Annotated in this window: 105 protein-coding genes, 4 tRNA genes and 1 pseudogene (2 of these 110 cut by a window edge); 78 read left to right on the forward strand and 32 right to left on the reverse strand. The window is 59.8% G+C overall.

From position 1 onward, the window contains the following. From FKG95_RS15330 to FKG95_RS15350, 5 genes are all read right to left on the reverse strand, one after another. Positions 1-1,128: the 5' portion of an aminotransferase class V-fold PLP-dependent enzyme gene (locus FKG95_RS15330; protein WP_142897274.1), read on the reverse strand. Its footprint begins 159 nt before the window's first position; only the first 1,128 of its 1,287 coding nucleotides appear in the window; the start codon lies at positions 1,126-1,128; its stop codon lies beyond the left edge, outside the window. Positions 1,129-1,142: 14 nt separating this feature from the next. Beyond that, the gene (gene sufD, locus FKG95_RS15335; protein ID WP_142897275.1) at positions 1,143-2,459 is read right to left on the reverse strand and encodes a Fe-S cluster assembly protein SufD; all 1,317 of its coding nucleotides are present in this window, start codon (positions 2,457-2,459) and stop codon (positions 1,143-1,145) included. A 56-nt stretch (positions 2,460-2,515) separates the two neighbouring features. Beyond that, the gene (gene sufC, locus FKG95_RS15340; RefSeq protein ID WP_142897276.1) at positions 2,516-3,265 is read right to left on the reverse strand and encodes a Fe-S cluster assembly ATPase SufC; all 750 of its coding nucleotides are present in this window, start codon (positions 3,263-3,265) and stop codon (positions 2,516-2,518) included. 56 nt (positions 3,266-3,321) lie between these two features. Continuing rightward, on the reverse strand, positions 3,322-4,776 hold the full coding sequence (gene sufB / locus FKG95_RS15345; RefSeq protein ID WP_142897277.1) for a Fe-S cluster assembly protein SufB: 1,455 nt from the start codon (positions 4,774-4,776) through the stop codon (positions 3,322-3,324). A gap of 74 nt (positions 4,777-4,850) precedes the next feature. Then, a complete protein-coding gene (locus tag FKG95_RS15350) occupies positions 4,851-5,318 on the reverse strand; it encodes an SUF system Fe-S cluster assembly regulator (protein ID WP_142897278.1) in 468 nt (155 codons plus the stop codon). A 488-nt stretch (positions 5,319-5,806) separates the two neighbouring features. Between FKG95_RS15350 and upp the strand changes: the two genes are divergently transcribed. Next, positions 5,807-6,439 carry a uracil phosphoribosyltransferase gene (upp, locus tag FKG95_RS15355; RefSeq protein ID WP_142897279.1) on the forward strand — a complete coding sequence of 211 codons (633 nt, stop codon included), beginning with the start codon at positions 5,807-5,809 and terminating at the stop codon, positions 6,437-6,439. Positions 6,440-6,445: 6 nt separating this feature from the next. Here the strand turns inward: upp and FKG95_RS15360 are convergent, their stop codons facing one another. Beyond that, positions 6,446-7,633, reverse strand: a complete 1,188-nt coding sequence (locus FKG95_RS15360) for an MFS transporter (protein WP_218940211.1) — start codon at positions 7,631-7,633, stop codon at positions 6,446-6,448. 48 nt (positions 7,634-7,681) lie between these two features. On the opposite strand from FKG95_RS15360, the gene FKG95_RS15365 reads away from it, so the two are divergent. Beyond that, positions 7,682-8,167, forward strand: coding sequence for an Lrp/AsnC family transcriptional regulator (locus FKG95_RS15365; RefSeq protein ID WP_142897280.1), 486 nt, complete (start codon positions 7,682-7,684; stop codon positions 8,165-8,167). Positions 8,168-8,178: 11 nt separating this feature from the next. On the opposite strand, the gene FKG95_RS15370 is transcribed toward FKG95_RS15365, so the two are convergent. Next, positions 8,179-9,357 (reverse strand): 3-phenylpropionate MFS transporter, encoded by a 1,179-nt coding sequence (locus tag FKG95_RS15370; protein ID WP_142897281.1) that lies wholly within the window; start codon positions 9,355-9,357, stop codon positions 8,179-8,181. A gap of 166 nt (positions 9,358-9,523) precedes the next feature. On the opposite strand from FKG95_RS15370, the gene FKG95_RS15375 reads away from it, so the two are divergent. Together FKG95_RS15375 and FKG95_RS15380 are read left to right on the forward strand one after the other, a co-directional pair. Further along, complete coding sequence (locus FKG95_RS15375) at positions 9,524-10,177, forward strand: peroxiredoxin family protein (protein ID WP_142897282.1); 654 nt, start codon at positions 9,524-9,526, stop codon at positions 10,175-10,177. Positions 10,178-10,228: 51 nt separating this feature from the next. Beyond that, entirely contained in the window at positions 10,229-10,615 is a 387-nt protein-coding gene (locus FKG95_RS15380) for a 2OG-Fe(II) oxygenase (RefSeq protein WP_179954114.1), read from the forward strand. An 18-nt stretch (positions 10,616-10,633) separates the two neighbouring features. On the opposite strand, the gene FKG95_RS15385 is transcribed toward FKG95_RS15380, so the two are convergent. Then, positions 10,634-10,876, reverse strand: coding sequence for an Lrp/AsnC ligand binding domain-containing protein (locus FKG95_RS15385; RefSeq protein WP_142897284.1), 243 nt, complete (start codon positions 10,874-10,876; stop codon positions 10,634-10,636). Positions 10,877-11,050: 174 nt separating this feature from the next. Next, on the reverse strand, positions 11,051-12,526 hold the full coding sequence (locus tag FKG95_RS15390; RefSeq protein WP_142897285.1) for a DEAD/DEAH box helicase: 1,476 nt from the start codon (positions 12,524-12,526) through the stop codon (positions 11,051-11,053). A gap of 229 nt (positions 12,527-12,755) precedes the next feature. Between FKG95_RS15390 and FKG95_RS15395 the strand changes: the two genes are divergently transcribed. Together FKG95_RS15395 and FKG95_RS15400 are read left to right on the forward strand one after the other, a co-directional pair. Next, positions 12,756-13,298, forward strand: coding sequence for a hydrolase (locus FKG95_RS15395; protein ID WP_142897286.1), 543 nt, complete (start codon positions 12,756-12,758; stop codon positions 13,296-13,298). 65 nt (positions 13,299-13,363) lie between these two features. Further along, entirely contained in the window at positions 13,364-14,065 is a 702-nt protein-coding gene (locus FKG95_RS15400; protein ID WP_246116798.1) for an alpha/beta fold hydrolase, read from the forward strand. A 13-nt stretch (positions 14,066-14,078) separates the two neighbouring features. Here the strand turns inward: FKG95_RS15400 and FKG95_RS15405 are convergent, their stop codons facing one another. From FKG95_RS15405 to FKG95_RS15425, 5 genes are all read right to left on the reverse strand, one after another. Beyond that, positions 14,079-14,681, reverse strand: a complete 603-nt coding sequence (locus FKG95_RS15405; RefSeq protein WP_142897287.1) for a hypothetical protein — start codon at positions 14,679-14,681, stop codon at positions 14,079-14,081. Between the two features lie 126 nt (positions 14,682-14,807). Beyond that, entirely contained in the window at positions 14,808-16,346 is a 1,539-nt protein-coding gene (locus tag FKG95_RS15410; protein WP_142897288.1) for a tripartite tricarboxylate transporter permease, read from the reverse strand. 4 nt (positions 16,347-16,350) lie between these two features. Continuing rightward, the gene (locus FKG95_RS15415) at positions 16,351-16,806 is read right to left on the reverse strand and encodes a tripartite tricarboxylate transporter TctB family protein (RefSeq protein ID WP_142897289.1); all 456 of its coding nucleotides are present in this window, start codon (positions 16,804-16,806) and stop codon (positions 16,351-16,353) included. A gap of 159 nt (positions 16,807-16,965) precedes the next feature. Further along, positions 16,966-17,943 carry a tripartite tricarboxylate transporter substrate binding protein gene (locus tag FKG95_RS15420; protein ID WP_142897290.1) on the reverse strand — a complete coding sequence of 326 codons (978 nt, stop codon included), beginning with the start codon at positions 17,941-17,943 and terminating at the stop codon, positions 16,966-16,968. 143 nt (positions 17,944-18,086) lie between these two features. Further along, positions 18,087-19,205, reverse strand: a complete 1,119-nt coding sequence (locus FKG95_RS15425; protein WP_218940212.1) for an ABC transporter substrate-binding protein — start codon at positions 19,203-19,205, stop codon at positions 18,087-18,089. 133 nt (positions 19,206-19,338) lie between these two features. On the opposite strand from FKG95_RS15425, the gene FKG95_RS15430 reads away from it, so the two are divergent. From FKG95_RS15430 to FKG95_RS15440, 3 genes are all read left to right on the forward strand, one after another. Further along, the gene (locus tag FKG95_RS15430) at positions 19,339-20,004 is read left to right on the forward strand and encodes a response regulator (protein WP_142897291.1); all 666 of its coding nucleotides are present in this window, start codon (positions 19,339-19,341) and stop codon (positions 20,002-20,004) included. A gap of 87 nt (positions 20,005-20,091) precedes the next feature. Beyond that, entirely contained in the window at positions 20,092-21,522 is a 1,431-nt protein-coding gene (locus FKG95_RS15435) for a sensor histidine kinase (protein ID WP_218940213.1), read from the forward strand. Between the two features lie 24 nt (positions 21,523-21,546). Continuing rightward, entirely contained in the window at positions 21,547-22,086 is a 540-nt protein-coding gene (locus FKG95_RS15440; RefSeq protein WP_142897293.1) for an NADPH-dependent FMN reductase, read from the forward strand. A 10-nt stretch (positions 22,087-22,096) separates the two neighbouring features. Here the strand turns inward: FKG95_RS15440 and FKG95_RS15445 are convergent, their stop codons facing one another. Then, on the reverse strand, positions 22,097-23,164 hold the full coding sequence (locus FKG95_RS15445) for a serine hydrolase domain-containing protein (RefSeq protein WP_142897294.1): 1,068 nt from the start codon (positions 23,162-23,164) through the stop codon (positions 22,097-22,099). A gap of 186 nt (positions 23,165-23,350) precedes the next feature. Between FKG95_RS15445 and FKG95_RS15450 the strand changes: the two genes are divergently transcribed. Together FKG95_RS15450 and gltS are read left to right on the forward strand one after the other, a co-directional pair. Then, positions 23,351-24,520 (forward strand): pyridoxal phosphate-dependent aminotransferase, encoded by a 1,170-nt coding sequence (locus tag FKG95_RS15450; RefSeq protein WP_142897295.1) that lies wholly within the window; start codon positions 23,351-23,353, stop codon positions 24,518-24,520. A gap of 83 nt (positions 24,521-24,603) precedes the next feature. Further along, entirely contained in the window at positions 24,604-25,812 is a 1,209-nt protein-coding gene (gene gltS / locus FKG95_RS15455; protein ID WP_142897296.1) for a sodium/glutamate symporter, read from the forward strand. Here gltS and FKG95_RS15460 read toward each other — a convergent pair. After that, positions 25,801-26,709: a LysR family transcriptional regulator gene (locus FKG95_RS15460; protein ID WP_142897297.1), complete on the reverse strand. Its 909-nt coding sequence runs from the start codon at positions 26,707-26,709 to the stop codon at positions 25,801-25,803. The genes gltS and FKG95_RS15460 overlap by 12 nt on opposite strands. A gap of 103 nt (positions 26,710-26,812) precedes the next feature. Here FKG95_RS15460 and FKG95_RS15465 point away from each other — a divergent pair, with 103 nt between their 5' ends. The 4 genes from FKG95_RS15465 to FKG95_RS15480 all read left to right on the forward strand — a co-directional run bounded on the left by FKG95_RS15465 (position 26,813) and on the right by FKG95_RS15480 (position 31,491). Beyond that, on the forward strand, positions 26,813-27,823 hold the full coding sequence (locus FKG95_RS15465; RefSeq protein ID WP_142897298.1) for a TRAP transporter substrate-binding protein: 1,011 nt from the start codon (positions 26,813-26,815) through the stop codon (positions 27,821-27,823). Positions 27,824-28,025: 202 nt separating this feature from the next. Next, positions 28,026-28,556 (forward strand): TRAP transporter small permease, encoded by a 531-nt coding sequence (locus FKG95_RS15470; protein ID WP_218940214.1) that lies wholly within the window; start codon positions 28,026-28,028, stop codon positions 28,554-28,556. 3 nt (positions 28,557-28,559) lie between these two features. Next, on the forward strand, positions 28,560-29,852 hold the full coding sequence (locus FKG95_RS15475; protein ID WP_142897299.1) for a TRAP transporter large permease: 1,293 nt from the start codon (positions 28,560-28,562) through the stop codon (positions 29,850-29,852). 46 nt (positions 29,853-29,898) lie between these two features. Next, positions 29,899-31,491, forward strand: coding sequence for an N-acyl-D-amino-acid deacylase family protein (locus FKG95_RS15480; RefSeq protein WP_142897300.1), 1,593 nt, complete (start codon positions 29,899-29,901; stop codon positions 31,489-31,491). 69 nt (positions 31,492-31,560) lie between these two features. Here the strand turns inward: FKG95_RS15480 and FKG95_RS15485 are convergent, their stop codons facing one another. Continuing rightward, positions 31,561-31,947 carry a hypothetical protein gene (locus FKG95_RS15485; protein WP_142897301.1) on the reverse strand — a complete coding sequence of 129 codons (387 nt, stop codon included), beginning with the start codon at positions 31,945-31,947 and terminating at the stop codon, positions 31,561-31,563. Between the two features lie 187 nt (positions 31,948-32,134). Here FKG95_RS15485 and FKG95_RS15490 point away from each other — a divergent pair, with 187 nt between their 5' ends. After that, complete coding sequence (locus FKG95_RS15490) at positions 32,135-33,610, forward strand: pyridoxal phosphate-dependent decarboxylase family protein (RefSeq protein ID WP_142897302.1); 1,476 nt, start codon at positions 32,135-32,137, stop codon at positions 33,608-33,610. A gap of 22 nt (positions 33,611-33,632) precedes the next feature. Here the strand turns inward: FKG95_RS15490 and FKG95_RS15495 are convergent, their stop codons facing one another. From FKG95_RS15495 to parE, 4 genes are all read right to left on the reverse strand, one after another. After that, entirely contained in the window at positions 33,633-34,199 is a 567-nt protein-coding gene (locus FKG95_RS15495; protein ID WP_142897303.1) for a hypothetical protein, read from the reverse strand. A 104-nt stretch (positions 34,200-34,303) separates the two neighbouring features. After that, complete coding sequence (locus FKG95_RS15500; protein WP_142897304.1) at positions 34,304-35,065, reverse strand: ABC transporter permease; 762 nt, start codon at positions 35,063-35,065, stop codon at positions 34,304-34,306. Continuing rightward, positions 35,062-35,988 carry an ABC transporter ATP-binding protein gene (locus FKG95_RS15505; RefSeq protein ID WP_142897305.1) on the reverse strand — a complete coding sequence of 309 codons (927 nt, stop codon included), beginning with the start codon at positions 35,986-35,988 and terminating at the stop codon, positions 35,062-35,064. The genes FKG95_RS15500 and FKG95_RS15505 overlap by 4 nt, the downstream gene beginning before the upstream one ends. An 81-nt stretch (positions 35,989-36,069) precedes the next feature. After that, positions 36,070-38,061, reverse strand: coding sequence for a DNA topoisomerase IV subunit B (gene parE / locus FKG95_RS15510; protein WP_179954115.1), 1,992 nt, complete (start codon positions 38,059-38,061; stop codon positions 36,070-36,072). A 94-nt stretch (positions 38,062-38,155) separates the two neighbouring features. Between parE and FKG95_RS15515 the strand changes: the two genes are divergently transcribed. The 5 genes from FKG95_RS15515 to FKG95_RS15530 all read left to right on the forward strand — a co-directional run bounded on the left by FKG95_RS15515 (position 38,156) and on the right by FKG95_RS15530 (position 42,410). Next, a complete protein-coding gene (locus tag FKG95_RS15515; RefSeq protein ID WP_142897307.1) occupies positions 38,156-38,560 on the forward strand; it encodes an acyl-CoA thioesterase in 405 nt (134 codons plus the stop codon). Between the two features lie 168 nt (positions 38,561-38,728). Continuing rightward, positions 38,729-39,157, forward strand: a complete 429-nt coding sequence (locus FKG95_RS15520; protein WP_218940215.1) for a hypothetical protein — start codon at positions 38,729-38,731, stop codon at positions 39,155-39,157. A gap of 809 nt (positions 39,158-39,966) precedes the next feature. Continuing rightward, complete coding sequence (locus tag FKG95_RS29690; protein WP_179954116.1) at positions 39,967-40,131, forward strand: hypothetical protein; 165 nt, start codon at positions 39,967-39,969, stop codon at positions 40,129-40,131. Positions 40,132-40,666: 535 nt separating this feature from the next. Then, positions 40,667-41,719: an SGNH/GDSL hydrolase family protein gene (locus FKG95_RS15525; RefSeq protein ID WP_179954117.1), complete on the forward strand. Its 1,053-nt coding sequence runs from the start codon at positions 40,667-40,669 to the stop codon at positions 41,717-41,719. Between the two features lie 325 nt (positions 41,720-42,044). Continuing rightward, positions 42,045-42,410 carry an Hpt domain-containing protein gene (locus tag FKG95_RS15530; protein ID WP_142897309.1) on the forward strand — a complete coding sequence of 122 codons (366 nt, stop codon included), beginning with the start codon at positions 42,045-42,047 and terminating at the stop codon, positions 42,408-42,410. A gap of 120 nt (positions 42,411-42,530) precedes the next feature. On the opposite strand, the gene glnA is transcribed toward FKG95_RS15530, so the two are convergent. The 3 genes from glnA to FKG95_RS15545 form a co-directional block, all read right to left on the reverse strand. After that, on the reverse strand, positions 42,531-43,940 hold the full coding sequence (gene glnA, locus FKG95_RS15535) for a type I glutamate--ammonia ligase (protein WP_142897310.1): 1,410 nt from the start codon (positions 43,938-43,940) through the stop codon (positions 42,531-42,533). A 121-nt stretch (positions 43,941-44,061) separates the two neighbouring features. Continuing rightward, the gene (locus FKG95_RS15540; protein WP_142897311.1) at positions 44,062-44,400 is read right to left on the reverse strand and encodes a P-II family nitrogen regulator; all 339 of its coding nucleotides are present in this window, start codon (positions 44,398-44,400) and stop codon (positions 44,062-44,064) included. Between the two features lie 253 nt (positions 44,401-44,653). Further along, positions 44,654-45,847, reverse strand: a complete 1,194-nt coding sequence (locus tag FKG95_RS15545) for a pyridoxal phosphate-dependent aminotransferase (protein ID WP_218940216.1) — start codon at positions 45,845-45,847, stop codon at positions 44,654-44,656. Between the two features lie 210 nt (positions 45,848-46,057). Here FKG95_RS15545 and FKG95_RS15550 point away from each other — a divergent pair. The 53 genes from FKG95_RS15550 to gloA all read left to right on the forward strand — a co-directional run bounded on the left by FKG95_RS15550 (position 46,058) and on the right by gloA (position 102,989). Next, positions 46,058-46,134: transfer RNA gene (locus FKG95_RS15550), tRNA-His, on the forward strand. Between the two features lie 343 nt (positions 46,135-46,477). Beyond that, positions 46,478-47,806, forward strand: coding sequence for a tetratricopeptide repeat protein (locus tag FKG95_RS15555; protein WP_179954118.1), 1,329 nt, complete (start codon positions 46,478-46,480; stop codon positions 47,804-47,806). A 104-nt stretch (positions 47,807-47,910) separates the two neighbouring features. Continuing rightward, on the forward strand, positions 47,911-48,681 hold the full coding sequence (locus FKG95_RS15560; RefSeq protein ID WP_142897313.1) for an HpcH/HpaI aldolase family protein: 771 nt from the start codon (positions 47,911-47,913) through the stop codon (positions 48,679-48,681). A 53-nt stretch (positions 48,682-48,734) separates the two neighbouring features. Beyond that, positions 48,735-50,222 (forward strand): NAD(P)H-hydrate dehydratase, encoded by a 1,488-nt coding sequence (locus FKG95_RS15565; protein ID WP_281281468.1) that lies wholly within the window; start codon positions 48,735-48,737, stop codon positions 50,220-50,222. 288 nt (positions 50,223-50,510) lie between these two features. After that, positions 50,511-50,762 (forward strand): hypothetical protein, encoded by a 252-nt coding sequence (locus tag FKG95_RS15570; RefSeq protein WP_142897314.1) that lies wholly within the window; start codon positions 50,511-50,513, stop codon positions 50,760-50,762. Positions 50,763-51,001: 239 nt separating this feature from the next. Then, a tRNA-Leu gene (locus FKG95_RS15575) sits at positions 51,002-51,086 on the forward strand. A gap of 252 nt (positions 51,087-51,338) precedes the next feature. Continuing rightward, a complete protein-coding gene (gene tig, locus FKG95_RS15580; protein ID WP_142897315.1) occupies positions 51,339-52,829 on the forward strand; it encodes a trigger factor in 1,491 nt (496 codons plus the stop codon). A gap of 182 nt (positions 52,830-53,011) precedes the next feature. Then, positions 53,012-53,662, forward strand: a complete 651-nt coding sequence (locus FKG95_RS15585) for an ATP-dependent Clp protease proteolytic subunit (protein ID WP_142897316.1) — start codon at positions 53,012-53,014, stop codon at positions 53,660-53,662. 226 nt (positions 53,663-53,888) lie between these two features. Next, positions 53,889-55,154, forward strand: a complete 1,266-nt coding sequence (gene clpX, locus FKG95_RS15590) for an ATP-dependent Clp protease ATP-binding subunit ClpX (RefSeq protein WP_142897317.1) — start codon at positions 53,889-53,891, stop codon at positions 55,152-55,154. Positions 55,155-55,335: 181 nt separating this feature from the next. Then, entirely contained in the window at positions 55,336-57,744 is a 2,409-nt protein-coding gene (gene lon, locus FKG95_RS15595) for an endopeptidase La (RefSeq protein WP_142897318.1), read from the forward strand. A gap of 183 nt (positions 57,745-57,927) precedes the next feature. After that, positions 57,928-58,200, forward strand: coding sequence for an HU family DNA-binding protein (locus tag FKG95_RS15600; protein WP_142897319.1), 273 nt, complete (start codon positions 57,928-57,930; stop codon positions 58,198-58,200). A gap of 206 nt (positions 58,201-58,406) precedes the next feature. Next, positions 58,407-58,482, forward strand: a tRNA-Val gene (locus FKG95_RS15605). A 689-nt stretch (positions 58,483-59,171) separates the two neighbouring features. Then, a tRNA-Asp gene (locus FKG95_RS15610) sits at positions 59,172-59,248 on the forward strand. A gap of 578 nt (positions 59,249-59,826) precedes the next feature. After that, positions 59,827-60,192 carry an NADH-quinone oxidoreductase subunit A gene (locus tag FKG95_RS15615; protein WP_142897320.1) on the forward strand — a complete coding sequence of 122 codons (366 nt, stop codon included), beginning with the start codon at positions 59,827-59,829 and terminating at the stop codon, positions 60,190-60,192. A gap of 4 nt (positions 60,193-60,196) precedes the next feature. After that, the gene (locus FKG95_RS15620; RefSeq protein WP_142897321.1) at positions 60,197-60,736 is read left to right on the forward strand and encodes a NuoB/complex I 20 kDa subunit family protein; all 540 of its coding nucleotides are present in this window, start codon (positions 60,197-60,199) and stop codon (positions 60,734-60,736) included. Between the two features lie 36 nt (positions 60,737-60,772). Continuing rightward, positions 60,773-61,396, forward strand: a complete 624-nt coding sequence (locus FKG95_RS15625) for an NADH-quinone oxidoreductase subunit C (protein ID WP_142897322.1) — start codon at positions 60,773-60,775, stop codon at positions 61,394-61,396. Continuing rightward, positions 61,396-62,574, forward strand: a complete 1,179-nt coding sequence (locus tag FKG95_RS15630; protein WP_142897323.1) for an NADH-quinone oxidoreductase subunit D — start codon at positions 61,396-61,398, stop codon at positions 62,572-62,574. The genes FKG95_RS15625 and FKG95_RS15630 overlap by 1 nt, the downstream gene beginning before the upstream one ends. Continuing rightward, positions 62,571-63,248 (forward strand): NADH-quinone oxidoreductase subunit NuoE, encoded by a 678-nt coding sequence (gene nuoE, locus FKG95_RS15635; RefSeq protein WP_142897324.1) that lies wholly within the window; start codon positions 62,571-62,573, stop codon positions 63,246-63,248. Before FKG95_RS15630 ends, nuoE begins: the two co-directional genes overlap by 4 nt. After that, the gene (gene nuoF / locus FKG95_RS15640; RefSeq protein ID WP_142897325.1) at positions 63,248-64,537 is read left to right on the forward strand and encodes an NADH-quinone oxidoreductase subunit NuoF; all 1,290 of its coding nucleotides are present in this window, start codon (positions 63,248-63,250) and stop codon (positions 64,535-64,537) included. Before nuoE ends, nuoF begins: the two co-directional genes overlap by 1 nt. Positions 64,538-64,546: 9 nt before the next feature. Next, positions 64,547-66,610 carry an NADH-quinone oxidoreductase subunit NuoG gene (nuoG, locus tag FKG95_RS15645; RefSeq protein ID WP_142897326.1) on the forward strand — a complete coding sequence of 688 codons (2,064 nt, stop codon included), beginning with the start codon at positions 64,547-64,549 and terminating at the stop codon, positions 66,608-66,610. After that, positions 66,603-67,607, forward strand: coding sequence for an NADH-quinone oxidoreductase subunit NuoH (nuoH, locus tag FKG95_RS15650; RefSeq protein WP_142897327.1), 1,005 nt, complete (start codon positions 66,603-66,605; stop codon positions 67,605-67,607). The genes nuoG and nuoH overlap by 8 nt, the downstream gene beginning before the upstream one ends. A 58-nt stretch (positions 67,608-67,665) precedes the next feature. After that, complete coding sequence (gene nuoI / locus FKG95_RS15655) at positions 67,666-68,154, forward strand: NADH-quinone oxidoreductase subunit NuoI (protein WP_142897328.1); 489 nt, start codon at positions 67,666-67,668, stop codon at positions 68,152-68,154. Between the two features lie 114 nt (positions 68,155-68,268). Beyond that, positions 68,269-68,889, forward strand: a complete 621-nt coding sequence (locus FKG95_RS15660; RefSeq protein ID WP_142897329.1) for an NADH-quinone oxidoreductase subunit J — start codon at positions 68,269-68,271, stop codon at positions 68,887-68,889. 6 nt (positions 68,890-68,895) lie between these two features. Continuing rightward, positions 68,896-69,204, forward strand: a complete 309-nt coding sequence (gene nuoK, locus FKG95_RS15665) for an NADH-quinone oxidoreductase subunit NuoK (RefSeq protein WP_179954138.1) — start codon at positions 68,896-68,898, stop codon at positions 69,202-69,204. Positions 69,205-69,213: 9 nt separating this feature from the next. Further along, positions 69,214-71,148 (forward strand): NADH-quinone oxidoreductase subunit L, encoded by a 1,935-nt coding sequence (gene nuoL, locus FKG95_RS15670; RefSeq protein WP_142897331.1) that lies wholly within the window; start codon positions 69,214-69,216, stop codon positions 71,146-71,148. 4 nt (positions 71,149-71,152) lie between these two features. Next, positions 71,153-72,682 (forward strand): NADH-quinone oxidoreductase subunit M, encoded by a 1,530-nt coding sequence (locus FKG95_RS15675; protein WP_142897332.1) that lies wholly within the window; start codon positions 71,153-71,155, stop codon positions 72,680-72,682. A gap of 16 nt (positions 72,683-72,698) precedes the next feature. Beyond that, the gene (nuoN, locus tag FKG95_RS15680; RefSeq protein ID WP_142897333.1) at positions 72,699-74,144 is read left to right on the forward strand and encodes an NADH-quinone oxidoreductase subunit NuoN; all 1,446 of its coding nucleotides are present in this window, start codon (positions 72,699-72,701) and stop codon (positions 74,142-74,144) included. Further along, positions 74,141-74,929: a biotin--[acetyl-CoA-carboxylase] ligase gene (locus tag FKG95_RS15685; protein WP_142897334.1), complete on the forward strand. Its 789-nt coding sequence runs from the start codon at positions 74,141-74,143 to the stop codon at positions 74,927-74,929. Before nuoN ends, FKG95_RS15685 begins: the two co-directional genes overlap by 4 nt. A gap of 63 nt (positions 74,930-74,992) precedes the next feature. Beyond that, a complete protein-coding gene (locus tag FKG95_RS15690) occupies positions 74,993-75,766 on the forward strand; it encodes a type III pantothenate kinase (protein ID WP_142897335.1) in 774 nt (257 codons plus the stop codon). A 60-nt stretch (positions 75,767-75,826) separates the two neighbouring features. Further along, positions 75,827-77,521, forward strand: coding sequence for a ribonuclease J (locus FKG95_RS15695; protein WP_342779243.1), 1,695 nt, complete (start codon positions 75,827-75,829; stop codon positions 77,519-77,521). Continuing rightward, positions 77,522-77,926: a methylmalonyl-CoA epimerase gene (mce, locus tag FKG95_RS15700; protein WP_142897336.1), complete on the forward strand. Its 405-nt coding sequence runs from the start codon at positions 77,522-77,524 to the stop codon at positions 77,924-77,926. Between the two features lie 40 nt (positions 77,927-77,966). Next, positions 77,967-78,203, forward strand: a complete 237-nt coding sequence (locus FKG95_RS15705) for a DUF1467 family protein (RefSeq protein ID WP_142897337.1) — start codon at positions 77,967-77,969, stop codon at positions 78,201-78,203. Positions 78,204-79,013: 810 nt separating this feature from the next. After that, a complete protein-coding gene (locus FKG95_RS15710; RefSeq protein ID WP_142897338.1) occupies positions 79,014-79,535 on the forward strand; it encodes a hypothetical protein in 522 nt (173 codons plus the stop codon). Positions 79,536-79,734: 199 nt separating this feature from the next. Then, positions 79,735-81,054 carry a proline--tRNA ligase gene (gene proS, locus FKG95_RS15715; protein WP_142897339.1) on the forward strand — a complete coding sequence of 440 codons (1,320 nt, stop codon included), beginning with the start codon at positions 79,735-79,737 and terminating at the stop codon, positions 81,052-81,054. A gap of 4 nt (positions 81,055-81,058) precedes the next feature. Further along, positions 81,059-82,306 (forward strand): lipoprotein-releasing ABC transporter permease subunit, encoded by a 1,248-nt coding sequence (locus FKG95_RS15720; protein ID WP_142897340.1) that lies wholly within the window; start codon positions 81,059-81,061, stop codon positions 82,304-82,306. Beyond that, a complete protein-coding gene (locus FKG95_RS15725; RefSeq protein WP_142897341.1) occupies positions 82,299-83,039 on the forward strand; it encodes an ABC transporter ATP-binding protein in 741 nt (246 codons plus the stop codon). Before FKG95_RS15720 ends, FKG95_RS15725 begins: the two co-directional genes overlap by 8 nt. Positions 83,040-83,158: 119 nt before the next feature. Next, on the forward strand, positions 83,159-86,632 hold the full coding sequence (gene dnaE / locus FKG95_RS15730) for a DNA polymerase III subunit alpha (RefSeq protein WP_142897342.1): 3,474 nt from the start codon (positions 83,159-83,161) through the stop codon (positions 86,630-86,632). Positions 86,633-87,134: 502 nt separating this feature from the next. Next, entirely contained in the window at positions 87,135-88,019 is an 885-nt protein-coding gene (gene rpsB / locus FKG95_RS15735) for a 30S ribosomal protein S2 (protein ID WP_142897343.1), read from the forward strand. Between the two features lie 95 nt (positions 88,020-88,114). Continuing rightward, positions 88,115-89,041 carry a translation elongation factor Ts gene (gene tsf / locus FKG95_RS15740; protein ID WP_142897344.1) on the forward strand — a complete coding sequence of 309 codons (927 nt, stop codon included), beginning with the start codon at positions 88,115-88,117 and terminating at the stop codon, positions 89,039-89,041. A gap of 368 nt (positions 89,042-89,409) precedes the next feature. After that, positions 89,410-90,138, forward strand: coding sequence for a UMP kinase (pyrH, locus tag FKG95_RS15745; protein ID WP_142897345.1), 729 nt, complete (start codon positions 89,410-89,412; stop codon positions 90,136-90,138). A gap of 52 nt (positions 90,139-90,190) precedes the next feature. Then, the gene (gene frr / locus FKG95_RS15750; RefSeq protein WP_218940230.1) at positions 90,191-90,712 is read left to right on the forward strand and encodes a ribosome recycling factor; all 522 of its coding nucleotides are present in this window, start codon (positions 90,191-90,193) and stop codon (positions 90,710-90,712) included. 57 nt (positions 90,713-90,769) lie between these two features. Next, entirely contained in the window at positions 90,770-91,504 is a 735-nt protein-coding gene (locus FKG95_RS15755; protein WP_142897347.1) for an isoprenyl transferase, read from the forward strand. Beyond that, positions 91,443-92,324: a phosphatidate cytidylyltransferase gene (locus tag FKG95_RS15760; RefSeq protein ID WP_246116799.1), complete on the forward strand. Its 882-nt coding sequence runs from the start codon at positions 91,443-91,445 to the stop codon at positions 92,322-92,324. The genes FKG95_RS15755 and FKG95_RS15760 overlap by 62 nt, the downstream gene beginning before the upstream one ends. A gap of 39 nt (positions 92,325-92,363) precedes the next feature. Beyond that, the gene (locus FKG95_RS15765) at positions 92,364-93,569 is read left to right on the forward strand and encodes a 1-deoxy-D-xylulose-5-phosphate reductoisomerase (protein WP_142897348.1); all 1,206 of its coding nucleotides are present in this window, start codon (positions 92,364-92,366) and stop codon (positions 93,567-93,569) included. 242 nt (positions 93,570-93,811) lie between these two features. Then, on the forward strand, positions 93,812-94,912 hold the full coding sequence (gene rseP / locus FKG95_RS15770) for an RIP metalloprotease RseP (RefSeq protein ID WP_142897349.1): 1,101 nt from the start codon (positions 93,812-93,814) through the stop codon (positions 94,910-94,912). Between the two features lie 152 nt (positions 94,913-95,064). Then, the gene (gene bamA, locus FKG95_RS15775) at positions 95,065-97,260 is read left to right on the forward strand and encodes an outer membrane protein assembly factor BamA (protein ID WP_142897350.1); all 2,196 of its coding nucleotides are present in this window, start codon (positions 95,065-95,067) and stop codon (positions 97,258-97,260) included. Between the two features lie 4 nt (positions 97,261-97,264). After that, the gene (locus FKG95_RS15780; RefSeq protein WP_246116800.1) at positions 97,265-97,843 is read left to right on the forward strand and encodes an OmpH/Skp family outer membrane protein; all 579 of its coding nucleotides are present in this window, start codon (positions 97,265-97,267) and stop codon (positions 97,841-97,843) included. Positions 97,844-98,118: 275 nt separating this feature from the next. Further along, entirely contained in the window at positions 98,119-99,156 is a 1,038-nt protein-coding gene (gene lpxD / locus FKG95_RS15785) for a UDP-3-O-(3-hydroxymyristoyl)glucosamine N-acyltransferase (RefSeq protein ID WP_142897351.1), read from the forward strand. Further along, positions 99,153-99,623 carry a 3-hydroxyacyl-ACP dehydratase FabZ gene (fabZ, locus tag FKG95_RS15790; RefSeq protein WP_142897352.1) on the forward strand — a complete coding sequence of 157 codons (471 nt, stop codon included), beginning with the start codon at positions 99,153-99,155 and terminating at the stop codon, positions 99,621-99,623. The genes lpxD and fabZ overlap by 4 nt, the downstream gene beginning before the upstream one ends. Next, on the forward strand, positions 99,623-100,414 hold the full coding sequence (gene lpxA, locus FKG95_RS15795) for an acyl-ACP--UDP-N-acetylglucosamine O-acyltransferase (RefSeq protein WP_142897353.1): 792 nt from the start codon (positions 99,623-99,625) through the stop codon (positions 100,412-100,414). Before fabZ ends, lpxA begins: the two co-directional genes overlap by 1 nt. A gap of 4 nt (positions 100,415-100,418) precedes the next feature. Then, on the forward strand, positions 100,419-101,240 hold the full coding sequence (locus FKG95_RS15800) for an LpxI family protein (protein ID WP_142897354.1): 822 nt from the start codon (positions 100,419-100,421) through the stop codon (positions 101,238-101,240). After that, positions 101,237-102,559, forward strand: a complete 1,323-nt coding sequence (locus FKG95_RS15805; RefSeq protein WP_142897355.1) for a lipid-A-disaccharide synthase — start codon at positions 101,237-101,239, stop codon at positions 102,557-102,559. Before FKG95_RS15800 ends, FKG95_RS15805 begins: the two co-directional genes overlap by 4 nt. Before the next feature lie 31 nt (positions 102,560-102,590). Further along, entirely contained in the window at positions 102,591-102,989 is a 399-nt protein-coding gene (gene gloA / locus FKG95_RS15810) for a lactoylglutathione lyase (protein ID WP_142897356.1), read from the forward strand. Between the two features lie 98 nt (positions 102,990-103,087). Here gloA and FKG95_RS15815 read toward each other — a convergent pair whose 3' ends face one another. Beyond that, complete coding sequence (locus tag FKG95_RS15815; RefSeq protein WP_142897357.1) at positions 103,088-104,395, reverse strand: citrate synthase; 1,308 nt, start codon at positions 104,393-104,395, stop codon at positions 103,088-103,090. Between the two features lie 112 nt (positions 104,396-104,507). Then, positions 104,508-105,920, reverse strand: coding sequence for a glutamate--tRNA ligase (gltX, locus tag FKG95_RS15820; protein ID WP_142897358.1), 1,413 nt, complete (start codon positions 105,918-105,920; stop codon positions 104,508-104,510). A gap of 249 nt (positions 105,921-106,169) precedes the next feature. On the opposite strand from gltX, the gene FKG95_RS15825 reads away from it, so the two are divergent. The 3 genes and pseudogenes from FKG95_RS15825 to FKG95_RS15835 all read left to right on the forward strand — a co-directional run. After that, complete coding sequence (locus FKG95_RS15825) at positions 106,170-107,105, forward strand: carbohydrate kinase family protein (protein WP_142897359.1); 936 nt, start codon at positions 106,170-106,172, stop codon at positions 107,103-107,105. Positions 107,106-107,263: 158 nt separating this feature from the next. Then, positions 107,264-109,465 carry a ComEC/Rec2 family competence protein gene (locus FKG95_RS15830; protein ID WP_179954119.1) on the forward strand — a complete coding sequence of 734 codons (2,202 nt, stop codon included), beginning with the start codon at positions 107,264-107,266 and terminating at the stop codon, positions 109,463-109,465. 57 nt (positions 109,466-109,522) lie between these two features. Further along, a pseudogene (locus FKG95_RS15835) lies at positions 109,523-109,696 on the forward strand (helix-turn-helix domain-containing protein); the annotation flags it as partial. A gap of 78 nt (positions 109,697-109,774) precedes the next feature. Here FKG95_RS15835 and lexA read toward each other — a convergent pair. The 6 genes from lexA to FKG95_RS15865 all read right to left on the reverse strand — a co-directional run bounded on the left by lexA (position 109,775) and on the right by FKG95_RS15865 (position 114,971). Then, positions 109,775-110,482, reverse strand: a complete 708-nt coding sequence (lexA, locus tag FKG95_RS15840) for a transcriptional repressor LexA (RefSeq protein WP_142897361.1) — start codon at positions 110,480-110,482, stop codon at positions 109,775-109,777. Between the two features lie 296 nt (positions 110,483-110,778). Beyond that, a complete protein-coding gene (locus FKG95_RS15845; protein ID WP_142897362.1) occupies positions 110,779-111,993 on the reverse strand; it encodes a molybdopterin molybdotransferase MoeA in 1,215 nt (404 codons plus the stop codon). Beyond that, a complete protein-coding gene (moaC, locus tag FKG95_RS15850) occupies positions 111,993-112,469 on the reverse strand; it encodes a cyclic pyranopterin monophosphate synthase MoaC (protein WP_142897363.1) in 477 nt (158 codons plus the stop codon). Before moaC ends, FKG95_RS15845 begins: the two co-directional genes overlap by 1 nt. 15 nt (positions 112,470-112,484) lie before the next feature. After that, positions 112,485-113,327, reverse strand: a complete 843-nt coding sequence (gene trpC / locus FKG95_RS15855; RefSeq protein ID WP_142897364.1) for an indole-3-glycerol phosphate synthase TrpC — start codon at positions 113,325-113,327, stop codon at positions 112,485-112,487. Beyond that, complete coding sequence (gene trpD, locus FKG95_RS15860) at positions 113,324-114,361, reverse strand: anthranilate phosphoribosyltransferase (protein WP_142897365.1); 1,038 nt, start codon at positions 114,359-114,361, stop codon at positions 113,324-113,326. Before trpD ends, trpC begins: the two co-directional genes overlap by 4 nt. 31 nt (positions 114,362-114,392) lie before the next feature. Beyond that, positions 114,393-114,971: an anthranilate synthase component II gene (locus FKG95_RS15865; RefSeq protein WP_142897366.1), complete on the reverse strand. Its 579-nt coding sequence runs from the start codon at positions 114,969-114,971 to the stop codon at positions 114,393-114,395. A 301-nt stretch (positions 114,972-115,272) separates the two neighbouring features. Between FKG95_RS15865 and FKG95_RS15870 the strand changes: the two genes are divergently transcribed. Then, a protein-coding gene (locus FKG95_RS15870) for a divergent polysaccharide deacetylase family protein (protein ID WP_142897367.1) crosses the window boundary here: on the forward strand, positions 115,273-115,343 show its 5' end (the start). Its footprint extends 1,288 nt past the window's final position; only the first 71 of its 1,359 coding nucleotides appear in the window; the start codon lies at positions 115,273-115,275; the stop codon falls past the right edge of the window.

The following is a 115,343-nucleotide window of genomic DNA, read 5'->3' on the forward strand; positions in this document are numbered from 1 at the left end:
GGCCCGATCTATGATGGTGCCGATATCGTGGGCATGGGCGTTGTCCATCACAAAGGACACGATGCTGGCTTTCTCCTGCGCCTGTCCGATGATGCGCAGGCCTTCGATCTCCAGCATGCGTTCGGTCGCGTATGCCGTGAGGCCTTGCTCGTGAGCAGAGATCCGGTCCTGGCCCAGTGCCTTGACGTAATCTATCGCCGCACCGAAGCCGATGGCTTCGATGATCGCCGGCGTGCCCGGTTCGAAGCGATGGGGGGCGTCTTTATAGGTGCTCATTTCGAAGGTCACCCGGTCGATCATCTCCCCGCCGCCGTGGTGAGGCGGCATGGCGTTGAGCAGGTCCAGCTTGCCGTAAAGCACGCCGATCCCTGTCGGGCCGTAGACCTTGTGGCTTGAGAAGCAGTAGAAGTCGACGTCCAGGTCCCGCACGTCGATTTTCATATGCGGTCCGGCCTGGCAGCCGTCCACCAGCACCTTCGCGCCCGCAGCGTGGGAAAGGCGGATGATATCCTTGAGTGGAACAATCGTGCCCAGTGCATTCGAGATATGGGTGATGGCGACTAACCTGGTCTTCGCGCTCAGGCAGTCGCTGAAGGTCTCCAGCGACAGGTTTCCGTCGTCATCGATGGGCACGACCTTAAGCTCGATGCCGGTCTCGTCGCGGAGCATCTGCCAGGGCACGATGTTCGCGTGGTGCTCCATTTCGGAGATCAGAACCTCATCGCCGGCCTTCAGGAAGGTCCGACCATAGCTCCAGGCCACCAGATTGATGGCTTCGGTCGCGCCGCGCAGGAACACGATCTCATCACTGGTCTCGGCATTGATGAAGTCAGCGGCCTTTTCGCGGGCGGCTTCGAAGGCATCCGTGGAGAGCTGGCTGAGCCGGTGCAGGCCGCGGTGAACGTTGGAGTAGTAGGTTTCCATGTTCTGGCACATGGCGTCGATGACGACTTTGGGTTTTTGCGCAGAAGCTGCATTATCGAGGTAAACCAATGGTTTGCCGTAGACTTCCTGACTTAGGATCGGAAAGTCCTTCCGCACCTTTTCGACATCGTAAGAAGCGATGGAATTGTCGCCAATGCTTGTCGCGACGTCTGCTTCGCGGGACGCCAGTGTCGCGCTGCTCATGCTCTGCTCCATTTTCATACCGCCAGCCAATCCGAGATTTTGTCCAGAAACACGTCATGCAGTGCTTCATCACCGATTTCACTCACGGACTCTGCAAGAAAAGCCTTTATCAGCAAGGCTTTAGCAGAGTCTTCCGAGAGACCGCGCGAGCGCAGATAAAAGAGCGCATCATGGTCGACTTCACCCGCCGAACAGCCGTGACTGCACTTCACATCGTCCGCGTAGATCTCGAGCTCCGGTTTGGCATTTATTTCCGCCGTATCGGTCAGCAGCAGCACCTTGTTGAGCTGATGGCCGTCGGTCTGTTGCGCTTGAGGATGCACCACGATGCGGCCCTGGAATACACCGCGTGAGCGGTCGTCGAGTACGCCCTTAAAGACTTCCCGGCACGAAGTCTGCGGTGAGAGGTGGTCAACGACCGTCGTGGTGTCGCAATGCTGCTTGTCCCGCATCAGATAGCCGCCGTTGAGGTGACAGCGTGCGCCGGCGGCCGTGAGCTTCATAGAGGTTTCGTTACGTGACAGAGCCGCACCGATGCTCAGGGTGAAGCCGTCGTAAAAGCTGTCGCCCGCCAACTGGCCGTTCATGGTGCTGGTGTGCACGGCATTTTCGCCCTCGGCCTGGATCCGATAGTGGCGCAGGGTTGCGCCTTCCGCGAGGGTGACGTCATTTGCCGCATTGATGTAGTAAGCAGCGCCGTTCAGGCCGATGTGATGTTCGAGAATCGTCGCCTCGCTGCCCGCAGCCAGGGAAATCAGGTTTCGGGCATTGTGCGCAAATACACCATTTTCCGCCGAATTGACGTGGATGATTTCCAAAGTCTTGTCGAGTTTGCTTCCTGCCTCGAGCTCCAACAGGAGACCATCGCGCATGAAGGCGGTGTTGAGGGCGACCAGCGGCTGATCATCCGTATCCTTGTGCGCAGAAAGCAGGGCCTCCACGCGCTGCGGCTGGCTCTCCGCCAGTTCAGCGACGCTGCCGAGCGTCACACCTTCGGGCAGTCCGGCAAGATCCGAGAGATCGGAGCGAAATCCGCCGTTTACGAAGACGACACGATAGGCACTGCCATCGGGCAACAGGCTGGGGGCACGATCGATAGAGATCGGCTGCGGGCTCAGAGCCTGTTCGGTCAGTTCCAGCTGTTTCAGGCCGCGCAGGTTGGTGTACTTCCAGGATTCGCGCCGCTGGGTCGGCAAGCCCGTCTCGGCGAAGCTGTCCAGCGCCCGGTCGCGCAGCGCGGCGAGCCAGGGCAGGGCATGCCCGGGAAGCGCCGGCTTGAGGCCGTCGTACTGATCAACGAAAGGTGTGGTCATGGCATTATCTTGCTTCATATCGGATCTTGCTCGGTTCTGGCGTCCTAAGATGCGTTTGCGGCTTATGAAGGCCCTCAGGCAGCTTGATCGGTGAACTCGGCATAACCTTTCTTTTCAAGTTCTTGCGCCAGGCTTTTATCACCCGACTTGACGATCTTTCCCTTGGCCAGGACGTGAACGTAATCCGGCACGATGTAGTCCAGCAGGCGCTGATAGTGGGTGATCACCAGGGTCGCGTTTTCGGGCGAGCGTAACAGGTTCACGCCGTCTGCGACGGTTTTGAGCGCATCGATGTCCAGGCCGCTGTCCGTTTCGTCCAAAATCGCAAGACTTGGCTCCAGGATCGCCATCTGTAGGATGTCGTTGCGTTTCTTTTCACCGCCGGAGAAGCCGACATTGACGGCCCGCTTCAGCATGTCGTTGGACACACCCAACTGCTTGGTCTTTTCGCGGATAACCTTCATGAACTGCATCGCATCCAGCTCATCCTCGCCGCGGTACTTACGCACCGAATTCAGGGCTTCCTTCATGAAGGTGGTGTTGGTGACGCCCGGGATCTCCACTGGATACTGGAACGCCAGGAACACGCCTTCACCGGCGCGCTCTTCCGGTTCCATCTCCAGGATGTTTTTACCCCGGTAGAGAACTTCGCCTTCGGTCACATCGTAGCCGTCACGGCCCGAAATGACGTGGGCCAGGGTGCTTTTGCCCGAGCCGTTAGGGCCCATGATGGCATGCACTTCGCCCGGGTTGATGGTCAGGTCGAGCCCGCGCAGAATGGCTTTGCCTTCGACGTCGGCGTGGAGGTTTTTGATTTCGAGCATTACGCTTGGAACCTTCGTTATCCTATTGTTGTCAAATCACCAAAGACGACCGGATTCTAACCGACGCTGCCTTCGAGGCTGATGCCCACCAGCTTCTGCGCTTCCACGGCGAACTCCATGGGCAACTGCTGAAGCACTTCGCGGCAGAAACCGTTCACCACCAGGGCAACCGCGTCTTCTTCGCCAATGCCGCGCTGGCGGCAGTAGAAAAGCTGGTCCTCGCTGATCTTCGAAGTCGTCGCCTCGTGCTCGACCTGGGCCGAGGAATTGCGGCTTTCGATGTAAGGCACGGTGTGCGCACCGCATTTGTCGCCAATGAGCAGGGAATCGCACTGCGTATAGTTCCGTGCGCCCTTGGCCTTGGCGCCCATGCGGACCAGACCGCGGTAGGTACTCTGTGACTTTCCGGCCGAGATCCCTTTGGCGATGATCCGCGAGGAGGTGTTCTTGCCCAGATGGATCATCTTGGTGCCGGTATCGGCCTGCTGCATGTTGTTGGTGATGGCGATGGAGTAGAACTCGCCGACCGAGTTGTCACCCTGCAGGATGCAGCTCGGGTACTTCCAGGTCACCGCCGAACCGGTTTCCACCTGGGTCCAGGAGATCTTCGAGTTCTTGCCGCGGCAGGCACCGCGTTTGGTGACGAAGTTGTAGATGCCACCGATGCCGTTTTCATCGCCCGGGTACCAGTTCTGCACCGTCGAGTACTTGATCTCGGCGTCATCCAGCACGATCAGTTCGACCACGGCGGCATGAAGCTGGTTCTCGTCGCGCATCGGCGCGGTACAGCCTTCCAGATAACTGACGTAGGAGCCTTCGTCCGCGATGATCAGGGTGCGCTCGAACTGGCCGGTGTTGGCCGCATTGATCCGGAAATAGGTCGAGAGCTCCATGGGGCAGCGCACGCCCTTGGGGATATAGACGAAGGAGCCGTCGGTGAAGACCGCCGAATTCAGGCAGGCATGCTTGTTGTCGCCGTAGGGAACGACCGAGCCCAGGTACTTCTTGACCAGATCCGGATAGTCTTTGATCGCTTCGGAGATCGAGCAGAAAATGACGCCTTTTTCGGCGAGTTTATGCCGGAAGGTGGTCGCGACCGAGACACTGTCGAAGACCGCATCGACGGCGACACCGGCCAGCATCTCCTGCTCGCGGAGGGGAATCCCGAGCTTCTCGTAGGTGCGCAGCAGTTCCGGATCGACCTCGTCGAGGCTTTTCGGCGCTTCCGTCGTCTTCGGCGCCGAGAAGTAGTAGGCGTCCTGATAGTCGATCGGCGGAAAGTCGACCTTGGCCCATTCCGGTTCCGGCATGGTCAGCCACTGCCTGTAGGCCTTCAGGCGCCACTCAAGCAGCCATTCAGGCTCTTCCTTCTTGGCCGAGATAAAGCGCACCGTGCTCTCATCGAGCCCCTTGGGTGCCGTATCTGCCTCGATATCGGTGACAAAACCGTATTTGTACTTGTCGTCCGCAAGGGCACGAACCTGATCTACCGTTTCAACTGTGGCGGCCATCGCCATTTTCTCCTAAATCGTCAATGCTTTAACGACGGTTTCTAACCATTTTCCAAGCGCTTTCACGCTGTTCCCTACGCAGTGTTGCGCCGGGCTTCCTGTTCATTCTCGCCGGGAGCGGGAACGCCGAACATCGGCATGGACATGCTCATATCCGCCAGCGTTACGCTTGAGAGCGCGCTGTGGATTGCAGAGTTGACCCGGTTCCAGTTACCGCGCATCGGGCAGAGGGATTCGACTTCGCAGTTGCTTTCCGCGCCCTCTACACAGGCGGTCAGGGCAATCGGGCCCTCAAGCGCCTGAATGATCTCAGCCATGGTGATGCTTTCCGCACTCCGGCTGAGGACATAGCCGCCGGTTGCGCCGCGCTGCGACGTCATCAGCCCGGCCCGGGTCAGCGTGCCGAGCAGCTTGGAGACCGTCGGCAGGGGCACGCCGCTCTCGGCAGCGATTTCCTGGGCACTGTTCGTCTTCTCCGGGCGCATCGCCATCTGCGACATCACGACGACCGCATAGTCTGTAAGCCGGTTCAGTCTAAACATCCAAATCTCCTGGGCGTGCCGTTAAGGAGCCACTCGAATTCGAGGGCGATACCGCTATCGACTCCACCGATCCGGGCACCTCGTGAGCGTCTCTTGTTTCCTGTCCTCGAAGGGGTGAGAAGGAGCAGGAACGCCGGTACGCCGTTTAATCCATACTAATTTAGTCAGGTTTAACATTTTAATCCAGACTAAATCGGTACGGATTTAAATATATCAGCGAAAACAGAATGCAAGAGCAATTCTTGAAGAAGTTGATGCGAGTAATTCTCAATAGTAAATGATCGCACTTGATGCCCAATTCCCCTTATGGGTCATAGTCTCCTGGACAGGAGGTATCCGCTCTTTTATCTATCGCCGCATCGAATCAGGCGCCGACATAGCGCTGTTGTTCGCCGGCTGTGGCAGATCAGCGCAGGGGCGGCGGGCAGGGGTAAGCGCGCCTGGTTACAGCGCATAGCTCCAAGGCGCACAGGGAAGGTAAAACAAGCATGAGCAAGAACCTTAAAATCGTCGAGCATCCACTGGTGCAGTACAAGCTGTCTCAGATGCGCTCGAAAGACACTCACTCTGCCGACTTCCGACGGCTGCTGCGTGAGATCAGTTTGCTGCTTGCTTATGAAGTCACCCGGGATCTGCCCCTGACCGAGGCTGAAATCGAAACCCCGATGGCGCGGGCGCTGCTGCCGGTTTTGAAGGACCTTGAGCCCTGCTTCATTTCGATCCTGCGGGCCGGGAACGGGATTCTCGACGGTATGCTGGACCTCTTGCCGTCCGCGCGGGCCGGACATGTGGGGCTCTACAGGGATCACGAGACCCTTGAGGCCATTGAGTACTACTTCAAGGTCCCGGAGGATATGGCCGGGCGCCTGACCATTGTCGTCGATCCGATGCTGGCCACCGGTCACACCGCCGTCGCCGCCATTCAACGGCTCAAGGATGCCGGCGCGCAGAAAATCAAGTTCGTCTGTCTGCTGGCCGCGCCCGAGGGCGTAAAGACCCTGGTCGAAGCCCATCCCGATACACCTATTTTCACGGCGGCCCTGGATGAAAGGCTCAATGAAAAGGGCTACATCATGCCGGGTCTAGGGGACGCGGGCGACCGGATCTACGGCACCAAGTAAGCCCTTCTAAGCCTCTCCGCCTGAGTGCCGGGTTCCAGCGAGGTAGAGGCTCACCCAGCTTGCCAGTGCGGCGGCAAACACGACGCCTGCGGCGATCAGGGCAGGGCTCGTCAAGCCGGCGTTTTCGTAAGCCGGCCCCAGCAGCGCGGCTCCGGCCAACGCGCCCATGTAGGTGATCGCGGAATTCAGTCCTAAAACCGCGCCGCGCGCCTCGCCCGCCGCTGACGAGAGCAGCAGCACCAGGATGTTCAGGCCGAAGTGATTGAGAAAGCCCCATATCAGGCAGATCGCCATGAGGGCAAAGCGGTCATGGCTCGCAGGTGCGACGCCCGCGTAGGCCAGGCCAATGACAAACAGCACCAGTGGGAAAAGCCGTCTCGGGTCGCCGCGGTCCAACCAGCCATCGGCAAGGCTCGCCGCTCCGAATCCGACGCCATACGCCAGGGCGAAGAGGCCGGCGAAAGACGTTGACGTTCCAAGCAGGCTGCGGACATGGTCGCCGACAAATGGGTAGACCCCGTAAAAGGCGGTCATGAAGGAAAAGCAGATCGCCAGGAGCAGCAGGATTTCAAGTGTCATGGCGTCGCGCAGCGAGCGAGCATAGGAAATGCGCGTTTCCGATGTCTGCGGCCTGTCCTTGGGGATCGCACGCAGACCCGCAGAAGCAGCGAGCGCCAATAGAGCCAGCGCGATGAAACAGGCGCGCCAACCCAAGGCATCGGCAATCAGAGCCGAAATCGGTACCCCTAAAACCAGCGACACGGACCATCCTGTCAACACTCGGCCCAGGACTCGCGCTTCCTCGCCCTTTGGCGCGGTTTTGGTTGCCAGGGCGTAGGTGGCGGGAAGAACGACTCCGGCACCGAGACCCGCCAGAGCTTGTGATATCGACAGCATCTCCCAGCTTTGCGCAGCGGCGCTGAGTCCGATCCCAAGGAAAAGAGCGAAGAGCCCGCGCAGCAGCATGGTCCGGTTGCCACAGCGGTCAATCAGCGGTGCCAGCGCCAGCGCCGAAAAGGCGGTTGCGCCGCCATAGGCGGCAATGGCGCGCGCGGCTGTGGCCGGCGTTGTTGCCAGGCCGCGCGAGACGTCCGTCAGGATCGGACTCAAGAGCAGAGAGTTGGATCCGACCGTGGCGACCACAGCCAGCAAAAGGAGCGTAATACGGCTATTCGATTTATTTTGACTGGTCATAGGCTATAAATACCGAATGAAATTCGGTGAAAACGGAAAATGTCAGCCATGCCAAAAGAAACGAATAGGCTTCGGGAGAATGGGCGTACCAAGGCGGGGTTCGATGAAAAAGACCGAATGCTGTTAAGGCTGTTGGCCCAGGACGCGACTCGTTCCTACGCGGACATGGGCGCGCAGATCCATCTGTCGCCGCCCGCCGTGCACGAGCGGGTGAAACGTCTCAAGCGGGACGGCTACATCAGGGCGACGGTTTCGCTTCTCGACGGAGAGAAGATCGGGCGGCCTTTGCTTTCCTTCATTCATGTCGACACCACCGGCTGGGGCGCCAAGTCGCCCATGCGTGCGCTTTCTGAACTGGAGGAGGTGGAGGAGATCCACACGGTGACCGGCGACACCTGTGTGATCCTGAAGGTCCGTATGCCCGGGACCCAGGCGTTGGAGGACTTGCTGGCCCGGATTTACCGGATCGAGGGTGTCAAAGGTACGCGCAGCTACGTTGCTTTGAGCACCTATCTGGAACGCGGACCGACCTAAAACCCGCCATGTCACGTGGTTTCATGGGGAAGGCGTTCTTCCTGTGAGCGTGGAAAACTGAGAAGCCGGAGGGCGAGCAGCACGGCAATACCCGCCAGTCCGGCCATGGCAAAAAAAGCGAATGCAGGACTCTCGCGGTAAAGGACACCTGCCAGTAAAAGCGCAAGCCCCATGCCGAGGCCGCCGGAAAACGCGGAGTAGAGGCTTTGGGCCGTTGCCGCCGCGCCTATGGGCGCGCGCCGTGCGATAAAGTGCATGGCGCCGAGATGGGTCGCCCCGAAAGTTCCCGCATGAAGCAACTGCACGCCGATCAGGGCCGGGAGCCAGGTGGTTTCACCAATCACAAGCCAGCGCACGATGCCGCAAATGCCGCCGATGAGCAGGAGTGTGCTGGGCCGCATTCGTCTGACCATCGCACCGCTGATCGCAAAGAGCAGAACTTCGGCTGCGACACCTTCTGCCCACAGCAAGCCGATCACGGTTTCACTGTGGCCCGCCAGCTGCCAATGGATCGTTGAAAAGGCGTAGTAGGTTGCGTGGCTTGCCTGCAGAAGACTGGCGCAGATCAGAAAAATCAGGAATTGCGGTTTCAGGAGCGGACGCCAGTCTCCCTTGCTTTGTGATGCCGTGTTCTGAGGCGTCTTGTCTTGGGGCGGCAGTACGATGATCGTGCCAAGGGTGATAACCAGGAGAAGCAGCAAAAACGGCAGAAACGCGCCGATACCGTACGTCTCCACAAGGGGCCCGGCCACCGCCGCCGCGAGGATGAAACCGATCGATCCCCAAAGACGAATCCGCCCGTAGTCGAGACCCCGTCCGTAAACCGCCCCCAGAGTCAGGCTGTCGCCCAGCGGAGGCAGGGCCTGCATGGCCGCCACGGCGATCAGACTGATCAAAAGGATGGGCCAGAATCCGCTGCTGTCCCATAGCAGCGCATAAAAGCCGACCGACAGCAGGGCAACCACGGCCATGGTTACCTTGGGGCGTCCACTGCGGTCGGAGACCTGCGCGAAACCGGGGGTCGTCGCAATTTTCAGCCAGGATGCAGCCGCCAGAAGGGTTGCGATCTCAGGCGCGCTCAGGCCCTTTTCTCCCAGCCAGAGCGGCCAGAAAGGAATGTAGATGCCGATCGCAGCGAATATGGCGGTATAAAAGGCCGCGTAGCGGACTGAGAGTTGTGTGGCGGACATGGCGAGGGGAATGTGATTGCTTCGGCGCAGGATCGCATGGGCTTCTCGACCGGTAAAGGCAATAAATTCAATGCGCTAACTTCTCTTCTTGTGATGCGTTCAAGGCATACCATGGCATTCTTCACCGGTTGGTCTATGCTATCCCGCCTGGGGGAAGTTTCGGGGTATGGCAAATCTGGTAGCGGATCTGATTCCCTTTGAAACGGCACGACAGCTGGAAGCCGGCGACCGTATCCCTCCCTTTGCGCTCACGGCTCAGGACGGCACTCTTTTCAACAGCCACTCCGATGAGGTCGCCGGCCTGCCGACTCTCCTGATTTTTGACTGCGGACCGGACGGCGAGGGGACTGGTTTTGAGAGCGGCCTGGCAGCGCTGAACGATCAGATCACGAAAACCGGCAGCCATGACTCTGTGGTGTGTGCGATCACGCGCGGGATCGAGACGGGAAACCGTGACCTTCAAGAGCGGCTCGGACTGACATTTGATCTGCTCTCAGACCCGCAGGGCCGGGTCTATCGCGCCTGCGGTTTGGAGCCGGCGCCACCTGGATGCGATGCGGTTGTCTTTGTGCTTGATCCTCAGTTTCGTGTGGTTCGCATCACTGCCGGCCGTGGAGCGGCGCAGATCGCGGAAGTCCATAATAGTCTGACCCGCTTGATGGAGGACAGTGAGCCCCAGACTCATCAGACACATGCACCGATGCTCGTCATTAAAAACGCTCTGACCAGGGAAGACTGTGCCCGGTTGATCGATGTCTGGCATCAACCGGTTCCGGTTTGGAAAACCGATGGCTTGCTCTGCGACGGCCACGAGGCTTAAGAGGGTGACTTCAAAATACAGGGCGCGGCACCTTACGGCGTTCTTCAGTACGTGATCCGAAACCGGCAGATCCAGAAATACCTTGACGAAAAACTTGCCCGCCGGATCAGGCCGGAGGTCGAAAAGGCGTTTCAGACCGGATTTTCAAAGCGCGAGGACTACAGAATTGCGGCCTACGCTGCAGCGAGCGGCGACTCCTTGGCTGCGCATCGGGACAATCCGACGGCCAAGACCCGTCACCGGCGCTTTTCAGTCTTCGTCACTCTCAACGCGGAAGATTTTGAGGGCGGTGCATTGCGGTTCCGCGAATATGGCTGTCAGGACTATCGGGTCGGGACCGGCAGCGCGATCATCTGGTCCTGTTCGCTCCTGCATGAGGTGAGGCCGGTTACGCAAGGTCAGCGCTTCATCCTCGGAACGCATTTCTTCGGCAATTGAACGCGCCAAGGTGAGGCGTTAGTTAAAGGCCTTATAGGCGACGATCGTGAAGGTGTCTTTCACGCCGGGCAGGGTTTGAATCGAGTCGGTTACGAAATGACCGATGTCGTCCTGGTCGCCCAGAAAACACTTCAGCATCAAGTCGTACTGGCCCGAAGTGGAATGGACTTCCGATACCTGCTCGACCGTCTGGACCGCCTGGTCGGCGACTTCGTAGGCCTTGCCGAGTTCGCATTTGATGTTCACAAAGATCGTCTGCATATCGCGTCGATGACTCCAGTGGATCGCTTGCCGACAGCAGACTTATCCGGCTGTCATTTGAAATTCAATGGATGATAGCATTTGCCGCCTGAATTGAAAAAGGGTCCGCAGTGGGACCCTCTTTTTCCTGGCAAGGCGAAGCCGCCGGTTAACCCGCTGCCGTTCCTCGGATCTTTAGGCGACTTGAGCCGGCCGCAGCATAAAGGCAGGTGTGTGATCACCGAAGGCGCTGCTGCTTTCCTCGGCGTCGTCGTCTTTGTCGCGTGCGGGCTTGGCTTTTGCCTTCGCCGCGCGCGTTGCTTTTGCTGCTGGCTGACGCTTGGGCTTCGGCGTCTCTTCCACAATATCCGGCTGTTCGGCAATCGCGGGATCGTCATCCCGGTCGCTGACGACCTTCAGATGGGCGTTGTTTGACGACTTGCGGCTCGACGAAGCGCTCTTGCGGCCACGCGGCTCGCTCTTGCGGCCACCACCACGGCGCTTGCGGCTCCTACCGTCGGCTTCTTCTTCGGGGCTCCAGCTTTCGACGCCCTCAACCTCCACAAGCGGAATATCGCGCTTGATGGTCGAGACCACATTGCTCAGCGCACGGCCTTCTTCCGGAAGGGCAAGTGTAAAGGCCTTCCCCGAACGCCCAGCGCGGCCCGTGCGGCCGATGCGGTGCACGTAGTCTTCGGCGTTGATCGGCACGTCGAAGTTAAAGACATGGGAGACGGCGGGAATGTCGAGACCGCGGGCCGCAACATCGGAGCAGACCATGATTTCGGCTTTGCCGTTCTTGAAGTCGTCCAGCGTCTCCATGCGCACGGGCTGCGCCATGTCACCGTGCAGGGCGCAAACCGAGAAGTCATGCTTCTTGAGCGATTTAAAGACGATGTCGACGTCGCGCTTGCGGTTACAGAAGACGATGCCGCTTTTGACTTCTTCGCTGGTGATCAGGTTGCGCAGGGCTTCGCGTTTCATCTTCGCGTCGCCTGAGACTTTCACCAGGGCCTGGGTCACGGTTTCCGCAGCCGAAGCGGGCGGATCCACCGAGATTTCCTTCGGGTTCATCAGGAAGGCATCCGCGAGCCGCCGGATCTCCGGCGCCATGGTTGCCGAGAAAAAGAGAGTCTGGCGGATCTTCGGCAGCAGCGAAACGATGCGCTCGACGTCGGGGATGAAGCCCATGTCGAGCATGCGGTCTGCTTCATCAATCACCAGGATCTTGACGTCAGCCAGCAGAATCTTGCCGCGCTCAAAGAGATCAAGCAGGCGGCCCGGCGTCGCGATCAGCACGTCGACGCCCCGATCCAGCTTCTTTTCCTGTTCGACAAAAGAAGATCCGCCGATCAGCAGGGCCATCGAGAGCTTGCCGTGCTTGCCGTACTTTTCGAAGTTTTCGGATACCTGTGCCGCCAGCTCACGCGTCGGTGCGATGATCAATGACCGTGGCATCCGCGCCCGTGCGCGTCCGCTGGACAGGATATCGATCATGGGGAGTGTGAAGCCCGCCGTTTTACCAGTGCCGGTCTGGGCACATCCAAGTACGTCACGCCCCATGAGAACGTGAGGGATAGCTTGTTCCTGAATCGGCGTCGGTGTGGTGTAACCGGAATCGTTGACTGCCGTCAGGATCTCAGGACTTAGTCCAAGATCAGAAAAATTCATGTAGCTCAATCAGTTGGAGAGGTGTCTGCCTAGCGAAATCCAGCCTTACCTGAATTAAAGGATTTGCCGCGCGATCACATTGCCCGCATCATAAGAAATTCAATCTCGCTGTCAAAGAAAAAACACTGCAAAGGCCTGAAGTTGCTGTGTCTAAAATTAGTCGTATGTATGATTTATTCATTATACCTCTGCATTGTTAACTATAAGTTACACTACCAACACGGGACATATGCTGATTCAATCCGAAAAGTCGCTATTGCTTGTCATTGATGTCCAAGAGCGCCTCACGCCGGCCATCGCCGATGCCCCGCGCCTGACGACAAATATCGTCCGGCTTCTCAAGGCCGCGAACCTTCTCGAAGTGCCGATACTCGCAACAGAGCAGTACCCGCGCGGCCTGGGGAAGACCATGGAGGACGTTGCCGATCTGATTCCCGAAGAAGCTGTGGTCGAAAAAATCCACTTCTCCGCCATGAGCGAGCCTGGGTTTGCCGAGCGTCTGAAGGCGACGGGGCGCAAGCAGATCGTCGTCGTCGGGATGGAAGCGCATATCTGCGTGCTGCAGACCGCTCTGGAGCTTCGTCAGGCGGGGTACGAGGTTTTTGCGGTTGACGATGGCATGGGTTCGCGGGTCCGCACGAATACCGACCTGGCGATCGCGCGTATGCGCTCGAGCGGGATCGAGGTGGTCGCAACGGAAATGGTGGTCTTCGAGTGGGCCCACCGCGCTGATCGGGCGTGTTTTAAGCAGCTTTCCGCCTTGATAAAATGAGACTCTGATCTTGCTCCGGGTCTCCAGGCCGGGGCGTTCAAGCACAGGACTTACCGGATTTCAAAGTGACCGACGAAAGCAAGAACCTGATTTTTTTGCCTGGACTCATCTGTGATCATGCTTTGTGGCGTGAACAGATGATCGCCTTCTCGGGCGACTACGACTGCAGCGTCGCGGACCTGACGAAAGACGAGACCGTAGCGGACATGGCGCGCGCGGTTTTGCGTGATGCGCCAGCGCAATTTAACCTGGCCGCGCTCTCTATGGGCGGCTACGTGGCCTTTGAAATCCTGCGCCAGGCGCCGGAGCGGGTCGCCCGGCTGGCTTTGCTCAATACCAAGGCGCGGCCCGACACGCCTGAGGAGCGTACCCGGCGCGAAGACCTGGTGCGGGCCGTCGGTGTCGGAAATTTCAAAGGGGCGACCGGCCGCCTGCTGCCGCTCTTTATCCATGAAGACCGGCTTGGCGAGGAAGACTTGACCGGCGAGATCGAGAAAATGGCTGAGCGAGTCGGTAAGGATGCCTTCGTTCGACAGCAGAAAGCTATTCTTTCACGCCCTGACAGCCGGCCTGACCTGGGCGCCATTGCATGTCCGACCCTTGTGGTCGGTGGCCGTCAGGACCGTCTCACACCGGTCGATTGTCACGAGGAAATGGCGGAGGGGATACCGGGGGCGGAACTGGTCATCATCGAAGACTGCGGTCACCTGTCGCCGATCGAACATCCCGACAGAGTGACCGAAGAGCTTCAACGCTGGCTCGACTGAGTGTGATGCCGGATTAGCGAGCCCGCCAGAGGCGATTACTGTCGCGCCGGTCCGGGTTATCCAGCGGGAAGAGGTTCAGAGTCGCCTGCTGAATCAATTTTTGAAACCGCGGATCGCTGGAGGACGCCGGGCGCGCCGTGGTCCCTGCAATTGAGGAGAGGCGGCGGTCATTCACGCAGTAGACCGCGACGACCCGCAGCTTATCCTCGCCTGTTTTGCTGGAGGCGGAGCGATTGGCATCTTCAGGGTTGGCACAGAGCTTCTCTGGCCGCGCATTGCCCGGCGCATCCAGCAGCATGACCACGTGATAGGGCGAATTCTGCTCTGGTGGAACTTCGATTTGAAAGGTCAATTTCGGACGGAAGGTCGCGCCTGTCATCACCGACGTGGTAGCGCTGTCAACCTCTGGCTTGGCCTCATCGAAGGGATTACCGACCACCTGGGTTTTGACCGGTCCTTTTCCAGCCAGGTAGAAAAGATCGTTGGGATCGTAGTTATCCAGCTGGACCGGTCTCAGGACCGTGTCGTTCGCGCAGGCCGCCAGGCCGCCGAGCAAGACGGCCGAGGCTGCGAGCTTGAAGCCTGCCGATCTGGTGGTTCGAAGTTGGTTTTTCATAACGGCTCTGTATCAGCTGTGACTGCACCCGTAGACACCATATGGTGTCTGCGGGCGAAGTCTCCACTGCAACTCTGACACAACTCCGTGAGTTTGTGGTTATGCGTACAAATTTTCCTTCAAACCTCAACCGCCTTCGCCGGCTGCCTCCTGGCGGCGCTTCAGAAGCCTTGAGATATACGGCATCAGCATGGGCACGAAGAGAATGGCGGCGGCAATGATCAGGATCGAGAAGGTCAGCGGGCGTTCCCAAAGGAAGGACCAGGAGTCGTTGTTGATGATCAATGCGCGGCGCAGGTTCTCTTCCATCATTCCGCCCAGGATAAAACCGAGCAGCATGGGCGCCATCGGAAATTCCAGGAGGCGCAGGCCCACGGCCGCGACCGCGAAGATCACCATCAGTTGGATATCGAAGGTGTTGAACGAGACGAAGTAAACGCCGATCAGCGAGAAGAAGAGGATCATCGGGATCAGCACGGTCCCGGGGATCGCGAGAATCCGGGCGATGTAGGGAATCAGCGGCAGGTTCAGGATCAACAGGACCACGTTGCCGATGTACATCGAGATGATTACCGACCAGAACACGCCGGGATTGTCCACGAACAGCCGTGGCCCGGGCTGGATACCGTAGGAGATCAGGGCACCCAGCATGATGGCCGTGGTGCCCGAGCCGGGAATGCCCAACGTCAGCAGCGGCACGAACGATCCGGAGCAAGCGGCGTTGTTCGCCGTCTCGGGGGCTGAGAGACCGCGGACCGAGCCCTTTCCGAAGAGTTTGCCTTTGATCGGTCCGGCGAGCCGCTGCTCCATGCCGTAGGCGAGGAAGCTGGCGATGGTCGCGCCGGCACCCGGCAGCACGCCGATAATAAAACCAAGGACCGAAGATCGCCCGATGACCGGCACCATCTCGCGCTTGTCCTCGGAGGTCAGCTTCATGGACCCAAGATTCTTTTGCGCCTCCATCTCGCGTTTCCGGTCGGCGTCTGACTTGGGTTTGAGGACCTGCATGAGGGCTTCTGATAGAGCGAATGTCGCCATCGCCAGCAGCAGGAAGGAGACGCCGTCCGTGAGGTCGATCATGCCCATCGTAAAGCGTTGCACGCCTTGGGTCTGATCCGTGCCGACCGTGGATATCATGAGGCCCAGCACTGTCATCACCAGGGCTTTGACGATATTGCCCTTACCCGCAAAGGCGGCCACCGCGGTCAGGCCGAGCACCATCAGCGCGAAGTAATCGGTCGACTGGAAGGCGAGGGACACGGTCGCGAGCGAGGGGGCCGCAACCAACAGGAAGATTGCTGCGATGGTGCCGCCGGAAAAAGAGGAGTAAGCGGCGATCGCCAGGGCCTTTCCGGCCTGACCGCTGCGGGCCAGGGGGTATCCGTCGAATGCGGTGGCGACGGTTCCGGCAACGCCCGGCGCGTTGATCAGGATCGACGAAGTCGAGCCGCCGAAGATCGCGCCATAGTAAACACCGGCCATCAGGATCAGGCCGGTGGCAGGATCGAAGCCGTAAGTGATCGGGATCATCAGGGCGATGGCTGAAATCGGACCCAGACCGGGGAGCATTCCGATAAAGGTGCCTACGAAGCAGCCAACGGTCACCATCATCAGGTTGATCGGGGAGAGGGCCGTGCTGACGCCGGAAAAAATACCTTCAAGCATGCGACTAACCCCTCAGGAATACTGGCCAGGGCTCAATGAAGACGCCGAGCAGCTGCGTCATCAGAACCCAGAAAAAGACGACGACCGGAACGGAGGCGATGAGGACCAGCCACCAGCGCCGCTCACCCAGGATCAGGATCCCGGCCATGAGAAACAGACTGGTGGAGATCAGGAAGCCGCCCGGACGGACGGTGAGGCCATAGATCACCATCACCAGGCAGATAATCGCGCCACGGCCCCAGAGAAACCCGGCGACGTCCGGCCGCGCGTTACTGCTCGGCTTGATGATCATCGTCAGAGACAGAACGATTCCGAGAACACTGAGCGCTTCCGGCATGGTGCGGGCCGTGAAGGCGGCTTGCGCCTGGAAGGGAAGCAGCGGGATGTCGAAGGTCAAAAGCCCATAGGCCACGGAAAAGGCCAAAAGCAATAACCCGCCAATGCGATCATTGGTCAGCATGGTGGTCGTCCAGGAAGTTGGTAGGTCGTGGGACAGCGTCGGGATCTTGAGTTCCTCGATCGAGAAACCCTGCCGTTTATCGAAACCTGACTTGAGAGACCTGGGAGAGCGGGCGCGCCCCGAAGGCCAAGCCCGCTCCCGCAGATGTTTAGGTCAGGCTCAAAGGAACCCGAGCTCTTTCATCAGAGCGCCGATCTCGGCTTCCTGAGTCTCCAGGAAGGAAACGAAGTCTGCACCCGGATTGTAGATTTCGACCCAGCCGTTACGCGAGCGCACTTCTTCCCACTCGGGCGTCCCGTACATCTTTTCGAATGCTGCGGCGTAAGCGGCCTGCTGTTCGGCGGAGAGGCCCGGAGGTCCGAAGAACCCGCGCCAGTTCACGAACTCAGCCGGATTGCCGGCTTCCTTGCAGGTCGCGACATCCTTGGCATCGGCAAGGCGGTCGGCCGCGGTCACGCAAAGAATCCGGACCTGGCCTTGCCTGGACATTTCGAGTGCTTCGCTCAGGCCCGTGGAAAGGGCCTGAATTTCCCCGGAGAGAAGCCCGGCCATTGCCTTGCCGCCCGCATCATAGGGAACGTATTTGACCTTTGTGGCTTCTGCGCCGCCGGCCTTCATGATCATCGCGGCCACAAGGTGGTCCATGCCGCCGGCAACGGACCCGCCACCAACCGCAACCTTGCTGCTGTCGGCCTTGTAAGCGGCCATCAGGTCTGCCATCGACTGGATTGAGGAATCGGTGTTGACGACCATGGCGGCGTAGTCGCCGATGGTGCCCGCGACCGGAGTCAGATCGCGAAATGACTGTGGGAAGACCTTCTGCAGGGAGCGGATGACGATGGGGGTCGAATTCACCATCAGGGTGGCGCCCGCTTTATCCTTCGTCTCGATGATGTGCGCGATGGCTTTACCGCCACCGCCGCCGGACATGTTCTCGTAGGAGGCTGCGCCGACGATACCCGCTTTGGTCAGGGCTTCGCCTGTACCGCGCGCTGTGCCGTCCCAGCCGCCGCCGGCGCCGCCGGGAATGAGAAAGTGAATGGATTCGATATCTGCGGCAGACGCGGGAACTGCGGCTGCGGCGAGTAGAGTGGTCGCTGAAAAGGCAGCAAATACGCCTTTGCGTAAGAGCTTCATTGGTATCCTCCCGTATTACAACGTCAGTCAGACTTCTCCGAGTCTCGACTGTTATACGTCAGAAAAACAGACGAAGCTGTCATGAAGCTGACATTGCGGCGCAAAATGTGACGATTCTGGCGAAGGCGCGGTCGAAATTGGCTTTATTGAGCGCCAAGGGCTGCGTTCCAGCGATTGATCAGGCGTTCGCGCTTGACCTGATCCAGGTAGACGACCAGACCGGGCGTGACCGGAACCGGACGCAAGCGGCCTTTGGCCTGAGCGCGAAGGCCGGCAGCGGTGTTCTCACCGCTTAGGGCCGGGTGCAATGCGGGCAGGCGCAGGTCGCGCGAGATCACTTCCTGGCCTTTTCGCGAGATCAGAAAATCCAGGAAACTTGCGCCCAGGCCTGGGGACTTGGCCGCACGCGGCACGAGGCCGATGCGCGACATCACGACGGTATAGTCTTCCGGCAGGATGATACCGATCTCCGGGTTGCTTACGGCCCAGGAGGCGGCGTAGGAGCCCAGTATGTTGTAGCCGAGCGCGAAGCGTCCGTCGGCCACCCGTTCCAGAATCGCCGAGGAATTGGAATAGAGCTTTACGCCCGCGGAGCCCATTGCGCGGACCAATTGCCAAATGTCGCGGTAGTGTTCCTGATCCCTGGCCAGAAAGAAGAGACCGATCCCGGCGCGTTCGATGTCATAGGTTCCGATTCTGCCATAGATATCGTCTTCGGTTTCATAGAGATAACTGGTCAGCGCCGCCCGGGTGCGCGGTGGACTGCGGTCCTTGAAGGACGATTTGTGGTAGATGATCACCGCGGGCTCGAAAGTGACGCCAAAAGCGGAGTTCCGCCAGGTTGCCCAGTCCGGCAGGGACTGCGCGGCGGGGAGGTCGAGGCTGGAGGCATAACCGTCGTTGGCGAGTTTGACCTGGAGATCCATGGCCGAGGAAAAGACGAGATCCGCGGTTGGCCCGCCCTGATCGCTCTCATCGATCACGCGCGCATAGATTTCCTGGGTCTGAAGCTCGGAATAGTCCACCGAAATGCTCGGATTGTCGTCCTGGTAGCGCTCGATCAGAGGGCGGGCGATGTCTTCATCAAGCGCACCGTAAATCGTCAGCAGGCGGCTGTCCGGCGCGCCTGATTTCGCGGGAAAGAAAATGCTCTCGGCATTCACCGGGCCTGTCGCAGAGCCAAGCATCACCACTGCCGCTGCGAGCCAGGCGGCTGGAAATCCGAATTTACCGATGGGTTTCATCATCTCGTCAGCTTGCATGAGCAGGGCGGGCTTCACAAGTTGGGTGCAAGGCCATAGCCTTGCGGTAAAATAAGGCCGTTCGGAAAAACGACCGGCGTTTACCAGATTTAGGGCCTGCTTCCCGGCGTTCCAGGCTCTCGGGGGAAATCAATTGCGCCTTTTGGTGGTCGAAGACAATGAGACACTGGCTCAGGGGCTGACGGCAGTCCTGAAGGGTTCGGGCTATGCAGTCGACCTGGTGACGGACGGGCAATCGGCGGAAGCGGCGCTGGCCACGGCGTCGTATGATCTTGTCATTCTGGACCTTACCCTGCCGGATATGGACGGCCTCGATGTGCTCAAGGAGCTGCGTCAGCAACGCAATGACTGTGCGGTGCTCGTGCTGACCGCCCGCGGCGCACTGGACGACCGGGTGAGGGGCCTCGATCTGGGAGCCGACGACTACATGACCAAGCCGTTCGAGGTGCCGGAACTGGAGGCCCGCGTCCGTGTGCTGCTCCGGCGCCGGGCCGGACTGCGGTCCTCGAAACTGGACTATGGCGCCCTCAGCCTGGATCTCTCGACGAGACAGGTCAGCCTCGATGGCGAGCGTATCGAGTTGCCGGCCCGTGAGCTGAATGTTCTCGAGGCTCTCTTTCTCAAGTCAGAACAGGTTGTCTCCAAGCAGCAGATTATCGAGAGTCTCGCGGACTTCGACGATGACATCAGCGAGAACGCCGTGGAGCAGTATGTCAGCCGCCTTCGAAAGCGGCTTGAACCCTACGGCCTGAAGATCCGCGCGGCGCGCGGGCTCGGCTACATTCTGGAGGCGGGCTGAGTGATGGTGGACGGCGTCCAGACGAGGGAACCGGAGGCTCCACCGGCCAGCAGGAGAGCCCGAAAACACCACTCGCTGCGGCGACGCTTGCTGCTGCTTCTTTTGCTGCCGCTCTCCCTGACCGGTGTGCTGGCCATGGTGGACGCTTACCGTGACGCCCGCACGACCGCCAACGAAATCTCCGATCGGGTCCTGTCAGGCTCCGCACTGGCGATCGCGGAGCGTGTCATTGTCGGTGCGGACGGTGTGCTGGAAGTCGACGTGCCCTATGTGGCGCTGGAGATGTTGACCTCCTCCGCTCAAGATCGGGTGTTTTACCGGGTTGAAGGGCCCGATGGTGCCTTCATCACCGGCTATGAGAAACTGCCCGTTCCGGCGGAGGACTTCAACGAGACCATCGGCAACCGCGCACGCTTCTCCGATGCCAGTTTTCGCGGCGATGCCATTCGCGTGGCTACCATGGACGGCGCGGTCTCGACCGGAAAGCGCTCGATCCCCTACCGCGTGGTGGTGGCCGAGACGACCAATGCCCGGCAAAAGCTCGCCCGGGACATTCTGATCCGGACCGCGATCCGCCAGGCGCTGCTGGTCGGCATTGCCGCCATCATCGTCTGGATCGGTGTCACCCGGGCCCTGCGGCCTTTACAGCGCCTGGAGGAAGCGATCGGCCGGCGCAGCATGGATGATCTGCGCCCGATCGAGCATGCGGTGCCCAGCGAGGTCGAACAGCTTGTCGTCTCCATCAACGGTTTCATGCAGCGGCTGGGGGGCGCGCTCGGTGCCCTGCGCAACTTCACGGGCAATGCCAGTCATCAACTGCGCACGCCGCTGACGGTGATCCGCACCCAACTGGAACTGACGCGCCGGGCCCAGAGCAACGAGGATGCGAGCGCGGCCTTGCAGGTGGCGGACGGGGCGGTGACACATGCCGAACGGGCCCTGACCCAATTGCTGCTGCTGGCCCGGGTCGATGAGGCCTCGGCGGATCGTCTGAGTGAAGCGACCTTCGATTTGGGTGAATTGGCGCAGACGACGACCGCGAGCTATCTCGCGAAGGCGCGGGAAAGGAATGTTGATCTCGGTTACGACCCTCCCTCCGGACAGGTTGTGATTACCGGTGATGCGATGCTGCTCGGCGAGCTTTTGCGCAATCTGATCGAGAACGTCATTGCTTATGCGGGCGAGGATGTTCAGGCGACCGTACGCGTTGGTAAGCGGGGAGAGTCGGCGTTTCTGGAGGTGGAAGATGACGGCGTCGGACTTGACCCCGACAAGCGCACCAGAGCGCTGGAACGCTTCGTCAGATTCTCCTCCGATCATCAGGCCGGTGCCGGGCTCGGTCTTTCCATCGTTGCCGAGATCGCTGCGTTGTTCGGGGCGCGCCTGAGTCTGGACGCAGGCGGTCGAGGAGAGGGGCTATTGGCCCGTGTTGTCTTTCCGAAAAAGGGCACCGACTTGTCGAGTGAGGTAACAGGCACCACCTCACCGGAAGCAATAATCAGACAAACTCACAACTAGTGAACCGGGACGGAGAGACTATACGTGAAGAAGATCCTGGCCTTTTCCGGCAGCAGCAGTTCCAAGTCGATCAATCAGAAACTCGTCCACGCGGCGGTCGCGCATCTGGATCCAGAGGCGGTGACGGTCATTGATATCCGGGACTATCCACTGCCGATCCATTCGGTTGACATCGAAGCGCAAGGCATGCCCGAGAATGCGGTGCGGTTGCGGGCGCTTTTCAGCGAACATGACGGCTTTCTGATTTCCTGCCCGGAGAACAACTCTTCGATCACGGCGATCCTGAAGAACCTGCTCGACTGGATGTCGCGCTTCGAGGGCAAGATCTTCCAGCAGAAACCGGTGCTCTGGATGTCGGCCGCGCCGGGCAAAAACGGCGGCAAGACCAACCTGAAGCATTTGGCGGAACTGACGCCCTGGTGGGGCGGCGAATTGGCCGCGACCTTCAGTCTGCCGCACTTCCACGACAGCTTCGATGTCGATGCGGGCGTGCTGCGCGAGGTCGAGCACAGGGCAGAACTGGCGGCTGCGGTGAAGGCGCTCGAGGCGGCCGTTTCCAAGTAGTATCAGTCTCTTAGCGCTCAGTCAGAGCAGGCAGGATGTATTCTGCCATGATCTGCACTGGCAGTTTCCAGGCGTCTGGCTGATTATAGTTCCCGGCGGTGATGACGACTGCGAGGTCCAGGCTCGGAATGAGGATAAGGCGTTGCCCGCCGTTCCCGAAGGCCGCCATCCAGGGTTTGCCGCTTTCGCGCAGCTTACCGAGCCACCATTGGTAACCGTATTCGAGCCCGTCGTCGACCGCTGCGCGGGGGGTGAAAGCCGCCTTGAGCCAGTCTTCGGAGATCAGCACTTTGCCCTCCCACTGCCCCCGATCCAAAACGACTTGACCGACTTTTGCCACATCCCGCGGACGCATGCGCAGGCCTGAGGCCGCGGCAAAGGCGCCGTCATTCCCCTTGATCCATTCGACGTCGTCGATCCCCAGAGGCGTGAAGAGTTTTTCCCGGGCGAAGTCGAAGACCGACTGGCCGCTGCCGCGCTCGATCAATGCGGCGAGCAATGCCGTGGCGCCGCCGTTGTAGTCCCATTGCCTGCCCGGTTCGATAACGAAAGGCCGCTCCAGGATAAAGCGGTAGCGGTCCGGTGCGAGCTCCATGGCGATCTCGCTGTTCTGGGGATTGTCATAGGGCAGCTCTTCGTTCCATTCGGTGCCCAGACGCATGGTCAGTGCATCGGCGACGGTCATGCGCAGGCGTGCCGGATTCGCCGCCAGATCCTTGTACTCGGGAAAAGAGTCGAGAATGGGCGCGTCCAGGGCAGGGGCCTGGCCCGCATCGAGGGCAATGCCGTAAAGCAGACCGACGATGCTCTTGGAAACCGAGCGTAAGTCGTGTTTGGTTTCGGCGTCGAACAGCAGGTACCCCAGGGACTGCCCCCAGCGTTCGTCGATACCGTCGTAGTAGCGCTCGACCACCAGCTTGCCGTTTCGAGTGATCACGACGGCGTGGAGATTTTTCAGGCTTCCGGCCTTCATGGCCGCGTCGAGGCGCTCGGCCACGTCGGTTTGAAAGCCGGCTTCGGCCGGTGTCGCCTTTTCCCATGCGGATTGTGACAGGGCAGGCGTAGAGAGCTGGGACATGGCGGCGATTCCAGCGGCAAACAGAACCGGGCGAGTTGTATTCAAAACGGCCATTTCTGATTGTACACCGACGCGAGAAGACCGGCAACGCGACAACCCCCGGCTTCCTCACGATCTCTCTCTTGCGTCGCGGCTTGATGCTGATATGTCTTGGTTTCGTGACAGCCCCTAAGCAGGAATACCCGCGTGCATTACTCTCCCCGTGTCGACCGAATTGCCGGCGAAGGCGCCGCTGCCTGGCGGATCCATGTTGAAGCCATGGAAGCGCGGGCGCGCGGCGAGGATATCCTGGTCATGTCGATTGGCGATCCGGATTTCGCGACGCCGCCGGCCATTATCGATACTGCGGTCCAGGCCCTGCGGTCGGGCGATACTCACTACACCGGTATCGCCGGACGTCCGGAACTTCGTAATGCAATCGCGCAAGAGGTTATGCGTTGCGGCGGACCGGAGGTCGCGGCGGAGAACGTCATTGTGCTGGCCGGCGCGCAAAACGGGCTCTTCTCGGCCTCGCTCTGTCTTTTTTCTCAAGGCGACGAGGTCGTTGCGCTCGACCCCATGTATGTGACCTACGAAGCGACCGTGCAGGTCTCGGGCGCCAAGCTGGTCCCGGTGCCCGCGCGGCCGGACAGCGGGTTTCGTCCGGATCTCGGGGCCATCGAGGGGGCCATCACCGAGCGCACCCGCGCCATCATGTTCGCCAATCCCTGCAACCCTTCCGGTGTGGTCATGACTCCGGAAGAACTGAACGGCATTGCCGGGATCGCTAAACGCCATGATCTCTGGGTGATCTCAGACGAGGTCTATGGCGCGCTGACCTTCGAGCAGGATCACTGCATGATCGCGGGCCTGCCTGACATGGCCGAGCGCTGCGTGACCGTCTCCAGTCTCTCCAAATCCCAGGCCATGACCGGTTGGCGCATTGGCTGGATGGTCGGCCCCAAGGAACTGATTGTCCACGCGCATCATCTCTCGCTCTCTATGCTCTACGGACTGCCGGGCTTTATCCAGGAAGCCGCGGTGACGGCCCTGGGCGATGCACGCGGAGAAATGGACCGCATGCGCGACATCTATCGCGCCCGCAGAGACCGGGTCATCGCGGGCTTGAGAGGGGCGAACAAGATCACCGTGGTCCCGTCGCAGTCCGGCATGTTCCTTTTGCTCGATGTGCGCGAGACCGGAATGAGTTCGTTGGATTTCGCCTGGGCACTCTACCGCGCAGAGGGGGTTTCGCTTCTCGACGCGGGCGCTTTCGGAATGAGCACGGCGGGTCATGTTCGTTTGTCCTACACTCTGGGTGACGCGGCGTTGGATGAGGGCTGCCGGCGCATTTGCCGTTTCCTGTCTGCTCTTTGACCCGGACAGCTGAGCACTCCCGCTGCTATATTTAATCGGGCACGAGCGTTACGCAGGATTGAGCGCGGAGTTATCTCGGGAGCATGATGGAAGACAGAATTCTCGTCGACGATTTCATCACCTACACGATCGGCATCATTGTCTATTTTATCGGGATGCGCTTGACGGACCACGTCGCGTTTCTGCGCAGCTACAACATCCCCGAACCCGTCACCGGCGGAGTGCTTGCCTCGCTCGTGTTGCTTGCGGCGTACCTCTGGACGGGCGTCGAGATCGAGTATGAACTCGAGACACGCGATACGCTTCTGGTCTATTTCTTTACGACGATCGGTCTCAACGCGCGTTTTTCAGATCTTCTGGCAGGAGGAAAGCCGCTCGCCATTTTGCTGGGCCTGACCCTTGGCTATATCGTGCTGCAGGACGTGATCGGCGTTGTGGCGGCACAGGCGATGGGCTTGCCGAATGCGGTCGGGGTTCTGGCGGGTTCGGCCTCCTTGATCGGCGGGCATGGAACGGCGATCGCCTGGGCGCCCGAGATCGCCGAGACCTACGGCGTGCCGAATGCGCTTGAGATCGGTGTCGCGTCGGCGACCCTGGGGCTGGTGCTGGCCAGCCTGCTCGGAGGGCCTATCGCAAAGTTTCTTCTGAAGCGTCACCGGATTTCAGACGTCGAGACCAACGGCATGATCGTCGGAATTTCCCATGAGAAAGAAGACATCGAGCGCATCAACCATGTCAGTATCATGTCCGCGCTCCTGGTGATGCACATCGCGATTATCATCGGTTACATTATCAATGAAGTGTTGGAGGAGATTGGCTTCAAGCTTCCTCTTTTCGTCTCCTGTCTCTTGGTCGCGATCCTGCTTTCCAACAGCGTGCCCTACCTCTTTCCCGGGATGCACTGGCCGGCCCGGACCAAGGCGCTCGCGGTTATCTCTGATTTCTCGCTGGGACTCTTTATCGCGATGTCTCTGATGTCGATGCAGCTCTGGTCCATCGGGGATCTGGCCGGACCACTGCTGATCCTGCTGGGCCTGCAGGCGTTGGCCACGGTGGTCTTTATTATCTTCGTTCTCTTCCCCCTCATGGGGCGCGACTACCTGGCCACGGTGCTGAGCGCCGGTTTTGCGGGCTTCGCCCTGGGCGCGACCCCGACCGCCGTTGCCAACATGACGGCTGTCACCAAGACGCATGGCCCGGCGCCGACGGCTTTCATCATCCTGCCGCTGGTCGGCGCTTTCTTCGTCGATATTACCAACGCCTTCGTGATCCAGTTCTTCCTATCTCTGTAGGGCCCCTATCTGATGGGGATAAGACTTCAGGTGGTCGATGAAGCGCTGTTTGACCGGTGAGGCGCGGGTTTCGCTCCAGATGGCGACGGTCGAGACAGTCTCGTCGCAGTCTTTGAGAGGCCGGATTTCCAGGCCCTTGCGGAAGTAGTTCTGAACGCTCTCGGTCTGGACCGAGATTCCCATTTCACAGGCAATGAGACCGAAGATGCCCTCGCTGTTCGAGGCGGACTGGACGACCTTGGGCTCGAAGCCTGCGAGGCGACAGAGGTTATAGAGATGCTGATGGTAGTGGGTCCAGTTGGCGGTGGTGCCCAGGACAAAGGGCTCGTCGGCGAGGGCGGTGAGGGGGATCTCAGGGAGCGCCGTCAGGGGGTGGGATTCATACAGCACCACGACGAAGCGGTCCCGCTGCACGGTGACGGTTTCATAGCCGCCGCGGACAATCGGCCCCGTCAAAAAACCGAAATCCAGAACCCCGGCTTCCAGGTCATTGAGCTGGGCATGGGTGTAGTCGTGCCGGGGCTCGACCTCGATATCCGGATAACGCTGACGGAAGGATTTCAGGATCGGCGAGAGCTCGCCCGCGATGGCGATATCCGTGTAGCCGATGACCAGACGGCCGGTCTCGCCGCTGGTGGTCTTGAGGGCGTGGTTGATGGCCCCCTCGATATTGGTCAGGGCCTTGGTGCAGCCGCCGAGGAAGTTTGTTCCTGCATCCGTGAGCGCAACGTGGCGGTTGCTGCGCTCGAACAGGACCACGCCGATTTCCTGCTCGATGTACTGAATGGTCCGGCTCAAGGTCGGCTGAGAGATCGACAGACGTTCCGCCGCGCGCCCGAAATGCAGCTCTTCGGCGACAGCGACGAAACAGCGAATATGACGCATTCCCAAATGCACGATGCAACTCCTGCATCAATTAAGGCCTGATTTATATTATACGCGGCAATGCGGCGGAGCTATGGTTTTCCAGTGGTTCACAAGAAAAACGGGGAGCAATTAAATGAGACAGGGACTTAAAACATCTTTTGCCCTTGGGTCTGCCGCCCTTCTGGCGCTTGGTCTATCGACCGGGACGGTAAAGGCCGCCGACCCGGTCACACTGAATTTGGGCTGGGCGACACCTCTGGAATCCGACTACGGCATTCTGGCCACCAAGTTCGAGGAACTGGCCGAGAAATACAGCAACGGCACGGTCGACGTGAAGCTGCGCTGCTGCGCGCAGATCGCCACGGAAGACGATGCTTTCAAGGCCCTGCAGCTCGGCACTGTGGACGCCTATTTCATTTCCCAGAACAACGTCTCTCCGCACTGGCCGATGATGGATGTTTTTGTCCTGCCCTATATTTTCCAGAACACCGATCACCTGTTGAAAGTCTCAAACGGCCCGGTCGGGCAGAAGATCCGCGACCAGCTGCAAAAGGACACCGGCGTTCATCTGCTGACCTTCGGTGGCCCGGGCTATCGCGATATGTTCAACTCGCGCCGCGCGGTGAATTCCATCGACGACCTCAAAGGGCTCAAGCTGCGCGTGCCCAAAAACCAGGTGATGCTCTCGACCTTCGAGGCCTTCGGCGCCGAGCCGGTGCCGCTTGCCTGGTCCGAAACGCCGACCGCCTTGCAGACCAAGACGATCGATGGCGGCGATAACGGGACCTCGGTGATCAAGGAGATGAAGTTCTTCGAATTCGCCAAGCACCTGATCATTCTGGATCACTTCGTCGGCTTTGCGCCGGTCTTCGCGTCGGACCGCTTTATGAACAAGCTGGACGACGATCAGCGGGCGGCGGTTATGCGCGCGGCCAAGGAAGCGGGCGAATACCACACCGAGGTGAAGCTCGAAGAGATCGAAGGCATTCGGTCCTGGCTCGCCAACGAGGGCGGCATGGAGGTCACGCGGCCAGACCGCGCACCCTTCATCGCGGCGGCGCAGGAGGTTCAGCAGAAGTTCGCGGCGGAACGCGGCGCTGATTTCAAGGCGATCGTGGACGAAATCCAGGCGGCGGCTGAGTAGCCCGCAGATCTGAGCAGGTTGGGGCGGCGGGCTTTTTTCGAGCCTTCCGTTCCGCTCTTTTGCAACCTGTGCGCCTTGAGGCGGCATTCCGTCATCCGACGCGGCCAGATGATCAAAACGGCAGACCGCTTTTGTGTCTGACTGAACATCGCTGGCCGGCGGCCGCAAATCGGGCGCGCGATCCAAATGGGGGCTGCCGCAAGTGATTCGACAGGCTTTCGGTTTTCTCGAACGGCATTTCGAGGAGTTTCTTTCCTGTTTTGCTTTGAGCGTGGTCGCGGTCTGCGTCTTTCTGCAGGTCGTCATGCGCTACGGCTTCAACAGCGCATTGCAGTGGACCGAGGAGATCGCCGCCATTGGCATGGTCTGGGCGGTCTATATGGGCGCGGCGCTCTGTGTGCGGGAACGCTTCCACATCCGCATCATGGCCGGGGTCATGCTGCTGCCGCGCCTGGGGGCGACGACAGTTGTCATTATCGCCGATCTGATCTGGCTTGGCTTTCTGGTCTTCATGCTGCAGGTCAGCGTGGATTATCTGACGGTTCTCTGGAACTTCACCTCGACCACGCCCCGTCTCGGGATCAACGAATTCTATCCGCAGACGGTTGTCTTCATCGGTTACGCGCTGATGACCCTCCGCCTGATCCAGATCTACGTTCACTGGGTGCGCGGCGGCTTTCGGGGCATTCCGGGGATGCGGCCCGAACATGACATCGATGCGGCGGAGGCGTGAAGCGTGAGTGACCTCCTCCTGATTGCGCTGGTTTTTACCGTCCTTACGGTGATCGGCGTGCCGCTTTTTGCCGCCGTCGGCGTTGCCACGGCCCTGGCATTATTCCTGATCGATATTCCCTACACCTTGCTGGCCCAGACCGGATACACCAGCCTGACACCCTTTCCGATCCTGACCATCCCGCTCTTCGTGCTGGCCGGACGGCTGATGGAAGTGGGCGGGATGGCGAACCGCCTGATCTCCATCGCTACCAACCTGGTCGGCGCCTACCGGGGCAGCCTGGGGCTGGTGACGGTCTTTGCCTGCATGCTCTTTGCGGCGCTCTCGGGATCAGGCCCGGCAACCACGGCGGCCATCGGGTCGGTGACCATCCCGGCCATGAAGCGGGAGGGCTATTCCGTACCCTTCGCCGCGGCGATCGCCGCCTCGGCGGGCGCGCTCGGCAGTGTGATACCACCCAGCAACCTTATGATCATCTACGGCCTGGTGTCCGAAACCTCGATCCCGCGGCTCTTCCTGGCGGGCTTCGTGCCCGGCATCGTGGTTACGGTCTTCCTGCTGATCACCACCTACATCATCGCCCGCAGGAACAATTACGGCGGCAGCGGCGAGCGCTTTTCCTGGCGGCCTTTTCTGACTGCCTTCTGGTCGGGAAAATGGGCCATCGGCGCGCCGGTCATTATCCTGGGCGGCATTTACGGCGGGGCCTTTACGCCGACGGAAGCCGCGGCGGTCGCGGTTTTCTACGCGCTCTTCGTCGGGCTCTTTATCTACCGCGAACTGACGCTGAAAAAGATCATCGAAAGCCTGCGCTTCACCGCGCTGATGGCGGGCCTGCTGGTGCTGCTGACCCCAACCCTGGCCTTCGGTCAGCTCTCGGCTTTCTATGACATTCCGGCGGCGGTGGAGACCGCGATCACGGCTATGACCGACAACGTGGTGCTGGTGCTGATCATCATCGGCATCTTCTACATCATCATCGGCACCTTCATGGAATCCCTGGCGCAGATCATCCTATTCACCGCCGTGTTCCTGCCACTGGTTCAGAGCCTGGGCGTCGATCCGGTGCTCTTCGGGATCTTCACGGTCATGACCTGCGAGATCGGATTCCTGACCCCGCCGTTGGGCGGGAACCTGAACGTGGCCGCGCGCATCTCGGGTATCACCATCGAGCAGGTCTCGGTCGCGGTTCTGCCCTTCATTCTGGCCTACGTCCTGGGACTCCTGTTCCTGATCTTCTGGCCGGAAGCGACGCTTTGGCTGCCCAACATGGTCTACGGCGAAGCGGTCTTCTAAGCGACCTGACAAAGGCGTCACCAACTTTTCAAAAGGATCGAAAGCGATGCTGGATATCATTCTCGAGGGCGGCAGACTCTATGACGGCAGCGGCCGGCCTGGATATGACGCCGATATCGGCATCAAGGCGGATCGTATCGCTGAGATCGGAGACCTGTCGGAGGCCGGCGCAGAGCGCCGGGTTTCCCTGCAGGGCCTGGCCGTGGCGCCCGGCTTCATCGACCTGCACACCCATTCCGACTTTACCCTGGCTGCCAATGGCCGGGCGGAGAGCCAGGTGCATCAGGGCGTGACCACCGAGGTGGTGGGACAGTGCGGGGTCTCCTGCGCGCCGGCCCGCAGCCGCGCCGATGTCGAACTGATGTCGCCGGGGTTTATACCGGGCGCGGTCGAAATCGGCTGGAAGAGCTTTGGCGAGTATCTCGATCATCTGGACGGGATGGCGCTTGGGGTCAATGTTGCCGCCTTCGTCGGTCACGGGACGGTTCATCGTGCGGTGCTGGGCGATGCCCTGCGGCCCGCGGACGAGGACGAACTGGATCTCATGTGCGATCTGCTCGAGACCTCGCTGGAGGAGGGGGCTTACGGCTTCTCCACCGGTCTGGAGTATTGGCCGGGCAGTCTGGCATCGCCCGATCAGCTTGCGCGGCTCTGTTCCGTGGCCGCCAAGAAGGACGTGCTTTACGCGACCCACGTGCGCAACCGGGACGTCTTCTATGACCTGGGGTTCGGCGAGGCGCTCGCCACGGCCAGGGTCTCCGGCGCCCGCCTGCAGATCTCGCACATTCAGCCCAAGTTCGGCGCGCCCGATCACGCGATGGAGCATAGTCTTGAATTGATCGAGAAGGCCCGGAGCCACGGTGTCGATGTGGCCTTCGACGTGATCCCGCACCGCTGGTCCCATACGCGGGTGCTTGCGATCCTGCCGCAGTGGGCGCAGGAAGGCGGGGTCGAGGAGGTCTCGGCGCGCTTGAAGGACGCGGCCTGCCGGGACCGCATCCGCCGCAACCCGCGCCCGATGTGGCGTCTGGTCAGCGCCGGGCAGTGGGACAAGATCGTCCTCATGCAGTCGCAGGAGAACCAGGCGCAGGTCGGCATGAATTTCGCGCAGATCGCGGAACAGCGGGGTCAGGATCCCTACGATGCCGTCTTCGACATGCTGCTTGAGGAAGGCGAGAACATGAACCACCTCATGTGGACCTCTCAGTCCTTTTCCGAAGACGATATCGAACTCGCCCTCACGCAGCCCGAGTGCGCGGTGATCTCCGACACCCTGGCGCTGGCGCCCTACGGCTGTCTGAAGCATCACATCGGCTCGCTCAGCGGCTACGGCTGGGCCGCGCGGTTCCTGCAGCATTACGTGCGCGACCGGGGCGTGATGTCCCTGGAAGAGGGGATCCGGCGCCTGACGGCGGTTCCGGCCGCGCGCCTGGGCGTGAGCGACCGGGGAAGGCTTGCGGTCGGCAACTATGCGGACATTACGGTCTTCGACAGCAGGCAGATCGCCAGCCACTTCGAAATCGCCGAACCGCAACGCTACGCCACCGGCATCGCCCACGTGCTGGTGAATGGCTGCTTTGCCATGCAGGGCGGCACGCGCACGGAAACGGACTCCGGACGGGTGCTTCGGAGCCAGTGATGGGAAACAACGCCATGAGACGATATCCGATCTCGGATGCGCGCTTTACCGCGCGTGCGGCATCATACGCTACGTGAGCTGGTTTTCCTCTTGCAGCGGACCCGCAACCTCGCCTTCAGGAAGCTGATAGCCACAGTCGGCGCACATGCGGGCACGTGGCGTTCTGAAGGGCTTTGAACAGCTCGGACAAGGCCGCCCGTAGAGCGAGAGGGGCAGGGCGTAGATCTGCTCAGGATGTTCGAGCCTGACACCTGTCAGGGCTTCATAAGCGGCGAGCGCTTTTTGTCCCTGCTGATTCTTTTCAAGGGCCTCCGAGATAGAGCAGCCATGCGCGCGCCTGTAGTCTTTGATTGCGCGGATGTAATTGGAGAGATGAGCGCCAATCGGCCGCCATTCCTCGTCCGTCAGCAGAGGCACCTCTCTTCTTAGTCCGTAGCTGTAATGGATGCGTGGCACGTTTGGTCTCTCATCGGGCTTTCGGTGGCAGGTCCAGGCGTTATAATAGAGGCTTGATGACGGCAATGGTTTAAGAAACCTCGGCCAATCGGCTCGCTTGGCGGCACATTCAACGGACGATTCAATCACACCAGAGGCGCGCGCGAGGTCCCTTCGCGGGCAGTTCCTCGATTGCCAGGACTAAAAAATGACCTCTCCTTCGACAGGCCCAGACACGCCCGAGCAATCGCTCGACCCGCAGGACTGGGCGGAGTTCCGCAGGCTCTCTCATGCCATGCTGGATGCGGCGCTGGATCATATGCAGGGCGCCACGGAGCGCCCGGTCTGGAAGCCGGTGCCTGAAGAGGTGAAGACTGCGCTCGCCGGGCCACTGCCGATGGAGGGCCAGGGCACGGCGCAGGTCTGTGAGGATCTGATCCAGCAGGTGCTGCCCTACGCCACCGGTAACACCCATCCGCGTTTCTTCGGTTGGGTCCATGGCGCGGGCACGCCGGGAGGTGTCATCGCCGAGACTATGGCCGCGGCCATGAACGCAAACCTGGGCGGACGCGATCACGGCGCGATCTATGTAGAGCGGCAGGTGATCGACTGGTGCCGTCAGCTCTTTGACTTTCCGGAGACCGCGAGCGGACTGGTGGTGAGCGGGACCTCTGTCGCGACGTTGATCGCCCTGACCGCGGCGCGTCATCAGAAGGCGGGCTATGACGTGCGGCGCGAGGGTATCAGGCCGGAGGAAGGCAGGCTTGTCGGCTACACCTCCGCCGAAGCCCACAGCTGCGTGGCGCGGACCTTCGACATGATGGGGCTGGGCATGGAAGCCCTTCGGAATGTGGCAGTCGATGCCGACTATCGAATGGACATCGGTGCCCTCCGGGCCGCCATCGAGGCAGACCTTGCTGCGGGCTTGAAGCCCTTTTGCGTGACCGGCTCTCCGGCCACGGTGAACAGCGGCGCGATCGACGACCTCGATGCCATCGCCGACGTTTGTCAGGAATACGGTCTCTGGTTTCATGTCGACGGTGCTTTCGGCGCGGTGGCGGCCTTGAGCGAAACCTTCCGGCCCCGGATGAAGGGGATCGCGCGGGCGGATTCCATCGCCTTCGATTTCCACAAGTGGATGCACGTGCAGTACGACGCGGGCTTTGTGCTGATCCGGGACGAAGCGGCGCACCGCGAGGCCTTTACCCTGCGCCCGGAGTATCTGACCGCCGCGCCGCGCGGTCTTGCCGGGGGAAACCCCTGGTTCTGCGAATACGGTCCCGAACTCTCGCGCGGTTTTCGGGCTCTGAAGGTCTGGTTCGCCCTCAAGGAGCACGGCATCAAACGGATCGCGGAAAAGGTCGAGGATAACTGCCGGCAGGCGGCTTATCTCGGCCAACTGGTCCAGGCCCACCCGGATCTTGAGCTTTCGGCACCGGTTGCTTTGAACATCTGCTGCTTTCGTTTTGTCGTGCCGGGATTGGCGGTAGAGGATCTCAATACACTCAATTCCGAGATCGTCATGGACCTGCAGGAGTCCGGTGTCGCCGCGCCCTCGACCACAAAGCTGGGCGGCGTCACCTCGATCAGGGTGAATATCACGAACCACCGCACGACGACGGCGGACATGGACCTGCTGGTGAAGGCCGTGGTGGAGTTGGGGCGGCAGGCGGCCAGGGACTGAGTGTGAGAGCGTTAGCTTCGTATCACGGAACCAGGTGACCGATCATGAGCTTCGTGAAGAGCACGGGCACGAACCACTCCAGCCCGGGCGTCGCGCCGAGCCAGCAGAGAACCAGCCCGATTGCGACCAGATAGAAAATGATTGCGACCGGCAGTTTGAGCCGCCTTGGCGTTGCGAGCACGCTGGCCATCGCGATCAGGAGGCAGGCGGAGAGGGTAAGCGCGTAAGGGACGTCGAAACCTTCACCGCGGAATGCCCAGGCGACAATGGAAATATGCAGGACGTGAAGGGCGACGAACGAGGCCTGCTGCGCGATCGGCATGCCCGGGCGGTGATACCAGCGCTTGGTTGTCTCGGTCACGTTGCAGACGGCGCCGCCGATGACATCGAGGGCGATGATCATACCCAGAATGATAAGCCAGATGCTTGCGCCCTGCGCGGCGAGTGCCCAGGCCGCGAAGACAGCTCCGAAGATACCCGAGCCGATTACCAGCAGATTCTCATCCCGGGGCATACCCGGACCGACCAGGCGGTCCCATGATCCAAGCAGGCCGGACCGGGGCGCAGGAAGGGCGGCGGATGAAGTCATGAACAGCCTCTCGTACAGAACGATGATAAGACTGATTTTACGTTTGTTGGCAGCACCTTAACAATTGCATACACAAGGTTCGGGCTGCGTCAAAGTGCTGCGGCCTAGTCCTTGAGCCGGTACCCGGTCTTGAAGATCCAGCGGATCATGAGCAGGCAGACCACGAGGAACAGCGTGACCATGCCCAGGCTGACCTCTAGGCTGACGTCGGCGATCTCGTAGAAGCTCCAGCGGAAACCGCTGATCAGGTAGACCATGGGGTTGAAGAGGGTCACGGTCTGCCAGAAGGGCGGGAGCATATTGATTGAGTAAAAGCTGCCGCCGAGAAAGGCGAGGGGCGTGATCACCAGCAGAGGCACGACCTGCAGCTTCTCGAAGCTGTCCGCCCAGATGCCGATGATGAAGCCCAGCAGGCTGAAGGTCACGGCGGTCAGCACCAGGAACAGCATCATCCAGAAGGGATGGGCGACATGCAGCGGCACGATCAGACTGGCGGTGCCCAGAATGATCAGGCCCAGGATGATCGATTTGGTCGCCGCAGCCCCGACATAACCCAGCACGATCTCGAAAAAGGTGATCGGCGCCGAAAGGACTTCGTAGATCGTCCCGGTGAAGCGCGGGATGTAGATCCCGAAGGAGGCGTTGGCCACGCTCTGGGTCAGGACCGACAGCATGATCAGGCCCGGTACGATGAAGGTGCCGTAGCTGACCCCATCGACCTCGGTGATGCGCGAGCCGATGGCACCTCCGAAAACGACGAAGTAGAGAACCGTGGAGACCACCGGCGCGACGATGCTCTGCGCGATGGTGCGCCAGGTGCGGTTCATTTCGAAGAGGTAGATAGCCCGGACGGCTCGCAGGTTCATGACGGCCTCTTCACCAGATTGACGAAAATATCCTCGAGCGACGACTGCGAGGTGCTGAGATCCCTGAACTTGATCCCGGCCTGATTGAGATCATTCAACAGGCTCGTGATCCCCGTGCGCTCGGCCTGGGTGTCGTAGGTATAGACCAACTGCGTGCCGTCCGCGGCGAGTTCCAGATCATGGGCCGCGAGCACTGCGGGGATCGAGTCCAGGGCCTGGTGCAGCTCGACGGTCAACTGTTTGGTGCCCAGCTTGCGCATCAGTTCGGTCTTGGTGTCGACCAGAACGATCTCGCCGTTGTTGATCACGCCGATCCGGTCGGCCATCTCCTCGGCTTCTTCGATGTAGTGGGTGGTCAGGATGATGGTGACGCCGGATTCCCGCAGCACCTTGACCACTTCCCACATGTCCTTGCGCAGCTCCACATCGACACCCGCCGTCGGCTCGTCGAGGAAGAGGACCTTGGGTTCGTGAGACAAGGCCTTGGCAATCATCACCCGGCGCTTCATACCGCCAGACAGCGCCATGATCCGACTGTCTTTCTTTTCCCAGAGCGAGAGCTTCCTGAGCAGATCTTCAATGTGTTTCGGATCGGCTTTCTTGCCGAAGAGACCGCGTGAAAAGTTGACCGTGGTCCAGACCGTCTCGAAGGTGTCGGTGGTCAGCTCCTGCGGCACCAGACCGATCATCGAGCGGGTCTTGATGAAGTCGTCGATGATATCGTGACCGCCCACGGAGACGGAACCTTCCGAGGGATTGAGAATTCCGCAGATGATGCCGATCAGCGTGGTTTTGCCCGCGCCGTTGGGGCCGAGCAGGGCGAAGATCTCGCCCTTTTCAATATCCAGATCGACCGCCTTGAGCGCCTGGAAGCCACCGGCATAAGTCTTGGAGAGGTGAGAGACGGAGATGATTGATTCCATCGTTGCCTATCTACCACAATTGTTGAGATAGGCAACCGGGAAGCATCAACAGGGTCAAAGGCGGCTCAGGGCGCAGTCCGGTCACACGTCGATGTCGGAGACGAAGCGGGCGTTTTCCTGGATGAAGTTAAAACGCATTTCCGGCTTCTTGCCCATCAGGCGCTCGACCATATCGGCGGCGTCCTTCTGGCGTTCGCCCATGTCCACTTCCTGGTCCGCCGCATCGGCAATCGTAACCCTCAGAAGAACTCGCTTTTTCGGGTCCATGGTGGTTTCTTTCAACTGCTTCGCCGGCATCTCGCCCAGGCCTTTAAAGCGGCTGACTTCGATCTTGCCACGGCCCTTGAAGTGATTCTCCATCAGCGCGTCTTTGTCGTCGTCATCCATGGCATAGACCGAGTCGCCGCCCTGGGTCAGGCGGTAGAGCGGCGGTTGGGCCAGGAAGAGACAGCCGGATTCGATCAGTCCGGGCATTTCCCGGTAAAAGAAGGTCATGAGCAGAGACGCGATATGCGCGCCGTCGACATCCGCGTCGGTCATGATGATCACGCGCTCGTAGCGCAGCTTATCCAGATCGAACTGACCGCGCAGGCCGCAGCCCAGCGCCTGAGAGATGTCGTTGATCTCCTGATTCGCCTTCATCTTCTCGACGCTGGCGCTGGCTACGTTCAGGATCTTACCGCGCAGGGGCAGGACCGCCTGGGTCTCGCGGGAGCGGGCCTGTTTGGCCGAACCGCCGGCCGAATCGCCCTCGACCAGGAATATTTCGGTGTCGCTGGAGCGGCTGCGTGAACAATCCGCCAGCTTGCCGGGCAGGCGGAGTTTCCGGGTCGCGCTCTTGCGGCTCTGTTCCCGGTCCTGACGCCGCTTCATGCGTTCTTCGGCGCGCTCGATCACCCGTTCCAGCAGAACGCGCGCCCGGTCCGGATGGCCGGAGAGCCAGTGATCGAAGTGGTCGCGGATCTGACCCTCGACCAGCTTGGTGGCCAGGGGTGTTGCCAGCTTTTCCTTGGTCTGGCCCTGAAACTGCGGATCCCGGATAAAGACCGACAAGAGTGCACAGGCACCGCCCAGAACGTCTTCCGCCGTGATGACCGAAGCCTTCTTGTTGCTGATCAACTCGCCGTAGGCTTTCAGCCCGCGCAGCAGGCCGGAACGCAGGCCCGCGTCATGGCTGCCGCCTTCAGGGGTCGGGATGGTGTTGCAGTAAGAGGAGACGAAACCGTTCTCGTCCATGGGCCAGGAGATCGCCCATTCGACCCGTCCTTCGTTACCGGCGAACTTGGCTTCGCCGGCAAAGGGCTCGGGCGTCAGCATGCGCCGGTTCTGAAGACTGGCGGCCAGATAATCCTGCAGGCCGTTCGGGAAGTGGATGACCTGGCTCTGGGGAACGTCGGTGCCCTCGACCAGGGTCGGATGGCAGCTCCAGCGGATTTCCACACCCCGGTAAAGATAGGCTTTCGAGCGCGCCATCTTATGGAGTTGAGCCGGACGGTACTTCGGTGCTTCCCCGAAAATCTCCGTGTCGGGCCGGAACACGATCGTTGTGCCGCGCCGGTTCTGCACGGATCCCATGGCTTCCAGGCCGCCGAGCGGAACACCGCGGCTGTATTCCTGACGGTACAGCGTCCGGTCCCGTGCCACTTCGATGGCCAGCTTATCGGCCAGGGCATTCACCACCGACAGGCCGACACCGTGCAGGCCGCCCGAGGTCGCGTAGGCCTTCTGGGTGAACTTCGCGCCCGAGTGCAGGGTGGTCAGGATGACTTCCAGCGCCGACTTGTCCTTGAATTTGGGGTGCGGGTCGATGGGAATGCCGCGGCCGTTGTCGCGGATCGTCACCTGATTATCGAGACCCAGTTCCAGTTCGATGCGGGTTGCATGACCTGCGACGGCCTCGTCCATGGCGTTGTCCAGAACCTCGGCGACGAGATGATGCATGGCGCGCTCATCGTTGCCTCCGATATACATGCCTGGGCGATGGCGGACGGGCTCGAGACCTTCAAGGACTTCGATATCTTTTGCGGAGTAGTCGCTCGAGTCGGAAGCGACAGACTGGAATAGATCTGACATGGGCGGCATTATACGAAGGCGGGCCGGAGCCGCGCAAGCAGATGATGTAGTCTTTTCTGTGGAAAACTACCAGATTTAGTAAGGATTTACGCCGATGACCCACGAATCGGATGTGTCGCGCGGGGAACCCGCACTGCGCGCGCTCGCAATGCCCGCCGACGCGAACCCCAATGGCGACATTTTCGGCGGCTGGGTGCTCGCGCAGATGGATCTGGCGGGCGCAGTGCCCGCGGCCCGCCGTGCCGGGGGACGGATCGCGACCGTCGCCGTCGATGCCATGCGCTTTCATCGGCCGGTCTTTATCGGCGATCTGGTCAGCTGCTACGCCCGGATCGTGAAAACCGGAACGACGTCCATCTCGGTCCTTGTCGAAACCTATGCCGAACGCCGGCACGACGGTTCCGTGGTGAAGGTTACTGAGGGAACCTATGTCTATGTCGCGATCGACGAAGAAGGACGTCCACGCCCGATACCCGAGGGGTCCCCGCCGGTCGAGTGACATGGCTGGGAAGCGGGTGGTTTTAAGGAATGAAAGTATGTGAGTGGCTTGAGGCTTGTCTGATCGCCGGCTACGACCACATGAGCAGTCTGATGTATTGGAACTGATGCCCTGGAAGGGCAGGGTTTCGCCAAGCCGCGTGATTGAGGGTTGAGGGAGAAAAAGTAGATGCTGTTCGAAAGAGTGAAGGGGAGTGTTTCGCAGGTGTCGAGACGCAAGTGCTTGCGTGCCGTGGCACTCGCCGGGTTTGGAATGAGCCTGATGCTGTTGCAGCCGAACCAGGTTCTGGCCGGCGGTGCCGATGTGGTCGGAGTCGAGGCGGTTCGGGATAATGCCGGCAAATGGCGCTTCAACGTCACGGTCGCTCATGCGGACGAAGGTTGGGACCACTACGCGGATAAATGGGATGTGGTCGCGCCGGACGGCACGGTTTTGGGTACCCGGGTCCTGCACCATCCTCATGAAAATGAGCAGCCTTTCACGCGCTCGCTCAGCGGCGTGGTCATTCCGGAAGACGTGACCGAGGTGACCGTGCGGGCTCATGACAACCAACATGGCTATGAGGGCAAGCCCATGAGTGTGGAGTTGAAGCGTTAAAACCTGAATCCGGATGCTTTAGCTGTTGGGCAGCCTCACGAGTCGGATGCGGCGGTTTTTGCTTTCGGTCAAAGATAAGGCCTGTCGTGTTATCCCGATGCGCAGCTCTTACGGCGTTCGAATACATTAAAGTGCTAACGAATATTAATGCTTCTTAACTAAAAGCTTTAACCCTGTTGCTTTACCTTTACGGGAGTGGTGTTCGCTTATGCGCGCAAAGGGCGTCTTTGCGGCTCATAGCGGAAAAATCCCTGAAATCTGGGGTTTTCTGGTGTCGTAGTGCCTCATTTAGGTCTCAAAATGGTTCCCTTTTTGGCCGTGGTCATCGGCCTGATTGTAGGAAATTGTTTAAAAGAGTTGAATATTTTCGTAACAGAGATTATGTTCCCGTTGCTGCGGCGCACAACGTCTAGAATTTGAGCGCCCGGTGGACCGAAAGCGGCGAGAGCTCTGGTCACATCCGTCAAAGCGAGCAACACAGCTCCCAAGCGCGCCGAAGGCGTGTCGTAGGAGCTTTTTGCGTCTACGCAGGCTTCGGATCCGGTCTTCAATCTCACGGTGTTCATACCGGTGCAGGTTGATAGTAGCACCGGCGGGAAACCGAAGCCGAAGGGTGTCTGCGGTGAGCGTTTGCAGTTTGTAGTGTTGGAGTGAAATCAAAGCAGCGGGTTGTCAAACCTCTGATTTGACTGAGCTCTTAAGTCACAGCATAGGTCGCTGTCGTCGTGTGCCCTGATCAACGTATGATGCAGGCACATCGAAGATTAACGCTAGCGAGCTTCGAAAAAAGTGTCTGGTTGGAGGAAAGAATGAGCGATCAGTCCAATACCAAGCCCGAGTCGGATCGCGTCTACGAGAAAAAGACGCGCAGCTGCCTCAAGTGCCGGGAAAAGTTTCCCAGCGAATGGCCCGGCGAGCGGATTTGCAAGACCTGCAAGTCTTCGACCGCTTGGCGCGAGGGAATTGCCGCCTAAGGTTTGGTCTGCCGGCTGCACAGCCGGTGTAGCGGGCTTCTGGTTCTCGGAAGCCACGTGAAACACGAACGCCACCGCAGTCTGATGATCGCGGTGGCGTTCGTGTTTTTACGTTATGAGGCCCTACGAAAGGCCAAGGTTGGGAACTCCTATTCCTTGGACATCATTGACGTCAGGCTTCACGTCATCGCCAAATTTCTCCCCGCCAAATTTCTCCCCGCCAGCTTTGTTGCTTAAGCGCTGCGGAGGCCGTGGACGAGCCTGAAAAAAGCCAAATACATCTTTAGACTGAAAGTCTATCGCAAAAATAATCAAAAAAGTAAATTAAGCGGTGTTCGCCGCGAGTCTTATTGTAATAGACTGTTGGTCCACAAATAAGCCGCTAAGAAGTTGACTTTGTGGGATTCGTCTATCTGCGTGTGGGGGCTCACGTTGAGATTGGCGTGGCAATGCCGCCAGGGCCGCCACACAGATGCGAGGAACAACATTGGTGCCGGGGCCAGTTGCCTCAGCACGCTAGAAATTGGGGATGGCAATGCGATACCTGTGCTTTTTACGGGGTGTTTCGGCGACTCTTTTCACCCTTCTTCTGTTTGCCGCACCGGCACGTTCGACCACAATCGACTATTCACAGATCTTTATTTTCGGCGATAGTCTGTCGGATTCCGGAAACGTTTCGAACCTGACCGGCGGTTCCTTTCCGCCTGCGCCCGCGTACTACAACGGCCGTTTTTCAAACGGTCCGAACTGGGTCGATCGGTTTAGCGCGTCGCTCGGCCTGAACCCTGTTCTGAGCACAGAACTGGGGCCGTTGCCGCCCTTGGGGCCGGTTCCGCCCTTGCCGACCGATGGCATCAACTTCGCGCTGGGCGGCGCGACGAGCGGCAGCACGACAGTCGCTCACCTCGCCACCGGCGTGCCGGAGTTGTCGACTTTGCCGGGGCTTTCACAGCAAATCAGCACTTTTCAGGCGCTTTATAGCGGCCCCTTTGCGCCTGATCCCGACGCGCTCTTCGTGCTTTGGGTCGGCGGTAATGATTATCTTTTCAACGTGAACGACCCTGCGACGGTTCTGAGTAACATCGGGACGGCCCTCACGACCCTGAGCGGTCTGGGTGCGGAAAACTTCCTGATCGCCAACCTGCCGGATCTGGGCGAAACGCCCTTCGCCGAAATCAACGGTGGCCAGCCCGTCGAGGATGCCTTGAACTTGGTCACTCAAGCCCACAATACGGGCCTGGAAGCACTGCTGGCGAGCCTGGATATCGATTACTCTCTGCTGGATATCAACGCCCTCTTCAAAGAAGCCTTGGCGGATCCGGCCGCGCTCGGCTTCCTTGACCCAGATTCACCGTTTTTGCTGGATTGCATCGAGGCTATGAATTGTCCGCCAGGCGTCACGCCGGACGACTATGTCTATTGGGATGAAATCCATCCGACATCAGCAGCGCATGCTGTCATCGCGGCGACAGCGCTCAACCTGATAGACGTTCCGGAGCCTTCGACGCTGTTTCTGATGTCCGTCGGCCTGCTGGGCCTGGGCTTCGCGGCGCGCCGCCGGAAACACACCACAACAGTCTGCGGCTGATCAAGGGCGCCTGAAACCAGGCGGCGTCCGAACTTTTGGATGGAAGCCGGATAGACACCTACCCTTGAGAGCGGTTCACGCACCCCGGCGTGGGCCGCTCTTTCTTCGTGCAAGACTCATCAGCACACCAACAGACGTTCCAGAACGCTTCGGTTTTCAAATTCCCTTTATCGAAAATTCTCTCTATTGAAAGTTCTCTGCATCGAAAGCAAACCTTAACCTCTGATCAAGGATAGTTCGCCTGCGGTACTTTCCGGGGGAAGCGGAAACGTCAGGGCGACCGCGGTGTTTCCGCCCATAGTTTTACGTCGGCGGAGTACTGAAAATGGATCGCGATGTGAGCGCTATAGAGGCGCAGATCCAGGCGAAATTGCGGGATTCCTTCTTGGCTTCTGCGCAGGAGCGTCTCGATCTGTCCATCAATGCATTTGAAGAGTTTGTTGCCGAGCGGGGCGAAGACGCCCTCGACGCTGTGGCGCGGGCCAATCACGACTTGAAAGGGATGGGCGATTCCTTTGGTTTTCCTTCGATTACATTGATTGCCATGCGGATCGAGGAGGTTCTGAAGTCGTCACCGGCCGGAGAACCCGGCCCTGCCCAGGGTTTGCGCGAGTGTTTCCAGCTGATGAACTCCATCCTCGCGGAAGGGACCGACCCGGGGGTCGAGGCAACCGCGCAGCAGCTTGGGTAACGTACAGTCGCGCCAAGTCCTTTTCTTAGTGCACAAAAGAAAAAAGCCGAGGCGATTGCCTCGGCTTTCTAGTCTGCAGATCAGGCACTCATTGCGAATGCCCGATCCTTCGCGCGGTGATTAGACCGAGTAGTACATTTCGAACTCGACCGGGTGCGGCATGTGCTCGAATTTGTAGACCTCTTCCCACTTGAGTTCGGCGTAGGCTGCGATCTGGTCTTTCGAGAAGACGTCGCCGGCCAGCAGGAAGTCGTGATCGGCTTCCAGAGCTTCCAGAGCTTCACGCAGAGATCCGCAAACAGTCGGGACCTCGGCCAGTTCCTCAGGCGGCAGATCGTAGAGATCCTTGTCCATGGCCTCGCCCGGGTGGATCTTGTTCTTGATGCCGTCCAGGCCGGCCATCAGCATGGCGGAGAAGGCCAGGTAAGGGTTGGCGGTCGGATCCGGGAAGCGGACCTCGACGCGCTTGGCGGCCGGGCTCGCGCCGTAGGGAATCCGGCAGGAAGCCGAACGGTTCCGGGCCGAGTAGGCCAGCAGGACCGGCGCCTCGAAACCTGGGATCAGCCGCTTGAAGCTGTTGGTCGAGGGGTTGGTGAAGGCGTTGAGCGCCTTGGCGTGCTTGATGATACCGCCGATGTAGTAGAGGCAGGTCTCCGAGAGGCCGGCGTAACCGTCGCCAGCGAAAGTCGGCTTGCCTTCTTTCCAGACGGACTGGTGCGTGTGCATGCCCGAACCGTTGTCGCCCGCAACCGGCTTCGGCATGAAAGTTGCCGTCTTGCCGTAGCTGTGCGCCACGTTGTGAACGACATACTTGTACTTCTGCAGTTCGTCCGCTGCCTTGACCAGGGTGTTGAACTTAACGCCGAGTTCATGCTGCGAAGGGGCGACCTCGTGATGGTGCTTTTCGACCGTGATGCCCATCTCGGCCATGACCGTGACCATCTCGGCGCGCAGATCGGTGCCGGAGTCCACGGGAGGAACCGGGAAGTAGCCGCCCTTGACCGCCGGACGGTGACCCATGTTGCCGCCGTCCATATGTTCGCCGGTCATGTAAGGGCCTTCTTCGGAATCGAACGAGAAGAAGGTCTCGTGGGATTCGGTCGCGTAACGGACGTTGTCGAAGACGAAGAACTCGGCTTCCGGTCCGAAGTAGGCGGTGTCACCGATACCCGAGGACTGAACGTAGGCTTCCGCGCGCACGGCGGTCGAACGCGGGTCGCGGCTATAGAGTTCGCCAGTCGAGGGTTCGACGATGTTGCAGAAGAGAATCAGCTGAGGCTGCGCGGCAAAGGGATCCATGACCGCGGTTGAGAGATCGGGCTTCAGGATCATGTCGGATTCGTTGATGGCTTTCCAGCCGGCGATCGACGAGCCGTCGAACATGATGCCGTCGACCAGTTCATCTTCGCCAACAGCTTCATGATACATGGCCAGATGCTGCCACTTTCCGCGGGGATCCGTGAAGCGGTAGTCGATGTATTTCACATCGTTTTCTTTGATCATATCGAGGATTGTTTTCGGGTCAGACATACTCACGATTCCCGTTTGGTTGTTGTTGTTGATAAAACTCTAAAAAGCAGAAACCCGGTTTCTGCCATTACACCCTGTGTGTCCAGGATGGAAAGCCTGCAGCCATCCATCCCCAGCTGCGTCAAACGGCGTCGGGGCCGCGTTCTCCGGTTCGGATCCGAATGGATTCATCGATCGTGCTGACGAAAATCTTGCCGTCGCCGATGCGGCCGGTCTGGGCCGCCTGCTGTATCGCCTCGACAGCGCGTTCGACAAGTCCGTCTTCCAGAACGACCTCCACCTTGACCTTGGGCAGGAAATCGACAACGTACTCAGCGCCGCGGTATAGTTCCGTGTGGCCTTTCTGGCGCCCGAAACCTTTTGCCTCGGTGACGGTGATCCCTTTGATGCCGACTTCGTGCAGGGCTTCCTTCACTTCGTCGAGTTTAAAGGGCTTGATGATCGCTTCGATCTTTTTCATCTCGGGTTACAGGCCTTTCGCTGATTTGCCGGATCTCTTAAGAAAACCTTAAGCCCGCACTAGCACACCGCGTGCCAACTTTGCCGGAAGGGTTGATGTGAGAGATTTGCTTGTGGGAAGCAGAAAATTCTTCTCTATCCATACGCTTAAATGCACAAAAAACAAACAATAAGACCAAAAAATAGGCAAATTTCAGCGCATTTTCTGTGCAGTTAGGGACTTGCGATGGTTTGAGGCCTCGGACGCCGGACCATCACAGGTTCTGGTTCAGCCATCCTTCCATGCGCGCGAGCGCTTCCAGAATGTTCTCGGTCGAGTTGGCGTAGGAGAGGCGGAGGTAGCCCTCACCGTTTCGGCCAAAGCTTGTACCCGCGATCGCGGCCACCCCGGCTTCCTCCAGCAGGGCGGTCTCCAGCTCTTTCGCGGACTTTCCGGTCGCCTGAATGTTGGGAAAGGCATAGAAGGCACCGCCGGGTTCCACGCAGGAGATTTTCGGCAGCTTGTTCAGCCCTTCGACGACGACGCGGCGCCGCGCATCGAAGGCTTCGCGCATTTCGTCGACTGCGTCCTGCGGCCCCTCCAGCGCCGCGATGCCCGCGTATTGCGCCGAGGCATTGACGCAGGAGTGGCTGTTGATTGCCAGGCGGGTCGCCAGGTCGACGAGCTTTTCGGGCCAAACCGCGTAACCCAGGCGCCAGCCGGTCATGGCGTAGGTTTTGCTCCAGCCATCCAGCATGATCAGTCGGTCGCGGATCTCGGGATAGGACAACAGGCTCACATGCTCGCGTCCGTCGTAGAGAAGCTGGCTGTAAATCTCGTCCGAGAGGATGGTGACATGCGGATGGTCGCTCAGGCCCGCCACCAGTTTGTCCATTTCCGCTTTGGGCGTCACGCCGCCGGTCGGGTTTGCCGGACTGTTGAGGATCAGCAGCCGGGTCGCCGGCGTGATCCTGGAGAGCACATCCTGCGCCGAAAAGGAGAAGCCGTTTTCCTCGAGTAGAGGGATCGGGACGGCTTTGGCGCCGCTGAAGTTGATCGCCGACTCATAGATCGGGAACCCGGGGTTAGGGTAGAGGATTTCCGTGCTTGGGTCGCCGAACATCATGATCGCGAAGAACATCGTGACCTTGCCGCCGGGGACCACCACCACATGACCGGGATCGACCTGAAGCCCCAGGCGGCGGTCGATGTCCATGGCGACAGCCTCGCGCAGCTCAGGGATCCCGTTTGCGGGCGTGTAGCCATGATGGCCGTCGCGCAGGGCTTTGATCCCGGCCTCGACAATGTGATCCGGAGTCTGAAAGTCGGGTTGTCCGATACCCAGGTTGATCACCGATTTGCCACTCGCTTCCAGGGCCTTGGCACGTGCCAGAACTTCGAAGGCGCTCTCGGTGCCGAGCCTTTGCATGGCGGCGACGGGGACGGGGGCCGAAACGGACGTAGACATGTTGTACTCCGGGATGACGGGAGGGGGTCGAAACTCGCTCTATTGCGGCGCAGACTACGACCGGGAGCTGACGCTCGACAAGTCCCGCCGTGAGTCCCGCCGCCGGTCTCGCCATAAGTCTCACCATGGTGCTTGACGGCGTCCGGGCGCAGAGTATAAACAACGCCATCCTGCAGCGAACAGTCCTGCTTCTGTCCGCTCCAGGTGATGGTGGCTGTAGCTCAGTTGGTTAGAGCGCCGGTTTGTGGTACCGGAGGTCGCGGGTTCAAGTCCCGTTAGCCACCCCAATATTCCCTGAAATTCCAATCCCACCTCAATCCTGCGCGCGTGCCATGCGCAAGGGCCTCATTTTTCGCGCATTAACCAAATCAAGCGTTGCTTGCCGCGCTCTATGCCGTTCGTTATCGTCTTGCTGTGTCGTCGTTTTTGACCCAGCGAGTCGAAAACCCTTAGACCCTGTCCCGCTCGGGGCTCGAACAAGGTTGTAGTGCAATGCGCCCGGTTCTCCCGCGTCCGATTTTGATGCTCCCGGTTCTCGAGCGTTCGGTTCTTCGGCGTTCGGTTCTTGGGCCATTCTCCCTTTGTGTCCTTGTCGCTTTCGTGTCGGTTGCGGGACTGCCTGCTCAACCGTTGCTCGCACAGTCAACCAGCGAGACGCCGACCAGCGAGACGCCGACCAGCGAGAGATCCGCAAGCCAAGCGAGCGTTGAGGACGGACTGGCCGCCTACAAAGCCGGACGGAACGCGGAGGCTGAAAAGATCTGGACTCCGCTCGCTGAAGCCGGAGATGCCGTCGCGCAATACAGTCTGGGCAAGCTTTACGAGACCGGCGCAAACGGCGCACCGGATTTCGAGGCGGCCGCGCGCTGGTACGCCCTGGCGGCGCAGCAGGACATGGCGGCCGCACAGAACAATCTTGGCCTGATGTATGCCCAGGGACGGGGCGTGCCGCGCGATCCGACGCGCGCTTCGCAGCTCTGGAGCCGCTCGGCCAATGCCAGCAACCCCATGGCGCAGTACAATCTTGGCCTGGCTTACTTCCGTGGCGATGGTGTCGGTCAGGATCAGGTCGAGGCCGCCGTCTGGTTCCACCTGGCCGCTGACGCGGGTGTCGGCGAAGCCCAGTTCGCGCTCGGCCAGATGCACCGGCTGGGACTGGCTTTGCCGCAGGATGACCGCAGGGCGTTGAGTTGGTATCAGCGTGCCGCGAAGAAAGGGCACAAGGACGCCCAGGTGCAGGCGAAACGCCTGGAGGATCAGGGGATCGTCGCCGCAAACGCGCCCGATCCTGTCGCAGAAGCCGCCCGGCAAAAGCCGCAATCTGCCTCCGGTCAAGCCTCGAGCCAGGCCTCGAACCAGACACAGAGTGCGGCCCAAGCTGCACAGGAAGATCGCGGGACGAGCCTGGTGACCAAAGGAACAGCGCCTTCCCAGGCGCGCGCAGCCGCAGGCGGCAGCTCGGAGAGCGGTGGCCAGGGGTTCCAGCTTGAATCCAGATTGATCCGGCCTGAGGCTGGGACCGGCGCACGACCGGCCGCTTCTGCCTCTGGAACGGCTCCCGTCGTGCCTCCGGCACCTCCGCCCGCGGGAAGCCAGGTTGCGACCCTCCCTGAGAAGCCGGTCTCAAAAACACCTGCCCCAAAAACACCCGCAGCTGAAACGGCTGTTCCGGGCACGACCGCCGCACAAACCGCTAACACACAAGGAAGTGGCACGTTTCTGTGGCTTCTCTCCGCGCCGGACGAGCAGCAGGCCATGGATCTGCTCCGTGAAGCCGAGACGGACTATGCGGCCGTCCTCGATGGCCAGGATCTGACTCTCATGCCAGGCGGGCAGAGCGCGGAGCCGGCGTTCTACCGTCTCGTGGTAGCGGCCTCTTCCAGCGCCGAGGCAACGGAAATCTGCGCGAGGATTCGCGAAATCAATGCCGACGCCTTCTGCGCGACATTGGTGCGCTAGGAGCGTTTTCCAATCTAGCGTATTGAAAATACGATGTTCTTGATGCTTCGCAATAGCGTGTGAAACTTCTGCAGTATGATGAAATTCGTGGCCTTGGGGACAAAATGACTGGTCTGAAATCTGACATTGAAACCGGCGCGCCGCTGTTCGGCTGCTGGATCGAACTTTACTCCGCGTTTGCCACCGAGGTGGTCGTTCAGGCCGGTTATGATTTCCTGCTGGTCGATCTGGAGCATGGGCCGGGGTCGGTGATGGATGCCGCGCTCCAGCTGCAGGTCGCCGCGGGCAGCGGATGTCACGGCATCTGCCGGGTGCCCAAGAACGACGACAGCTGGATCAAGCGGGTGCTGGACGTCGGCTTCGACGGGGTCATGATCCCGGCGGTCGACAGCGTCGAGGATGCGCGGCGCGCCGTCGCTTCCTGCCGCTACCCGCCGGCCGGCAAGCGCGGCATGGCGGCGGCGATTGTCCGGGCAGCCCGCTATGGCCGGGACTGCTGGGACTATGTGGAAGCCGCCAACCGCGATGTTGTGGTGATCTGCCAGATCGAGTCGGCACAGGCGGTCGAGGCCGTCGAGGAGATCGCGCGGGTCGAGGGAGTGGACATGCTGTTCGTCGGTCCCGCCGACCTCTCGTCGGATATGGGGTACGTTGGCGAGGTCGATCATCCCGAGGTCATGAAGGCCATTACACGGGTCGAGCAGGCTGCGAAGGCGGCCGGTAAGCTGCTTGGTGCCATTCCGACGCCCGGACGAAGTACGCAGGAACTGAGAGAAGCCGGCTATGACATCATTGTGCCGGGTGCCGATACGATTTTGCTTCGTGACGCCGCCGATGCTCAGGTCGCAAGCTTGAAGTCTGGTACAAGTTCCTGATTTTTATATAAGACCTCTCAGGTTTATCCTTGGTGGATAGAGGTGAGGATAAGGTGAAGGCGCATCATTCCGAGTTGATCAGCGTTTCCCAGATGTACAAGGCCGACGCCGCTGCAATGGCGGCGGGCATTTCCGGCACGACGCTGATGGAGAACGCCGGTCAGGCAATCTTCGATGCCATCGTCGCGCGCTGGAGCCCTTGCCCGGTTCTGGTGCTCTGCGGTCCGGGCAACAACGGAGGTGACGGTTTCGTCGTGGCCCGGCTTCTGAAGGCCGCGGGCTGGGCTGTGGAGTTGGCGCTGCTCGGCGAGGTCTCGCGTCTGACCGGAGACGCTGCCGTCCATGCGAAGGGCTGGCAGGGGCCGGTCAGTAGTTTTGACCCTCTGCTGGTCGACGGCAAAGCCCTGATCATTGATGCGGTCTTTGGCGCCGGCCTGTCGCGGCCTCTCGAGGGACGCGCGGCCATGGTGGTGCGCGCCGTGAACCGCGCGGTGGAGGAGGGGGCCGCCGAGGTGGTGGCCGTCGATGTTCCCAGCGGGATCTCCGGGGACAGCGGAACCGAGTTGGGAGATCTCTCGCTCAAAGCCAAGCTCACCGTGACCTTCTTTCGTCCAAAAATCGGGCACAAGCTGTTGCCTGGCCGGGATGCGGCCGGAGAACTGGTCGTGGCCGATATCGGGATTCCGGATGATGTCCTGGCGGGCCTGAAGATTGCCTGTCATCTGAATAGTCCGTCAGTTTGGCACGGCCGCTTTCCGCGCCGGACGTCGGGCAGTCACAAATATACCGCCGGACATGCGTTGGTTTTCGGCGGGAGTGAGATGACGGGGGCGGCCCGGCTGGCGGCGCGGGCCGCGCTGCGTATCGGTGCGGGTCTGGTATCGGTCGCGGCCGCACCGAAGGCGCTGCAGATTTACGCACTCTCGTCCGCCAGTGTGATTACGCTGGCCAGCGAGTCACTGCAGGATGCTGAGAACCTTCTGCGCGATCCGCGCAAGAATGCTGTTTTGATCGGTCCTGGCTTCGGACTTGGGCCGGAGCTGCGTGACCACGTCCTCACGATCCTGCGGCGGCAGCGGGCCACGGTGCTGGATGCCGACGCCCTGGGTGTCTTTGGACCGGATCCCGAGAACCTTTTCAAAGCGATAGGCTCCAATGTGGTGCTGACGCCCCATGATGGAGAGTTCGGCCAGCTTTTTCCCGATATCAAAGGGGACAGGCTCACTCGGGCGCGGGCGGCGGCTGAGCGCAGCGGCGCAATCGTGGTTTTAAAGGGTAGCGATAGCGTGATTGCGGCTCCTGACGGGGCTGCAATCATCAATGCCAATGCACCGGCACACCTGGCAACTGCCGGATCAGGCGACGTTCTTGCCGGCCTGATCACGGGACTCTTGGCGCAGGCGATGCCGCCCTTCGAGGCCGCCGCCGCAGCCGTCTGGCTGCATGGTGAATTAGGGAGCCGATTGGGAGTTGGATTGATCTCGGAAGACCTGCCCGAGGCTGTTCCGGGGGCGTTGAATTCGCTTTTTGCGCGTTTTTGACGGCTTTTCCCAGTCGCGAGGCTAGGGTTAATGCAAATTTTTTTCAAATCCGCTGCATTATTAAAAAGCGCTATGAATACAGAGTGTTAAGGCTTTTGGCTCGCGTGCTCTGATGGCTTTTTATCCTGCCCTCGAAAGCCGATTAATGTAGAAAAACCAAAGGCAGATGGCATTTAGCTTCTCTTTTAACTCAAGTTTAACAACTCTAGTGCGAAAGTGATAAAAGAGTTTTTCTATAAACTCTGACACCGGCCAAGTAGATCGGCAACAACGTGATTGTGACTCAGGATGGGACAGTGGTTCAGAATTGACCGGGCGCGACCGGAAGTGAAGGCGGGAGCCGTCTTTCGCTGCCGTCTGCCGAGTCAGGTCGTCGAGACCGCCGAGGTCATCGAAGTCGGACCTGATGCAATGGGCATCCAGCACGTTAAATACAACCTGGTTGTCGCAGGCGGCACTATTTCAAGTTTTGCCGAAATGCGGACCCTGGGTCTCGAGACCTTCGCCAACCGTTATAACGAGCCTGTTCCCGCCACCTGAGTGAGTTTTCTCGTTTCTGGAAACATCGGGTGCGACTGCGCCGTTCATCGGTCACCAGTTATCCTGCCATCCGCTTCCAAAGTGTTCTGACCGCGCGATCACCGATCCGCGACGTTTCTTGGGCTTTTTCCCGAAAATCTGATGCAAAAAGGGCAAATGAAGGCTTCAAGGCGTTTCCTTGCCCTGAGCCTGTTGCACCCGGCGCGCCGATGTTATACACCGGCGCGTTCGCGCGTCTCGCGGGCGTGGCGGAATTGGTAGACGCACTGGTTTTAGGTACCAGCGGAGAGATCCGTGGGGGTTCAAGTCCCTCCGCCCGCACCACGCGATCGAACGGGAAAGATAAAGCAAGGCTTGCCGGGCCGATCGAAGACCTGCATACCATGCTTCTTTCCTGACAGATCCAACCGCCTGCCTGCGGTTGAGGATGCTTCGCGGTTCGGTGCCGGCTGTATGATTCCCAATCTACCGGCGGAATCGAACCTTTTGAATGAACAGTTGTTGATCCGCCCGCCGGCCTTCACGCCGGTGTGAGCCGCGGATGACGAGGAAGACGCGAGAGAGGCCGAGCCGCCAATGCAGGTTACGGAAACACTAGCCGAAGAGCTAAAGCGCGAGTTTACAGTTGTAATCCCCGCTACGGAAATTGACGAGAAGATCGACGGACGTCTCGAGGAGCTCAGCGGGCAGGTGAATCTGCCGGGCTTTCGGCCCGGTAAAGTCCCGATGTCGCTTCTCAAGCAACGTTTCGGTAAGTCGGTGCTGGGCGAAGTGCTGGAAAAGGCCGTCGCCGACAGCTCGAGCCAGACTCTGAGCGAGCGCAGCCTTCGCCCTGCGATGCAGCCGAAGATCGAGGTGACTTCGTTCGACGAAGGCAAGGATCTCGAATACACCATGTCCGTCGAGCTGCTTCCAGACGTCACACCGATGGACTTTGCGACCCTGGAAGTCGAGCGCGTCAAGGTGCAGGTGCCTGACCAGGAAGTGGACGAGGCTCTGGAACGCATTGCCGAATCTCACAAGACGTCAAAGCCGCTGGCCAAAGCCCGTAAGTCAAAATCGGGGGATGTGGTCGTGATCGACTTTAAAGGGACGGTCGATGGCGAGGCTCTGCCCGGCATGGCGGCCGACGATCATCACCTTGAGCTCGGATCCAATCAGTTCATCCCGGGCTTTGAAGATCAACTCGTCGGCGTGAATGCCGACGACGACGTAGAAGTCAAAGTGACCTTCCCGGACGCTTACGGCAACGACAAGCTCGCGGGCCGGGAAGCCATCTTCGAGGTTAAGGTCAAGGCGATTGAAGAGTCTGTGCCGGCGGAGATCGACGACAAACTTGCGGAGTCTTTGGGCGCGGAGAACCTCGAGGGGCTGAAGTCGCGGGTGCGCGAGCAGATCGAGGGTGAATACGCCAAGGTCGCCCGCTCGCGCCTGAAGCGGGAACTGCTCGACAAGCTTGCGGACGGCCATGACTTTGCCGTGCCCGCGGGCATGGTTGACGTCGAGTTCGAGGGCATCTGGAAGCAGGTCGAGGAAGAGCGCCAGAAGGGTGAGCTCGATGATGAAGATGCCGGTAAAGACGATGAAGAGTTGAAGGTCGAGTACCGGGCGATCTCGGAACGCCGTGTCCGTCTTGGTCTGCTGCTCTCTGAAGTCGGCAGCAGCAACAACATCGACGTGACCCAGGAAGAGGTGAACCGCGCGCTCTTCGCCGAGGCCCAGAATTATCCGGGCCAGGAGCAGCAGGTGCTGGAATATTACAAGAACACCCCCGAAGCTCTGGGCAACCTGCGGGCACCAATCTTCGAGGACAAGGTCATCGACTTCATCACGGACCTTGCCAAGGTCACCGAACGTGAATTGACGCCGGATGAGCTGCGCAAGGAATTCGAGGCCGAATCGGAAGCTGCCGAAGCCGCCGAATCCAAGCCGGCGGCAAAGAAAAAGCCGGCCAAGAAAACGCCTGCTAAAAAGGCGGCGGCTAAATCCGACGATAAAGCCGAAGCCAAGGCTCCTGCGAAGAAGGCGACAAAAAGCGCTAAATCCAAGAAAACCGCGAAGGAATAGCGGAACCTTAAGGATTGCTCGGTGATCCTGTCTTGGTTAATTGTGCGATCCGGCCTATATGACGTTGCGATGCGTTTTGAGAGATCCGAACGGGGCGGCGATTCGAACGCCGATAAGATCCCGTTCGGACCTCGTTTGGACGGTTCGTACGTCGGATAAATGACAAGACTTAGGTGGCAGGAATGAGTGACCCACGCGATATTGTAATGAACACCCTGGTGCCTATGGTGGTCGAGCAGACCAGCCGGGGCGAGCGCGCCTACGACATCTATTCGCGCCTTCTCAAGGAGCGGATTATCTTTTTGACCGGGCCGGTCCACGATGGTGTGGCGAGCCTGATTTGCGCTCAGCTCCTGTACCTCGAATCGGAAAACCCAACCAAAGACATCTCTTTCTATATTAACTCGCCGGGCGGTGTCGTAACAGCCGGCCTCGCCATGTACGATACCATGCAGTACATCCGGCCGCCGGTTTCCACCGTCTGTATCGGCCAGGCCTCGTCCGCTGGCTCGCTGCTGCTGATGGCCGGCGCTCCCGAGAAACGTTTCGCACTGCCGAATGCCAAAGTTATGGTCCACCAGCCTTCAGGCGGTTTCCAGGGGCAGGCCACGGACATCGAGATCCATGCCCGCGAGATCATCAAGACCCGTGCCCGGCTCAATGAGCTCTATGCTCAGCACACGGGGCAGACGGTGGCCAAGATCGAAGAAGCCATGGAACGGGACAACTTTATGAGTGCCGAAGAAGCCAAGGATTTCGGCCTGATTGACCAGGTTGTCGAGAGCCGTCCCGACTCGAGCGCCGGTGACGGCGACTCAGGCGCTGGCAAATAGTTGACGCCGCACTGGCTTGAAGGTGCGTTTTGCAGACGCCATCTCTACAGTGTTAAGGATATGTTGAACGCTCGGGATTATACTATTTCGAGCGATCAACCACAGGTTGGTCTTGTGACTGATGGGCTAATCCAGCGATTAAAAATGATAAATTTGTCATTGTGCGCTGGTGGGACGTCTGTCTAACATGATTTGTAATTGAATCGAGCTTCGAGGCGTAACAGCCATGACAAAGTCGAGCGGTAGCGACTCGAAAAATACACTTTATTGTTCTTTCTGCGGAAAGAGCCAACATGAAGTTCGAAAACTCATCGCCGGACCGACGGTCTTTATTTGCGATGAATGTGTCGAGCTTTGCATGGATATCATCCGTGAAGAGCACAAGACGACGCTGGTTAAATCCAGTGACGGTGTGCCGACTCCACGCGACATCTGCACGGTCCTTGACGACTACGTCATTGGGCAGGCCCACGCAAAGCGCGTGCTGTCTGTGGCGGTGCACAACCACTACAAGCGTCTTGCTCATGACACCAAATCGGCTGACGTCGAGTTGGCCAAGTCCAATATCCTCCTGATCGGTCCGACCGGTTGCGGCAAGACTCTGCTTGCGCAGACCCTGGCGCGCATTCTGGACGTGCCCTTCACCATGGCCGATGCGACGACCCTGACCGAAGCGGGCTATGTGGGTGAAGATGTTGAAAACATTATCCTGAAGCTGCTGCAGGCGGCCGACTACAATGTCGAGCGGGCCCAGCGCGGCATCGTCTACATTGACGAAGTCGATAAAATCAGCCGCAAATCCGATAATCCCTCGATCACACGGGACGTTTCGGGTGAGGGCGTTCAGCAGGCATTGCTGAAGATCATGGAAGGCACCGTGGCTTCGGTTCCGCCTCAGGGGGGACGCAAGCATCCCCAGCAGGAGTTCCTGCAGGTCGATACCACGAACATCCTGTTTATCTGCGGTGGTGCGTTCGCCGGCCTGGATAAACTGATCGCGGGCCGGGGCAAAGGATCGTCAATCGGCTTTGGTGCCGACGTGCGCAGCCCGGAAGAGCGTACCACAGGAGATGTGCTGAAAGAGGTCGAGCCTGAAGATCTTCTGAAATTCGGCTTGATTCCCGAGTTCGTCGGGCGTCTTCCTGTCGTTGCCACTCTGGAAGATCTGGACGACGACGCGCTGGTCGAAATTCTGACCCAGCCGAAGAATGCGCTGGTGAAACAGTACCAGCGTCTCTTCGAGATGGAGGATATCAGCCTGCAGTTCGCGGACGATGCTCTCAGGGCAATCGCGGCGAAGGCGATCAAGCGCAAAACCGGTGCACGCGGTCTTCGTTCCATCATGGAAGGCATTCTTCTGGAGCCGATGTTTGACCTGCCGAGCCTTGAAGGGGTTGAGGAAATGGTCATCAGCGGCGAGGTCGTCGAAGGCCGTTCTCAGCCACTCTACATCTACACAGATCGACGCGACGACGTAGAAAGCAGTGCATAACGAGGTTTTCTCGTGTTTTTTGCAGTGATCACGCCTAGGGGGAGCTGACTTTCAAAAAGCGGCCCCGCCCTTGAAGATTACGGTTTTAGCCATCAAATCTCTAGGCGTCAGCCGGGTCAGCGCAAGGCAACCCGGATATCGGCCCGCTCATATCGGGCCGTCGCAAGATTAAAGAGGAAATATGTTGGAAATTCCACGCGGCAATCTCTATCCAGTCCTCCCGTTACGCGACATAGTAGTGTTTCCGCACATGATTGTGCCGCTATTCGTCGGTCGCGAAAAGTCGGTGCGGGCGCTGGAAGACGTCATGAAGGACGACAAGCAGATCCTGCTTGTAACTCAGAAAAATGCCGCTCAGGACGACCCGACCCCTGCAGATATCTATTCTGTGGGTACGGTCGGTACTGTGTTGCAGCTGTTGAAACTGCCTGACGGGACCGTCAAGGTGCTGGTCGAGGGCGGACAGCGGGCCAAGATTGCGAAATTTGCCGATTCGGAAGATTTCTTCCAGGCCTATGCCGAGACCATGGACGACGATACGGGCGAGGATCGCGAGCTCGACGCCCTGGCGCGCACGGTCGTCTCGCAGTTCGAGCAATACATCAAGCTGAACAAGAAGATTCCGCCGGAGGTGCTGGTTTCGATCAATCAGATCGATGAGCCAAGCAAGCTGGCAGATACCATTGCATCGCACCTGACCCTGAAAATCTCTGAGAAGCAGGAACTGCTCGAGAGCGAGGGCGTGAGCGACCGTTTGGAAAAGGTCTATGCTTTCATGGAAAGCGAGATAGGCGTTCTCCAGGTCGAGAAGCGGATCCGCAATCGCGTCAAGCGCCAGATGGAGAAGACTCAGCGCGAGTACTATCTCAATGAGCAGCTCAAAGCGATTCAGAAGGAATTGGGCGAGGGCGAGGACGGCCGCGATGAACTGGCCGAACTGGAAGAGAAAATCGCCAAGACCAAGCTGACCAAGGAAGCGCGCGAGAAGGCCGTTGCCGAGTTGAAGAAGCTTCGCAACATGAGCCCGATGTCGGCCGAAGCGACGGTCGTGCGCAACTATCTGGATTGGATCGTGTCGATCCCCTGGAAAAAGCGGACCAAGGTCAAAAAAGATATCGTGCATGCCAACGCTGTGCTGGACGAGGACCACTACGGTCTGGAAAAGGTCAAGGAACGCATCATCGAATACCTTGCGGTCCAGCAGCGGATGCAGAAGATCAAAGGTCCGATTCTCTGTCTGGTCGGCCCGCCAGGCGTGGGTAAAACCTCGTTGGGCAAGTCGATCGCCAAGGCAACCGGCCGGAATTTCGTGCGCATGAGCCTGGGCGGCGTCCGCGATGAAGCCGAAGTCCGCGGTCACCGCCGGACCTATATCGGGTCCATGCCGGGCAAGGTCATTCAGAGCATGAAAAAGGCGAAGTCATCCAATCCGCTTTTCCTGCTTGATGAGATCGATAAGCTCGGTGCCGACTGGCGCGGCGATCCGTCGTCGGCCTTACTTGAGGTCTTGGATCCCGAGCAGAACAACTCATTCAACGACCATTACCTCGAAGTCGATTACGACCTCTCCGATGTGATGTTCGTCACGACCGCGAATACGTTGCGCATGCCGCAGCCGCTGCTTGACCGTATGGAAGTGATCCGGATCCCCGGATACACCGAAGACGAGAAGGTTCAGATCGCTGTCCGCTACCTGATTCCCAAGCAGATGAAAGACCACGGCGTCAAAGAAGAAGAGTGGTCGATCACGGACGAAGCCCTGCGCAGCCTGATCCAGCTTTATACCCGCGAAGCCGGTGTTCGTAATCTCGAGCGTGAAATCGCGAACCTGGTACGTAAAGCGGTCAAGGAAATCGCCCTCGGCGAATCCACGACGGTCGAAGTCAACCCGGAGACCCTGGACAAATACGCCGGTGTGCCGCGTTATCGTTTCGGTGCCGCAGAGAAGGAGGATCACGTCGGTGTCTCGACCGGTCTGGCCTGGACCGAAGTCGGTGGCGAGTTGCTGTCGATCGAGGCGGTCACGGTTCCCGGTAAAGGCAAGGTGTCTTCCACCGGTAAGCTCGGCGAAGTGATGAAGGAATCGATCCAGGCGGCGGAGTACTACGTCAAAAGCCGCTCGATCGAGTATGGCATCAAGCCGACCGTCTTCGAGCGCAAGGACATTCACGTCCATGTTCCCGAGGGCGCGACTCCGAAAGACGGACCGTCAGCTGGTATTGCAATGGTCACGGCGATTGTGTCGGTGCTCACGGAAAATCCGATTCGCAGCGATTTGGCGATGACCGGCGAAGTGACCCTGCGCGGACGCGTGCTTCCCATTGGCGGCCTCAAGGAAAAGCTGCTTGCGGCCCTGCGCGGGAACATCAAGACCGTGCTGATTCCGCAGGAAAATGAGAAAGATCTTGCCGACATTCCTGACAATGTGAAGCAAGGCCTTGAAATCATTCCAACTTCTAATGTTGATGAAGTGCTGGAACACGCACTTGTCAACAAATTGACAGCCATTGAATGGGTCGAACCTGCCGAAGTTGACGCAGCACGCGGGGCAGGGAACGACGATGGCCGGAGCGGAGTCATTACCCACTAACTTTGATCCCGAACGCGCGCTAGGGTGAGAGGCAAATTAACTAAAAAAAGCCTCTCAATCCCTAGGTTTTCTCGCGTTTCTTCGATTGACGTTGGGGGTTTTACCAGCTTACACTCCGACCTCCTCAGAGTGGTTTTTCCCATTTCTATTTCCTAAATCCCGACATTTGGAGGGGGTACTAACGTGAACAAAAACGATCTGGTTGCCGTAGTTGCAGAGAACTCAGAACTGTCCAAGGCAGACAGCACCAAAGCTGTTGATGCCGTCTTCGACGCAATCACTTCTTCTTTGAAGTCTGGCGACGAAGTTCGCCTCGTCGGCTTCGGAACTTTTTCCGTAGCACAGCGCGCAGCTTCTGAAGGCCGCAACCCACGCACCGGCGAAAAAATCAAGATTCCTGCGTCCAAGCAGCCGAAGTTCAAGGCTGGTAAAGGTCTCAAGGACGCCGTTAACTAACTCAGAAAAGATTCGCGCTGAGGGCGCCGGCCGTTTTGACTTTCGTCAGGACGGCCGGCGAGCGTTTCTGCCCGCAAGAACGTCGACACTGACGTTGCCACGAACGATGCGTCTTCAGCCGGACTTCTGACTTTGTTTTTGTGTTTTCTTCGTTGTTTCCACCGGAATGATCCCGTATAGAAGCGCCAAGAAGCACTGATGTCGTTGGGCGATTAGCTCAGTTGGTAGAGCATCTCGTTTACACCGAGAGGGTCGGCAGTTCGAGCCTGTCATCGCCCACCAGACATCCAAAGCCGCCACACCCCTCCGAGCTGAGTATCTTGTAGCTCATAAGCGGCTTGCTTGGCCCAGATTGCTGGATGGCCCTTCAGCAATCCAGGCCCTCTCCCTCTCAAAGAACTGCTATACGCATCCGGGCCTTCTGGTGCGCGGAAGGGCGGGCGCTGCTGTTTTGGGCTGCGCAATGTCCAAACGGTCTCGTCAAGCCCTGTGTCCCCGTGTATCCGGCACTCGTCCCGTCATCAGGCTCTTCGGGCCACGCAGGCACCTGGATGATTGCCGGGCAATCGGTGCCCGGTATCGTGAGTCTTGCATCTTGAGTCTTGCATCTGGACTCCGGCATCCGGACTCCGGCCCCACTTTGCGCGGCGGGGGAAGCGATACCTCTCGCCATTTGACTTCGGTCGCGAATCGAAATCACATCCTGGGAATGCGCGTCGGCTTGCAAACCTCCATGCAGGGAATGAAGCGCGCGCCTGACGGGGCGGCTTGCCCAGCAGCGAAATTCCGTTTGTCTTTCAGACTTAAGTCACACGAGTTTGGGCCCGCTGCGCCCGCCGTTTGGGATCGCCTGTTCTGGCCGCATTGGAAGCTTTTGTGACGAAAACGAAAAAAGCCGGTGGCCAGCGCTTGACACCTGCTGGGGGAGGGAGTACATCACCGCTGCCCGTTACGGCGGGACCCTTTCAAAAGGGGGTGTAGCTCAGTTGGTTAGAGCGCCGGCCTGTCACGCCGGAGGCCGCGGGTTCGAGTCCCGTCACTCCCGCCACTTTTTTCTCAAAATCTTTATCGCTGTTGCTCCGCAGATATCTCACTGCGGTTGTCGCTGCAGGAGAGCAAAATCGCCTGCGCGGTAACAAACGGCTCGGGGCGGACTCGAGTCGCATCAATTCTTCGGGAATTGGATCAACGGTTGGGTTCGGACGAAGCGTTTCATATTGCGGTTGCGTCCTACGGTCTTGTACGGTCTCGAAGCAGAGCCAATGCCCCTGTCACAGGCTCAAATCCCGTAAAATTTATCAAAAAAACAATGAATTGTTAGGAAATTAGGGCAGATGATCCGGGTCAGTGTCGGCTGCCCGGAATCCGGGACGGGGAGCGGATATATTGTGGGTTTTTTCGCGCTGCAGCAAAAAAAGTCGGCTGGCTGCAATCCTGTTGCGTTTGATGCTTTTCCCGGGCCGGTCTTGGCCGTATATTGCGGCGAATTCACGGCACTCCTTGCCGCAGTGTGGCTGACGACACAGAGATCCTGGTGTCTATGGCGATAACAAGTCCGGAACGGGCGGCATTGTTACTGCACCAAAGCGTCGAGAGGTTGGCGCGTTTTGTTGGAGATAAAATCGAATGGATGGCCTGTTAGCGGAATACCTGCCGATTCTGATGTTTATCGGAATTGCCGTAGGACTCGCCGGCATCATGGTGGTGGCCTCTTACATTGTCGGACGCCAGCGGCCCGACTCGGAAAAGATCTCTGCTTATGAATGCGGCTTTGAGGCCTTTGACGACGCGCGCAGTAAATTCGACGTCAGATTTTACCTCGTGGCCATTCTCTTCATTATTTTTGACCTGGAAGTTGCGTTTTTATTCCCCTGGGCGGTGTCGCTCGGGGATATCGGCCTATTTGGTTTTTGGTCGATGGTCATCTTCCTGGGCATCCTGACCATCGGATTTATCTACGAGTGGAAAAAAGGTGCCTTGGAGTGGGAGTAAGAGAATGAGTTCCTTAGAGACCGGCGCGCCAGTTCCTCCGGGGCCGCAGCAGGACAAACTGCTCTCGGCCGTGACCGATGAGATCTCCGAAAAGGGATTTGTCGTCGCGCAGCTGGACAAACTGGCGGCCTGGGCCCAGACCGGCTCGCTCTGGCCCATGTCTTTCGGTCTGGCATGCTGTGCAGTCGAAATGATGCACACGGCCTGCAGCCGCTATGACATGGACCGTTTCGGTATCGTTTTCCGGCCTTCGCCGCGTCAATCCGACGTGATGATCGTTGCCGGCACCCTGACCAACAAAATGGCGCCTGCGCTGCGCAAGGTCTACGACCAGATGGCGGAGCCCCGCTGGGTGATCTCCATGGGGTCCTGCGCGAACGGCGGCGGTTACTATCACTATTCCTATTCGGTTGTGCGCGGCTGTGACCGGATCGTTCCTGTCGATATCTACGTTCCCGGTTGCCCTCCAACCGCAGAGGCTCTGCTGTACGGCATCCTGCAGCTCCAAAAGAAGATTAAGCGCGAAGCTCTGCTGGTTCGTTAGAACCGGCGGTTTCGCCATGACATCTGGCAGATTCCTATGAATGAAGCCCTCAATGATCTCGGTGAATACATCAGCGCGGCGCATGCGCAGCGTGTGGATGGGTTCGACATTGTCGCCGATGAACTGATCATCCATTGCAAGCGCGACGCGATCGTCAAGGTTCTGACTTTTCTCCGGGACGATCAGAATTGCCAGTTCAAGCAACTGATGGACGTCACGGCCGTGGACTTTCCGGCCCGTGAAGAACGCTTCGACGTGGTCTACCACCTGCTGTCGCTGAAGCTCAATCAGCGCATCCGTGTCAAGCTGGTTACCGACGAAGCAAGCCTTGTGCCCTCGGTCGCGGAGGTCTTCTCCTCGGCGATCTGGTACGAACGGGAAGTCTGGGACATGTACGGCATCTACTTCGGCGAACATCCGGATTTACGCCGCATGCTGATGGATTATGGCTTTGAGGGGCATCCTCTGCGGAAAGACTTCCCCCTGACCGGTTATGTCGAGGTTCGCTATGACGAGACGCAGAAGCGGGTCGTCTATGAACCGGTCAAGCTGACTCAGGAATATCGCACCTTCGATTTCATGTCGCCCTGGGAGGGTATGCTGCGCCTGCCCGGAGATGAAAAGGCCGAGACGGACAACGGCGAAGAGGGAGCTGCCTGATGGCCGAACAACAAATCAAGCCGATGACGCTCAACTTCGGGCCCCAGCATCCGGCGGCCCATGGTGTGCTGCGCCTGGTGCTCGAAATGGACGGTGAGATTATTGAGCGCGCGGACCCTCACATCGGTCTGCTGCACCGGGGCACCGAGAAGCTGATCGAGCATAAGACCTACCTTCAGGCCGTGCCCTACTTCGATCGGCTGGACTACGTCTCGCCCATGAACCAGGAGCATGCCTTTGCCCTGGCTGTCGAAAAGCTGCTCGGGATCGAGGTGCCGAAGCGCGGTCAGTACATCCGGGTGCTTTATTGCGAGATCGGCCGGATCCTCAATCATCTGCTCAACATCACGACCTTCGCCATCGACGTCGGCGCGATGACCCCGATCCTCTGGGGCTTCGAGGAACGTGAGAAGCTGATGGAGTTTTATGAGCGGGCCTGCGGCGCGCGCCTCCATGCGGCTTACTTCCGCCCCGGCGGCGTCCATCAGGATCTGCCCGCCGGATTGCTCGAGGACATTGCGGCTTTCTGCAAGACATTCCCGAAGGTCATCGACGACATGGAAGGCCTGTTGACCAACAACCGGATCTTCCGGCAGCGCACGGTCGATATCGGCGCGGTGACCCGCGAAGAAGCCAGCGATTGGGGCTTCTCCGGTGTCATGCTGCGCGGCTCCAACGTCCCTTGGGACCTGCGCAAGGCACAGCCTTATGACTGCTATGAAGAACTGGATTTCGACATTCCGGTTGGCAAAAACGGTGACTGCTTCGACCGTTACCTCTGCCGGATGGAGGAAATGCGCCAGTCCGTCCGTCTGATGGAGCAGTGCATCGATAAGATGCCCGATGGCCCGGTCATGACGACCGATCACAAGATCACACCCCCGCGCCGCGGCGAAATGAAGCAGTCGATGGAAGCGCTGATCCATCACTTTAAACTCTATACCGAGGGTTATCATGTGCCGCCGGGCGAAACCTACACCGCGGTTGAAGCGCCCAAGGGTGAGTTTGGCGTGTTCCTGATATCCGACGGCAGCAACAAACCCTACCGCTGCAAAATCCGCGCTCCCGGGTTTGCGCATTTGGCGGCCATGGACTACATGTGCCGCGGCCATATGCTGGCGGACAGTGTCGCCATTCTGGGATCAATGGATATCGTGTTCGGCGAGGTCGACCGATGAAGGTTACGAGTTACGCGGAAGGGGATGTCGGGGACTTTTCCTTCACACCCGAAAATCTGGATGTCGCGAAAAAGTTCGTCGCGCGCTATCCCGAAGGCCGTCAGGCCAGTGCGGTGATCGCGCTGCTGGATCTGGCGCAGCGTCAGAACGGCGGCTGGTTGTCAGGAGATGCCATTGCCTACGTTGCCAATTACCTGGAAATAGCGCCCATGCGCGCGTTCGAGGTGGCCAGTTTCTACTCCATGTTCAATCTGAAACCGGTGGGCAAGCACTTCATTCAGGTCTGCCGCACGACGCCCTGTTGGCTGCGCGGCTCGGACGGTCTGTCGGAAGCCTGCAAAAAGAAACTGGGCGTGAAGTTCGGCGAAGTGACCGAAGACGGTCTGTTCTCCGTCATCGAAGTCGAATGCCTGGGCGCTTGCGCGAACGCGCCGATGGTTCAGATCAACGACGACTATTACGAAGATCTGACACCCGAGCGTATGGAAGAAATGATCGACGATCTGCGCGCGGGAAAAGTGATCCCGGTCGGATCGCAGATCGGCCGTTTGACCTCCGCCCCGGAAGGCGGCCCCCAAACGCTGCAGGATCTGCCGCCCTTCGACGGTAAGGCCGTGAAGATGGAGCCGGAGGCATTCGTGGCCAAGATCGTGCCGAGTGGAGAGGAAGGCTGATGCTGAACGATACCGACCGCATCTTTACGAACCTCTATGGACAGCACGACTGGGGCGTCGAGGGCGCCATCGAGCGTGGCATCTGGGACGATACCAAAAGCCTGCTGGCCATGGGCCGCGAGGATATCGTCGAGGAGATCAAGGCTTCGGGCCTGCGCGGACGCGGCGGCGCCGGGTTCCCGGCAGGGATCAAATGGTCCTTCATGCCCAAGGAAAGCGATGGCCGCCCGGCTTACCTGGTGGTCAACGCGGACGAATCGGAGCCGGGATCCTGCAAAGACCGTGAGATCATGCGCAACGATCCGCACCGGCTGCTGGAAGGCTGTCTGGTTGCTGGCTTCGCCATGGGCGCACAGGCCTGCTACATCTATATCCGCGGCGAGTATTATCTCGAATCACAGCGCCTGGAAGCGGCGGTCGAACAGGCCTATGCCAAAGGCTTCTTGGGCAAGAATGCCTGCGGGTCCGGGTATGACTACGACCTCTACATTCATCGCGGCGCGGGCGCTTACATCTGCGGCGAGGAAACCGCTCTGCTCGAGAGCCTGGAAGGTAAGAAGGGCCAGCCCCGCCTGAAACCGCCGTTCCCGGCGGCCGTCGGTCTTTACGGCTGCCCGACGACGGTGACCAATGTCGAGACCATTGCCGTTTCGCCGACCATCCTGCGCCGTGGCTCGGAATGGTTCGCGGGCTTCGGACGCCAGAACAACGCGGGTACCAAGATCTACAGCATTTCCGGCCACGTAAATAAGCCCTGCAACGTCGAGGAATCGATGAGTATCCCCTTGAAGGAGCTGATCGAGAAGCATGCCGGCGGCGTGCGCGGCGGCTGGGACAATCTGCTTGCGGTGATCCCGGGCGGATCCTCAGTGCCGATGCTGCCCAAATCGATCTGCGACACGGTTCTGATGGATTTCGACGCCCTGCGGGAGGTCAAGTCGGGCCTGGGCACGGCGGCGGTCATCGTTATGGACAAATCAACCGACATCGTCGAGGCGATTGCCCGTCTGTCGCACTTCTACATGCACGAAAGCTGCGGCCAGTGCACGCCCTGCCGTGAAGGGACCGGCTGGATGTGGCGTGTCATGACCCGCATGGTGAAGGGTGAGGCGGATGTCGACGAGATCGATACCCTCCTGGATGTGACCTATCAGGTCGAAGGCCACACCATCTGCGCACTGGGCGATGCAGCTGCCTGGCCGATCCAGGGTTTGATCCGGCATTTCCGGCCCGAGCTGGAGCGCCGGATTCTCGAATACAAGACGTCCAAACAGGCAGCGGCGGAATAGGAGACCTTTATGCCGAAGCTGACCATCGACGATCGCGAGATCGAGGTCCCGAACGGACTGACGGTTCTCCAGGCCTGTGAGCTGGCCGGCGTCGAGATTCCCCGTTTCTGCTATCACGAGCGCCTCTCGGTCGCGGGCAACTGCCGTATGTGCCTGGTCGAGATGGAGCGCGCGCCCAAGCCGATCGCCTCCTGCGCGATGCCGGTGGGCGAAGGCATGGTGATCAAGACCGATACGCCGACGGTCCATAAGGCCCGCAAGGGTGTCATGGAGTTTCTGCTGATCAACCACCCGCTGGATTGCCCGATCTGCGATCAGGGCGGCGAGTGCGATCTGCAGGATCAGGCCATGGCCTTCGGCTTCGACCGCAGCCGCTACACCGAAAACAAGCGCGCGGTCAAAGAGAAGTACATGGGGCCCCTGATCAAGACGATCATGACCCGCTGCATTCAGTGCACACGCTGTGTCCGCTTTTCGACCGAGATTGCGGGGGTCGAGGAGATCGGCCTGGTCAATCGCGGCGAGCACGCGGAGATCACGACGCTTGAGAAAGCGGTCGATTCGGAGCTCTCGGGCAATCTGGTCGATGTCTGCCCGGTCGGCGCCCTGACCTCCAAACCCTATGCCTTTTCCGCGCGCCCCTGGGAGCTGCGCAAGACCAACTCCGTCGATGTGATGGATGCGGTCGGCTCCAATATCCGGGTCGATACCCGGGGCAGGGAAGTCATGCGGGTGCTGCCGCGCCTGCACGAAGGCATCAATGAAGAGTGGATTGCCGACAAGACGCGCCACGCCTGCGACGGCCTTGGCCGGCAGCGGATCGATCAGCCCTATGTCAGGCGTGACGGAAAACTGACTCCGGCGTCCTGGGAAGAGGCCTTCGGTGCGATCGCGGCCAAGGTAAAAGGCCTCTCCGGCGACAGGATGGCTGCCATCGCGGGCGATCTCTGCGATACGGAATCCATGTTTGCCCTGAAGCAGCTCATGAACGGCCTGGGATCGGAGAACCTGGATTGCCGTCAGGACGGGGCGAAACTCGATAGCTCGACACGCGCCGCTTACCTCTTCAACAGCGGCATCGCCGGGATCGAAGAGACAGACGCGGTGCTGCTTGTGGGGACAAACCCTCGCTGGGAAGCCCCGCTGATCAACGCGCGTCTGCGCAAACGCTTCCTGGCATCCGGCCTGAAGGTCGCCGCGATCGGCGCTCAGGCGGATCTCTCCTATCCGGTCGAATACCTCGGGGCCGGTGGCGAGACCTTGAAGGACGTCGCCGAAGGCCGCAGTTCCTTCTCCGAAGTGCTCAAGTCCGCCGAACGCCCGATGATTATTGTCGGCATGGGGGCCCTGGCACGTGCGGACGGCGGCGCGGTTCTGGCGCTGGCCCGCAAGATCGCAGACGACTTCGGCATGGTCTCGGGCGACTGGAACGGCTTTAACGTTCTGCACACGGCCGCGGCGCGCGTCGGTGGCATGGATGTCGGCTTCCTGCCGGGCGAGGCCGGACGGGATCTGGATGGCATCCTCGACGGGGCCGGGACGGGCGAAATCGAACTGGTCTATCTGCTGGGCGCCGACGAGATCGACATGGAGCGCCTGGGTACGGCCTTCGTCGTCTATCAGGGCCATCACGGCGACGCCGGGGCCCATCGCGCCGACGTGGTTCTGCCGGGCGCGGCCTACACCGAAAAGAACGGCACCTACGTCAACACCGAGGGCCGGGTTCAACTCGGCCGCCTGGCCGGTTTCCCGCCGGGCGATGCGCGCGAGGACTGGACGATCTTAAGGGCGCTGTCCGCTCAGCTGGGCGAGGCTCTGCCTTACGACAATCTGGGCCAGTTGCGCGCGAAGCTGATTGAAGCCAATCCGGTTTTCGCGGTGGTGGACCAGGCACAGCCGGGAAGCTGGAAGGCCTTCGGATCCGAGGGGGATTTGGATTCGGCGCCTTTCATCTCGCCGGTCACGAACTACTACATGACCGATCCGATCAGCCGTGCTTCGGACACCATGGCAAAGTGCACCGAGACCTTTGTGCTCGGGAAGCAAGAGGGGGCAACCGAGACCGATGGCTGAATTCTGGACCGGCTACGGACTGCCGACTGTCATAATCGTCGCGCAGATTTTCGCGATCATCATTCCCCTGCTGGGGGCGGTCGCTTATCTGACTTATGCGGAGCGCAAGGTGATCGGCGCGATGCAGCTGCGCAAGGGACCCAACGTGGTCGGCCCCTTCGGTCTTCTGCAGCCGCTCGCCGACGGCGCGAAACTCTTCTTCAAGGAGACGATCCTGCCGGCGGGGGCGAACAAGGTCGTCTTCGTCATGGCGCCGATGCTGACCTTCATTCTGGGGCTCATCGCCTGGGCCGTCATTCCCTTTGACTACGGCGTTGTGCTCGCGGACATCAACGTTGGTATTCTTTATCTCTTTGCGATCTCTTCGCTGGGGGTTTACGGCGTGATCATGGCCGGTTGGGCCTCGAACTCGAAGTATCCTTTCCTGGGCGCGCTGCGCTCTGCGGCGCAGATGGTGTCCTACGAGGTCTCCATGGGCTTCGTCATTATCACGGTGCTGATTTGCGTGGGGTCCCTGAACCTGACGGATATCGTCATGGCGCAGGAGAACCTCTGGTTTGCGATCCCGCTGCTGCCCATGTTCGTGATCTTCTTCATCTCGATCCTGGCCGAAACCAACCGCTCGCCTTTCGACCTGCCAGAAGGCGAGTCGGAACTGGTGGCGGGTTTCTTCGTCGAGTACTCCTCGATGACCTTCGCGCTCTTCTTCCTGGGCGAATACGCCAACATGATCCTGATGAGCGCGATGACGGTGATCCTCTTTCTGGGAGGCTGGCTGCCGCCGCATGAGATCCTGGGCTTTATTCCGGGGCCGATCTGGTTCTTCGCGAAGATCGCCCTGGTGCTCTTCTGCTTCCTGTGGGTTCGGGCCACCTTCCCACGTTATCGCTATGACCAGTTGATGCGGCTGGGCTGGAAAGTCTTCCTGCCGTTCTCGCTCTTCTGGGTGGTTCTGACGGCCGGTGTGGTCGTCGCGTTCGATCTGCTGCCGAAGTGAGTCGGGCAATGCAGTTGGATCCGGCGCTCAATGCGTTTGAAAGTGAGAGGTAAGGCGAATGGCTTTTCTCGACCGCACAGCCCGCAGCTTTCTTCTGGGTGAGCTGATTTCCGGTATGGGCCTGACCTTGAAGTACTTCTTCAAGCCGAAGGTGACCTTGAACTATCCCTTCGAGAAGGGGCCACTATCACCGCGTTTCCGGGGTGAACATGCCCTGCGCCGCTACGCGAACGGGGAAGAGCGCTGCATTGCGTGCAAGCTCTGCGAAGCGGTGTGTCCGGCACAGGCCATCACCATTGAAGCCGAACCGCGTGAAGACGGCAGCCGCCGGACGACACGCTACGACATCGATATGACGAAGTGCATCTACTGCGGCTTCTGCCAGGAAGCCTGTCCCGTGGATGCCATCGTCGAGGGGCCGAACTTCGAGTTCGCGACGGAAACCCGCGAGGAGCTTTTCTACAACAAGGAAAAGCTGCTCTCGAACGGCGACCGTTGGGAAACGGAGATCGCACAAAATCTGGCGCAGGACGCGCCATACCGTTAAGCAGCAGCAAAAAGCGGCCGGCGCAAAGGCGGGCCGCGTTGCTGGGGGGAATTCGATCTTGAGTACTTGCCGCATACCGGTCCTGCGGAATGCCGTATCCAGAGGACTAGAAACATGATCGTCGAGGCGCTTGTATTTTACATGTTCGCCGCAATCACGGTTGCCGCCGGCGTTATGGTCGTCTCGGCGCGTAACCCCGTGCATTCCGTGCTGTTCCTTATTCTGGCGTTTTTTAATGCCGCCGGACTTTTCGTCCTGATGGGCGCGGAATTCCTGGCGATGATCCTGGTGGTCGTTTACGTCGGCGCCGTGGCGGTGTTGTTCCTCTTCGTGGTCATGATGCTGGACATCAATTACGCGGTCATGCGCCAGGGATTTCTGCAGTACCTGCCGGTGGGGCTTTTGATCGGACTGGTTCTGCTGGTCGAGCTGGCCCTGGTCGGTTTCTCCTGGGTTGCGACCACGCCGGACCTGCCGACGTCGCTGTCTGGGGTTCCCATTCCGCCGATCGATGAGGTCCACAATACGCAGGCGCTCGGACAGGTGATCTATACCAAGTACGCCTACCTTTTCCAGATGGCGGGGCTGGTCCTGTTGGTTGCCATGGTCGGAGCGATTGTCCTGACCCTGCGTCACCGTGACGGCGTCCGCCGCCAGTCGATTGCCGATCAGGTTTCCCGGACCCGGGAAGAGGCCGTCGAGGTCAAGGACGTACCGAGCAGGAGCGGGGTGTAAGCGATGTTGGAAATCGGCCTTGAGCATTATCTGAGCGTCGCAGCGATCCTCTTTACCCTGGGGATCTTCGGCATCTTCCTGAACCGCAAGAACGTGATCATCATCCTGATGTCGATCGAGCTGATGTTGCTCGCGGTCAACATCAACCTGGTCGCTTTCTCGACCCATCTTGGGGATCTGGTCGGACAGGTGTTTGCGTTGTTCGTGCTGACCGTTGCGGCGGCGGAGGCCGCCATCGGCCTTGCGATCCTGGTGGTCTACTTCCGAAACCGCGGCTCGATCGCGGTTGAAGATATCAACATGATGAAGGGCTGAGGCGCCGTTATGGACGTACTAATTGTCGGCCTACCGCTGGCCGGAGCGATCATAGCAGGACTGTTTGGCCGCATGATCGGGGACCGTGGCTCCCAGGTCGTGACCTGCCTCTTCATGTTGATTGCGGCGGCTCTTTCGGTGGTGGTGTTCTTCGATGTCGCGATCGGCGGCAACGCCCGCACGACCGAACTCTTCACCTGGATCGATTCGGGCGACTTCGAGCTCTCCTGGGCCTTGAAGGTAGACACTCTGACCGCGGTCATGCTGGTCGTGGTCAACGGCGTATCCTCCATGGTGCATGTTTATTCCGTCGGCTACATGTCGCACGACAAGCACCGCCCGCGCTTTTTCGCCTATCTGAGCCTTTTCACCTTCTTCATGCTGATGCTGGTGACGGCAGACAACTTCGTGCAGATGTTCTTCGGCTGGGAAGGCGTCGGTCTGGCGTCGTACCTGCTGATCGGCTTCTGGTATGAAAAACCCACCGCCTGCGCGGCGGCCATCAAGGCCTTCCTGGTCAACCGGGTCGGCGACATCGGTTTTGCCCTGGGCATCATGGGCGCTTTCGTGCTGTTCGGCGCGGTCGGCTTCGACCAGGTCTTTGCCTCGGTTGAAGGGCAGGCGGACGCGAAGTTCACCTTTATCGGGATCGAGGGGCATGCCCTGACGATCATCTGCATCCTGCTCTTTATCGGTGCCATGGGGAAATCGGCGCAGCTCGGGCTTCATACCTGGCTGCCGGACGCCATGGAGGGCCCGACACCGGTCTCCGCGCTGATCCATGCGGCGACCATGGTGACCGCCGGCGTCTTCATGCTTGCGCGGCTCTCGCCGATGTTCGAATACGCGCCCATCGCCCTGGAGATCGTGACTTATGTCGGTGCCGCGACGGCCTTCTTCGCAGCCACGGTCGGCCTGACCCAGACCGATATCAAGCGGGTGATCGCTTATTCAACCTGTTCGCAGCTCGGCTACATGTTCTTTGCGCTCGGGGTCTCGGCCTACGGCGGCGCGATCTTCCATCTCTTCACGCATGCTTTCTTCAAGGCGCTCCTGTTCCTGGGGGCGGGCTCGGTGATCCACGCCATGTCCAACGAGCAGGACATGCGCAACATGGGCGGTATCTACAAACTGGTCCCCTACACCTACATCCTGATGTGGATCGGGTCCCTGGCCCTGGCGGGGATCTTTCCGTTCGCTGGATACTTCTCCAAGGATCTGGTGCTGGAAGCGGCCTATGCCGATCACAGTCTGCACGGCGGCTTCGCCTTCTGGCTGGGCATCGCCGCGGCTTTCATGACCGCCTTTTATTCCTGGCGTTTGCTCTTCATGACTTTCCACGGCAAGCCACGGGCGAGCAACGAGGTCATGTCCCACGTCCATGAATCGCCCATGGTCATGATGATCCCGCTGCTGGTGCTTGCGGTTGGCGCTGTTTTCTCGGGTATGCTTGGCTACAGTTACTTTGTAGGCGATAACCGTTTCGAATTCTGGGGCGAGGCACTCTTCGTGCTCCCGGCCAACGACACCATCGAGGCGGTCAAGAACATCCCCGGCTGGGTGCCTTGGGCGCCCCTCGTGATGGCGGTCAGCGGTATCGTCCTGGCCTGGCTCTTCTATATCGCCAAGCCTGATCTGCCGCAGACCTTCGCCAGGGTCTTCCGGCCGCTATACGCCTTCTCTTTCAACAAGTGGTATTTCGACGAGCTTTACGATTTGCTCTTCGTCCGGCCCGCCATGGCCCTCGGCGTCAAGTTCTGGAAGGCCGGGGACCGGGCGATAATCGACGGCTTCGGTCCGGATGGCGTCGCCGAGTCGACCCGGAGCCTCTCGCAGCGGATTTCGGCCCTGCAGACCGGGTACGTCTACCACTATGCTTTTGCCATGCTGATCGGCGTTGTCGCGCTGGTGACCTGGTACTTCCTTTTCCAGGTTGGAAAGTGATCCCATGACTGATCAGATCCTCTCCATCATCACCTTCCTGCCGCTGGTCGGCGTGTTTTTCATTCTGGTCTTTATCCGGGGTGACGAAGAGGCTGTGGCGCGCAATGCCCGCTACACGGCGCTCTGGACCTCGCTGGTCACCTTCGCGGTGTCGCTTACGCTCTGGTTCGGCTTCGACCGGGACACCGCGGAATTTCAGTTCGTCGAGGAATACGAGTGGATTCCGTCGCTCGGCCTGACGTATCGCATGGGCGTCGACGGCATCTCGGTCCTCTTCGTGCTGCTCTCCACGCTTCTGACCCCGCTGTGTATCCTGGCCAGCTGGGACTCGGTCAAGACCCGTGTGCGGGAGTACATGGTGGCGTTCCTGGCGCTCGAGACGCTGATGGTCGGCATGTTCTGCGCGCTCGACTTCATGCTCTTCTACGTCTTCTTCGAGGGCGTGCTGATCCCGATGTTCCTGATCATCGGCATCTGGGGCGGCGCCCGCCGGGTCTACGCGGCCTTCAAGTTCTTCCTCTACACGCTGCTGGGCTCCGTCCTGATGCTGCTCGCCATCATGGCGATCTACTTCCAGACCGGCACCATGGACATCGTCACGCTGATCTCAGGTGTTCAGATCCCCGGCACCATGCAGCTCTGGCTGTGGCTGGCCTTCTTTGCATCCTTCGCGGTCAAGGTCCCCATGTGGCCGGTTCATACCTGGCTGCCGGACGCGCATGTCGAAGCGCCCACGGCGGGCTCGGTAATCCTGGCCGGTGTGTTGCTGAAAATGGGCGCCTACGGCTTCCTGCGCTTCTCGCTGCCGATCATGCCGGAGGCCTCCGAGTACTTTACGCCGCTGGTCTACACGCTGTCTGTGATCGCGGTGATCTATACCTCCCTGGTCGCTCTGGCCCAGGAGGACATGAAGAAGCTGATCGCCTATTCCTCGGTCGCGCACATGGGTTTCGTGACCATCGGCATCTTCACGATGAACCAGCAGGGCATCGAGGGCGCGATCTTCCAGATGCTCTCCCACGGCATCGTCTCGGGCGCACTCTTCCTCTGTGTCGGTGTGATCTACGACCGGATGCATACGCGCGAGATCGACCGCTACGGCGGTCTCGTCGAGCGCATGCCGGCCTATTCGGTCATCTTCATCGTCTTCACCCTGGCCTCGGTGGGCCTGCCGGGAACCGGCGGTTTCGTCGGCGAGTTCCTGATCCTGGTCGGGGCCTTCCAGTCCAATACCTGGGTGGCGCTTCTGGCCGCCAGCGGCATGGTTCTGGGCGCGGCCTACATGCTCTACCTCTATCGCCGGGTCATCTTCGGAAGTCTGACCAAGGAGGATCTGAAGACGATCCTGGATATGAATTGGCGCGAGAAGGCGGTGTTCGCGCCGCTCGTGGTCATCGTACTTTGGATGGGAATTTACCCCGTGTCCTTCCTGGACGTGATGTCGGTCTCGGTGAGCAACCTCATCGACAATTATAACCAATCCCTGGCGGCCTCGGACGGCGTGTCCCTGGCCAGCCTCTGGTCCGGCAAATAGGGGCGAGGATACGGATATGATCACCGCTGATCTCATGGCTATACTGCCGGAACTCTTCCTTGTCTGCTCCGCGATCGCGCTCCTGATGCTGGGTGTATTCCGCGGCAATGACTCCACCCAACTGGTCTCCAGCCTCTCGGTTCTGGCCCTGGTGGTCACCTTTGCCCTGATCCTGCTGCCTGCGCGGCCCGAGGGCGTTGCGTTTGGCGGCTTGCTGACGATTGACGGCTTCGGCGACTTCATGAAGCTGCTGGTTCTCATTGGAACCGGCGTTTCGATCATTATCTCGCAGCGCTTTATCCAGCGCGAGGATATGGCCCGTTTCGAGTTCCCGGTGCTGATGCTCTTCGCCACCGTGGGCATGATGGCCATGATCTCGGCCAACGATCTGATCGCGCTTTACATGGGCCTGGAGCTGCAGAGCCTCTCGCTCTATGTGGTCGCAGCGTTCCGGCGCGATAATCTACGCTCCAGCGAGGCCGGCCTGAAGTATTTCGTGCTGGGCGCCCTGTCGTCCGGCATGCTGCTGTACGGCAGTTCCATGATCTACGGCTTTGCCGGGACCACCAATTTCGACGGCATCGCCCGGGTCTTCGAGATCGGCGGGGCGGGTGTCTCGATCGGCCTGATCGTCGGTCTGGTCTTCCTCTGCGCGGGTCTGGCCTTCAAGGTCTCCGCTGTGCCCTTCCACATGTGGACGCCGGACGTTTACGAGGGCGCGCCGACGCCGGTGACGGCGTTCTTTGCCACCGCGCCCAAGATTGCGGCCATGGCGCTCTTCATCCGGGTGCTGATCGAGCCCTTCGGTGGGCTTTTCGACCAGTGGCAGCAGATCGTCATCGCCGTCTCGATCGGCTCGATGGTTCTGGGGGCCTTCGCGGCGATCAACCAGAAAAACATCAAGCGCCTGATGGCCTACAGCTCTATCGGCCATATCGGTTACGCGCTGATCGGTCTGGCGAGCGGCACGGAAGCCGGTATCAGCGGGATCGCGATCTACCTGACCATCTACATCTTCATGAACCTGGGCACCTTCGCCTGCATTCTCTGCATGCGTCAGAAGGACCGGATGGTGGAGGGGATCGACGATCTGAAGGGCCTCAGCAAGACCAATCCGATGATGGCCTTGGCACTCGCGATCTTCATGTTCTCCATGGCGGGCATTCCGCCGCTCGCGGGCTTCTTCGGCAAGCTCTACATCTTCCTGGCGGCCATCGATGCCCAGCTCTATACCCTGGCGGTGATTGGTGTTCTGACCTCGGTCGTGGGCGCGTTCTATTACCTGCGCATCATCAAGCTGATGTATTTCGACGAGCCGTCTGAATCCTTCGATACGCCGATCGGCCGGGAGATGACGGCCGTTCTGGTCATCACCGGTGTCTTTACGCTGCTGTTTTTCGTCATTCCCGGCCCGGTGGTCGAGAGTGCCGGGGCCGCCGCCGCGACCCTGTTCCCGGGATGATCTCCGGCCCGTCCGGAACCGCGCCGGCACGTCTGCCGGAATTACCGCCGGCTTTCAGTCTGATCGCGCTCGACAGCGTCGGGAGCACCAACGACGAAGCCCGCCGCCTCGCCGAGGAGGGCGCTGCCCACTGCACCATCGTATGGGCCGGGGAGCAGACCAAGGGGCGCGGCCGCCAGGGCCGCAGCTGGACCAGTCCGCGCGGCAATCTCTATCTTTCCATCGTTTTGCGGCCGGACTGCGCTCCGAGTGAGGCGGCGCAGCTTAGCTTTGTTGCCTGTGTGGCTCTGGGCGAAGCTATCTCAAGCTTGGCCGGAAGCCGCGTCGAGGTGACCTACAAGTGGCCCAATGACGTGATGTTCAACGGCAAAAAGGGTGTGGGCCTGCTGCTCGAATCAAAATCGACTCCCGCTGGACGGGTGGACTGGGTCATCGTGGGCATGGGAACCAATATAGAGCATTTCCCAGAGGATGCGCGTTACCCCGCCAGCTCGCTTCGGAAGGAAGGGGCGCCCGCGTCGCTGGTGCCTGCGACACTGCTCCAGGAACTGGCCCGCCAGCTGGAAACCTGGCTGGATGTCTGGCGCAAACGCGGCTTCGGGGATGTTCGCGCGGCCTGGAAGCAGCGGGTTCAGGGACTGGGGCGCGCGATCGAGGTGCGTCTGCCCAACGAGACCTTGACGGGTGTATTCGGGGATTTGGATCGTAATGGCGCGCTGATCCTGACGTTCGAGGATGGCCGGACGCGAACCATTACCGCGGGGGATGTCTTTCCCCAGAGCTGAGAACGGGTCATACAATGTACTCACGCCCGCGAAAGCCGAGAGAGGGTGGATCGGAGACGACACATGCTTCTGACAATTGATTCCGGAAACACCAACGCGGTTTTTGCCGTCTATGATGGTGAGACACGGCGCGGCGTCTGGCGGGCCTCCAGCGATCCGCGCAGAACCGCGGATGAATATGCGGTCTGGCTGACCCAGTTGATGGCCCTGGAGGGTCTCACGCTGAAAGACATCACGGGGGCGATCATCGCCAATGTGGTGCCTGCGGCGCGCTTTAGCCTGCGCAAGCTCTGCAATCAGTATCTCGGATCGGAACCTCTGGTTATCGGCGAAGCGAACGTCGATCTGGGCATAGAGAACCGCATTGACCGACCGAAGAGTGCTGGTGCCGACCGGCTTGTGAATGCGGTCGCCGCGCACCATCTCTATGGTGGACCGGCCATCGTGATCGACTTCGGAACCGCGACAAACTTCGATATCGTCGCCGCGGACGGCGCTTACGAGGGGGGCGTGATTGCCCCCGCCGCTCAGCATTCCGTCGACGCATTGTATCGGGTTGCCGCCCAGTTACCCCGCGTTGCGATCGAACGCCCGGCCAAAGTGATCGGCAAGGATACGGTGCCGGCCATGCAGTCGGGAATCTTCTGGGGCTATGTCGGGCTGATCGAGGGGCTGGTGAAGCGGATCAAGGACGAGTACGGGCAGGAGATGAAGGTGATCGGGACCGGCGGCCTCGCGCCGATCTATGCGGCGGCGACCGATGCCATCGAACAGGTCGATCAGGACCTGACCTTGCGCGGCCTGACCCTTATCTACCGCGAAAACCAGAGCCTATAACCCATAGCCAATAACCCAAAGCGGATGCCCCAGAACGGATGACCCAGAACGGATGACTTTGTGCCTTTAGACAGCAAAGCGGCAAAAATGAAGGCCGACGAACTCTTCTTCCTGCCACTCGGTGGAGCGGGCGAGATCGGGATGAACCTGAACCTCTACGGCTATGGCGATCAGTGGCTGATGGTCGATCTGGGTATCACCTTCGCGGGACCCGAGTTACCCGGCGTCGATGTCCTGATGCCGGATCCGCGCTTTATCGTCGAGCGGCGCGATCAACTGGCCGGTCTGTTGCTGACCCACGCTCACGAAGATCATATCGGTGCGGTTCCCTATCTTTGGAAGCAGCTGCAATGTCCTCTCTATGCGACGCCCTTCACGCGCTCCATGCTGGAACGCAAGCTTAAGGAAGCGGGGCTTTTCGAGGCGGCGCCGATCACCGAGATTCCCATGTCGGGACGGGTCTCCATCGGCAAGTTCGATATTGAGCTGATTACGCTGACCCATTCGATCCCCGAGCCCAATGCGGTCGTGATCCGCACGGCGGCGGGAAACGTCCTGCACACGGGCGACTGGAAGCTCGACGACGATCCTCTGGTCGGCGACAACTTCGACGAGGCGCGTCTGAAGGCCCTGGCTGACGAAGACATCCTCGCCATGGTGTGCGATTCGACCAACGCACTCAATGCGGAGGAAACCGGTTCTGAAAGCGAGGTCCGCGAACATCTGATGGAGCTGGTCGGCGGCCTGGAACAACGGGTTGCCATCGCCTGTTTCGCCAGCAACGTGGCCCGCTTCGAGACCATCGTGCGTGCGGCGGAAGCCCATGGACGTCGGGTTGCTCTTTTGGGCCGCTCGATGCACCGCATCCACGAGGCGGCGCGGGAGAACGGCTACATGCCGGATTTGCCGCCTTTCCTGTCGGAAAAAGATATCGATTACCTGCCGCGCAACGAGGTGCTTTTGCTCTGTACCGGCAGCCAGGGTGAGCCACGTTCAGCTCTTTGGCGGATTGCCCACGGCGATCACCGGGAGGTCCATCTGGATGAGGGTGACGCCGTGATTTTTTCTTCGCGCGTGATCCCGGGAAATGAAACCTCGATCTTTGCGCTCCAGAACACTCTGGTCAGCCGCGGGATCGATGTGATCACCGACGATGACGCCTTCATCCATGTCTCCGGACATCCCGGACGTCCTGAACTGGCCCAGATGTACCAATGGGTCCGTCCGCGCGTTGCGGTGCCGGTCCACGGCGAGCAGCGGCATTTGATGGCCCATGCCGATCTTGCGCGTGAATGCCAGATCCCCGAGCAGATACCGGGTCAGAACGGCGCCATGATCCGCCTTGCGCCCGGTCGCGCGGAGGTGGTGGACCATGTGCCTTCCGGCCGTCTCGCGCTGGAGGGCAGCCGCCTGATCGGCACAGACAGCCTTATCCTCAAAGAACGGCAGCGCATGGCCTATAACGGCGCTATTGCGGTCACACTTGCGCTGAACGGGAAGGGGGCTCTTGCCAGCGCGCCGCTGGTGACCTTTCATGGGGTCTACGACGAGAATCTCGATGAAGACCAGATCGACGACGTGATCGATGCTATCGAGCAGGCCTTGAAGGGGCTGCGCGCGGCCCAGCGCCGGGATGACGATGTTGTGGCGGAGGAGGTCCGGATTGCGGTGCGGCGATCGGTCAGGCGGGATCTGGAGAAGAAACCTGTTACCACTGTACATGTGGTGCGTTTGGATAGAGCGGAGAGCGATTAAATGATTGGCAGACTGAATCATGTGGCGATTGCCGTGCCGGATCTGGATGCGGCGGTTGCGCAATACCGGGATATGCTGGGAGGCAAGGTCTCCGAACCCCAGGCGCAGCCTGATCATGGGGTCACCGTGGTTTTTGTCGAGCTGCCCAACACCAAGATCGAGCTGCTGCATCCGCTGGGTGAAAACTCGCCGATCGCAGCCTTCCTCGAGCGCAACGCCAGCGGCGGCATTCATCACATCTGCTACGAAGTCGATGATATCTACGCGGCGCGCGACAAACTGAAAGCCGGGGGCGCACGGGTTCTCGGCGACGGCGAACCCAAGATCGGCGCGCATGACAAGCCGGTTTTGTTCTTACATCCCAAAGACTTCTGCGGGTCTTTGGTCGAGTTGGAGCAGGCGTAGACATCCCTGCGTCGATTATGGTGAGTTTGAGAGCGGTCCCATGAATTGGTTTACCGGTATTCTGGTCTACATCATCGTCTGGTGGGTAATGCTCTTCGCGGTTCTGCCGTGGGGTGTGCGCAAGGTGGAGAACCCGGAAGAGGGGCATGAAGTCGGAGCGCCGGCTAACCCGATGCTCGGGCGCAAGGCCCTGATCACCACGGGTCTGGCTGCGGTCGTCTGGGTTGCCATTTACTTTGCACTCGAGAACAAAGTGATTCCCCTGCGGGTCGAGTAAGTCGTTACGATTGTTACTCTAGAGCGCGTCATGTTTTAACGGAAACACTCTGTGTTTTCGCTAAAACCTGTGAACCCGCTCTACATCATAGTGTTAGAGCAGATTCACCGGTACGACGGATCGCCCAAGGCGATTCCATCTAAACCGGATCTGCTCTAGCTTGAGAAATCTGCGTCAAACCCTTGGTACAACGGTGAATTTCTGTCGTTTCCGACGGCGTTGAACTGTGCCTTCTCCGGCGAGGCACGGGCCATTTGTGAAAACGCAAAAAAATAAGGCAAGCCTCTCGATCGGAAAGGCTTGCCACGCAAAACGGCCTATATATTTTTGCCGCGAGTTTTTCACTCGCTTGGAAATTTTGTGCTCCGGGCCCCCTAAACTTGGACCGTACCGCGCGGGCGGTTTGTTTTTATAGTTGAGTTGTTTTAGAGCAACTTTTTTGCGCAGTCACTAAATTTTTCTCAGAAATCCGCCGTTTTTTCGCTGCAGTGCAACAAAAGCGTAGTCTGCGGTACCTTAATTCAACCGAGGTCTGATCCGAAAAATGGTATATAGATTAGACCGTTAACCCTAGACACAGTGGGGCTTTATGAGGTTCGCATAGCAATAAATTCCTGGGTGAGTTGTGGCTGCATATCTTTTATTCACCGGCGCCGCTCTTTTGTGCAGTGAATGGTGGAGGCGACCGGATAAACGCGGTCAGGTCCCGGCGTAGAGTCGGCATCTCCACCGCGAAACGACCGCGAAGCAGAACCGGCTTTCGCGACAAGTTATTGTTATTTCCTTAACACGCAGGTTGTAGGCTGAAGCATGCATTTAAAGCGACACCAGACTCATGTTCCGGGATTTTTGCGTGGCTGCCTCTTCGGTGGGTTGGCGTGCCTCGTTGGTCTCGCGTCAGATGCGGCCACTGGCGCGCAGCAGAGCAAGGACGCGGCCAGCGATCCGCAGCGCGTCACTATAGAGATCAGCGACGCAGACTGTCGGCTTCTGACACGGCATCAGCCGGACGCCGACGTGGCTTTCCAGCCCGGTGTCGATGCCCGCGGGCGCCCGGTTGCGCCTGCGGATCTGAACGGCGGCGGACAGGCTGGCTTCTCACGTCTCGAAACACCCAAGAGGATCGTCATTCCGATTGAGGTGGATCTTTTCGAGCGGTTCGGCGTGCCCGCGAATGCGGACCTCTTTAAGGCCGACGCCCAGGTTGGCCAGGTCATCTACGATGATGGAAAGCTTTTCTACAACGGACAGCGTCTGGCAGACGGCGCATCTGATGAATTGCTTCTGCTCTGCAAGAAGGCCCTGAAAGCCGAAACGGTGTCCGGGGACTGATCTCCAGCTTTGCCTTTCCGCCCGCCTCCTGGAGCGGTTTTCGGAGGCGGAGGGCCTGGTTTCGCACTCAAGCGGGCCTGCTGCCATGGACATGCCACATTCCATCCCATATACACAGAACCCAGTTTTACCCGGCCGGTTACAGTCGTTACATTTGCACGACGCATCCGGTCATATCACCTGCTCCCAAGAGGAATAGATGCGTCTCTCCAATTACTTCATGCCCACGCTCAAAGAGACACCGACCGAGGCGCAGATCGTCTCGCACCGGCTGATGCTGCGCGCGGGGATGGTCCGTCAGGCCAGCGCCGGAATTTACTCCTGGCTGCCGCTTGGATTGCGGGTACTCAGAAAGATCGAACAGATCGTCCGGGAGGAACAGGACCGCGCCGGGGCTCAGGAGGTCCTGATGCCGACCATTCAGTCCGCGGACCTCTGGAGAGAATCGGGCCGTTACGACGACTACGGTAAGGAAATGCTGCGGATCGTCGATCGGCACAACCGGGACATGCTGTACGGGCCGACCAACGAAGAGCTGATCACCGAGATCTTCCGCAATTCGGTGAAGAGCTACCGTGATCTGCCGAAGAATCTCTATCACATCCAGTGGAAATTCCGCGACGAGGTCAGGCCGCGTTTCGGGGTCATGCGCGGGCGAGAGTTCCTGATGAAGGACGCCTATTCCTTCGATCTGGATTACGACAGTGCCAAGACCTCCTACAACAAGATGTTTGTGGCCTACCTGCGCACCTACGCCCGGATGGGTCTGAAGGCGATCCCCATGGCCGCGGATACCGGACCGATCGGCGGTGACCTGAGCCACGAGTTCATTATCCTCGCCGATACCGGCGAGAGCGCGATCTTCTGCCACAACGACTATCTGGAATCCGACGTCCTGGCGAAAGACGCCGATTACGGCGGCGATCTACAGGCGATCGTCGATTCCTGGACCAAACTCTACGCGGCGACCGACGAGAAGCACGATCAGGCGGCCTTTGAAGCGGAGGTGCCCGAAGACAAGCGGGTCGAGCGGCGCGGAATCGAGGTCGGTCACATCTTCTATTTCGGCGACAAGTATTCCAAACCCCTGGGCGCGGAGGTGGTGACACCTGATGGCAAGCAGGCGCCGGTTCTCATGGGCTCCTACGGTATCGGTGTCTCCCGGCTTGTCGGCGGCATCATCGAGGCCAGCCACGACGAGAACGGCATCATCTGGCCCGAGTCGGTCGCGCCCTACAAGGTCGGGCTGATCAATCTGCGCGCCGGCGATGCCGACTGCGTCAATGCCTGCGACGGTGCCTACGCAAGCCTGAACGCGGCTGGCGTCGAGGTGCTCTATGATGACCGTGACCTCGGGGCGGGCGCCAAGTTCGCCGGCATGGACCTGATTGGCCTGCCATGGCAGCTCGTCATCGGGCCGCGCGGTCTGAAAAACGGAGTCGTTGAGCTGAAGAACCGCAAATCAGGTGAGCGCGAAGAGCTCACCCTCAATGCCGCCATCAACAAGCTTGCAGGCTAACCACATGGTTTTTGACGCTGTCGAGCGAATGGTGGCCATGCGTTACCTGCGCGCCCGCCGTAAAGAAGGCTTTATCTCGGTCATTGCCTGGATCTCGCTGATCGGAATTGCGCTCGGTGTTGCGACCCTGATCATCGTCATGGCGGTTATGAACGGCTTCCGGCAGGAGCTGGTCAGCAACATCCTGGGTGTCGAGGGACATGTCACGGTCGTCGGCACGACCGCTCCCTTCGACAACTACGAGGAACTGACCGAGCGGCTGCGGGCCATCCCGGGCGTCGAGAGTGCGGCACCCCAGATCCAGGCGGATGTCATGCTGACGGCCGGCGGGACGGCGACGGGCGGGCGGATCCGCGGGATGTCCGGCGAAGATCTGAGGGCACGAGCTCAGATTGCCGACAATATCGTGCGCGGCTCGCTTGAGAACTTCGGCACGGACGACGGGGTCGCAATCGGCCGGGGCCTGGCCGCAAAGCTGCGCATCCGGGTCGGAGACAGGATCACCCTGGTCTCGCCCAACGGCACCGCGACGGTGATGGGAACGGTGCCGCGCTTGAAGGCCTACCGCGTCGCTGCGATCTTCGAGGTCGGCAACTACCTCTTCGACAACAGCTACATGTACGTACCGTTGGAAGCGGCGCAGCTCTTTTTCCGGATGCAGGGGCGGGCCAATGCGGTCGAGCTCTTTATCGACAATCTGGACGACCTGGATCAGATGACACCGGCTGTCCGGGCAGAGGCGGGGCCCGGTCTGCGGACCCTGGACTGGAAAAACTCCTACGGCAGCTTTTTCGACGTCATTCAGGTCGAACGCAACGTGATGTTCCTGATCCTGTCCTTGATCGTGGTCGTTGCGGCGCTGAACATTATTTCCGGACAGATCATGCTGGTGAAGGACAAGGGACGGGATATTGCCATCCTGCGCACCATGGGCGCGACGCGGGGCATGGTGCTGCGGATCTTCTTCGTCACGGGCGCGAGCATCGGCGTCGTGGGGACGGTGGCCGGGTTCGTCCTGGGGCTCTCCTTCGCCGAGAACATCGACACCATCAAGGGCTGGGTCGAACGGGTGCTGGACCGGCAGCTCTTTCCCCAGGAGTTTTACTTCCTGTCCCAGCTGCCGGCGGAAGTCGTGGCCTCCGACGTTATTCAGGTCGTGGGAATGGCGCTGGTGATCTCCTTTATCGCACCGCTGTTCCCGGCCTGGCGGGCGGCGCGCATGGATCCGGTGGAGGCGCTGCGCTATGAATGATGCTTCCCCCAGCCAGGTTCAAACGCCAGGTAAAGCCGCCGGGACCGCGCCCGGGACCGCGAATGACCGGGGTTTGCGCCTGAATGGTGTCAATAAGACTTTCCATCAGGGCAAAAGCGACCTCAATGTGCTGCGGGATGTTTCGCTGCGCGTCGAGCCGGGTGAGTTGGTCGCTTTGGTCGGGCCTTCCGGTGCCGGCAAGTCGACGCTTCTGCATATTGCGGGGCTTTTGGAATCTGCCGATAGCGGCGAGATCCTGGTCGATGGCGCGCCGTCATCGGCGCTGGACGATGCGGGGCGCACGACTCTGCGGCGTTCGACCATCGGCTTTGTCTACCAGTATCATCATTTGCTGCCCGAGTTTTCCGCAGTGGAGAACATCATGCTGCCGCAGATGCTCGATGGGGTTTCCAAATCCGTCGCGCGCGAATGGGGAATGGAACTGCTCGAGATGGTGCATCTGACCAAGCGCGCGGAACACCGTCCCGGCCAGCTTTCCGGCGGTGAGCAGCAACGGGTGGCCATCGCCCGCGGTCTCGCCAACCGTCCCGCGATCTTCCTCGCGGACGAGCCGACAGGCAATCTGGACCCGGACACCGCCGAGTCGGTTTTCAAGATTCTGATCAAGCTGGTGCGGGATGCGGGCCTGGCGGCCCTGATCGCGACGCATAATCTCGAACTGGCCGCGCGCATGGACCGGACACTCCGCTTTGAGCACGGCCAGGTTTCGTAGATAAAACAATTTCTTATGCAGGTTTTCCGAGGCGCGCTTGAGAGCGCTGTGGATAACCTTCGTCGCGTTCCTCGCTTGTTCCGGCTGACAGGCCGGAATGCGCGTGGAATCCTTTGCAAATGTCACATTCCGATTTCGTTCATCTTCGAGTCCATTCGGCTTATTCGCTCTCCGAAGGGGCGGTCAAGGTCAAGGACCTGATCGCGCTCTGCCAAAAGCATGAGATGCCTGCGGCGGCGATCACCGACAGCAGCAATCTTTTCGGCACGCTTGAATTTGCCTTTTCGGCCAAGGGGGCGGGCCTGCAGCCCATCATCGGCTGCCAGCTGGCGATCAGCCGCAGCGACATCGATGTGCGAACCGCGGTACGGCCGGAGCCGGATCAACTGCCGCTGCTGGTTCAGAACGAAGCCGGTTACCTGAACCTGATGAAACTGGTCTCCAAAGCTTTTCTTGAGACAGAGCCCGGGCATACCCCGCAAATCGATATGGAGAGCCTGGCCGCCCATTCGGAGGGTTTGCTAGCACTCAGCGGCGGCCCGGCAGGCGCCGTGGGACGGCTCTTGAATGCGGGCCGCAACCAGGAAGCCGAGGACGAACTGCGCCGTCTGTCGCAGATCTTCGCCGGGCGGTTCTATGTCGAGATCATGCGGCACGACCTGCCCGAAGAGCATGCCATTGAAGAGCGCCTGATTGATCTGGCTTACAGCCTCGATTTGCCCCTGGTCGCGACCAACGACGTCTTCTTCGCCGATGAGGGTATGTACCGGGCACACGATGCGCTGATCTGCATCGCCGAGGGGGCTTATGTCTCGCAGGACGAGCGCCGGCGGCTTACGGTCCAACATCGCTTCAAGAGCGCCAAGGAGATGCAGGCACTCTTTGCGGATCTGCCCGAAGCCATTGAGAACACGCTGGTGATTGCGCGCCGCTGCTCTTATTTCCCCGACTTCGTTGCGCCGATTCTGCCGGCCTATACGACAGAGGCGGGCCGGACCGAGGCCGAGGAACTGCGCGCGCAGTCCGAGCAGGGGCTGGAAGAGCGTCTCCAGACTCAAGTCTTCACGGAAGATATGGATGACGCGGCACGCGAAGAGGTCGGCGCACAATACAGGAAGCGTTTGGATTACGAGCTCGGCGTGATCGAGCAGATGGGCTTTCCCGGCTACTTCCTGATCGTTGCCGACTTTATTCAGTGGTCCAAGGGGCAGGGGATCCCGGTCGGTCCCGGCCGTGGCTCCGGCGCGGGTTCCGTGGTGGCCTGGGCTCTGACCATTACCGATCTGGATCCTTTGCGCTGGGGGCTGCTGTTCGAGCGCTTTCTCAATCCCGAACGCGTGTCCATGCCTGACTTTGACGTGGACTTCTGTCAGGACCGGCGCGACGAGGTGATCAGGTACGTACAGGACAAGTACGGACATGACCGTGTCGCGCAGATCATCACCTTCGGTAAGCTCCAGGCCCGCGCCGCCCTGCGCGATGTTGGACGGGTCCTGCAAATGCCCTATCCCCAGGTCGACCGGATCAGCAAGCTGGTGCCGAACAACCCGGCAAACCCGGTGACCCTGCAGGAGGCCATCGACGGGGAACCTCAACTGCGCGACATGCGCCGCGACGACGAGACCGTGGCCCGTTTGCTGGATACGGCCCTGAAGATCGAGGGCCTCTACCGCCACGCCTCGACCCACGCCGCGGGCGTGGTGATCGGCGACCGCCCGCTGGACGAACTGGTGCCGCTCTATCGCGATCCGCGCTCGGACATGCCGGTCACCCAGTTCAATATGAAGTTCGTCGAGCAGGCCGGTTTGGTGAAGTTCGACTTTCTGGGGCTGAAAACCCTCACGGTCCTGCAGAAGGCCTGCGAGTTTATTCACCGCAATGGCGGTGAAATCGATCTCGAGACCATCCCGCTGGATGACAAGCGCTCCTTCGACATGCTCAGCCGGGGCGATACGGTTGGCGTGTTCCAGCTGGAATCCTCGGGCATGCGGGACGTGCTCAAGCGTCTGCAGCCGGACCGTTTCGAGGACATCATCGCTGTCGTGGCGCTCTACCGCCCCGGTCCGATGGACAATATTCCGAGCTACATCCGGCGCAAACACGGCCAGGAGGAGCCCGACTATCTTCATCCAACGCTTGAAGGCATTTTGAAAGAGACCTATGGCATCATGATCTACCAGGAACAGGTCATGCAGATCGCCCAGGTGCTCTCGGGCTATTCCCTCGGCGGCGCCGATCTGCTGCGCCGGGCCATGGGTAAGAAGATCAAGGCCGAGATGGAGGCGCAGCGGAAGATCTTCAACGAAGGTGCGGTCAAGAACGAGGTGAACGCCGAGAAGGCCGACGAGATCTTCGATCAGGTGAACAAATTCGCCGGTTACGGCTTCAACAAGAGCCACGCCGCCGCTTACGCCCTGGTGGCCTATCAAACCGCCTATCTCAAGGCAAATTACCCGGTGGAGTTCATGGCCGCCTCCATGACCTACGATATGAACAACACCGATAAACTCAATGTTTTCAGGCAGGAACTGAGCCGCCTTAAGATTCCGCTGCTGGCGCCGGATCTGAACCGCTCCAACGCGGACTTCAACGTCGAGATCATGGAAGACGGCAAAAAGGCCGTGCGTTATGCCCTGGCCGCGGTCAAGAACGTCGGTGGTGCCGCCATGCAGAGCGTGGTGGCCGAGCGTGAGGCTTCCGGCGGTTTCCAGGATATCGCGGACTTCGCGAACCGGGTCGACTGCAAGGCCGTGAACAAACGGCAGATTGAAAACCTGGCCTCTGCGGGCGGTTTCGACTCAATTCTGGCCAACCGCCAGAAGGTCTATGCCGGTGCGGACACCATTATGCGCAATGCGGTGGTCGCCGCCAGCGAACGGGAGAGCGCTCAGGTCAGCCTCTTCGGCGATGGCGCGGCTGCGGCGGTCAACGCCTTGACCCTGCCGAATGTCCCTGACTGGCCGGAGATGGAGCGCCTGAAACGCGAATTCGATGCCATAGGCTTTTATCTCTCGGCCCATCCGCTGGACGCCTACAAGAAGGTTCTGGAGCGCTTGCGGACCAGGACGGCGGTCGAGCTGATGGTTCAGGCGAAACGGCGGGATTCCGGCATTCTGCGCATGGCCGGGATCGTGATCGGCAAGCAGGAGCGCGTCTCCCAGCGGGGCAACCGCTTTGCCTTCGTGTCTCTCTCCGATGCGACCGGTGTAATTGAAATCATGCTGTTTTCCGAAATTCTTCAGGCGTCACGTGAACTCCTGGACTCTGGTGAACCGCTTCTGGTGACCGTTACCGCCGACGCGCGCGAGGGGGAAGATCCCCGCTTCATGGGCCAGGCCATACGTCTGCTCGACGAGGCTGCGGCCCAAACCGATGCGGGCTTAAAGCTTTACATGAACCACAACAAGCCCTTGGAAAACCTGAAATCCATCCTGGAACGGGACGCGGCGCGGGGTAAGGGCCGGGTGTCTCTGGTCCTGGATCTGGACGACGGCCAGGAGCTTGAGGTCGAACTGCCCGGTGCCTATCAGATCTCTCCGCTGGTCCGACAGGCGATCAAGGCCATTCCGGGGCTGATCGTCGAGGATGTCTGACGGGGCGTTGCTGCGGCCGTTTCAGGGCGTATTTCGGTCGGTTTTCGGGGGATCGTACACGATTGCTGATATAGGGCCTGTTGAGGTTCAGGATGCCGCCGGGGTTGATCAGAGCTAAATCGAGATTAGGAGCGAGGCGGCAGAACATGTTGGGCATATTCAACAACGAGCGACGCGAACTCGCTTAAGCTCTGATCAATCCTTCCAGGACGGGTCATATTTTATCAGCTGCCGCGTCGCGAGTGCCTTGTGTGGGACCTCCCACACGGCGCCACTCGCTCCTAACCGATGATAAAATATGACCCGCCACGACGGCATCCTGAACCTCAACAGGCCCTAACCCGAATTTCACTTGCAATTGGCCGTCTACGGAGCTATCACCCCGCTCAACAGTAACACACACGTGGGTTTTGCGGCGGTCGGGGAGACATCCCGGTCTTCGATCTGGTGTCCGGATCATCCGGATAAACAGCCCACGGAGGTCAAACCGGAGAAAGTTTTTATGGCGCTTCCCACATTCACGATGCGTCAGCTGCTTGAAGCTGGCGTTCACTTTGGTCACACGACCCGTCGTTGGAACCCCAAGATGGCTCCGTACATCTTCGGCGAAAGAAACGGCATTCACATCATCGATCTCGAACAGACCGTTCCTTTGCTGCACCGGGGCCTTGCCTTCGTGCGCGAAGTGGTTGCCGGTGGCGGCCGGGTGCTCTTCGTCGGCACCAAGCGCCAGGCCAGCGAGCGGGTTGCCGATACCGCGAAGCGCTGTGGTCAGTATTACGTGAACCACCGCTGGCTCGGGGGCATGCTGACGAACTGGAAGACCATTTCCCTCTCGATCCGCCGTCTGCGCGACGTGGAAACCCGTCTGGTGGAAGACCAGACCGGTCTGACCAAGAAAGAGCTCCTGAACCTGACTCGTGAGCGCGACAAGCTGGAGCGCGCGCTGGGCGGCATTAAGGAAATGGGCGGCCTTCCCGACGTGATCGTCGTGATCGACACCAACAAGGAACACATCGCAATCGCTGAAGCCAACACCCTGAACATTCCGGTGGTCGGTGTCCTCGATTCGAACTCAAGCCCGGAAAACATCACCTTCCCGATCCCGGGTAACGACGATGCGATCCGTGCAATCAGCCTCTACTGCGACCTGATGGCCGAGAGCGTGCTTGATGGCATTCAGCAGGAATTGACCGCCAGCGGCACCGATATCGGCGCCGCCGAGGACGCACCTGTCGAAACCCTGCCCGAGGCTCCTGCTGAGACCCCGGCGGCTGAAGCTGCTGCGGCAACCGAAGCGGCGCCGGCTGAAGCAGCGCCCGCTGCCGATGCTCCAGCTGCGGAAGCGGACGCAAAGGCTGAACCAGAGCAGGCCGCCCAGGCGTAACCGCTCTGCCACCGCTAAGTTCCGAACGGCGGCATTAGGCCGCCGTTCTTTTAAAACCAGTACGTTTCACACTGTTATTCGGAAAGACGATCACCATGACCCAGATTACCGCAGCGCTCGTGAAAGAACTGCGCGAGTCGTCAGGCGCCGGCATGATGGACTGCAAAAAGGCTCTGACCGAGACGGGCGGCGACTTGGATGCCGCCGTCGATTGGCTTCGTAAAAAAGGTTTGGCGGCTGCTGCCAAGAAAGCCGGCCGCGTTGCCGCGGAAGGCCTTGTCGGTGTGTCCTCCCAGGGCACCAGCGGCGCTGTCGTTGAAGTCAACGCTGAGACCGACTTCGTCGCCCGCAACGATGATTTTCAGGGCTTCGTCAGCAACACGGCGACCCTCGCACTGGACGCTCAGGGTGATATGGATAAGCTGCTTTCCGCCAGCTATCCCGGCACCGGCGCGGCGCTGTCGGACCAACTGACCACCATGATCGCGACCATCGGCGAAAACATGTCGGTCCGCCGGACGGCTCAGTTCTCGGTCGAAAGCGGTGTCGTATCTTCTTATGTTCACAACCAGATCGCGCCGGGCCTCGGTAAGATCGGTGTTCTGGTCGCCCTCGAATCCAGCGGCGACGCCGACAAGCTGGCCGCCCTCGGCAAACAGCTGGCCATGCATGTTGCGGCGGCCCATCCGACGGCTCTCGACAAGGATGACGTCGATGCTTCGTCCCTGGATCGTGAGCGCGAGGTGCTGAGCGAGCAGGCTCGTGCCAGCGGCAAGCCGGAAGAGATCATCGCCAAGATGGTTGAAGGCCGCCTGCGGAAGTACTACGAGGAAGTTTGCCTCCTCGAGCAGACCTACGTGATCGATGGTGAGACCAAAGTCCGTAAGGTCATTGAGACTGCAGGAAATGACGTTGGCGCTCCGGTCAAGCTGACTGGATTCGCCCGCTTCCAGCTCGGTGAAGGCATCGAGAAGGAAGAGAGTGACTTCGCAGCCGAGGTTGCCGCAACACTGGGCAGCTGATCTGCAAGCTTCGGGTTCTGCCCGCAGACATAAACCGGAGGCCGGCCTTATTTTCAGCCGGCCTCCGGGGGCAACCGCGCGAACAGGGGCGATTGACAGCTTCACGGCGCTTCTCACGAGAGCGCCAGGATGCGGACCAGGCATCGAGTAGGTTTCGCGAAGGGTGGTTGTTTCGGTTATGATGCGCCGCATTGCCGATTCGCCGCCCCAGAATGGACGTATTCACCCTGTCAATTCACCTCGCGCAGGGCGCCGTACCGCATCGCTAGGCAAGTGTCTGTACCGCCAGACTCAAACTATCGGCTCTCACGCCGGTAAGAGATTTACAACAGGGGAAAGAAGAATCCCCGATCCGATAAGGAGATCCCATGGCCGACAGTCCGAAATACAAGCGTGTGATGCTTAAAGTTTCGGGAGAGGCCCTGATGGGCTCGCGCGAGTACGGCTTGGACCCCGAGACCGTGCAGCAGATTGCCGGTGACGTCCGTGACGTCAGCAGGATGGGCGTTGAAGTCTGTCTCGTGGTCGGGGGCGGGAACATCTTCCGTGGGCTTGCAGGCGCCGCGGCCGGTATGGAGCGATCGACCGCAGATTACATGGGAATGCTGGCGACGGTCATTAATGCGCTGGCCCTGCAGAACGCGCTGGAGAAGCTCGACGTGGACACCCGGGTGCTCTCGGCGATCCCCATGGCGACGGTCGCGGAACCTTACATTCGCCGGCGGGCCGTGCGGCATATGGAAAAGGGGCGGGTGGTCATTTTCGGTGCGGGAACCGGCAATCCCTTCTTCACGACCGATACCGCCGCCGCATTGCGCGCTTCCGAGATGAACTGCGACATTTTGCTCAAGGGCACCAAGGTTGACGGCGTCTACGATGCCGATCCGGTCAGTGTTCCGGATGCCAAGCGTTATGACTGCTTGACCTATATGCAGGTTCTGACTCAGGATTTGGGGGTCATGGATCATTCCGCCATTTCGCTGGCGCGGGAGAATTCCATTCCGATTGCCGTTTTCTCGATTTACCAGCAGGGAGCATTTGCGGATGTTCTTCGAGGGAACGGCAGATACACCATCGTTCAGCATGATTGTGCATAGTGAGGTATAAGCCGTGTCACAGGATCCAGATCTAAGCGACATCAAACGACGCATGGACGGTGCGCTGGACGCACTTCGCAAGGAATTCGGAGGGCTTCGCACGGGGAGAGCGTCCGCGGGACTGCTTGAGCCGGTCATGGTCGAGGCCTACGGATCTCAGATGCCCATCACCCAGGTGGGTACGATTGGCGTGCCGGAGGCGCGGATGCTGACCGTGCAGGTCTGGGACCGCTCCATGGTCGGTGCGGTCGAGAAAGCCATCCGCGAGTCGGGCCTGGGCCTCAATCCCTCGCCTGACGGCCAACTCGTACGTGTGCCGATTCCGCCCTTGTCGGAAGAACGCCGGATGGAATTGGGCAAGGTTGCAGGCAAGTATGCCGAGCAGGGCCGGGTTGCGATCCGGAACGTCCGGCGCGACGGCATGGAAATGCTGAAGAAAATGGAAAAGGATGGCGAGATCTCGAAGGACGAGCACCACCTTTGGAACGAGGAAATACAGGCGCTGACCGATCAGCACATCAAGCTGGTCGATGAGACGCTCGCGCAAAAGGAAGAAGAAATCCTGCAGGTATAGGGCCTGTCGAGAAAAAGGTTTCGAAACAGGTCATCTCGGGGGTCCAGGCACTTTTCCATGGATACGCTTCAGTCATTTTCGGGCGAAAAGCCGACGCATATTGCCGTCATCATGGATGGCAATGGCCGTTGGGCCAACGCGCGCGGACTTCCCCGCACAGCGGGGCACCGCCAGGGGGCCGAATCGGTCCGGCGCACCGTGAAAGCCACTATGAAGCTGGGAATTCCCTACCTGACGCTCTACGGCTTTTCTTCGGAAAACTGGAGCCGCCCCATGGCGGAGGTGGAAGACCTGATGGGCTTGCTCCGCCGGTACCTGCGCAGCGAACTTGCGAAATTCCATGAGAACGGAATCCGGCTGCAGGTCATCGGACAGCGTGAGAGGCTGCCGGACGACATCGTCCGTCTGATCGAAGATGCAGAGGCGACCACCCGGGATAACGAAAACCTGAACCTGGTGATGGCGCTGAGCTACGGCGGGCGCCAGGATATCACTGCGGCGGCCCGCCGCGCGGCGCAGGCTGTCGCGGCAGGTGAGTTTGCGGCGGAAGACTTGGACGAAGCGCGGCTCGGTTCATACCTCTGGACCGATGGTATTCCCGATCCGGATCTGCTGATCCGGACTTCGGGAGAGCAACGGATCAGCAATTTTCTGCTGTGGCAATCGGCCTACACCGAATTGGTTTTTGTCGAGAAACTCTGGCCGGATTTTGGCGAGGACGATCTCGCCGATGCGATCCGGGAGTATCAACGGCGTGATCGGCGTTTTGGTGCAGCAGCTGACTCTGGATAATATGAGCCCCCTGATGCAGCGGGTCCTCACGGCTGTCGTCCTGGCGCCGCCGGTGCTGCTTGCGCTCTACTTCGGCACACCCTACAGCGACCTCTTGATTCTGCTCGCGGCTGGTGTTGCGGCCTGGGAATGGTCCCGGCTTTGCAACCGCGGAACGCTCGATGTCACGGCGGGATTGGTGATCGGCGCCGTTCTGGCAGCGGTCCTGGCCGCGGAATTGGGTCTCTATTCGGTCTCGGCCTGGGTCGTCGTGGTCGGGGCTATGGCGACGGCTGTCCTGGCCAGCAACAGGCAGCATGAGTCGGTCGCCTGGATGGTTGGCGGCGTCATTTATCTCTCCTGGACCTTTATTTCCTTTGTCTGGCTCAGTCAGCCGGAGATTTTCGGTTACCAGGGGATCTTCTGGCTTCTTTTCGTGGTTTGGGCGACGGATATCGGTGCTTATGCCGCGGGCCGCAGTATCGGCGGACCGAAGCTCGCGCCCCGTTTCAGCCCGAATAAAACCTGGTCCGGCCTGATCGGCGGCGCGCTGGCTGCGGTCGCAATCAGCCTGGCGGTCGGGGCCTGGGTCTTTTCGGGCGGTGATCCGGCCTATTTGGGGCCGCCCTGGGGGTATTTGGTCATGGCGGGCGTTGTTCTCGCTGTGGTTGCTCAGATGGGAGATCTCTTCGAATCCCGTTTGAAGCGGCAGTTCGATGCCAAAGACTCGAGCCGCATCATTCCCGGTCACGGCGGGGTGCTCGACCGGATTGATGGTCTTCTGGCCGCAAGCCTGGCCTGCGCGGCCGCTGTGTGGCTGGGTCAGCGGATGGGATTGTAGTATGTTGTGCGCGCAAAGCGTCACCACGCGAGGGCAGCTATGACAGCGTCACGGGCTTCATCGGAGGCGACACCGCGAGCCGTAACCGCAAAGCGTAAGGTTTCCGTGTTGGGATCAACGGGATCGGTCGGTCAAAGCACCCTTGACCTGATTGAGCGCAATCCTGAGAGTTTTGAAGTCGTTGCCCTGACCGCGAACGGCAACGCCGAGGCTTTGGCCGCGCAGGCGTGCAAACTCGACGCAAAGCTGGCGGTTGTTGCTGACGAGGCCGCTTACGGCAGCCTGAAAGCGGCGCTCTCGGGCAGCGGGATTGAAGCCGCCGCGGGGCGGGACGCACTGATTGCAGCGGCTGAAGTTCCGGCCGACTGGATTATGGCGGCCATCGTCGGCGCAGCGGGCATGGAGCCGACCCTCGCCGCGATCCGCCAGGGCGTCGCCGTGGGTCTGGCAAACAAGGAGACGCTGGTCTGTGCCGGGGCGTTGATCACTCAGGAGATCAGGACCAGCGGCACGACGCTCCTGCCGGTCGATTCGGAACATAACGCGATTTTCCAGGTTCTGGACGCCGAGCGGCGCGATGGGGTGGAACGCCTGGTCCTGACGGCGTCGGGCGGGCCCTTCAGGTCTTTTTCCAAGGCACAGATGGCTGCGGTCACCCCGGCTCAGGCACTGAATCATCCGAATTGGGACATGGGTGCCAAAATCTCGATCGATTCGGCGACCATGATGAATAAGGGCCTCGAGCTGATTGAGGCCGTGCATCTCTTTGATATGCCCGAGTCGCGTGTTGATATTCTGGTGCACCCTCAATCGGTGATCCACTCCATGGTTTCTTATGTCGATGGGTCGGTTCTGGCGCAGCTTGGGGTGCCGGATATGCGTACGCCCATCGCATACACCCTGGCCTGGCCCGACCGGATGCCGGCACCGGTCGATCGGCTTGATTTGGCAAAAATCGCCGAGCTTTCTTTCGAAGCGCCGGATTCGGAGCGTTTTCCCGCGCTGCGTCTCGCGCGTGAGGCCTTGCGGATCGGGGGTGACGCCCCCACTATCTTAAATGCTGCCAATGAGATAGCGGTTGCCAGTTTCCTGAAAAATGCCATCGGGTTTCTGGAGATTGCAGAGATTGTCGAGGAAACGCTGACGGGATTGCCGAACGGCAGATTAACCTCGCTTGAAGATGTGGTCGCTGCGGATAACGCAGCGCGCCGTTACGCTCTTGGTTTGGTGGAACAGGCCGCTTAGGGCTTTTTGAGGATCAAGGCGGCCTGCGCGAAGGTAACCTGAACTTCGGGAAGTGTTGGGATCCGGACACGATCCGGTGAACCTGACGACCGTAATAAGGTCGAAAGACCTGGGTATTAAACTGCTGTGTCCGGGCAGGCCGGAGAGGCTGCAAATGTCGGTGCTCGGCAGACACAGGTCTTTTCATGCGTACGGTTATTTCGCGGACACGGGTATGTATTGGTTAATTCGGACGGAACAGTATGGACTTCCTTAATGTGTTAACGGGGACCGTGGTCCCATTTCTGATTGTTCTGACCGTGCTCGTGTTCGTGCATGAGATGGGCCACTATCTGATCGCCCGTAAAAACGGCGTCCGTGTCGAGGTTTTTTCGATCGGATTTGGCCCCGAGGTATTCGGTTGGACTGACCGGGTGGATACCCGGTGGAAATTCAGCCTGATCCCGCTCGGCGGTTACGTGAAGATGTTCGGCGATGCCGACGCCGCCAGCCGCCCGTCCGACGCGCCGATGACGGAAGAGGAGCGGGCCGTCTCCTTTCAGTCGAAACGCCTCGGCCAGCGCGCCTGGATCGTTGCCGGTGGTCCTCTGGCCAACTTTGTCCTGGCGATCGTGATATTTGCCGGTCTCTTCACTTTTGTCGGGCAGCCCTTTTCGCCTGCTACGGTTGGCGAGGTGATTGCCGATTCGGCCGCATCAGAGGCTGGTTTCCTGCCCGGAGACCGCATTGTCCGGGTCGATGGAGATGAAATCGAGCGCTTCGAGGAACTGCAGACGATTGTCCAGCTCAGCGCCGGCAGCGCACTCGCCATTGATGTGTTGCGCGACGGAGCCGAAGTCGCACTCCAGGTGACACCCCGGCCCGCCATGAGCAATGGCGTTGGCGGCGAGCAGCAGGTTTGGCGCCTTGGAATCAGCAGGAGTGGGGCTGAATACAAGAAACACGATCCTTTGACGGCAGTCTGGCGTGCGACCCTTGAAACCTACAACGTAACGGCCAACACCCTGAAGGCCGTCGGCCAGATGATTACCGGCGATCGCAGCTCGAAGGAACTCGGCGGCCCATTGCGAATCGCGCAGATGTCGGGGGAGGTGGCCGAGTTCGGTATCATCTCGCTTTTGTCTCTTGTTGCGATTCTCTCGGTAAACCTGGGTTTGATTAATCTCTTTCCGATTCCCATGCTGGATGGCGGACATCTCGTGTTTTACGCGATTGAAGCCTTGCGCGGACGACCATTGGGTGAGCGCGCGCAAGAATACGGTTTCCGTATTGGTCTTGCTCTGGTATTGAGCTTAATGGTCTTTGCCACATGGAACGATCTCGATCACTTTGGGTTGTTTTAAGGCATTGGGTCACATAGATCGATTTTTCACCTAAGTAAGGTGCTCGGGGGTTTTAGAACGTGATTCGTGTGCCATGTGTGGCCTTGCTGTTGGGGCTGTGGCTTTGTTTGAGTACCGGGGCCGCGGTGAATCCGGCCACAGCGCAGGATTTGATGTCCGGAGGGCGTATCGAAGAGATACGGGTTGAAGGCAGCCAGCGCATCGAACCCGAGACCGTACGTTCGTACATGCGGGTCAATCCCGGTGATGAATTCGAACCGATTGCGCTGGATAGATCCCTCAAGAGTATTTTCGCCACGGGCCTTTTTGCGGATGTGACGCTGCGGCGCGAGGGCGACGCGCTGATCGTTAATGTAGTTGAGAATCCGATCATCAACCGCATCGCTTTCGAAGGCAACGACCGCCTCGACAACGAAGTGCTTGAAACCGAAGTGACCTTGCGGCCTCGCGTAGTGTTCACGCGGACGAAGGTTCAGAATGACGCCCAGCGCATCCTCGAACTTTACCGGCGCTCTGGTCGTTTTGCCGCGACAGTCGATCCAAAGGTTATCCAACTGCCGCAAAACCGGGTCGATCTGGTGTTCGAGATCAGCGAAGGCGAATTGACCGGAATTAATGCAATCAATTTCATCGGGAACCGCGAATTTTCCGATGGCAGATTGCGTGAGGAGATTGCGACAAGCGAATCGGCCTTTTACAGAATCCTGAGTACCACAGACACCTATGACCCCGACCGTTTGACCTTCGACAGGGAGTTGCTCAGGCGCTTCTACCTGAGTGAAGGCTATGCCGATTTCAGGGTGAACTCGGTCGTTGCGGAGCTGGCGCCTGACCGGGAAGGTTTCATCATTACCTTTACCGTGGTCGAGGGAGAGCAATACGACTTCGGTGAGATCGATGTGCAGACAACCCTGCGGAATCTGGATCCCGAACAGGTGCGCGATGCGCTTCTGACCGAAGAAGGCGACACCTATGACGCCAGTGCGGTCGAGGACACGGTTTCAAACCTGACCGATGCGGTGGGGAATCTGGGTTACGCCTTTGTCGATATCCGCCCCAATACGGATCGCGATCCGGAAAACCGGACTATTGATATCCTTTACGATATTCAGGAAGGCCCGAAAGTCTTCGTCGAGCGGATCGACATCGAGGGCAACACACGAACGCTCGATAAGGTGATCCGCCGCGAGTTTCGTCTCGTCGAGGGCGATGCCTTCAACAGTACGAAGTTGCGCCGCTCGCGCCGCCGGATACAGCGCCTGGGCTTCTTCCAGACCGTCACGGTCGACAACCAACCCGGCAGCACACCTGACAAGACCGTCATCAACGTCAACGTCGAGGAGCAATCGACCGGCGATATCAGCTTTGGTGCCGGTTTCTCCACCCAGTCTGGGCCTCTGGCGAGTGTTGGTATCCGCGAGCGTAACCTACTGGGGCGCGGACAGGATCTCCGCTTTAACGTCTCTATCGCAGGCAGTGGTTCTCAGGCGGATGTCAGCTTTACCGAGCCCTACTTCCTGGATCGCGAACTGGCTGCCGGTTTTGACATCTTCCGAGTCACCACTGAGGACGATGCCCGTGCCTTCGATGAGGAACGTCTCGGTTTCTCGCTTCGTGGCGGCTATGCCTTGACCGAGGATATTCGGCACGTTGTCCGCTACACGCTTGAAGACACTGAAATCTCGGATGTCGACGATGACGCTGCCATTCAGATCAGAAGCGAGGAAGGCAAGTCGCTGCGTTCGAGCATCGGTAACGATTTTACCTTTGATACGAGGGACTCGCAGTTCGATACCCGAGAGGGCGAAATTGTCCGATTGCGGACGACTGTTGCCGGCTTGGGTGGCGACCGGAATTTCTTCAAAGCCACGCTTGGTGGTGGTTACTACTACACGGTGGCCGACGACTGGACCTTCAGTACGCGCGGTGAAGTCGGCCAGATTGTCGGCCTCGGGGAAGATACCCGTATCGCCGACCGCTTCTTTGTCGGCGGATCCCGGCCGCGTGGTTTCGAAATCGGCGGCATCAGTCCCCGTGATCGCGCCAGCGACGATGCTCTCGGCGCGAACAGTTTCTACTCCGGCACTCTGGAAATGACCTTCCCTCTGGGGCTGCCTGAGGAGTTCGATATCCGCGGGCGGCTCTTTACCGACATGGGCGCGTCATTTGGTATAGACGGTTCGGATGCAGGGGTAGATGATAGTTCCAGCCCTCGTGTTACGGTCGGCACGGGTGTGTCGTGGAATTCTCCATTTGGTCCTATCGTCGTTGATCTCGGCTTCGCCGTGGTTAAGGAAGACTTCGACGAGACGGAGATTCTCAACTTTAGCTTTGGAACGAGCTTTTAATCTGATGATCCTGCAAGTAACCGCTTGTGCAGCGCAGCTGTTGCGGCTCGCAATGGTCGTTGGTTTCCTCGTGATGCCCTCACTTGCGTCAGCGCAGGATGAAACTACGAAACCTGCGATCATCGGTGTACTGGATACCCAGAAGGTTCTGCGCGACTCGATCGCCATGCGCAGCCTCTCGCAACAGATCGAAGCGCGCCGCAACAGCTTTCAGGAAGAGTTGCGCAAACAGGAGGACGCCCTGCGCGCCGCCGATCAGGAGTTGGCCCGTCAGCGCTCCATCCTGTCACCCGAAGCCTTCGCCGAAAAGCGCAGTCAGCTCGAGCAGCAGGTGTCCTCCCTTCAGCGCCAGGTCCAAACGCGCAGGAAGGAACTCGACCGGGTATACGGCGAGGCGGTGAAACAGGTGCAAGGCGCTTTGGTTTCGATCGCTCAGAAAATTGCATCGGAGCGGCAACTGGATCTGGTTCTGCCGAAGACGGCCGTCGTTCTGGTCCGCAACGATATGGAAATTACCGATGAGGTGGTAAAACGCCTCAATGAGACCTTGACGGAAGTCACCGTTCCTTCGGTTCAGAATTAGGGTGTGTCGCCAATTACGCCGCCGCACTGGTTGGGTCGCAATTGCGCGAGATTAAGAGCGAGAACGCAAAACATGTTGGGCATATTCAAGGATGAGCGACGCGAGCTTGCGCAATTACTGCCCAATCCCTCTGGGACGGGGCGTTGTTTGCCATCGGCGTCGTCGCAGGCACCCTGTGTGGGACCAGCCACACGGCGCCACCCGCTCTTAACCGATGGGAAAATTCGACCCCAGCGCGATGATGTCCTAATTGGCAACAAACCCTAAGGCGTAGCATGGCAGATCCCCGCTTTTTTACCGTCGCGGGTCCTTTCACCCTCGAAGAGCTGGCGAATATCGCCAGCGCTGAGATATCCGGAACGGCGGATCCAAAAACAGTTTTCACAGACGTCGCGCCGCTCGATACGGCTGGCGCTCACGATGTTACATTCCTGAATAACAGAAGCTATGTCGGTCAGTTCGAGAAAACTGCGGCCGGCGCCTGCATCGTGGATCCCCGCTTTGCGTCCAAGGCTCCTGAGGGGCTGGCGTTACTGCTCACTGATAAACCGCACCGCGCCTACGCAAGGGTGGCGCAGGCCTTTTACCCGCAAGCCGAAGCGGTTGCCAGGATCCACCCTTCGGCAGTTGTCGACGCTAGCGCGGTCATTGGAGATGGCTGCGAAATCTCACCTGGTGTGGTGGTTGGGCCCGCTGTGGAGATCGGCCGGAACTGCCGGCTCGAAGCCAATGTGGTGATCGAAGCGGGCGTCGTGATCGGTGACAACTCTGTGATTGGCGCAAATGCGTCTCTCAGCCACTCGATTCTGGGCAAGAATTGCAAGATTCATCCGGGTGTGCGAATCGGGACGCGTGGATTTGGGTTTGCTATGGAACCCGAAGGCTATGAAGATGTGCCGCAACTTGGCCGTGTTATTTTGGGGGATGATGTCGAAATCGGCGCGAATTCGACGATTGACCGGGGAGCGGGGCCGGATACGGTCATAGGCACAGGCACGAAGATTGATAATCTGGTGCAAATCGGGCACAACGTGAAGCTTGGGCGTCAGTGCGTACTGGTGGCTCAGGCCGGCATGGCCGGAAGTTCGGAGTTAGAGGATTTCGTCGTGATCGCGGCGGGGTCCGGCGTGAATGGCCATACGAAAGTCGGAAAGGGCGCTCAGGTCGCCGGTAAGTCCGCAGTGATGAGGGATGTGCCGGCGGGGGATACGGTCGGTGGTATCCCCGCCATCCCGCTGAAGGATTACTTCCGCCTCGTGACGATGTGGCAGCGCCAGCTAAAAGAAAAAAGGCCAAAGAGGGAAGGTCAATGAGTGAGCTTGAAGTGGCCCGGTCCGAGGTGAGATCAGCTGACATTATGCGGATCATGGAACTGATACCGCACCGCTATCCATTCCTGCTGATCGATCGCGTTGAAGATATCATCGTCGGTGAGAGCGCGGTTGGCGTTAAGAACGTCACGATCAACGAGCAGTTCTTTCAGGGGCATTTTCCGCGACAGCCGGTGATGCCGGGCGTTTTGATTGTAGAGGCCATGGCGCAGACAGCGGCCGTCCTGGTGGTCGAGACGCTGGACGGTGAAGCCGCGGGCAAGCTGGTGTATTTCATGACCATCGATTCGGCACGCTTCCGGAAACCTGTAACACCTGGTGCCACGATCAAAATTCATGTCAGCAAGGACCGCAATCGCGGCGCTGTTTGGAAGTTCCGGGGCGAGGCCCGTGTTGACGGCGCTCTGGTGGCCGAAGCGAAGTTCTCCGCCATGATTATGGACGATTGATGCCTGACGTTCATTCTTCCGCGGTGGTCGCACCCGAGGCGACACTGGCCGAATCGGTCAAAGTCGGTCCCTTCTGCGTGGTCGGACCCAACGTCAGGCTCGACGAAGACGCCGTGCTTCACAGCCATGTCGTTGTGGAAGGACACACGACGATCGGCGCGCGTACGCAGGTTTATCCTTTTGCCTCCATCGGTCATCCGCCGCAGGATCTTAAGTTCGGCGGTGAAACCACGACCGTATCGATCGGGACGGACACGGTCATTCGGGAGCATGTCACGATCAATCCGGGGACAAAGGGCGGACGTCAGGAAACCGTCGTCGGCAATCACTGCATGCTGATGGTCGGGGCTCACGTTGCCCATGACTGCGTGGTCGGCGACCGGGTCATTCTGGTGAACAACGCGACATTGGGCGGGCACGTCGTCATCGGCGAGAATACCATCGTAGGCGGCCTCGCTGCGATCCATCAGTTCGTCCGTATTGGGCGGGATGTCATGATCGGCGGCATGTCGGGTGTTGAAAACGATGTGATTCCATATGCCATGGTGATGGGCGAACGGGCCAGCCTGAATGGCTTGAATCTGGTCGGCATGAAGCGGCGCGGGCACGAAAGGCGTAACATCGTGGCGCTCCAGGACGCTTACAAGAAGCTCTTTTTGGATCCGGGCAACTTTGCCGACCGGTTGGAGGAGATGCAGGCCGGAGACAGTGAGAGCGATACGGTTCGCGACGTTCTGACCTTCATACAAGGTGAGTCGTCGCGCGGACTTTTGCATCCTAAGAAAAAGTAGCGGCATGGGACCCAAGCTCGGCATCTTGGCTGGCTCGGGCGAGCTGCCGGTCCGCCTTCGCGATCATTGCCTGATGCAGGGCCGAGACGTCTTCATAATTGCATTCAACGGACATACGGACCCAAGTATCGTTGAAGGTGTCGAGCACTTCTGGACACGTCTGGGCAGCGCCTACTCCGCGATCAAAGTCCTTCGGGATGCCGGGGTCGGCGAGTTGGTGATGGCCGGCGGGATACAGCGCCCCACACTCAAGGATCTCCGGCCCGATTTTCAGACGCTGAAGTTCATGACCAAGATTGGATCCGTCGGTCTGGGCGACGACGGTATGCTGACAGCCATTATCAATTACCTTGAGAATGAGGGGTTTCAGGTTGTCGGGGCGGATGACGTTCTGGGCGATATCCTCGCCAGAGACGGCGTCTATGGGCGGGTCGAGCCTGATGCGGAGGCCTGGGCGGATATTGACCGCGGCATCGGGGTTGCGCGTGCGCTTGGAGCCCAGGACGTCGGGCAATCCGTGATCGTTCAGCAGGGTTTTATCCTGGGGGTCGAGGCGGTCGAGGGAACGGATGCACTCATCAAGCGCTGCGCCGAGCTCAAGCACAGCGGCGCCGGTGGCGTTCTGGTCAAGGTCAAGAAGCCGCAGCAGGAACGGCGGGCGGATTTACCCACAATCGGCCCCGTTACGGTTCGCACTGCGGCGGAAAGCGGGTTACGTGGCATCGCCGTGGAGGCGGGAGGCGCGCTGATCGTCGATCGGGACGCCGTGCAGGCGACGGCCGATGCCGCGGGTATCTTCGTCATCGGGATTGAGGTCCCGCAATGACGCCGGCCCGCCAGTCCGCGAGCGAAGCGGACGCCGGCCCGGGTGCCGTCTCTCTTAACGGCACAGGCGTGCCGGAGACTGCCGAAGAAGGCCCCCTGATTTTTCTGATTGCAGGTGAGCCCTCGGGAGATCTGCTGGGCGCACGTTTGATGACCGCGCTTGAAGAGCTGACCGGCGGAAAGGTTAGGTTCGCAGGCGTCGGAGGTCCGGGCATGGCGGCGCACGGCCTGAAAACGCTTTTCCCGATCAGCGAGCTGGCAATCATGGGGATCTTCGAAACCGTCCCCCATCTGTTCAGCATATACCGGCGGATCAAGCAGACCCGCGCCGAGATTCTGCGTCAGCGTCCCGCCGCTCTGGTGACCATCGACGCGCCGAGTTTTACGCTTCAGGTCGCGAAGGGACTAAGAGGGCAGGGCATTCCCCTGATCCACTACGTGGCGCCACAGGTCTGGGCCTGGAAGGCCTGGCGCGCGAAAGAACTGGCACAGTACCTGGACCTGCTGCTGGTGCTGCTTCCCTTCGAGCCCCCCTATTTCGAGAAGTACGGCCTGAACACCAAGTTCGTCGGTCATCCCGCAGTGGAAGGCCGCGCGGAAGGCCGCGCGGAAGGCGAAGAGCCGGCCTCTGCTTCGAATCCGTCAGCGAATTCACTGGCCGGACGGGACGAGCGCAACCGGGATTTTCGCGAACGCCACGGCATAGCTGAGCAGGCGCGCCTGATCTGTGTGCTTCCGGGCAGCCGAAAGGGTGAAGTTTCACGCTTATGCAAAGTCTTCGGTGAGGGCCTGGAGCGAATGTCGGGGGAAATCCCAAACCTGCATGCGGTCGTCCCCACCGTCGCCAACGTCGCGGATTTTGTCCGCGCGGAGACCGGCAAATGGCCTGTCCCTGCGACGGTGATTGAGGGCGCAGACGAGAAACACGATGCCTTCGAGGCCTGCGAGGCGGCTCTGGCGGCCTCAGGCACGATCGCGGTGGAGTTGGCGGTTGCCGGTTTGCCGACGGTGATCGGTTACCGTGTCAATCCTCTCACAGCCTGGTTGGCAAGCCACATCCTGAAGATCAAGTTTGTCAGCCTCCCCAATCTCCTGCTGGGGCGTCTGGTGGTTCCGGAACTCCTGCAGCACTACATGACGCCTGAAACAATCGTCTCTAAGCTTTCGCCTCTGATGGCGGAGGGCGCGGCCCGTCAAAAGCAACTCGGTGATTTCACCGAGGTGGTCAAGCTCTTGACCCCGCACGAAGAGCGTCCCAGCATGGTTGCAGCCCGCCAGATCCTTTCCCAAATAGAACACACACCAGCAACAGACCGCTAAGCGAAGCGCTCGAAAAAGGGGAGAACCCGCAATGTCGGAAAACTTCAAGTTTCTACATACGATGATCCGCGTGAAGGATTTGGACAAATCGATCGATTTCTACACCCGGCACCTCGGTATGAAACTGATCCGCAAGAACGACTATCCGAGCGGCGAATTCACACTCGCTTTCGTCGGCTATGGCGATGAGACCGACAACACGGTGATCGAGCTGACCCACAACTGGGGGCAGGAAGAACCCTATGATCTGGGCGATGCATTCGGTCACCTGGCGCTCGGTGTGCCGGATATCTACGGAACCTGTGAAGCGCTCGGAAAGGAGGGCGTGAGCATTCCCCGCCCGCCCGGGCCCATGAAACACGGCGGCAGCGTGATCGCCTTTATCGAAGATCCGGACGGCTACAAAATCGAGCTGATTGAGCGCAAGTAAAGAAGTCCGGCAGAGGCCCAAAAGAGGCCCAAAAGTGACAAAGAAAAAGGGCGCTGGTCGAGACACCAGCGCCCTTTTTTCATGCTTGGCAAAAGAGACTACCGGTCTTTCAACTCGGTGTAGCTGCGCGCGGTGTGGCCCGTGTAGAGCTGCCGCGGGCGGCTGATCTTCTGGTTTGGATCTTCAATCATTTCCTTCCACTGCGCGACCCAGCCGACCGTGCGGGCCAGGGCGAAGAGCACGGTGAACATGGAGGTCGGGAAGTTCATCGCTTTCAGGATGATACCTGAATAGAAGTCGACGTTCGGGAAAAGCTTCTTCTCAGCGAAGTAAGGATCGCTCAGAGCCAGCTTCTCAAGTTCCATAGCCAGTTCCAGCAGCGGATCCTCGACCCCGAGTTCCGCGAGAACTTCATGACAGGAGGTCCGCATGACCGCAGCGCGCGGATCGTAGTTCTTGTAGACCCGGTGGCCGAAGCCCATCAGGCGGAAGGGATCGTCCTTATTCTTCGCGCGTTCGATGAACTCGGGGATCCGGTCCTTGTGGCCGATTTCCTGCAGCATCTTCAGAACGGCTTCGTTCGCACCACCATGCGCCGGCCCCCAGAGAGAGGCGATACCCGCAGCGATACAGGCGAAGGGATTGGCACCGCTGGAACCGGCGATCCGGACCGTCGAGGTTGAGGCGTTCTGCTCGTGATCGGCATGGAGGATGAAGATGCGATCCATCGCGCGCGCGAGCACCGGATTGACGACATAGTCTTCAGCCGGGACCGAGAAGGTCATCTGCAGGAAGTTTTCGGCGTAGTTCAGATTGTTCCGCGGATATACGAAGGGCTGACCGACCGAGTACTTATAGGCGTTGGCGGCGATGGTCGGCATTTTCGCGATCAGGCGGTGCGAGGCGACCATACGCTGGTGCGGATCGCTGATATCGGTCGAATCGTGATAGAACGCGGACATGGCACCGACCACACCCACCATGATCGCCATCGGGTGCGAGTCCCGCCGGAAACCACGGAAGAAGTTCATCATCTGCTCATGAAGCATAGTGTGGTAAGTAATTGATCTTTCGAAGTTCTCCTTTTCGGAGCCATTCGGAAGCTCTCCATGAAGCAGCAGATAGCAGACCTCCATGAAGTCGCTTTTCTCGGCCAGTTCCTCGATGGAATAGCCCCGGTGCATCAGGATGCCTTCTTCACCGTCGATGTAGGTGATTTTCGACTCGCAGCTGCCGGTCGAGGTAAAGCCCGGATCGTAGGTGAAGCAATCCGTTTGAGCGTAGAGCTTCCTTACGTCGATGACGGATGGCCCTGTCGTTCCTTCAAGCAGCGGCAAGTCCCAGGATTCGTTGCTGCTTTTGTCCGTCAGGGTGAAGCCTTTAGAGTTTGCTTTCGCGTCTGTCATCGCATCTTCCCTTCTACGTCGCATTCATCTTAATTTGTGCGGGAGCATAGTTTCTGAATGCTTATCAATCAATTACCGTTGTGCTGCATTGCAAAAGAAAACGGTTAACCCCCTATAACACATCGGAAATTCGAGCCAGGCATTCCTCTTTCCCAAGGATCGACATTACCTCGAATATGCCCGGAGAGACGTTGGAGCCGGTGATCGAAGCCCGTAAAGGCTGAGCCACATTGCCCAGCTTCAGCTCGGCCGATTCGGCGAAGTCGCGAACCGCCGCTTCGATCGTGCTTTCATCCCAGCTTTCCAGGGCTTCCAGGGCGGGTTTCACCGCCGCGAGGCGGGCGACAGCCTCCTCTGAGAGAATCTTTTGCGCCTTCGGATTGAAGGTGAGGGGCCGCTGGTTCGTATAGACCCTTGCAGACTCAACCAGTTCATTGAGGGTTTTCGCGCGGAGCTTGAGGCCGTCAATCCCCAGACCCAGGCGCTCAACCGCGGATTCATCAGGCGTTTGCCCATCTTCGCTGGCCATGCGCTCACAGACCAGCCTGGTGAGGCGCGCGCCCTCCGCTTCTCTCAGATAGACCCCGTTGAGATTCTCAAGTTTGGCAAAATCGAATCGGGATGCCGATTTGCCGACTCCGTCCAGATCGAACCATTCGATGGCCTGGGCGATCGAAATAATTTCGTCATCGCCGTGGCCCCAGCCCAGCCTGAGCAGGTAGTTGCATAATGCCTCGGGCAGGTAACCCATGTCCCGATAGGCTTCTACCCCAAGCGCACCGTGACGTTTCGAGAGTTTCGCGCCGTCAGGGCCGTGAATGAGCGGAATATGCGCAAAGGCCGGCACATCCCAGCCGAAGGCCCGATAGAGCTGGTATTGCCGAAAGGCGTTGGTCAGGTGATCGTCGCCGCGAATCACATGGGTGACGCCCATGTCGTGATCATCGACCACGACCGAGAGCATGTAGGTGGGCGTCCCGTCCGCGCGCAGAAGAACCATGTCATCCAGCTGGTCGTTGCCGACGGTCACTTCGCCCTGGACCAGGTCGTTGATGACCGTGCTACCCTCTTGGGGCATCTTGATGCGCACGACCGGATCTATGCCGTCCGGCGCCTCCGAGGGGTCGCGGTCGCGCCAGCGCCCGTCATAGCGTACCGGGCGTCCCTCCGCGCGGGCCGCCTGACGCATGGCGTCGAGCTCCTCCGGGCTGCAGTAGCAATGATAAGCCTTACCCTGGGCCAGCAGTTCACGGGCGAGGGCCGCATGACGTTCCGCGCCCTTGGACTGGTAGAACACGTCCCCATCCCAATCGAGGCCCAGCCAATCCAGCCCGTCAAGAATCGCTTCGATCGCTTCGTCGGTGGAGCGTTTTCGGTCGGTATCTTCGATCCTGAGGCGGTAGCTGCCGCCATGGTGTTTTGCAAACAGCCAATTGAAGAGCGCGGTTCGTGCACCGCCGATGTGCAGGAACCCTGTAGGTGAAGGTGCAAAGCGGGTAACGACCCGCGAAGCGGTTTCGGGCATGGTCTTTGTCCAAAAGAGTGTTTTGAGTGAGTCCGCCCTGTGTGTCCAAGGCGAGAGAACGGCTCTTTAGCACATCAAATGCGCTGCTGCCATGCCAAGGAAAGGGCGCAGGCAGAGATCTGCAGCATTTTTGCGGATGATTTGGGTTCTGGAGCTTGTGCGGCCGAGCGGCTATAGCTCTGGTTTCTGCTTTGCCCGCAGGCCGTCGGGCCGGATGCAGCAGACGGTCTTTGTCCTGGATGAGGTGTTATGACACGCGTTTTTTGCTTCGGTGGGGCGCATATCGACCGCACGGCACGCTGCAAGGCCGCGTTTGTCCCGGGGGCCTCCAACCCGGTGGCCGTGGAGACGACGCTCGGCGGCGCCGCTCTGAATACTGCATTCAATCTCAAGCGTTTCGGGCACGACGTTTATCTGATTTCGACGGTCGGAGACGATTCGGAGGGCGCCCGGGTGGCGGGCGCTCTGTCGGCTTTGGAGCTCTCCTGCGAGGGGCTGATCCACCGGCGGGGCCAGGCAAGCGCCAATTACACCGCCATCCTTGAGAAGACGGGGGATCTTGTGGCGGGTCTGGCGGATATGGCCATCTACGACGGGCTCACCTCTGCCGAGCTTCTGAAAGCGGTGGAGGAAATAAGCGTATCCCCGCCGCTTTCCGGTGATTTCGCGTTCCTGGACGCCAACCTTCCAGCTGGCGTTCTTGAGGATCTGACCAGCCACTACAGTTCACAAGGCCTGCGACTTGCAGCCGCGGCGATTTCGCCCGCGAAAGTAGGGCGGTTATCTAGTGCATTAAAAAACATCAATCTTCTGTTTTGTAATCAGGCGGAACTTGCGGCGCTGAGCGATGTTCATCTAGAGGATGAGGCCGCGCTCCGCCATGCCGGCGCCAGTCTCAGCGCGGAACAGGGCATCTCCATACTGATGACCCGTGGGGCGAACGGACTTCTTCACTTCGACCAGGGAGAAATCACCGCCTATCCCGCGCACCCGGCGAAGGTGGTCGATGTAAACGGTGCGGGAGATGCCTTCGCGGCGGGCTGCCTTCACGCCCTGATGCTGGGCGTGCAGATTCCGGACGCGATAACGTTCGGGCAGGCCACGGCCTGCCTGACGCTTGAAACAAAGAGCTCAACGGCAAGTGGGCTGACCGCTGCGTTGGTTTCGGAGCGTCTTGGCCGCTGAAGCCAACATCTGGACAGACTTAGTCGATGTGCCACCAGATACGGCGGTTTTCCCTAGGATGTCTCTATCGCCGCCTGTCGCGGAATAAGGTCTTATTGCGCCATTTGGTTGTTCTTCGGCCCGTTTCCTGCTTTCGTGAGATGGAAATGGGGAACGGCGTGGCTGAAACCGGGATAAGGGACAGGGCGGGATGGCGTTGGGTGCGCGGCGCGGCGGCTGGTCTTCTGCCGTCCTCCCTCCACTTGCCGGGAGAGCTTAACTGGAGCGCACCAAGTGTCTGGTTTCACGCGGAAAGAGACCGTTGGGCGCTTTGGCTTCCGGTGATTTTCGGGGTGGGAATCGGTCTTTACTTTGCGCTTCCGGTTGAACCCTCGCCGTGGGCCGGGCTCACTCTGCTGATTTTGACATCCAGTGCTTTGGCGCTCACCTATCGCGGACAAAGCGCACGCCTGCAATCCTGCAGGCTGATGAGTCTGCTGCTTGTCTTTGCGGCCCTGGGGTTCGGCATGGCGCAGCTTCGGACGCTCAACCTTAATGCGCCGATCCTGGAACGCTCGACCGGACCGACGGAGGTCCGTGGGCGGATCGTAACGGTCGAACCCCGCAAACGCGGCGAGCGTCTCGTTCTCGAAATGCCTGAGATCCGCGGGATTCCGGCCGAACAGACGCCCGAGCGAATTCGTGTGACACTCGCCACAGGGGCGCAAGGGCTCTATCCGGGCGATTGGGTGCGGGGCAGGGCGAAGCTCGGCCCGCCGCCCGAACCGGCGGCGCCTGGTGCCTATGATTTCGCCCGTGCCGCTTATTTCAAGCGGCTCGGCGCGGTTGGTTTTGCCTATGGACGCTTCGAGCTTTTGCCCAGAGAGGCTTCACAAGCCCTTGTTTCGGATCAAGTCCGGCAGTCCTGGGAAATCTGGTGGGCTGATCTCCGTCATCGCCTCTCCGAGCGGATTGTCACCGCATTGCCTGGTGATGCAGGGGCCGTTGCGGCGGCATTGATGACCGGCGAGCGCGGACGGATACCGGAAAGCCAGCTGCAGGCGCTGCGGGATGCCGGTTTGGCGCATCTGCTGGCGATTTCAGGATTGCACATCGGTTTGGTTGCTGCCGGTCTCTTCTTCGGTTTACGGGGGATTCTGGCCCTTATCCCGGCGCTGGCCCTCAATTACCCGATCAAGAAATGGGCGGCCCTTGTCGCGCTCCCCGGGGCTTTTGCCTATCTCATGCTGGTCGGCGCCACCATACCGGCCCAGCGGGCCTTCCTCATGACCGGCCTGATGCTGTTGGCTGTCTTGCTCGACCGCCGCGCGCTTTCCATGCGTCTGGTCGCCTGGGCGGCCATGGCGACGCTTCTTCTGGCGCCTGAAAGTCTGCTGTCCGTGAGCTTCCAGATGTCCTTTGCCGCCGTTACGGTGATGATCGCGGCCTATGAGGGGCGGCGCGGTTTCTTTGCCTCCGGCGGACGAGACTTCTGGAGTCTTGGCAGTCTTTGGCGCTACGGCCTTGGAATCGCCCTGACTTCGGGCTTGGCCACGGTCGCGACGGCGCCCTACGCCGTGTTTCACTTCAACCATCTCGCACTTTACGGCGTGTTTGCCAATGTGATCGCGGTGCCAATTACGGCCCTTTGGATCATGCCCTGGGCGATCGTGGCGTTCCTGCTGATGCCGTTCGGGCTGGAGGCCTTTCCCCTGTGGTTCATGGGGCTGGGCATTGACGGCGTGGTCGCCACGGCGACGACGGTATCCGCCTGGCCGGCTGCCGCTTTGAAGATCCCGGCCATGCCGGTCTGGGGCCTGATTGCCGCGTCGCTTGGCGGCCTTTGGCTCGCGATCTGGACCGGTCGTTGGCGATATCTCGGGGTTGTTCCGCTCGCTGCTTCAATCGTCTCGGTCATGCTCTGGAGGCCACCGGACATTCTGATCAGCGCCGACGCCCGTCTTGCAGCCGTGCGGCTCAGCGACGGATCCCTGTGGCGCTCCAATGCGGCCGTCAACCGTTTCGCAGCTGAAATCTGGTCTCGGCGGGCCGGCCTGGATCCCGCGGCGAAGAGCCGTGGAAATCCACTTGGGCAACCAAACTGCGACCCGATGGGCTGTATCGTGGAGCTGAAGGGCAGAAAAGTTGCGCTCGCCTGGGCCGCCGGCGCTCTGGCCGAAGACTGCGCGCTCGTCGATATCATGATCAGCCGCGTCCCGATCAGGCGTGCTTGCGCGTTTCCTGAAGAGGTCATAGACCGTTTCGATCTCTGGCGGAACGGCGCTCACGCCCTCTGGATCACCGGGGACGACATTCAGATCAAATCCGTTGCGCAGACCCGTGGCAAAAGACCCTGGGTTCTCCTTCGCGGTGAGCCCTAGGTGTATAGTCCCACGGTGTGGTGGTATCACATTGAAGACCATCGATAAGGAAGCACTATGGGACAGGTACTACACGGCAGCGCCACTACGACTCATGCTGTCCGAGCTGCGATACAGCGATCGAAAGCTTCGGTCCAAGAGCTGAGCGAGCACTACGGCATCAACCCTAAGACGGTGCGGAAGTGGCGCAAGCGATCTTCTGTGGAGGATGGGCCGATGGGGCCGAAGGAGCGGGGCGGAAGCGGCGCGCGCGACATCCCCCCGCTTACTCTTCTTGGCGCTCCGGCAGTAAGTCAGTAGCGCCGCAAATCAGTAGCGCCGCAACAGCCCGACAAGCCGGCCTTGGATCTTAATGCGCTCCGGCGGGAAAATCCTGGTTTCGTAGTTTTTGTTGGCCGGTTCCAGGGCGATGGCGCCGGATTTGCGGCGTAAACGCTTCAAGGTGGCTTCTTCGTCATCCACCAGAGCGACCACGACCGCGCCGTTTTCCGCGGACTCCGTGCGCTCAATGATCACTGTATCGCCGTCGAGAATGCCCGCATCGACCATCGAGTCGCCGTCCACCTCAAGCGCGTAGTGCTCACCATGGCCAAGGATGGTCGAAGGGACATCGACGTAGGTCGAATAGTCGCGCAGGGCTTCGATCGGTGTACCCGCCGCGATCCGCCCGTAGAGCGGCAGTTGCAGGGCCTCGGAATCGGTGGGATCGGGTGGCGGCGCGTTGCTGGGAGAAATCCCCGAAAAGCGGCCCTCGATAACGCTGGGCGTAAATCCGCCGCTCGCCTGAGGCTGCTTTTCAAGATCTTCCGGCAGGCGAAGTATTTCTATGGCTCTGGCACGGTGGGCAAGCCGTCTTATGAAGCCCCGTTCTTCCAGCGCGGTGATCAGGCGATGAATACCTGACTTGGATTTCAGGTCCAGCGCCTCTTTCATTTCATCGAACGACGGCGATACACCGTGCTGCGAGAGGTGCTCGTGAACGAAAATAAGGAGTTGGTGCTGCTTCTTTGTCAGCATGCGAAGTTTCTCCGTGAAAGTGACCTACGAGTGCATGCCCCGTTCGATTGTATCCTCCGGCCTGTTCGAACGCGTTTTGCTCTGCAAACGCGGCTTCGAATCTGCCCTGGAATACATCTGCTCAAATGAACGCGACAGGCACTAAATGTAGAACAAAACAAAAACGTCACCACATGTTCTAGTTTAGTTCACGTTTTCGGTCAAGCCTTCTGTGGATAAAAACGCGCAATGCGGGAAGAGTTCGCAAAATGTACCTCGTTTTTGAGATAGAGTCTCAAAAACAACGCCCGGTAATTCTAAACCCCGGAGAACTTTCCACTCAACGGTAGAATGTCCACAGCTGTGCCTTTTGTCAGCGCCGGATCGTTCGGTTTGCGCACAATAAGGCAATCCGCCCGCGCCAGGGTTGCCAGCATTGAACTGTCCTGACGGCCGAAAGCGGTCGCAACGCGTCTGCCCTGGTCATCCAGGCTGAGTTTTGAGCGCAGATAGTCCTGCCGGTGATCGTTCGGCGGGAGGTCGGCACCCAGGACTGCGCTTTCCAGCGCGAGGGCGTCCTCCTGGATACCAAGCAACTCATCAAGCGCTGTCCGGACAAAGAGGACTGCGCAAACCAGGCTGGAAACCGGGTTACCGGGCAGGCCGAGCATGGGGGTACCCGCGATCTTGCCGAAGATCAGCGGTTTTCCCGGCCGCATCGCGATTTTCCAGAAATCGACTTCCAGACCGCTGTCGACCAGACCGGTTCGGACCAGATCGTGATCGCCGACGGAGGCACCGCCCGAGGTAATGAGCAGGTCGGCGCCCTTCGCACCTTCGGCCATGGCGGCCAGCTTGTCCTGCTGGTCCGGGGCGATGCCAAGATTGATGGGCTCTCCGCCGCAGGCCCTGACGAAGGCGGCGAGGGACAAGCCGTTGGAGCTGATGATCTGGTTCGGACCCTTCGGATCGCCGGGCATGACGACCTCGTCGCCGGTTGCCAGGATCGCGACCCGGGGCTGGCGCCGCACGTTGAGCCAGGGCAGGTTCATTGAAGCGGCAAAGCCGATGTCGCGCGCCGTGAGCCGCCGCCCGGCTTCGAGGCCGACATCGCCCGAACGAAAATCGAGACCGGCAGGGCGCACGTAGTGGCCTTTGGCCGGGGTGCTTTTGACCGTGACCCTGTCGCCGTCGGCCTCGGTGTCTTCCTGGATGACGATCGTGTCGCTGCCGCGCGGCAAGGGGGCGCCGGTAAAGATTCTGGCCGTCTGCCCCGGCTTGACCTCGTCTTCGTAGGAAGCACCGGCCGGGACGCGCGCAACGATTTCCAGCGTGACCGGGGCGGAGGTTACGTCTTCGGCGCGTACGGCGTAGCCATCCATGGCCGACACGTCGTGCGGCGGCTGGGTCACGCGGGAGACCGCGTCTCCGGCCAGAACCCGCCCCAGCGCTTCGGCAACGCTGACGCTCTCAGCGGGCAGGGGGGCAAAAGCCGCGCGGACCCGCGCGAGCGCTTCTTCGACCGATAGCATCAAATTCCCTCGTAGATACCTGATTTGCCGCCAGACTTATGCAACAGGCGGACTTCCGTAATGCGCATGCCCCGATCGACCGCTTTACACATGTCGTAGACTGTCAGGCAGGCGACGGAGACGGCGGTCAGCGCTTCCATTTCAACACCGGTCTGCCCGGAGACCTTGCAGCGCGCCGTGACGTCGACCGCCGAGCGCGCCGTATCCAGGCTGAGTTCCAGCTTTACCGAGGTCAGCATGAGGGGGTGGCAGAGCGGGATGAGATCGGCGGTCCGCTTGGCTCCCATGATCCCCGCCAGTTGGGCGACCGTCAGGACATCGCCTTTCTTGACGCTGCCCTCGGCAATCAGCTCAAGGGTTTCGGGCTGCATAACCACCGAGCCCTTGGCCACGGCGATCCGTTCGGTGGTCTCCTTTTCGGAGACATCGACCATAACGGCGTTTCCCTCCGCATCGAAATGCGTGAATTCGGACACTCTTTCCTCCGGTCTTCAGGTGCTGCTTGAGCTTAACGGCTGTGTTTCGTTATCCAACGGCGCAGTTTGCTGTGCCAGAAGGGCAGCTGTTGCGGCGATCACGTCGTCCTGCCGCATCAGGGACTCGCCGATCAGGAAGGTGGTCGCGCCGACCTTCGCCATTCGGGCCAGGTCCTCCGGGGCGTAGAGGCCGCTCTCGGCAATCAGCAGCTTGCCCGCCGGGACGCGCGCGGCAAGGCTTTCGGTGGTTGCCAGGTCGATTTCAAGGGTCTTGAGGTTCCGGTTGTTGACCCCGAGCAGCGGCGATTTCAACGCCAGAGCCCGTTCCAGTTCCTCGGCGTTGTGCACCTCCACCAGGACATCCATGCCCAGATCGAGCGCCGTGGCTTCCAGTTCAGCCGCCTGAGCATCGCTGAGCGCCGCCATGATCAGTAACACGCAGTCGGCCTCGAGCGCCCGGGATTCCACGATCTGATAAGGATCCAGCATGAAATCCTTGCGCAACACCGGCAGGGACACCGCGGCGCGGGCGGCCTGCAGATAGCTGTCGTGCCCCTGGAAATAGGGTTCGTCCGTTAGGATCGAAAGGCAGGTCGCACCGCCCGCCGCGTAGGCTCGCGCCAGTTGGGGCGGGTCGAAATCGGCCCGGATCAATCCCTTGCTGGGCGAGGCTTTCTTGATCTCGCAGATCAGGCCGTAGCGGCCGGCTCGCGCACGGCTCTCCAGCGCGCGCGCAAAGCCCCGGACCGGGTCTGCCGTTTGCGCCGCGGCTTCCAGGGCCGTGAGAGGTGTCTGCTGCTTGCGGGCCGCGACAAAGGCCAGTTTGTCGTCGCAGATGCGTTGCAGGACATCGCTCATGCGCTTGATCCCGGATTGGTCATCTCGACCAGATCGATCAGGACCTTCCTGGCCGCGCCGCTGTCGATGGCTTCCGCGGCCATCTCGGCGCCTTCCTTCAGGTCCCGGGCCTTACCGCCCACGATCAGTGCGCCCGCCGAGCCCAGCAGCACGGCATCGCGGAAGGGACTGGCTTCCCCGTCCAGCAGCGCCCAGAGAGCCGCTGCATTCTGTTCCGCATCGCCGCCCAGCAGTCCCTCGATCGTGCCGCGCTTTAAGCCGGCGTCTTCAGGCGTGACCTCGAAGGTCTTGATTTCGCCGTCTTTTAGCTCCGCCACGCGGGACGGACCGGTGGTCGAGAGTTCATCCAGGCCGTCGGCTCCGTGAACGATCCAGGCGCGTTCGTGTCCAAGGCTTTTCAATACCTTAGCCAGTGGTTCAACCCATTCCGGCGCGAAAACGCCCATGATCTGGCGCTTAATGCCCGCCGGATTGGATAGGGGCCCCATCAGGTTGAAGATGGTGCGGGTGCCGAGCTCGACCCGTGTCGGGCCGACGTGGCGCACAGCGGAATGGTGACGCGGTGCCATCAGGAAGCAGGTGCCGATCTCCTTCAGGGCCTTTTCCATGATCGAAACTTCGGCGTCGATGTTCACACCAAGGGCCATCAAAACGTCGGCGGCGCCGCTCTTGGAAGAGAGCGCCCTGTTGCCGTGCTTCGCCACCGGAACACCACATGCTGCGACCACGAAGGACGAAGCCGTCGATATGTTGAGGGTTCCCTTGGCATCGCCGCCGGTGCCGCAGGTGTCGATGGCGTCTTCCGGGCCCTCAACGGTCAGCATCTTGGCGCGCATGGCCCGCACTGCCCCGGTCAGTTCCTCGACCGTCTCGCCGCGGACCCTGAGGGCCATCAGGAAGCCGCCCATCTGTGACGGCGTGGCGTTGCCCGACATCATGATGCCGAATGCGGTTTCCGACTCCAGTGTTGAGAGTGGCCGGCCGGTCGCCACCTGGGCGATCAGGCCTTTGAGATCATTCATGTCGCCGCTCATCGGCGTTCTCCCCCTGCTTCAGCAGCCTTGGTCATGCCGCTGATTTCGTTATCTTTAAAAAGTTGTCCAGCAGCGCGTGACCTTCCTCCGAAGCGATGCTCTCGGGGTGGAACTGGACACCGTGCAGCGGCAGATTTTTGTGGCGCAAGCCCATGATCACACCGTCTTCCGTGCGCGCGGTGATCTCCAGACAATCCGGAATGCTCTCGGGTGCCAGGGTCAGGGAATGATAGCGCGTCGCGGTCAGGGGCGAGGGAAGGCCGGCGAAAACGCTGCCGCCTTCATGACTGACCGGGCTCAGCTTGCCGTGCATGGGCTCGGGCGCGCGGACCACCTCGGCGCCATAGGCCTGCCCGATGGCCTGGTGACCCAGGCAGACCCCCAGGATCGGGTAGTCTCCCCCGGCTTTTTCGATAAGCTCCAGACAGATACCGGCGCGGTCCGGGTCGCAGGGGCCCGGTGAAATCACGATTCCCTCTGGCTTGAGCGCCAGGGCTTCCTCGGCCGTCATGCTGTCGTTTCGCCAGACCTCTACCTGTGCGCCGAGTTCGCCGAGGAAGTGATAGAGGTTGTAGGTGAAACTGTCGTAATTATCGATGAGTAACAGCATTTCAATGACTTATCTGGGTCTTTTCCGAAGATGACGCAGGGCCCATGACGCGCCCCGGGCCGTTATAGCAGGTTGCGAATGGCCGCGAAAGCGAGGCCGCGCATCGCAGATATGCGCTTCGTAACTGCCAATTGCGAGGCATTTCAGACGCTTGAGGCCGCCCCGTCGATTTACCCGAGTTGCGGAGCGACCAAAAGCTTAAAGGATCGGCAGGATCTGTTGCGTATTGTGGTAAACGTGGCAGGATGCGCGCCTTCATGCGCCGCCTGATGCGCGCCGCCCTGAAAGGCGGGACCTCGGATTGGAAAGTGAAAGCCTGACGGTGGCTGGGAAAGCGAAAAAAAAGCAGGAGAAACAGCGAGCGTCAGGGCC

This window comes from Denitrobaculum tricleocarpae (assembly GCF_007004665.1).
Taxonomy (GTDB): Bacteria; Pseudomonadota; Alphaproteobacteria; order Kiloniellales; family Kiloniellaceae; genus Denitrobaculum; species Denitrobaculum tricleocarpae.

Bases quoted from the DNA above. Each gene is read 5' to 3' on its own strand.
- FKG95_RS15505 (WP_142897305.1), bottom strand. From the start codon at position 35,988: ATGGAATCAATCATCTCCGTCTCTCACCTCTCCAAGACTTATGCCGGT.
- FKG95_RS15755 (WP_142897347.1), top strand. From the start codon at position 90,770: ATGGATACGCTTCAGTCATTTTCGGGCGAAAAGCCGACGCATATTGCC.
- lpxD (WP_142897351.1), top strand. From the start codon at position 98,119: ATGGCAGATCCCCGCTTTTTTACCGTCGCGGGTCCTTTCACCCTCGAA.
- FKG95_RS15660 (WP_142897329.1), top strand. From the start codon at position 68,269: ATGATCGTCGAGGCGCTTGTATTTTACATGTTCGCCGCAATCACGGTT.
- FKG95_RS15585 (WP_142897316.1), top strand. From the start codon at position 53,012: ATGAGTGACCCACGCGATATTGTAATGAACACCCTGGTGCCTATGGTG.
- nuoN (WP_142897333.1), top strand. From the start codon at position 72,699: ATGATCACCGCTGATCTCATGGCTATACTGCCGGAACTCTTCCTTGTC.
- nuoG (WP_142897326.1), top strand. From the start codon at position 64,547: ATGCCGAAGCTGACCATCGACGATCGCGAGATCGAGGTCCCGAACGGA.
- FKG95_RS15365 (WP_142897280.1), top strand. From the start codon at position 7,682: ATGCCAAAAGAAACGAATAGGCTTCGGGAGAATGGGCGTACCAAGGCG.
- sufB (WP_142897277.1), bottom strand. From the start codon at position 4,776: ATGGCCGCCACAGTTGAAACGGTAGATCAGGTTCGTGCCCTTGCGGAC.
- parE (WP_179954115.1), bottom strand. From the start codon at position 38,061: ATGTCAGATCTATTCCAGTCTGTCGCTTCCGACTCGAGCGACTACTCC.
- FKG95_RS29690 (WP_179954116.1), top strand. From the start codon at position 39,967: ATGAGCGATCAGTCCAATACCAAGCCCGAGTCGGATCGCGTCTACGAG.
- dnaE (WP_142897342.1), top strand. From the start codon at position 83,159: ATGTCACATTCCGATTTCGTTCATCTTCGAGTCCATTCGGCTTATTCG.
- fabZ (WP_142897352.1), top strand. From the start codon at position 99,153: ATGAGTGAGCTTGAAGTGGCCCGGTCCGAGGTGAGATCAGCTGACATT.
- FKG95_RS15500 (WP_142897304.1), bottom strand. From the start codon at position 35,065: ATGAACCTGCGAGCCGTCCGGGCTATCTACCTCTTCGAAATGAACCGC.
- FKG95_RS15765 (WP_142897348.1), top strand. From the start codon at position 92,364: ATGACAGCGTCACGGGCTTCATCGGAGGCGACACCGCGAGCCGTAACC.
- FKG95_RS15545 (WP_218940216.1), bottom strand. From the start codon at position 45,847: ATGTCTACGTCCGTTTCGGCCCCCGTCCCCGTCGCCGCCATGCAAAGG.
- clpX (WP_142897317.1), top strand. From the start codon at position 53,889: ATGACAAAGTCGAGCGGTAGCGACTCGAAAAATACACTTTATTGTTCT.
- gltS (WP_142897296.1), top strand. From the start codon at position 24,604: ATGATGGAAGACAGAATTCTCGTCGACGATTTCATCACCTACACGATC.
- FKG95_RS15560 (WP_142897313.1), top strand. From the start codon at position 47,911: ATGACTGGTCTGAAATCTGACATTGAAACCGGCGCGCCGCTGTTCGGC.
- FKG95_RS15845 (WP_142897362.1), bottom strand. From the start codon at position 111,993: ATGCTATCGGTCGAAGAAGCGCTCGCGCGGGTCCGCGCGGCTTTTGCC.
- tsf (WP_142897344.1), top strand. From the start codon at position 88,115: ATGACCCAGATTACCGCAGCGCTCGTGAAAGAACTGCGCGAGTCGTCA.
- FKG95_RS15490 (WP_142897302.1), top strand. From the start codon at position 32,135: ATGACCTCTCCTTCGACAGGCCCAGACACGCCCGAGCAATCGCTCGAC.
- FKG95_RS15465 (WP_142897298.1), top strand. From the start codon at position 26,813: ATGAGACAGGGACTTAAAACATCTTTTGCCCTTGGGTCTGCCGCCCTT.
- FKG95_RS15865 (WP_142897366.1), bottom strand. From the start codon at position 114,971: ATGCTGTTACTCATCGATAATTACGACAGTTTCACCTACAACCTCTAT.
- nuoL (WP_142897331.1), top strand. From the start codon at position 69,214: ATGGACGTACTAATTGTCGGCCTACCGCTGGCCGGAGCGATCATAGCA.
- nuoE (WP_142897324.1), top strand. From the start codon at position 62,571: ATGAAGGTTACGAGTTACGCGGAAGGGGATGTCGGGGACTTTTCCTTC.
- FKG95_RS15780 (WP_246116800.1), top strand. From the start codon at position 97,265: ATGATCCTGCAAGTAACCGCTTGTGCAGCGCAGCTGTTGCGGCTCGCA.
- FKG95_RS15515 (WP_142897307.1), top strand. From the start codon at position 38,156: ATGACCCACGAATCGGATGTGTCGCGCGGGGAACCCGCACTGCGCGCG.
- FKG95_RS15480 (WP_142897300.1), top strand. From the start codon at position 29,899: ATGCTGGATATCATTCTCGAGGGCGGCAGACTCTATGACGGCAGCGGC.
- FKG95_RS15815 (WP_142897357.1), bottom strand. From the start codon at position 104,395: ATGACAGACGCGAAAGCAAACTCTAAAGGCTTCACCCTGACGGACAAA.
- FKG95_RS15800 (WP_142897354.1), top strand. From the start codon at position 100,419: ATGGGACCCAAGCTCGGCATCTTGGCTGGCTCGGGCGAGCTGCCGGTC.
- FKG95_RS15410 (WP_142897288.1), bottom strand. From the start codon at position 16,346: ATGCTTGAAGGTATTTTTTCCGGCGTCAGCACGGCCCTCTCCCCGATC.
- FKG95_RS15375 (WP_142897282.1), top strand. From the start codon at position 9,524: ATGGCAAATCTGGTAGCGGATCTGATTCCCTTTGAAACGGCACGACAG.
- FKG95_RS15520 (WP_218940215.1), top strand. From the start codon at position 38,729: ATGCTGTTCGAAAGAGTGAAGGGGAGTGTTTCGCAGGTGTCGAGACGC.
- sufC (WP_142897276.1), bottom strand. From the start codon at position 3,265: ATGCTCGAAATCAAAAACCTCCACGCCGACGTCGAAGGCAAAGCCATT.
- FKG95_RS15530 (WP_142897309.1), top strand. From the start codon at position 42,045: ATGGATCGCGATGTGAGCGCTATAGAGGCGCAGATCCAGGCGAAATTG.
- FKG95_RS15705 (WP_142897337.1), top strand. From the start codon at position 77,967: ATGAATTGGTTTACCGGTATTCTGGTCTACATCATCGTCTGGTGGGTA.
- proS (WP_142897339.1), top strand. From the start codon at position 79,735: ATGCGTCTCTCCAATTACTTCATGCCCACGCTCAAAGAGACACCGACC.
- rpsB (WP_142897343.1), top strand. From the start codon at position 87,135: ATGGCGCTTCCCACATTCACGATGCGTCAGCTGCTTGAAGCTGGCGTT.
- trpD (WP_142897365.1), bottom strand. From the start codon at position 114,361: ATGAGCGGCGACATGAATGATCTCAAAGGCCTGATCGCCCAGGTGGCG.
- FKG95_RS15540 (WP_142897311.1), bottom strand. From the start codon at position 44,400: ATGAAAAAGATCGAAGCGATCATCAAGCCCTTTAAACTCGACGAAGTG.
- frr (WP_218940230.1), top strand. From the start codon at position 90,191: ATGGACGGTGCGCTGGACGCACTTCGCAAGGAATTCGGAGGGCTTCGC.
- FKG95_RS15390 (WP_142897285.1), bottom strand. From the start codon at position 12,526: ATGAATTTTTCTGATCTTGGACTAAGTCCTGAGATCCTGACGGCAGTC.
- gloA (WP_142897356.1), top strand. From the start codon at position 102,591: ATGTCGGAAAACTTCAAGTTTCTACATACGATGATCCGCGTGAAGGAT.
- bamA (WP_142897350.1), top strand. From the start codon at position 95,065: ATGTCCGGAGGGCGTATCGAAGAGATACGGGTTGAAGGCAGCCAGCGC.
- FKG95_RS15445 (WP_142897294.1), bottom strand. From the start codon at position 23,164: ATGTCCCAGCTCTCTACGCCTGCCCTGTCACAATCCGCATGGGAAAAG.
- mce (WP_142897336.1), top strand. From the start codon at position 77,522: ATGATTGGCAGACTGAATCATGTGGCGATTGCCGTGCCGGATCTGGAT.
- lexA (WP_142897361.1), bottom strand. From the start codon at position 110,482: ATGCTGACAAAGAAGCAGCACCAACTCCTTATTTTCGTTCACGAGCAC.
- FKG95_RS15825 (WP_142897359.1), top strand. From the start codon at position 106,170: ATGACACGCGTTTTTTGCTTCGGTGGGGCGCATATCGACCGCACGGCA.
- FKG95_RS15425 (WP_218940212.1), bottom strand. From the start codon at position 19,205: ATGCAAGCTGACGAGATGATGAAACCCATCGGTAAATTCGGATTTCCA.
- FKG95_RS15805 (WP_142897355.1), top strand. From the start codon at position 101,237: ATGACGCCGGCCCGCCAGTCCGCGAGCGAAGCGGACGCCGGCCCGGGT.
- tig (WP_142897315.1), top strand. From the start codon at position 51,339: ATGCAGGTTACGGAAACACTAGCCGAAGAGCTAAAGCGCGAGTTTACA.
- FKG95_RS15620 (WP_142897321.1), top strand. From the start codon at position 60,197: ATGAGTTCCTTAGAGACCGGCGCGCCAGTTCCTCCGGGGCCGCAGCAG.
- FKG95_RS15395 (WP_142897286.1), top strand. From the start codon at position 12,756: ATGCTGATTCAATCCGAAAAGTCGCTATTGCTTGTCATTGATGTCCAA.
- FKG95_RS15495 (WP_142897303.1), bottom strand. From the start codon at position 34,199: ATGACTTCATCCGCCGCCCTTCCTGCGCCCCGGTCCGGCCTGCTTGGA.
- FKG95_RS15405 (WP_142897287.1), bottom strand. From the start codon at position 14,681: ATGAAAAACCAACTTCGAACCACCAGATCGGCAGGCTTCAAGCTCGCA.
- lpxA (WP_142897353.1), top strand. From the start codon at position 99,623: ATGCCTGACGTTCATTCTTCCGCGGTGGTCGCACCCGAGGCGACACTG.
- trpC (WP_142897364.1), bottom strand. From the start codon at position 113,327: ATGAGCGATGTCCTGCAACGCATCTGCGACGACAAACTGGCCTTTGTC.
- upp (WP_142897279.1), top strand. From the start codon at position 5,807: ATGAGCAAGAACCTTAAAATCGTCGAGCATCCACTGGTGCAGTACAAG.
- FKG95_RS15725 (WP_142897341.1), top strand. From the start codon at position 82,299: ATGAATGATGCTTCCCCCAGCCAGGTTCAAACGCCAGGTAAAGCCGCC.
- FKG95_RS15760 (WP_246116799.1), top strand. From the start codon at position 91,443: ATGCGATCCGGGAGTATCAACGGCGTGATCGGCGTTTTGGTGCAGCAG.
- FKG95_RS15570 (WP_142897314.1), top strand. From the start codon at position 50,511: ATGGGACAGTGGTTCAGAATTGACCGGGCGCGACCGGAAGTGAAGGCG.
- nuoH (WP_142897327.1), top strand. From the start codon at position 66,603: ATGGCTGAATTCTGGACCGGCTACGGACTGCCGACTGTCATAATCGTC.
- FKG95_RS15720 (WP_142897340.1), top strand. From the start codon at position 81,059: ATGGTTTTTGACGCTGTCGAGCGAATGGTGGCCATGCGTTACCTGCGC.
- FKG95_RS15385 (WP_142897284.1), bottom strand. From the start codon at position 10,876: ATGCAGACGATCTTTGTGAACATCAAATGCGAACTCGGCAAGGCCTAC.
- rseP (WP_142897349.1), top strand. From the start codon at position 93,812: ATGGACTTCCTTAATGTGTTAACGGGGACCGTGGTCCCATTTCTGATT.
- FKG95_RS15685 (WP_142897334.1), top strand. From the start codon at position 74,141: ATGATCTCCGGCCCGTCCGGAACCGCGCCGGCACGTCTGCCGGAATTA.
- FKG95_RS15350 (WP_142897278.1), bottom strand. From the start codon at position 5,318: ATGTTTAGACTGAACCGGCTTACAGACTATGCGGTCGTCGTGATGTCG.
- FKG95_RS15615 (WP_142897320.1), top strand. From the start codon at position 59,827: ATGGATGGCCTGTTAGCGGAATACCTGCCGATTCTGATGTTTATCGGA.
- sufD (WP_142897275.1), bottom strand. From the start codon at position 2,459: ATGAAGCAAGATAATGCCATGACCACACCTTTCGTTGATCAGTACGAC.
- glnA (WP_142897310.1), bottom strand. From the start codon at position 43,940: ATGTCTGACCCGAAAACAATCCTCGATATGATCAAAGAAAACGATGTG.
- FKG95_RS15625 (WP_142897322.1), top strand. From the start codon at position 60,773: ATGAATGAAGCCCTCAATGATCTCGGTGAATACATCAGCGCGGCGCAT.
- FKG95_RS15360 (WP_218940211.1), bottom strand. From the start codon at position 7,633: ATGACCAGTCAAAATAAATCGAATAGCCGTATTACGCTCCTTTTGCTG.
- FKG95_RS15675 (WP_142897332.1), top strand. From the start codon at position 71,153: ATGACTGATCAGATCCTCTCCATCATCACCTTCCTGCCGCTGGTCGGC.
- FKG95_RS15415 (WP_142897289.1), bottom strand. From the start codon at position 16,806: ATGCTGACCAATGATCGCATTGGCGGGTTATTGCTTTTGGCCTTTTCC.
- pyrH (WP_142897345.1), top strand. From the start codon at position 89,410: ATGGCCGACAGTCCGAAATACAAGCGTGTGATGCTTAAAGTTTCGGGA.
- lon (WP_142897318.1), top strand. From the start codon at position 55,336: ATGTTGGAAATTCCACGCGGCAATCTCTATCCAGTCCTCCCGTTACGC.
- gltX (WP_142897358.1), bottom strand. From the start codon at position 105,920: ATGCCCGAAACCGCTTCGCGGGTCGTTACCCGCTTTGCACCTTCACCT.
- FKG95_RS15420 (WP_142897290.1), bottom strand. From the start codon at position 17,943: ATGAAGCTCTTACGCAAAGGCGTATTTGCTGCCTTTTCAGCGACCACT.
- nuoI (WP_142897328.1), top strand. From the start codon at position 67,666: ATGGCTTTTCTCGACCGCACAGCCCGCAGCTTTCTTCTGGGTGAGCTG.
- FKG95_RS15370 (WP_142897281.1), bottom strand. From the start codon at position 9,357: ATGTCCGCCACACAACTCTCAGTCCGCTACGCGGCCTTTTATACCGCC.
- FKG95_RS15630 (WP_142897323.1), top strand. From the start codon at position 61,396: ATGGCCGAACAACAAATCAAGCCGATGACGCTCAACTTCGGGCCCCAG.
- FKG95_RS15690 (WP_142897335.1), top strand. From the start codon at position 74,993: ATGCTTCTGACAATTGATTCCGGAAACACCAACGCGGTTTTTGCCGTC.
- nuoF (WP_142897325.1), top strand. From the start codon at position 63,248: ATGCTGAACGATACCGACCGCATCTTTACGAACCTCTATGGACAGCAC.
- FKG95_RS15525 (WP_179954117.1), top strand. From the start codon at position 40,667: ATGCGATACCTGTGCTTTTTACGGGGTGTTTCGGCGACTCTTTTCACC.
- FKG95_RS15710 (WP_142897338.1), top strand. From the start codon at position 79,014: ATGCATTTAAAGCGACACCAGACTCATGTTCCGGGATTTTTGCGTGGC.